The sequence below is a fragment of the Chitinophaga sp. CCNWYY40 genome (genome assembly GCF_037483205.1).
Classification (GTDB): domain Bacteria; phylum Bacteroidota; class Bacteroidia; order Chitinophagales; family Chitinophagaceae; genus Chitinophaga; species Chitinophaga ginsengisegetis.
The window spans coordinates 731040-846382 of the sequence record NZ_JBBHLF010000004.1 but is presented as its reverse complement, the minus strand read 5'-3'; the positions used below and the strand labels follow the sequence as shown (position 1 = coordinate 846382).

At 46.2% G+C, this 115343-nt stretch carries 96 protein-coding genes (2 of these 96 cut by a window edge); 56 read left to right on the top strand and 40 right to left on the bottom strand.

All coding sequences use genetic code 11. The annotated features are described in order from the left end of the window. Positions 1 to 2899, top strand: the 3' portion of a protein-coding gene (locus tag V7S65_RS18155) for a SusC/RagA family TonB-linked outer membrane protein (RefSeq protein WP_336387472.1). Its footprint begins 452 nt before the window's first position; 2899 of the gene's 3351 nt are visible here — the last part of the coding sequence; the start codon falls outside the window, past its left edge; the stop codon is at positions 2897 to 2899. A 26-nt stretch (positions 2900 to 2925) separates the two neighbouring features. Beyond that, positions 2926 to 4485, top strand: coding sequence for a SusD/RagB family nutrient-binding outer membrane lipoprotein (locus tag V7S65_RS18150; protein WP_336387471.1), 1560 nt, complete (start codon positions 2926 to 2928; stop codon positions 4483 to 4485). A gap of 285 nt (positions 4486 to 4770) precedes the next feature. Here the strand turns inward: V7S65_RS18150 and V7S65_RS18145 are convergent, their stop codons facing one another. The 6 genes from V7S65_RS18145 to V7S65_RS18120 form a co-directional block, all read right to left on the bottom strand. Then, positions 4771 to 5253 (bottom strand): hypothetical protein, encoded by a 483-nt coding sequence (locus V7S65_RS18145; protein ID WP_336387470.1) that lies wholly within the window; start codon positions 5251 to 5253, stop codon positions 4771 to 4773. Between the two features lie 155 nt (positions 5254 to 5408). After that, positions 5409 to 5882 carry a ribonuclease H-like YkuK family protein gene (locus tag V7S65_RS18140; RefSeq protein WP_079470056.1) on the bottom strand — a complete coding sequence of 158 codons (474 nt, stop codon included), beginning with the start codon at positions 5880 to 5882 and terminating at the stop codon, positions 5409 to 5411. Between the two features lie 205 nt (positions 5883 to 6087). Further along, on the bottom strand, positions 6088 to 6465 hold the full coding sequence (locus tag V7S65_RS18135) for a CoA-binding protein (RefSeq protein ID WP_336387469.1): 378 nt from the start codon (positions 6463 to 6465) through the stop codon (positions 6088 to 6090). A gap of 18 nt (positions 6466 to 6483) precedes the next feature. Next, on the bottom strand, positions 6484 to 7431 hold the full coding sequence (locus V7S65_RS18130; RefSeq protein ID WP_336387468.1) for a TIGR01777 family oxidoreductase: 948 nt from the start codon (positions 7429 to 7431) through the stop codon (positions 6484 to 6486). A 10-nt stretch (positions 7432 to 7441) separates the two neighbouring features. Further along, positions 7442 to 7864 carry a hypothetical protein gene (locus V7S65_RS18125; protein WP_336387467.1) on the bottom strand — a complete coding sequence of 141 codons (423 nt, stop codon included), beginning with the start codon at positions 7862 to 7864 and terminating at the stop codon, positions 7442 to 7444. A 60-nt stretch (positions 7865 to 7924) separates the two neighbouring features. Further along, positions 7925 to 8431: a GbsR/MarR family transcriptional regulator gene (locus tag V7S65_RS18120; RefSeq protein ID WP_079469472.1), complete on the bottom strand. Its 507-nt coding sequence runs from the start codon at positions 8429 to 8431 to the stop codon at positions 7925 to 7927. A gap of 286 nt (positions 8432 to 8717) precedes the next feature. Here V7S65_RS18120 and V7S65_RS18115 point away from each other — a divergent pair, with 286 nt between their 5' ends. After that, positions 8718 to 11090, top strand: a complete 2373-nt coding sequence (locus V7S65_RS18115; RefSeq protein WP_336387466.1) for a TonB-dependent receptor — start codon at positions 8718 to 8720, stop codon at positions 11088 to 11090. 75 nt (positions 11091 to 11165) lie between these two features. Here V7S65_RS18115 and V7S65_RS18110 read toward each other — a convergent pair whose 3' ends face one another. The 4 genes from V7S65_RS18110 to V7S65_RS18095 all read right to left on the bottom strand — a co-directional run bounded on the left by V7S65_RS18110 (position 11166) and on the right by V7S65_RS18095 (position 18459). Further along, positions 11166 to 12830, bottom strand: a complete 1665-nt coding sequence (locus V7S65_RS18110) for a pyruvate dehydrogenase complex dihydrolipoamide acetyltransferase (protein WP_111576767.1) — start codon at positions 12828 to 12830, stop codon at positions 11166 to 11168. 117 nt (positions 12831 to 12947) lie between these two features. Next, on the bottom strand, positions 12948 to 14951 hold the full coding sequence (locus V7S65_RS18105; protein ID WP_336387465.1) for a DNA polymerase III subunit gamma/tau: 2004 nt from the start codon (positions 14949 to 14951) through the stop codon (positions 12948 to 12950). 77 nt (positions 14952 to 15028) lie between these two features. After that, the gene (locus tag V7S65_RS18100; protein ID WP_336387464.1) at positions 15029 to 17155 is read right to left on the bottom strand and encodes a M48 family metallopeptidase; all 2127 of its coding nucleotides are present in this window, start codon (positions 17153 to 17155) and stop codon (positions 15029 to 15031) included. Between the two features lie 137 nt (positions 17156 to 17292). After that, the gene (locus tag V7S65_RS18095; RefSeq protein ID WP_079469467.1) at positions 17293 to 18459 is read right to left on the bottom strand and encodes a hypothetical protein; all 1167 of its coding nucleotides are present in this window, start codon (positions 18457 to 18459) and stop codon (positions 17293 to 17295) included. 61 nt (positions 18460 to 18520) lie between these two features. Between V7S65_RS18095 and V7S65_RS18090 the strand changes: the two genes are divergently transcribed. Together V7S65_RS18090 and V7S65_RS18085 are read left to right on the top strand one after the other, a co-directional pair. Continuing rightward, positions 18521 to 19162, top strand: coding sequence for a hypothetical protein (locus V7S65_RS18090; RefSeq protein WP_336387463.1), 642 nt, complete (start codon positions 18521 to 18523; stop codon positions 19160 to 19162). A gap of 9 nt (positions 19163 to 19171) precedes the next feature. Then, complete coding sequence (locus V7S65_RS18085; RefSeq protein ID WP_079469465.1) at positions 19172 to 19684, top strand: GNAT family N-acetyltransferase; 513 nt, start codon at positions 19172 to 19174, stop codon at positions 19682 to 19684. 95 nt (positions 19685 to 19779) lie between these two features. Here V7S65_RS18085 and V7S65_RS18080 read toward each other — a convergent pair whose 3' ends face one another. Continuing rightward, positions 19780 to 21282 (bottom strand): DUF6600 domain-containing protein, encoded by a 1503-nt coding sequence (locus V7S65_RS18080; protein ID WP_336387462.1) that lies wholly within the window; start codon positions 21280 to 21282, stop codon positions 19780 to 19782. A gap of 330 nt (positions 21283 to 21612) precedes the next feature. On the opposite strand from V7S65_RS18080, the gene pnuC reads away from it, so the two are divergent. Further along, a complete protein-coding gene (gene pnuC / locus V7S65_RS18075) occupies positions 21613 to 22260 on the top strand; it encodes a nicotinamide riboside transporter PnuC (protein WP_079469463.1) in 648 nt (215 codons plus the stop codon). Positions 22261 to 22264: 4 nt separating this feature from the next. Further along, complete coding sequence (locus tag V7S65_RS18070) at positions 22265 to 23140, top strand: DUF4349 domain-containing protein (RefSeq protein ID WP_111576760.1); 876 nt, start codon at positions 22265 to 22267, stop codon at positions 23138 to 23140. A gap of 37 nt (positions 23141 to 23177) precedes the next feature. Here the strand turns inward: V7S65_RS18070 and V7S65_RS18065 are convergent, their stop codons facing one another. Then, positions 23178 to 24404 carry a metallophosphoesterase family protein gene (locus V7S65_RS18065; protein WP_336387461.1) on the bottom strand — a complete coding sequence of 409 codons (1227 nt, stop codon included), beginning with the start codon at positions 24402 to 24404 and terminating at the stop codon, positions 23178 to 23180. A 344-nt stretch (positions 24405 to 24748) separates the two neighbouring features. Between V7S65_RS18065 and atpD the strand changes: the two genes are divergently transcribed. Further along, on the top strand, positions 24749 to 26251 hold the full coding sequence (gene atpD, locus V7S65_RS18060; RefSeq protein ID WP_079469460.1) for a F0F1 ATP synthase subunit beta: 1503 nt from the start codon (positions 24749 to 24751) through the stop codon (positions 26249 to 26251). A gap of 60 nt (positions 26252 to 26311) precedes the next feature. Further along, positions 26312 to 26569 (top strand): ATP synthase F1 subunit epsilon, encoded by a 258-nt coding sequence (atpC, locus tag V7S65_RS18055; protein WP_079469459.1) that lies wholly within the window; start codon positions 26312 to 26314, stop codon positions 26567 to 26569. A gap of 492 nt (positions 26570 to 27061) precedes the next feature. On the opposite strand, the gene V7S65_RS18050 is transcribed toward atpC, so the two are convergent. Next, positions 27062 to 27613 (bottom strand): YqgE/AlgH family protein, encoded by a 552-nt coding sequence (locus V7S65_RS18050; protein ID WP_079469458.1) that lies wholly within the window; start codon positions 27611 to 27613, stop codon positions 27062 to 27064. 443 nt (positions 27614 to 28056) lie between these two features. On the opposite strand from V7S65_RS18050, the gene V7S65_RS18045 reads away from it, so the two are divergent. Further along, on the top strand, positions 28057 to 29436 hold the full coding sequence (locus tag V7S65_RS18045; protein ID WP_336387460.1) for a sensor histidine kinase: 1380 nt from the start codon (positions 28057 to 28059) through the stop codon (positions 29434 to 29436). Positions 29437 to 29441: 5 nt separating this feature from the next. Then, positions 29442 to 30254, top strand: a complete 813-nt coding sequence (locus V7S65_RS18040; protein WP_111576758.1) for a HesA/MoeB/ThiF family protein — start codon at positions 29442 to 29444, stop codon at positions 30252 to 30254. 67 nt (positions 30255 to 30321) lie between these two features. On the opposite strand, the gene V7S65_RS18035 is transcribed toward V7S65_RS18040, so the two are convergent. Continuing rightward, positions 30322 to 31206 (bottom strand): S66 peptidase family protein, encoded by an 885-nt coding sequence (locus V7S65_RS18035; RefSeq protein WP_336387459.1) that lies wholly within the window; start codon positions 31204 to 31206, stop codon positions 30322 to 30324. 156 nt (positions 31207 to 31362) lie between these two features. Here V7S65_RS18035 and metG point away from each other — a divergent pair, with 156 nt between their 5' ends. The 7 genes from metG (at position 31363) to lpxB (ending at position 40415) form a co-directional block, all read left to right on the top strand. Continuing rightward, the gene (gene metG, locus V7S65_RS18030; protein WP_336387458.1) at positions 31363 to 33501 is read left to right on the top strand and encodes a methionine--tRNA ligase; all 2139 of its coding nucleotides are present in this window, start codon (positions 31363 to 31365) and stop codon (positions 33499 to 33501) included. A gap of 430 nt (positions 33502 to 33931) precedes the next feature. Next, on the top strand, positions 33932 to 36331 hold the full coding sequence (locus V7S65_RS18025) for a 3-hydroxyacyl-CoA dehydrogenase/enoyl-CoA hydratase family protein (protein WP_111576756.1): 2400 nt from the start codon (positions 33932 to 33934) through the stop codon (positions 36329 to 36331). Positions 36332 to 36474: 143 nt separating this feature from the next. Next, entirely contained in the window at positions 36475 to 37326 is an 852-nt protein-coding gene (locus tag V7S65_RS18020; RefSeq protein WP_227024407.1) for an ABC transporter ATP-binding protein, read from the top strand. Further along, entirely contained in the window at positions 37323 to 38099 is a 777-nt protein-coding gene (locus V7S65_RS18015) for an ABC transporter permease (RefSeq protein WP_111576755.1), read from the top strand. The genes V7S65_RS18020 and V7S65_RS18015 overlap by 4 nt, the downstream gene beginning before the upstream one ends. An 84-nt stretch (positions 38100 to 38183) precedes the next feature. Next, positions 38184 to 38960, top strand: a complete 777-nt coding sequence (surE, locus tag V7S65_RS18010; RefSeq protein ID WP_079469451.1) for a 5'/3'-nucleotidase SurE — start codon at positions 38184 to 38186, stop codon at positions 38958 to 38960. A gap of 31 nt (positions 38961 to 38991) precedes the next feature. Then, positions 38992 to 39294: a hypothetical protein gene (locus V7S65_RS18005; RefSeq protein WP_079469450.1), complete on the top strand. Its 303-nt coding sequence runs from the start codon at positions 38992 to 38994 to the stop codon at positions 39292 to 39294. A 17-nt stretch (positions 39295 to 39311) separates the two neighbouring features. After that, positions 39312 to 40415, top strand: a complete 1104-nt coding sequence (lpxB, locus tag V7S65_RS18000) for a lipid-A-disaccharide synthase (protein ID WP_336387457.1) — start codon at positions 39312 to 39314, stop codon at positions 40413 to 40415. Here lpxB and V7S65_RS17995 read toward each other — a convergent pair. Further along, on the bottom strand, positions 40412 to 40582 hold the full coding sequence (locus V7S65_RS17995) for a DUF6728 family protein (protein WP_310007521.1): 171 nt from the start codon (positions 40580 to 40582) through the stop codon (positions 40412 to 40414). The genes lpxB and V7S65_RS17995 overlap by 4 nt on opposite strands. Before the next feature lie 53 nt (positions 40583 to 40635). On the opposite strand from V7S65_RS17995, the gene V7S65_RS17990 reads away from it, so the two are divergent. The 7 genes from V7S65_RS17990 (at position 40636) to V7S65_RS17960 (ending at position 51195) form a co-directional block, all read left to right on the top strand. After that, positions 40636 to 43197 (top strand): beta-mannosidase, encoded by a 2562-nt coding sequence (locus tag V7S65_RS17990; protein ID WP_336387456.1) that lies wholly within the window; start codon positions 40636 to 40638, stop codon positions 43195 to 43197. Between the two features lie 2 nt (positions 43198 to 43199). Further along, positions 43200 to 44642, top strand: a complete 1443-nt coding sequence (locus V7S65_RS17985; RefSeq protein ID WP_111576753.1) for an alpha-L-fucosidase — start codon at positions 43200 to 43202, stop codon at positions 44640 to 44642. A gap of 114 nt (positions 44643 to 44756) precedes the next feature. After that, positions 44757 to 45497, top strand: coding sequence for a response regulator transcription factor (locus V7S65_RS17980; RefSeq protein WP_159454272.1), 741 nt, complete (start codon positions 44757 to 44759; stop codon positions 45495 to 45497). 133 nt (positions 45498 to 45630) lie between these two features. Beyond that, positions 45631 to 47877 (top strand): RelA/SpoT family protein, encoded by a 2247-nt coding sequence (locus V7S65_RS17975; protein WP_079469446.1) that lies wholly within the window; start codon positions 45631 to 45633, stop codon positions 47875 to 47877. Positions 47878 to 48066: 189 nt separating this feature from the next. After that, a complete protein-coding gene (locus tag V7S65_RS17970) occupies positions 48067 to 49338 on the top strand; it encodes an adenylosuccinate synthase (RefSeq protein WP_079469445.1) in 1272 nt (423 codons plus the stop codon). 92 nt (positions 49339 to 49430) lie between these two features. Beyond that, positions 49431 to 49877: a hypothetical protein gene (locus tag V7S65_RS17965; RefSeq protein WP_079469444.1), complete on the top strand. Its 447-nt coding sequence runs from the start codon at positions 49431 to 49433 to the stop codon at positions 49875 to 49877. Between the two features lie 73 nt (positions 49878 to 49950). After that, positions 49951 to 51195: an anthranilate synthase component I family protein gene (locus V7S65_RS17960; protein WP_336387455.1), complete on the top strand. Its 1245-nt coding sequence runs from the start codon at positions 49951 to 49953 to the stop codon at positions 51193 to 51195. Here the strand turns inward: V7S65_RS17960 and V7S65_RS17955 are convergent. Further along, the gene (locus V7S65_RS17955) at positions 51185 to 52099 is read right to left on the bottom strand and encodes a TIGR01777 family oxidoreductase (RefSeq protein ID WP_336387454.1); all 915 of its coding nucleotides are present in this window, start codon (positions 52097 to 52099) and stop codon (positions 51185 to 51187) included. The two genes, V7S65_RS17960 and V7S65_RS17955, sit on opposite strands and share 11 nt — an antisense overlap. Before the next feature lie 196 nt (positions 52100 to 52295). Here V7S65_RS17955 and V7S65_RS17950 point away from each other — a divergent pair, with 196 nt between their 5' ends. The 5 genes from V7S65_RS17950 (at position 52296) to V7S65_RS17930 (ending at position 58322) form a co-directional block, all read left to right on the top strand. Continuing rightward, entirely contained in the window at positions 52296 to 53816 is a 1521-nt protein-coding gene (locus V7S65_RS17950; protein ID WP_079469441.1) for a hypothetical protein, read from the top strand. A 15-nt stretch (positions 53817 to 53831) separates the two neighbouring features. Next, positions 53832 to 54809 carry a hypothetical protein gene (locus V7S65_RS17945; RefSeq protein ID WP_147252293.1) on the top strand — a complete coding sequence of 326 codons (978 nt, stop codon included), beginning with the start codon at positions 53832 to 53834 and terminating at the stop codon, positions 54807 to 54809. 189 nt (positions 54810 to 54998) lie between these two features. Beyond that, positions 54999 to 55691: a phosphoribosylformylglycinamidine synthase subunit PurQ gene (gene purQ / locus V7S65_RS17940; protein WP_079469439.1), complete on the top strand. Its 693-nt coding sequence runs from the start codon at positions 54999 to 55001 to the stop codon at positions 55689 to 55691. A 36-nt stretch (positions 55692 to 55727) separates the two neighbouring features. Beyond that, on the top strand, positions 55728 to 56183 hold the full coding sequence (locus V7S65_RS17935; protein ID WP_079469438.1) for a protein-disulfide reductase DsbD domain-containing protein: 456 nt from the start codon (positions 55728 to 55730) through the stop codon (positions 56181 to 56183). Between the two features lie 102 nt (positions 56184 to 56285). Next, positions 56286 to 58322 carry a protein-disulfide reductase DsbD family protein gene (locus V7S65_RS17930; RefSeq protein WP_336387453.1) on the top strand — a complete coding sequence of 679 codons (2037 nt, stop codon included), beginning with the start codon at positions 56286 to 56288 and terminating at the stop codon, positions 58320 to 58322. A gap of 69 nt (positions 58323 to 58391) precedes the next feature. Here V7S65_RS17930 and hisS read toward each other — a convergent pair whose 3' ends face one another. After that, a complete protein-coding gene (gene hisS / locus V7S65_RS17925) occupies positions 58392 to 59741 on the bottom strand; it encodes a histidine--tRNA ligase (protein ID WP_336387452.1) in 1350 nt (449 codons plus the stop codon). A gap of 21 nt (positions 59742 to 59762) precedes the next feature. Beyond that, positions 59763 to 60200, bottom strand: coding sequence for a low molecular weight protein-tyrosine-phosphatase (locus V7S65_RS17920; protein WP_079469435.1), 438 nt, complete (start codon positions 60198 to 60200; stop codon positions 59763 to 59765). A 312-nt stretch (positions 60201 to 60512) separates the two neighbouring features. On the opposite strand from V7S65_RS17920, the gene V7S65_RS17915 reads away from it, so the two are divergent. The 21 genes from V7S65_RS17915 (at position 60513) to V7S65_RS17815 (ending at position 81078) form a co-directional block, all read left to right on the top strand. After that, the gene (locus V7S65_RS17915; protein ID WP_079469434.1) at positions 60513 to 60755 is read left to right on the top strand and encodes a hypothetical protein; all 243 of its coding nucleotides are present in this window, start codon (positions 60513 to 60515) and stop codon (positions 60753 to 60755) included. An 11-nt stretch (positions 60756 to 60766) separates the two neighbouring features. Next, on the top strand, positions 60767 to 61681 hold the full coding sequence (locus V7S65_RS17910; protein ID WP_079469433.1) for a substrate-binding domain-containing protein: 915 nt from the start codon (positions 60767 to 60769) through the stop codon (positions 61679 to 61681). A gap of 36 nt (positions 61682 to 61717) precedes the next feature. Further along, positions 61718 to 63469, top strand: a complete 1752-nt coding sequence (locus V7S65_RS17905) for a tetratricopeptide repeat protein (RefSeq protein ID WP_336387451.1) — start codon at positions 61718 to 61720, stop codon at positions 63467 to 63469. A gap of 64 nt (positions 63470 to 63533) precedes the next feature. Continuing rightward, positions 63534 to 64025: an NADH-quinone oxidoreductase subunit A gene (locus tag V7S65_RS17900; protein WP_227024405.1), complete on the top strand. Its 492-nt coding sequence runs from the start codon at positions 63534 to 63536 to the stop codon at positions 64023 to 64025. Between the two features lie 22 nt (positions 64026 to 64047). Continuing rightward, the gene (locus V7S65_RS17895; protein WP_079469431.1) at positions 64048 to 64611 is read left to right on the top strand and encodes an NADH-quinone oxidoreductase subunit B; all 564 of its coding nucleotides are present in this window, start codon (positions 64048 to 64050) and stop codon (positions 64609 to 64611) included. A 45-nt stretch (positions 64612 to 64656) separates the two neighbouring features. Beyond that, positions 64657 to 65172, top strand: a complete 516-nt coding sequence (locus V7S65_RS17890) for an NADH-quinone oxidoreductase subunit C (protein ID WP_079469430.1) — start codon at positions 64657 to 64659, stop codon at positions 65170 to 65172. A 12-nt stretch (positions 65173 to 65184) separates the two neighbouring features. Further along, positions 65185 to 66405 carry an NADH-quinone oxidoreductase subunit D gene (locus V7S65_RS17885; RefSeq protein ID WP_079469429.1) on the top strand — a complete coding sequence of 407 codons (1221 nt, stop codon included), beginning with the start codon at positions 65185 to 65187 and terminating at the stop codon, positions 66403 to 66405. A gap of 44 nt (positions 66406 to 66449) precedes the next feature. Next, positions 66450 to 66953: an NADH-quinone oxidoreductase subunit NuoE family protein gene (locus V7S65_RS17880; RefSeq protein WP_079469428.1), complete on the top strand. Its 504-nt coding sequence runs from the start codon at positions 66450 to 66452 to the stop codon at positions 66951 to 66953. Between the two features lie 23 nt (positions 66954 to 66976). Further along, the gene (locus V7S65_RS17875; RefSeq protein ID WP_133256098.1) at positions 66977 to 67165 is read left to right on the top strand and encodes a hypothetical protein; all 189 of its coding nucleotides are present in this window, start codon (positions 66977 to 66979) and stop codon (positions 67163 to 67165) included. Between the two features lie 64 nt (positions 67166 to 67229). Beyond that, a complete protein-coding gene (gene nuoF, locus V7S65_RS17870; protein ID WP_079469426.1) occupies positions 67230 to 68594 on the top strand; it encodes an NADH-quinone oxidoreductase subunit NuoF in 1365 nt (454 codons plus the stop codon). 75 nt (positions 68595 to 68669) lie between these two features. Continuing rightward, positions 68670 to 69758, top strand: a complete 1089-nt coding sequence (locus tag V7S65_RS17865) for a 2Fe-2S iron-sulfur cluster-binding protein (protein WP_079469425.1) — start codon at positions 68670 to 68672, stop codon at positions 69756 to 69758. A gap of 21 nt (positions 69759 to 69779) precedes the next feature. Then, positions 69780 to 70823 (top strand): NADH-quinone oxidoreductase subunit NuoH, encoded by a 1044-nt coding sequence (nuoH, locus tag V7S65_RS17860; RefSeq protein ID WP_181784987.1) that lies wholly within the window; start codon positions 69780 to 69782, stop codon positions 70821 to 70823. A 53-nt stretch (positions 70824 to 70876) separates the two neighbouring features. After that, complete coding sequence (gene nuoI, locus V7S65_RS17855) at positions 70877 to 71380, top strand: NADH-quinone oxidoreductase subunit NuoI (protein ID WP_079469424.1); 504 nt, start codon at positions 70877 to 70879, stop codon at positions 71378 to 71380. Between the two features lie 59 nt (positions 71381 to 71439). Beyond that, positions 71440 to 71934, top strand: a complete 495-nt coding sequence (locus V7S65_RS17850; protein ID WP_079469423.1) for an NADH-quinone oxidoreductase subunit J family protein — start codon at positions 71440 to 71442, stop codon at positions 71932 to 71934. Positions 71935 to 71985: 51 nt separating this feature from the next. Next, complete coding sequence (gene nuoK, locus V7S65_RS17845; RefSeq protein WP_079469422.1) at positions 71986 to 72303, top strand: NADH-quinone oxidoreductase subunit NuoK; 318 nt, start codon at positions 71986 to 71988, stop codon at positions 72301 to 72303. A 54-nt stretch (positions 72304 to 72357) separates the two neighbouring features. After that, positions 72358 to 74256: an NADH-quinone oxidoreductase subunit L gene (nuoL, locus tag V7S65_RS17840; protein ID WP_336387450.1), complete on the top strand. Its 1899-nt coding sequence runs from the start codon at positions 72358 to 72360 to the stop codon at positions 74254 to 74256. Between the two features lie 33 nt (positions 74257 to 74289). After that, positions 74290 to 75726 carry a complex I subunit 4 family protein gene (locus V7S65_RS17835; protein WP_079469420.1) on the top strand — a complete coding sequence of 479 codons (1437 nt, stop codon included), beginning with the start codon at positions 74290 to 74292 and terminating at the stop codon, positions 75724 to 75726. Positions 75727 to 75790: 64 nt separating this feature from the next. Beyond that, positions 75791 to 77164: an NADH-quinone oxidoreductase subunit N gene (locus V7S65_RS17830; protein WP_336387449.1), complete on the top strand. Its 1374-nt coding sequence runs from the start codon at positions 75791 to 75793 to the stop codon at positions 77162 to 77164. 147 nt (positions 77165 to 77311) lie between these two features. Next, complete coding sequence (locus V7S65_RS17825) at positions 77312 to 78589, top strand: ABC transporter permease (protein ID WP_336387448.1); 1278 nt, start codon at positions 77312 to 77314, stop codon at positions 78587 to 78589. Positions 78590 to 78637: 48 nt separating this feature from the next. Beyond that, positions 78638 to 79951 carry a gluconate:H+ symporter gene (locus V7S65_RS17820; protein WP_336387447.1) on the top strand — a complete coding sequence of 438 codons (1314 nt, stop codon included), beginning with the start codon at positions 78638 to 78640 and terminating at the stop codon, positions 79949 to 79951. 23 nt (positions 79952 to 79974) lie between these two features. Next, on the top strand, positions 79975 to 81078 hold the full coding sequence (locus V7S65_RS17815) for a D-TA family PLP-dependent enzyme (RefSeq protein WP_336387446.1): 1104 nt from the start codon (positions 79975 to 79977) through the stop codon (positions 81076 to 81078). A gap of 74 nt (positions 81079 to 81152) precedes the next feature. Here the strand turns inward: V7S65_RS17815 and V7S65_RS17810 are convergent, their stop codons facing one another. The 10 genes from V7S65_RS17810 to V7S65_RS17765 form a co-directional block, all read right to left on the bottom strand. Further along, entirely contained in the window at positions 81153 to 81554 is a 402-nt protein-coding gene (locus V7S65_RS17810) for a hypothetical protein (RefSeq protein WP_111576746.1), read from the bottom strand. A 48-nt stretch (positions 81555 to 81602) separates the two neighbouring features. Continuing rightward, complete coding sequence (locus tag V7S65_RS17805; RefSeq protein ID WP_143313552.1) at positions 81603 to 82328, bottom strand: hypothetical protein; 726 nt, start codon at positions 82326 to 82328, stop codon at positions 81603 to 81605. 53 nt (positions 82329 to 82381) lie between these two features. Further along, positions 82382 to 83005 (bottom strand): rhomboid family intramembrane serine protease, encoded by a 624-nt coding sequence (locus tag V7S65_RS17800; RefSeq protein ID WP_079469413.1) that lies wholly within the window; start codon positions 83003 to 83005, stop codon positions 82382 to 82384. 35 nt (positions 83006 to 83040) lie between these two features. After that, positions 83041 to 83922, bottom strand: coding sequence for a hypothetical protein (locus V7S65_RS17795; RefSeq protein ID WP_111576744.1), 882 nt, complete (start codon positions 83920 to 83922; stop codon positions 83041 to 83043). A 23-nt stretch (positions 83923 to 83945) separates the two neighbouring features. After that, positions 83946 to 84443: a DUF6169 family protein gene (locus tag V7S65_RS17790; RefSeq protein ID WP_079469411.1), complete on the bottom strand. Its 498-nt coding sequence runs from the start codon at positions 84441 to 84443 to the stop codon at positions 83946 to 83948. 286 nt (positions 84444 to 84729) lie between these two features. Further along, positions 84730 to 85176 (bottom strand): 50S ribosomal protein L9, encoded by a 447-nt coding sequence (rplI, locus tag V7S65_RS17785; protein WP_079469410.1) that lies wholly within the window; start codon positions 85174 to 85176, stop codon positions 84730 to 84732. Positions 85177 to 85182: 6 nt separating this feature from the next. Beyond that, on the bottom strand, positions 85183 to 85455 hold the full coding sequence (rpsR, locus tag V7S65_RS17780; protein ID WP_079470050.1) for a 30S ribosomal protein S18: 273 nt from the start codon (positions 85453 to 85455) through the stop codon (positions 85183 to 85185). 4 nt (positions 85456 to 85459) lie between these two features. Then, entirely contained in the window at positions 85460 to 85810 is a 351-nt protein-coding gene (gene rpsF, locus V7S65_RS17775) for a 30S ribosomal protein S6 (protein ID WP_227024404.1), read from the bottom strand. Positions 85811 to 86013: 203 nt separating this feature from the next. Next, positions 86014 to 89298: a T9SS-dependent choice-of-anchor J family protein gene (locus tag V7S65_RS17770; protein ID WP_336387445.1), complete on the bottom strand. Its 3285-nt coding sequence runs from the start codon at positions 89296 to 89298 to the stop codon at positions 86014 to 86016. An 83-nt stretch (positions 89299 to 89381) separates the two neighbouring features. Continuing rightward, on the bottom strand, positions 89382 to 89507 hold the full coding sequence (locus V7S65_RS17765) for a hypothetical protein (protein ID WP_310219649.1): 126 nt from the start codon (positions 89505 to 89507) through the stop codon (positions 89382 to 89384). 111 nt (positions 89508 to 89618) lie between these two features. On the opposite strand from V7S65_RS17765, the gene htpG reads away from it, so the two are divergent. Together htpG and V7S65_RS17755 are read left to right on the top strand one after the other, a co-directional pair. Then, positions 89619 to 91448: a molecular chaperone HtpG gene (gene htpG, locus V7S65_RS17760; RefSeq protein WP_079469407.1), complete on the top strand. Its 1830-nt coding sequence runs from the start codon at positions 89619 to 89621 to the stop codon at positions 91446 to 91448. A gap of 238 nt (positions 91449 to 91686) precedes the next feature. Continuing rightward, positions 91687 to 92388, top strand: a complete 702-nt coding sequence (locus tag V7S65_RS17755; protein ID WP_336387444.1) for a carboxylesterase family protein — start codon at positions 91687 to 91689, stop codon at positions 92386 to 92388. A gap of 14 nt (positions 92389 to 92402) precedes the next feature. Here the strand turns inward: V7S65_RS17755 and recJ are convergent, their stop codons facing one another. Together recJ and V7S65_RS17745 are read right to left on the bottom strand one after the other, a co-directional pair. Continuing rightward, a complete protein-coding gene (gene recJ / locus V7S65_RS17750; protein WP_079469405.1) occupies positions 92403 to 94115 on the bottom strand; it encodes a single-stranded-DNA-specific exonuclease RecJ in 1713 nt (570 codons plus the stop codon). Between the two features lie 63 nt (positions 94116 to 94178). Continuing rightward, entirely contained in the window at positions 94179 to 95144 is a 966-nt protein-coding gene (locus V7S65_RS17745) for a polyprenyl synthetase family protein (protein WP_079469404.1), read from the bottom strand. 314 nt (positions 95145 to 95458) lie between these two features. Here V7S65_RS17745 and V7S65_RS17740 point away from each other — a divergent pair, with 314 nt between their 5' ends. The 3 genes from V7S65_RS17740 (at position 95459) to V7S65_RS17730 (ending at position 101057) form a co-directional block, all read left to right on the top strand. Then, complete coding sequence (locus tag V7S65_RS17740; RefSeq protein WP_111576740.1) at positions 95459 to 97009, top strand: OmpA family protein; 1551 nt, start codon at positions 95459 to 95461, stop codon at positions 97007 to 97009. Between the two features lie 157 nt (positions 97010 to 97166). Then, positions 97167 to 99119 carry a KUP/HAK/KT family potassium transporter gene (locus V7S65_RS17735; RefSeq protein ID WP_079469402.1) on the top strand — a complete coding sequence of 651 codons (1953 nt, stop codon included), beginning with the start codon at positions 97167 to 97169 and terminating at the stop codon, positions 99117 to 99119. Positions 99120 to 99299: 180 nt separating this feature from the next. Further along, positions 99300 to 101057 carry a DUF4091 domain-containing protein gene (locus V7S65_RS17730; protein ID WP_111576739.1) on the top strand — a complete coding sequence of 586 codons (1758 nt, stop codon included), beginning with the start codon at positions 99300 to 99302 and terminating at the stop codon, positions 101055 to 101057. An 83-nt stretch (positions 101058 to 101140) separates the two neighbouring features. Here V7S65_RS17730 and ftsZ read toward each other — a convergent pair whose 3' ends face one another. From ftsZ to V7S65_RS17680, 10 genes are all read right to left on the bottom strand, one after another. Next, positions 101141 to 102973, bottom strand: coding sequence for a cell division protein FtsZ (gene ftsZ, locus V7S65_RS17725; protein ID WP_336387443.1), 1833 nt, complete (start codon positions 102971 to 102973; stop codon positions 101141 to 101143). A 175-nt stretch (positions 102974 to 103148) separates the two neighbouring features. Then, positions 103149 to 104552 (bottom strand): cell division protein FtsA, encoded by a 1404-nt coding sequence (gene ftsA, locus V7S65_RS17720; protein ID WP_079469400.1) that lies wholly within the window; start codon positions 104550 to 104552, stop codon positions 103149 to 103151. Continuing rightward, positions 104549 to 105631 carry a cell division protein FtsQ/DivIB gene (locus tag V7S65_RS17715; RefSeq protein ID WP_143313550.1) on the bottom strand — a complete coding sequence of 361 codons (1083 nt, stop codon included), beginning with the start codon at positions 105629 to 105631 and terminating at the stop codon, positions 104549 to 104551. Before V7S65_RS17715 ends, ftsA begins: the two co-directional genes overlap by 4 nt. Before the next feature lie 11 nt (positions 105632 to 105642). Further along, on the bottom strand, positions 105643 to 107010 hold the full coding sequence (gene murC / locus V7S65_RS17710) for a UDP-N-acetylmuramate--L-alanine ligase (protein ID WP_336387442.1): 1368 nt from the start codon (positions 107008 to 107010) through the stop codon (positions 105643 to 105645). Positions 107011 to 107033: 23 nt separating this feature from the next. After that, the gene (gene murG / locus V7S65_RS17705) at positions 107034 to 108125 is read right to left on the bottom strand and encodes an undecaprenyldiphospho-muramoylpentapeptide beta-N-acetylglucosaminyltransferase (RefSeq protein ID WP_336387441.1); all 1092 of its coding nucleotides are present in this window, start codon (positions 108123 to 108125) and stop codon (positions 107034 to 107036) included. A gap of 38 nt (positions 108126 to 108163) precedes the next feature. Further along, complete coding sequence (locus V7S65_RS17700; RefSeq protein WP_310007573.1) at positions 108164 to 109360, bottom strand: FtsW/RodA/SpoVE family cell cycle protein; 1197 nt, start codon at positions 109358 to 109360, stop codon at positions 108164 to 108166. Positions 109361 to 109424: 64 nt separating this feature from the next. Beyond that, a complete protein-coding gene (gene murD / locus V7S65_RS17695; protein WP_079469395.1) occupies positions 109425 to 110765 on the bottom strand; it encodes a UDP-N-acetylmuramoyl-L-alanine--D-glutamate ligase in 1341 nt (446 codons plus the stop codon). A gap of 24 nt (positions 110766 to 110789) precedes the next feature. After that, the gene (mraY, locus tag V7S65_RS17690) at positions 110790 to 112049 is read right to left on the bottom strand and encodes a phospho-N-acetylmuramoyl-pentapeptide-transferase (protein ID WP_336387440.1); all 1260 of its coding nucleotides are present in this window, start codon (positions 112047 to 112049) and stop codon (positions 110790 to 110792) included. A gap of 88 nt (positions 112050 to 112137) precedes the next feature. Then, complete coding sequence (locus V7S65_RS17685; protein ID WP_079469393.1) at positions 112138 to 113604, bottom strand: UDP-N-acetylmuramoyl-L-alanyl-D-glutamate--2,6-diaminopimelate ligase; 1467 nt, start codon at positions 113602 to 113604, stop codon at positions 112138 to 112140. After that, positions 113605 to 115343, bottom strand: partial view of a penicillin-binding protein gene (locus tag V7S65_RS17680; RefSeq protein WP_235015929.1) — the 3' portion only. The gene runs 340 nt beyond the window's last position; 1739 of the gene's 2079 nt are visible here — the last part of the coding sequence; its start codon lies beyond the right edge, outside the window; its stop codon occupies positions 113605 to 113607.

The following is a 115343-nucleotide window of genomic DNA, read 5'->3' as shown; positions in this document are numbered from 1 at the left end:
GAAAGGTACCTCCAAAGCCGTGACGACGGACAAAGACGGGAATTTCTCCATCAATAATGTAAAAGATGGCGATGTCCTGTTATTCAGCTTCATCGGCTACACACCAAAAGAATACATCATAAAAGGAGAACAAACCATTAACATCGTTCTCAGCGATCAGGCCATCAGTATCGACCAGGTAGTAGTAACCGCCCTCGGTATCAAACGGCAGGAAAAAGCACTGGGGTACGCAGTACAAAGAGTAAAAGGCGAGGCCGTACAAACGGTGAAAGGAGTGGATATGGCTACTTCCCTTACCGGCCAGGTATCCGGTCTTGTAATTAAAAACTCCACGGAGTTTTTTGCGAAACCCACTATTGAGTTAAGAGGAGAAAGTACCTTACTCGTGGTAGATGGCGTTCCCTATGGTAACATGTCTTTACGCGATATCCCTACCGATGATATAGAAAGCCTGGATATCCTGAAAGGCCCCACTGCATCAGCATTATACGGCTCCAGGGCTGCCGGCGGCGTTATCCTCATCACTACGAAAAAAGGAACCGGCACCGGGCTGTCTGTAAACGTGAACAGCAACACCATGATCCAGAGTGGCTTCCTGGCCATTCCCAAAACACAAACTTCTTACGGCCGCGGTCAAAACGGAAAAATCGATAACGACTATGTATGGGGCCCCAGGCTGGATGCAGGTAACACAGCGAGGGACTGGAACCCGGTCACGAAACAGTTTGAAGACAACAGACCACTGAATTCGGTAGGTAAAAATAACCTGAAGAATTTTATGGAACTGGGCATAGTGACCAATAACAACATCAACGTATCACAGAGTGGAAAATACGGCAGCTTCCGTGCTTCCCTCAACCACGTTTACAACAAAGGACAGTTTCCCAATGCCAAACTGAACATGTACAACTTCACCCTCGGCGGCGAACTGAAAGCAACAGAGAAATTCAGCCTCGAAGGACATATGGGCGTAAGCAAAAGAATGGCGCCACAGGTATGGGGCACCGGCTACGGTAACCAGGGCTACATTTATCAGCTAACCATGTGGACAGGCCCCGAATACGATATCCGCCAGTACCGCGATTACTGGAAAACACCCAATCAAACACAAAACTGGATGTACACCAACTGGTATGATAATCCCTACCTGATTGCCTACGAAAAATTAAATGCGATCCAGCAGAATACCACCAACGCCAGTTTGACCGCCAACTATAAATTCTCCCCGGATCTTAGCCTGCTGGTGCGTATCGGCTATGATGTATATAACAATAAAGAAACCTTTACCAACCCAACGGCTAATATCTACTCTACCCGCGGCGGATGGAATGCCAGGGGGTTATACAGCATCAACAACACCTGGGGCTGGAGTACCAATGATGACGCCATGCTGAGCTATAATAAAAAAGCGGGCGACTGGAACTTTGAAGCAATGGTGGGCGGAACTATTTATTATTGGGTAGACGAAGGACTGAAAGCTTCTACTAAAAACGGGTTAACAAGTCCTACTTTCTTTTCGCTCAATGGCTCCGTTGAACCGCCTACATTCACACCAGCTTATAGCAGCAGGCAGGTAAACAGTTTGTATGGAAGAGCCGCTGTAAGCTGGAGAAATACCGTATTTATTGACGCTACCGGCCGTAACGACTGGAACTCTGCACAACCGGAAGAAAACAGGGCCTATTTTTATCCCTCCATCGGTTCCAGCGTGGTATTGTCTGAATTATTCAAAATGCCCGCATTTACAGACATGTGGAAAATACGCGGTTCCTGGGCTACCTTCAAAACGCCCGCAGGTGTGTATGATATCAACCGTCTCTATACCACCACCACCGGCGCATGGAACGGCGCTAACTCTGCCAGTTACCCCAGCAGCTTGTTGGGCGTTAACCTGCTGCCCAGTTCACAACGCACCTGGGAAATTGGTACTGCCGCCTACCTGTTTAAAAAACGTTTGAATATAGACGTCGCTTACTTCAACAAATACTATTATAACCAGCAAACTTCTGTGTCTATTCCAGGCTCCTCCGGATTCCTGAGCACCCTGGTAAATACTGCCGAAACCTATGTGAGAAAAGGACTGGAAATTACCCTCAGCGGTACAGTACTGAAGAAAAAAGATTTCCAATGGGGATCGACTATCAACTGGTCCAACCAGCACCGCTACTATGTAAACCTCGATCCGGTGTACTCTGCGCAAAGCCCCTGGGTGAAGAAAAAAGAAAGACTCGATACCTATACAGATTATTACTGGCTGCGGGATCCCGATGGTAACGTGATCCACAATAACGGCTACCCCGTGGAAAGCGATTACAAACAAAAGTATGGTTACAGTGATCCCAGTTTCAGCTTCGGTTTTATCAATACCTTCTCCTATAAAAATTTTACCGCATCACTCAATATCGATGGCCGCGTTGGCGGATTGATGTATAATTACATCTACGATAAAATGTGGGACTCCGGTACCAATCCTGAATCTGATAATGAATACCGCTACGATGAAGTAGTGAATGGGTTAACCAATTATGTAGGCAAGGGCGTGAAAGTACTCTCCGGGAGCGTTTCTTACGACAACTTTGGAAATATTACCAGCGATACCCGCAAATATGCGGTGAATGATACAAAGGTATCTTACCAGAACTATGCGCAGAACTTCAGGGGAGGCGATTATGGCGTACAAAAGAAAACCTTTGTAAAGGTGCGTGAAATATCCGTTGGATACCGGTTCCCGGCAACCATGCTTGCAAAGAGCGGTATAAAAAACGCCTCCGTTTCCTTAACTGCACAGAACCTGTTCCTGTTTACAGATTTCAAATTTTCAGATCCCGATGTGGATGATGAAAACCTGAACTCGCCATCTCAACGGTTGGTGGGGATTAATTTCAAAGTAGGGTTCTGATATCTTTCACCATCAAAGAAAATCTCATGAAACACAAATCACTGAAATATATATTGTCCGTATCCCTTACCGCTGCAATGGTAACCGGCTGCTCCAAATTTGATAAGATCAATACCAACCCGAATAAAACCACGCAGGTAAGTTCTGCCATGCTGGCTACCAACATGATCCTGAGTATTACCAGGTCGGATATCAGTTCTGCCAAAAGCTTTATGCAGCCATACCTGTTGGGGAAATATCTTACCTGGGGAGAAGGCCAGGAAAATTTCCAGTATAATAAATTTGGAAGAACCAATTTTAACAGGATCGCGTTATTGCGTAATGTGCCGCCCATGATAGGTTATGCACCTGATGAAGAACTCCGGAAATCGTATAGCGCATTAGGACATTTTATCAGGGCCTGGCAATTTTTTCAAACAACCATACAGGTAGGCGATATTCCCTATTCACAGGCGGTGAAAGGAGAATCAGAAAATGTGATCCAACCGGGATATGATACACAGAAAGCAGTGTTTCTCGGTATCCTCAATGAACTCGACAGCGCCAATCTTCTTTTTGCAGCAGGGAAAGACTTCACCGGCGATCCGGTGTATAACGGTAAAGTGGATAACTGGCGCCGGCTGACCAACAGTTTTGAATTGCATGTGCTGATGAACCTCTATAAGAAAACAGGTGACGCGGATCTGAAAGTGGTGGAGCGGTTTAAAGAGATCGTTGCCAACAGACCTTTAATGCGTTCGTATGCCGATAACTTTGCGCTTACCTATACGGCTGCAGCAGGACAAAATTATCCCTGGTCCGATGTGCCGGCCGGTTCAGGTAACTCCTTTGTAAAATCAAATTATACCATGCTGTCTGCCACGCTGATAGATCCGCTGAAAGCATTGCACGACCGCCGTTTGTTTTATTATGCAAAGCCATCGCCGGTGAAAATTGCAGCCGGTAAAACAGCAGATGACTATGATGCGTATGTAGGTGCAGAGCCATCTGACGCATTCCCTGCACTGCAATCTATCCGCCTGTCGAAAGATTATTCCGATCTGAACAGCCGGTATGTAAACCTGGTAAATGCAGAACCGGTAAGTGTTTTCAGTTATCCTGAATTACAGTTTGTATTGGCAGAAGCAGCGCTGCGGGGATGGATCACCGGTACTCCGGCGCAAAATTATTATGCTGCAGGTATCACCAATTCCATGAAATTCACCGCTACGTATACGCCGGATGTAGAAGATTATCATCACAATATGAAAATAGATGATAGCTATATTCAGTCGTATGTAACGGCAGTAGCACTCACCGGCAGTATGCAGCAGCAGTTGTTGCAGATCATTACACAGAAGTATCTCGCGGGATTCCTGCAGGGCTCTAACTATAACGCCTGGTATGAGCAGAGAAGAACGGGCTATCCGGTATTCAAATTGAATGCCACCACCAATCTGAATACGCCTGCTACGCAGTTCCCGGTAAGATGGCTTTATCCCGATAATGAGCTGAGCTATAACAACACTAATCTCAACGAGGCCATACAGCGGCAGTTTAGCGGCAGCGACAATGTGAATAGTGTGATGTGGTTGTTGAAAGATTAATCTGCAATAAAAATAGCGGGCTGTTTTTTCAGTCCGCTATTTTTATTTTATAAAGATGTTTATCAATATACTTTTGCGTAGGTAGGGGAGCAGGCGTCGGGGTTTCTGTTTTCGAAGAACATGGCGTTGCTGGTTTCCATCGCCCTTCTACAGAAGTAAGGAGTGGCGCATCTTTCTTCTTACAGGCAGAAAAAACAATCAATGAAAATAGCATAATGAGGGGGTAATGAATCTTCATAGCGGGAATTTTTATTTGTTATTGCACGGGGTAAATAAGCTTTATGATCAGTTAAATATTTTATTGTTGGCGATCGTCTGATTGATCTTTTCAAGGAAATCCACGAAGTAGGAGGGGCCACGCCAGTAAGGGGCTATATCTAAATAGATGCTGGTGCTGTCTGTTGGATTTTTTTGTACATAGATAAATGCCTGGAAGGTGCCATCGAGCGCACCACGGGCGGAGTACTTTAATATATTGGGATCCGCTTTTATAGCTGCACGGGGAAAGCTGCTGAGATAAGGCTTCAGGCTGTCGTGGATATTGCCGGACAATTTCACGGTGCTGCTATCATTATTCTTATAGGTGATTACATAACTGGCGTCTGGGGTGATCTGAAGCTTTTTGAATTCAGTCATAGCCATATTGCCTCCTCCGTTAAACACAAACAGCGAAGTAGTGTCGGGAGTTTTATCTTTATCTTTTTTGCAGGAAAGAACGCAGAGAGATGCCAGCAGCAATACGGCTGCCAATGATTTTGGTAGTGTCATACAAAAAGCGTGTTTTATTGAATGTATAGCGTAGAAACCGGGGAAAAAGTTACAGCGTTGGGAGGGGAGAGTATAGCTCGATAAGGGGAGAAAAAGCCACCTGACGTGGTAACACGTCAGAAAAATCTGAGAGAGGTACAAAAAATCGAGGCGCCTTAGTTCACTATTTTATTAGCGCAGCTGCTGCTGGCAAAGGCTTCCGGTTTGGCTTTAAAGGCAAAGCCCATACCCAGGATATAGCCCATTGCTTCCCGCAAAGCCAGGTTGCTTTTGAACTGAGGGTTCGTATTGATGTCTGCATGCACTTCCATGTCTACATCATATTCTGTAAACAGGTCGCACAGTTCATACGCAATTTCAATACTCTTCGCTACTTCTACCAGCATACGTTCTTTGATAGAATAGCGGTCTTTGGTTTTTTCATTGTGAATAAACATAAATCCGCCGTGACCTTCCCGGAGGAATACAATCACTGTAGCGAATTCGGTATCTACTCCTTTTACCTGGGAATCAGTACCAATGCACACTTTCAGGCGAAACCCCTTTGCGGTTTCACGAACGATGGCTTGTCGTACTTCTTCCTTTACCGGAAGGTGGATAACCTCTCCATTAAATCTTCTCCATTGCATACATGTATAATTAAGGGTGAACATGCGTAATTGGGTTATGCTATAATGCCTGCCTGTTGAAGTAATTCCATGCGCTAATTGGGTCAACAATATGGGATGCGTTCATTTGGGGATAACAGCAATATTTACGAATATACGAAAAAGCTGTTAGCAATAGCCAACAGCTGTACATTAAAAAAATAAGAAGATTCAGAAAATAAAACGGCTAGAACTGACCCGTACTAAGCATTACAAGGGTACATGCTTCTACCGGCTGAATATTATGTTCCCTGGCAATATCTTCCAGTTCAGGATTTTCTGCACCCGGATTAAAGATGATGCGGCGGGGTTGCAACTGCAGGATATAATCATAATATTCTTTCTGCGCCGCCGGATTCAGGTACATGGTCACCGTATCTACTTTCTCGAGCGGCGGATGTTCTGTAATCACCGGTGTATCACCAATGGCGGCAGCGCGTTTACCGATCGCCACTACCGGATGTCCTTTGGCAATAAGCCGGTTCACGGCCAGGTTGCTGTATCTTTCCGGGTTAGGCGATGCGCCCAGTACCACGGTGAGCTTTTTATCATTGTTGGTTTCCATACAGCTAATTTACGGAATTCAAAACAAGTGATAAGCGCTCCGGGGCAGATGCGCCAGTATATCGCTGCATGCCCCGGCAAGTTCCGGGAATTGAAACGTAAAGCCCTCCCTGGTAGCCCTGGCAGGCAGCACCCACCTGCTTTTCAGTAAAAGTTCCGCTTCTGTGCCTATCAGCATTGCGCCTGCTTTGAGTAAAGGAACAGGTGCCGGCAATCCAAACCGGTAACCTGCAGCGTGACGCAGCGTTTTCATGAATACCTTATTGGTGACCGGATGGGGCGCTGTACAATTAAATACACCGCTTAAAGCATCATTTTCGTATAGCCATGCCACCATCCGGCAAACATCGGTGATGTGGATCCAGGTGTACATCTGCTTTCCGCTGCCCTGGTGGCCTCCTAAACCGGCTTTTATGAGGTTCAGGTAGGGTTGCATCACGCCGCCGGGTTTCCAGCCAAGCGTAATGCCTATACGTAATATTATTTTTCGCGTACGTGGAAGCGTAATGCTGTTGAACGATTGCTCCCATAGTTTACATACCTGTACAGAGAAATCATTTTCTATCTCCCCGTTAAATTCATCCATCGGGCGATCTTCCGCGTGCCGGTATATGGTGGCACTGCCGGCATTGATCCATACTTTGGGTGGATTTTTCAGCGTAAGTATGGCCGCGCCCAATGCCCTGGTGGCATTAACCCTGCTGTTCACAATCGCCTGTTTATTGGATGCGTTATACCGGCAGTTCACACTCTTGCCGGTGAGGTTCATGAGCAAATCGGCATCTTCCAGCGCATGAATCCAGTTCCCCTGATGCGCTCCATCCCATTGCTCATAGCGGATACGCCCGGAAGAAGGACGTGCATGCCGCGTAAGGATAATGATGTCGTTACTTTCACCAAAGTACTCCACAAAACTGCTGCCTATAAAGCCGGTGCCTGCAGCAATAACAATACGTTTATTTTGCATAGAAGTGAACTTAAACCCGGGGAGGAGTGGTACTATGCCGGAGGGTAACAATACTTCTCCGTATAGTTAATGCCGTTATAGACAGTATCAGCGCCGGCAGCAGCAGAAAAAAACTGGCGTAAACAAACCCTGTAAAGATGCTGCTCCAAACGGTAGATATGGGATCCAGCCACTTGTCTGCCTGTACCATGAGAAATATGATGCCTGCAACACACAACTGTATGTACTGGAGTACCCGCAGCACTTTATCACGGGGGGCTTTTTTTCTTAGTATAAAATTGATAACACCAGCGGAGAGCTGCCAGATCAACAGCATGTAAAGAAGATACACTGTCCAGGATTCGGAGAAAATAACAAGATGTGTAATATCAATCGCACAAATAACAGTCAGGATCCCCTGGATAATACCATCTGCTATATAATATGACCTCATCTTTCTTTTTTTATTTATTCGGAATTTTCAGAAATAAATGAAAGTATAGTCCAAAAAAAATTATTTAATGAGTTTGATCAGGCTGCTGTAAAACCAGTTTTCTTCTGATTTAATAAATGCGCTGATTGTTTTATCCGTTTGTTGGGCAAACTTGGTGATATTGGAGATAGAATCCTTGAAAGCTTTCATTTCCTTGTCTTTCGGATCACCTTCCGCCTGTTGCAGCTGTAACAGCACTTTCATGATAGGATCCAGTTCACGCTTCTTTCTTTCACGGGCGATGTAGGTAGCTACTTTCCAGATATCTTTCTCTGCTACAAAAAATTCTTTTCTTTCTCCGGGAATCAGGATACGTTCTACCAATCCCCAGTTAATGAGTTCCCGCACATTCATGTTGGTATTTCCGCGGGAAATGTTCAGTTCCTCCATGATATCATCGGCACTCAACGGGTCAGGCATTACCAGCAGTAAAGCGTGAATCTGAGCCATTGTACGGTTAATGCCCCACTGGGCGCCCAAAGAGCCCCATGTTTGGATAAACTGCGCTTTTGCTTCCACTAAGTTCATGTAGGTTATTATTTTATAGCGTTTAACAATTTACAAGGCCAAATGTATACCAAGTTTTTGAACTTTCAAAAGCTAATGAAACATTTTACCGGTGAATGACGGGGGATACAGGCCCCGGTATCCCCGCTTTGTTTCATTATTGCCTCACAAAAGGTCGCCCCATTTTTGTAAGACGCCCCAACAGTGTTTGATAATATTTCCGGATCCCGTAAATGAATTTCCTGATCCTGTAAATAGGCAGTACAGTAGCGCCATAGCTTTGCCCGCTATAATCCAACCAAGAGATATGCACAAACATTTATTATTGATACTATGCATCCTGCTACAAGGATCATGGCTGTATGCACAGGAAAAAGCAAACATTACAGGACAGGTAACCACCTCCGACGGACAGCCGGCTCCCGCTGTAACCATAACGCTCAAAAACAGCCACCGCAGCGCTACTACCAATGAATCAGGCAATTTCATATTCCGCAACATGGAAGCCGGTCATTACCAACTGGAAATATCACTGACAGGCTACCAGGCAGTGGTGCAGGAAGTAACTGTAGAAAAAGGTCGCTCCGCAAATGTTACCATTGCACTCAGCATTCCTGTGAAAGCGTTACAGGCGGTGACTATTACCGCTAATAAACAACGCCTCACCAGGATCAGCAGTGAGTATGTGGCAAAGATGCCGCTGAAGAACGTAGAAAACCCACAAGTATACACCTCCGTTACTAAAGAATTGCTGCAGGAACAAGTGGTGGTCAGCTACGCAGATGCTATCAAAAATATACCAGGCGTGGTAATGCAGCTGGAAAATAACAGTGCAGGCGGCACCGTTACCTCCAGGGGCTTTTCTACACAATCGTTTCTGCGCAACGGTGTACCGGGCATTATTGGCAGCGGTACTATCGACCCCTCAAATATTGAAACGCTGGAAGCCATCAAAGGACCGTCGGGAACCCTGTATGGTAGCAGCTTTGTTTCTTTCGGCGGGTTATTTAACAGGGTTACCAAAAAGCCATTCGATCATTTCAAAGGAGAAGTGGCGTATACCGCCGGCAGCTATGGCCTCAGTCGCTTTACCACAGATGTCAACACACCACTGAATAAGGAAAAAACACTGTTGCTGCGTGTGAATGCCGCCAAACACAATGAAGGCAGTTTCCAGGATGCGGGCTTTAAGTCCTATGTTTTCCTGGCGCCTACGCTCACTTATAAAATGGATGATAAAACCACACTGACCGTAGATGCTGAATACCGCAACGAAAAAGGCAACAGCTTTTACCGCATGTTCGCAGACGGCTCTTATGCTACCGGTGTGCGTAGCCCCAAAGACCTCCGGCTGGATTTCCGGAAACGCTTTAGCGGCGATGATATTACCAACGCCAATACAGCGGCGAACCTGTACCTCACACTGGACCGGCAACTCTCCGGACAATGGAGCAGTCATACCAACTTTACTTACCTCAGCTCTACCGCCAATGGTTTGAGCGGATACCTGAGCATGAAACCGGGCAATGATTCGCTGATCCGCACCATGAATTACACGGAATACAACAATGCCAATGCGATTGATTTCCAGCAGAATTTTAACGGTGATTTTAATATTGGCCATATGCGGAATCGTTTGGTAGCCGGTATCGACATTTACAGCGTAACCACTAAAAGCAGTGGCGCGCCCGGCATTACATTCGATGTGGTCAGTGCATCAAACCCGGGAGCTGCATATACCCAATTGACCAGGCTCGCGCTGCTGGACCGCTTTAAAGGATTGCCCTTCAACAAATCTATCGCGCAGCAAAATATTTACAGCGCCTATGTACAGGATGTGCTGAATATCACTGATCGCTTCCTGGTAATGGCATCTGTACGCATCGACCGGTTTGATAACCGCGGCACCAAAAATATTACCCGCGATACTACAACCGGGAAATATGCGCAAACAGCGGTGTCGCCTAAATTTGGACTCGTGTACCAGATCGTGAAAGATCAGCTCTCCCTGTTTGCCAACTACATGAACGGATTCCAGAACATTGCGCCGGTACTGCAACCAGACGGTACTTTCACCAGCTTCAAACCCAGCCAGGCAAACCAGTGGGAGGGTGGTATCAAAGCCAACCTGCTGGATGGTAAACTGAATGGAAGCATCAGTTACTACCGCATCAATGTCAGTGATATTACCCGTGCGGATCTGCCGGAGCGTCCTGCATACACAGTGCAAAATGGTACCCAATATAGTAAGGGGATAGAGGCAGAAATTACTGCTGTACCACTGAGAGGATTCAATATTGTGGCGGGTTATGCGTATAACGACAGCAAGATAGAAAAGAGTAATCCTACATTGGATGGTTTGCGCCCCATCAATGCGGGTCCTGCGCATACGCTGAATGCATGGCTCAGTTACCGCCTGTTCCACGGAGCCTTGAAAGGGCTGGGCTTTGGCTTTGGTGGTAATTATGCCTCCGATAATAAAGTGATCCTGAGTACCACGAGTGAGTATGCGTTACCCGCATATACCATAGTAAATGCAGGCATTTCCTATGACAAGCCCCGGTTTGCGGTTGCTTTCAAGGTCAATAATATCAGTAACCAGGACTATTGGATAGGATGGAGTACCACTATTCCGCAGATGCCACGTAATTTCAGCGGCAGCATTGCATTGAAATTCTGATCTGTCAGTAACCATAAATAACGAAGCCGTCTCTTGTATGAGAGACGGCTTCGTTGTATAGCTATTACATTTAGTTTATACCAGCATAGTTACCGGGTTTTCCAGGAACCCTTTCAGGGTAGCCAGGAAACGTGCGCCTACGGCTCCATCCACGCTTCTGTGGTCGCAGCTCAGGGTCAGTTTCATGATGTTGGCTATTTTCACCTGGCCTTTCTCTACCACTGCAGTTTCTGTGATATTACCTACCGCCAGGATTGCTGAATCCGGTGGGTTAATGATCGCAGTGAATTCGTCGATACCCAGCATACCCAGGTTGGAAACGCTGAAGGTATTGCCGCTGAATTCCTGTGGCTGCAGTTTTTTGTTTTTGGCTTTGTCGTACAGGCCTTTTGCATCACTGGCAATCTGGCTCAGTGTTTTCTGATCTGCAAAGCGGATCACCGGTACAATCAAACCATCTTCAATAGCTACCGCAGAACCGATGTGTATGTGCTGGTTCTGACGGATAAAGTCGCCCATCCAGCTGCTGTTCACCGCCGGATGCTGACGCAGTGCCATAGCAGAAGCTTTGATCACCATATCATTGAAGGAAATCTTAACAGGGGAAATTTCGTTGATGGATTTACGTGCTTCCATCGCCTTATCCATATTCACATCTATTTTCAGGTAGAAGTGAGGAGCGCTGAATTTGCTTTCGCTGAGGCGTCTGGCAATTACCTGGCGCATTTTGGTCAGCGGGATATCAGTGAAGCCTTCCTGGCCGGCTGGTACAAAGGCAGGAGCAGCAGGAGTTGCGCTGCTTTGTGCTGCCGGAGCCGCTTTGGCTGCAGGAACATAGCTATCTACGTCTTTCTTGATAATACGGCCACCATCACCTGAGCCGGGAACCTGGCTGATGTCGATGCCTTTTTCTTCTGCCAGCTTCTTGGCCAGCGGGGAAGCTTTCACACGGCCATCGCCGCCGGTGGTGGTGGCTGCAGGAGCCGCCGGAGCAGCAGTAGTGCCATTTTGTGAAGGAGCCGCAGCTGGGGCGGATGGAGCAGATGCAGCCGGAGCAGCGCCTTCGCCTGCCAGGATCGCATCTACATTAGTACCCGGTTTACCTACAATGGCAATAATACCGTTTACTTTGGCCGCTTCGCCTTCTTTCACACCTATATATAATAAGGTACCGTCAGCATAACCCATCACTTCCATAGTGGCTTTATCTGTTTCCACTTCTGCCAGTACATCGTCATTCTTCACAACGTCGCCTACTTTCTTATTCCAGGCAACTATTTTACCTTCTGTCATGGTATCGCTCAGGAGCGGCATACGGATAACAGTAGCATTTTTCAGCGCTTCTTTTAAAGCAGCGTCATCAGCAGGCGCGGCAGCAGCCGGAGCAGCCGGAGCAGCCTGTGGTGCAGGTGCGGCAGCAGCAGGTGCAGCATTAGCGGCAGGAGCCGGAGCAGCAGCCTCTTTTTTGCCTTCACCTTCCAGCAGAGAACTGTAATCTTCTCCCGGTTTACCTACAATGGCAATAATTCCGTTTACTTTAGCTGCTTTTCCTTTTTCAACACCTATATAAAGGAGGGTGCCTTCTACGTAACCCATCACTTCCATAGTGGCTTTATCCGTTTCCACTTCAGCTATTACATCGTCTGCCTTTACTGTATCGCCCACCTTTTTATGCCATTCCGCAATCACCCCTTCCGTCATCGTATCACTCAAAAGGGGCATTCTGATAACTTCTGCCATAGTGCTTTATTCAAAATTTTGTTCAAACCTACATGTTTTTGCGCAAAAACGCAAAGAAGGAATTGTAAACTGTTTAAAAATGTCTGTCTATCGTTAATATTTAATCAGCGCAATACGCTAGAAATCTAACTCCATGTTCAGCCGGTCTTTCAGCTCTTTCACCAGCGGGTATTTTTCCGCCATCTGCTGGAATTGCTCCCGGCTGGAAAGTGGCGCCGGACCTATGTCCTGCGTCTGCTGACTCTCATCCAGCTGGAGGGTAAGCACAATGGTAGGGTTGTTAAATTTCTTCTTCAGAAATTCAGCAATTACCAGCTTTTCTTCTTCCATAAACCGGAATTGTACAATGTTCCGGCTCACAATTCCCACCTCTGTAGTACCCAGCAGTTTCAGTTGCGCCAGCTGTAAATTACTTACTACCGTCATTTTGTTGGCCTGCCGGTACAGATCAATAAATTCTTCCCAGTACACATGGATCGCTCCCATCGTAAGTGGGGTGGACTGTACCTGGGTAGTACCCTGCTGTTTGGCGGCCATCGCTTCTTTCATGGCGGCAAGCCCTGTCAGCTTGCTGGCCGGAGCAGCGGTCGTGGTAGTTGCGCCACCAGCCGGAGGCGTAGCAACAGGTGCAGGTGCGGTAGCTGTGGCAGCCGGCTGACTGCCAACAGGCGTTGTCGTTACAGGAGCCGTTGCCGGCCCGCCGGTAACGGCGGTATGTCCGTTGGAAGGTACAGATGGCGTAGGCGCTGAGGGAGCCGGTACAGGAGCTGTAACCGGTGCTGCCACGGGAGCAGAAGCCGCTTGCTGCGGTGCAGGCGGAACCTGTGTCGGCGGAACCGGCGTGTCTACCGTTAAACGGGGCCCCGGCACCGTGCCGATACTCTCCGTTGTAGCCGGGTTCCCGGTAATGGTTTTAGCCGTTACCGGCTGGGCCACAGGCGCCCGCAGCTTCTGCGGGGGAGATCCATCAGCTACCAGCTTTTTTTTTGACACTTCCCCGTTGCTGTCGTCGCTTACCAGGGTTACTGCCTGTTGCAGAAAACACAGCTTGATCAGCGCCATCTCCACATGCAAACGCTTGTTGCGCGCCATGCGGTAATTGATCTCAGTTTCATTCAGCAGGTGAAGGGCGGTGATCAGGTAAGCAGGACTCACCTGGCCCGACAGCTGTTTATATCGTTCCTTCAGGTTGCCGGAAACCTCCACCAGGTGAAGGGCCTTGTCTTCTTTACATAACAACAGGTTACGTAAAAACTCCGCCCAACCGTTCAGGAAGTTATCTCCTTCAAAACCTTTCTGTAAAATTTCGTCAAATATGAGCAGGGCATTGGCTACGTCCTGTTGAAGCACGGAGGCCATTACCCGGAAAAAATAATCGTAGTCAAGAATGTTCAGGTGTTCCAGCGTATTCTGGTAGGTAAGATGCCCGCTTGTAAAGCTCACGATCTTATCCAGCGTACTCAGGGAATCCCGCATACACCCATCTGTTTTCTGTGCTACCAGGTGCAGGGCATCTGTTTCCGCCTGGATATGCTCTTTGGTGCATATCTCCTGCAAATGGTCCACGGTATCCTGTATGGTAATACGTTTGAAGTCGAAGATCTGGCAACGGCTCAGGATCGTAGGCAATATTTTATGCTTCTCCGTGGTGGCCAGGATAAAAATCGCATAGGACGGCGGCTCCTCCAGGGTTTTCAGAAACGCATTGAAAGCCGAGGAACTGAGCATGTGTACCTCATCTATGATATAGATCTTGTATTTCCCTGCCTGTGGAGCAAAACGCACCTGTTCCACCAGGGTACGGATATCATCTACCGAGTTGTTGGACGCAGCATCCAGCTCGTGAATGTTGAACGAACTGCCCTCATTAAACGACTTACAGGAGTGACATTCATTACAGGCTTCCCCATCCGGCTGCAGATTTTCGCAGTTAATGGTTTTAGCCAGGATACGCGCACACGTGGTTTTCCCAACTCCGCGGGGCCCGCAAAACAGGAAGGCATGCGCCAGCTGGTTATTGCGGATGGCATTTTTGAGAGTGGTGGTAATATGTGCCTGTCCTACTACAGTTGAAAAGTTCTGTGGACGGTATTTACGGGCTGAAACGATAAAATTCTCCATATGACTGCTACGCTTTCGCGAGCGCCGAAAATACGCACAAATTCAGTAAGAGAAAAATGCACAACAGGAACGGCGCTTCAACGGGTGTTATTCCCCGGTTCTAAAGTTAAAATAAATTCCAGATATGCCTTTTTTAATAATATGACGCCGTTGTTAAAATGTTCCATCATGGCGGAACTGATCTCATGCAATTCCTGGATAGCCACATAGTCGGGGATCATATCCTGTATAAAAGTACAATCATGTTCCCTGAACCGCTTCAGTTTTTCCTCCATACTTTCCGGGAAAGTTTTGAACAACGCCCCCTGCTGAATATTTTCCGTCATCATCCGGAAGCTCCAGCATTCGGCCGATAGTTCATCAAAAAGCGCCGGCAGCGATTCCATATCCTGCTCGCCGGAATTAAACAACAGGCTGATACAATGAATAATCCTGATCACCTGCTCATTCAGCTGGTGGCCGGTTTGCTGATACTGCAGGATCTGGGTGTATTTTTCCCGGAGCAGGGCCGCCGTTGCCGGACTTTGCCGCATCGCCACGGTATAATGATACCGGAAGGCTTGCTGGTCATGCAATTGCAGCCACGCCTCTTCAGAGGCCACCTGCGCAGATAACATCCGGGCCAGCTGCTTTGCCCGCGCCGCACTGTATTTTTGCCCGTCAAACTCGAAATGACTGGTCTGAAACTGCCCGCTGCTGATAGCCTGCAATGTTTCGGCATCCTGGCGGTCACGGTAAAAAGCCCGCATCCTCATAATATTATCCGGATGATACAACTCCTGTAAACTACCGGCTTCCATATCTTCCGGTGGCAACAGCCGGGTAAACTCCCCGTTAATGCCGGGAAATGGCCGGTTGTCATAGTAATCATTAAATGTTTTGGGGTATTCGTATAACCGGTGGCGTTGTGAAAGCTCTTCAATATAAGCAGCAGGAGTAATTTCCGTAAATGGTTCCTCACTGTTATGTACCGTGAAATTATATACCAGCGCAGTCATGTACTCCTGCACGTTTTCCGGCTCATTAAACAGGTTCCAGGCACTGATGGCGATCGGCTTACAGGAAACATTTGCGGCTGAATAATGCGCCTCCCTGGCTTCCCGCGAAAGATGCGAAGTCCATTGCTCGCGCAGCTGCACCCGGCTTTTAAGAAAAGTATGGAAATAACTGTCGGTGATAACAGGTAGCCCGGCGGCATCCACTGCCAGGTGGTTTTGCGTGGCATAGTAACGGATCATGGCACGCTGCGCTGTGAAAATATTGGCAAACCGCAGCGTTCTTTCCGCCAGGTCAGGTAATTTATGAAAACAATGATCCAGGCAGTAACCACCCATTTCCAGCCGGCGTAAACTGCTCACGGCCGTTTCAGTACTGGTAAGCCCTACCGCCACCGTATCTGCCTGATATTCCATTTCGCGGCTTAGTTCCAGGTACTGGCGGTTAATGATCGCATATATTTTCCGTAATACATATTGCATCCCGTTCAGAATCCGCGTAGTAATATGGGCAAAAAAACTTAACAGGCTGCTGCCACTGCTCCAGCGTACCTCTATTTCATTCCACCGGTCATTTTCATACAGCATATTATACAACATCTTGTTCAACGCATAGATGTAGCTGCCAAGTTTCATACTACGCTGCGAGAAATGCGCAAACTCATATGCCAGTAACATCTTAAACTCGCTCACATTTACGCTGTTGATCAACCCTAACCCGATCTCCAGGTTTTTTCCCGCCGGCCAGAATAAACTGAGAAAGCTGGAATGATAAAATATTGCGGTGTGCATATCCGGCACAATAAATACCTTCTTCGGAAAACTGATGCGCGTATCCTTCACCAGTTGCGTAATAAAATCAAATAAACGGGGATGATGATCCGGGAAGATCTGTGTACGGTAAGGGTTGTCTGCAGGACGTTTGTTAAAAAGAAATTTTATGAGAAAAAATAATACCATCCCTCCCAGTAAAATGAAACTGAGTGCGATGATGCCAGTGCTCCAGCCCGGATAAGTGCGGAATAACATGATCCCTCCCGACACACAGGCTACAGCCAGGGCAACAGCTGCAAACAATAACACCACGTAAAGAATAAAGAACAACACAACGCAGCTGATGGCTTTCATTATCTGTTGCCTAAATAGTAACGTGGGCTCAATAAGTGCCAGATCCGCGTTATCAGGACACTCAGGGTATAAGTTGGTCATAACAAAACATCAGGTTAGATACGATCGTAACAGTAAAAGGGATCTAAATGTTATACAATATTCATAAACTTACGTACCCACGATACCTCTCATATACTCATATGAGAGGTATATACCCCCGCTGTGGCGGATTATTGTTATCCCAGGATCGGGTGCCTTTTAAAAGGAACAGAGCGGTCAAATAAGTAACGATACGTGGCCAGCCGTCTGGTGGGAGTGGCGCCAAGACCCTCCGCCACATTCTGCATCCTCGGGTTAAAATCGCCAATCCACTGCATTTCATAATCCTCATATGGCGACATACCGCTTTGTATTAATTTCGCTCCCTCCACAATCATATACGCATCTACCCCCTTCCCCTGAAATTCAGGTACGATACCAAATATAATCCCCACCATTTTTTTGCAATAGCCGGTTTGCTTTAACCACAGGAACTTCAGCTTTTGCAACAAACCAAATTTCCCGTTCATATGTTTTATATACTGGTTCAGGTCCGGCAGGTTCAGCCAAATAGCAATAGGATCATCATTGTGATAAACAAACCAGGCAATCTTTTCATCCATCAGGGGCTTCATCTGCTTAAACAACGCCAGTACCTGTGCTTTCCCCATTTCTTTACCACCCATATGCTGCGCCCATGCCTTGTTATACACAATGCTGAATGCCTCGGCAAACCGTGGCAGATCATCCTTCCGGATATGCACTGCCCTGAATGCCGGATCAGCCTCAATAGCAGCATGCCGGCTAAAAAATTTGGGCAGCAGCTGATCACTTACCTTCATTCCATAACAAAGCTGGTTAAAGAAAAGTTGAAAACCATACTGTTCAAATAAACGGATATAATAAGGAGGATTGAAATTCATACAGTATAATGGTTCATGAAATCCTTCTGTAAGCAATCCCCACCAGTTGTTGCGCTCCCCGAAATTAATAGGGCCATCCATTGCGCCCATACCTCTTTCCTGCAACCACTGTTTGGCCGTATCAAAAAGCAGGTTGGCAGCTTCCTGCTGATCTATACAATCAAAGAAACCCACTCCGCCCACCAGGCACTCATCTCCCTTTGTTTTATATTTCTTATTCACAAAAGCAGCAATCCTGCCGGCTAAACGGCCCTGCTCATCTTTTAAAATCCATCTGATACACTCCCCGTGACGGAATGCCTTGTTTTTTTCCGGATCAAAAACTCCGTTAATATCTTTATCCAGCGGCCTTATCCAACCAGGTACATTTTTATTTAAATTCACATGCACGTCGATAAATTGCCGGGCTGTCTGTTCATTGTTTACAATAATCAGCTGCATTGAAACCATTTGTACAAATGTAATAAAAATGCATTGGCATTATTTTTTCTCTTTCCCCGGTATGAAAAGAACTTACGTTTATCCCGCCATACTCCTGTTGCTCATTGTGGTATTTACCCTGGGCTACTGTCAGCAACAACGCTACGTGCGCAAAGTGCTGTCTGAAAACCAGCGCCTGTGGAACGAAAACCGTGATCTGCGTAAAAGTCTTGATCAATCCGGGGCCGTGTCCCAACAAATCACCAATCACCAGGAACTCCGCCAAAGGGTAGCCGGCCAGTTTATAGAACGCAGGGCTTATTACCGGCGAAACTGGCAGCAGTTCATTGCCGTTACCGCCGGCGATTACCGCACCGGGTTGCTGGGAGGTATAAAAGACCTGGATATAATCGTGAGAAATCAAACAGAATATCCGCTGGACAATGTAGTAGTCAGCGTTTCCTACATGCGCAATAATAATGAAGTATTTAAAACAGAACGATATACCATCAGTAATATTCCGGAGAAAGGTACCCGCAGCATTGCAGCCTCCAACAGCCGCAAGGGAAGCAAGGTAGCCGTAAAGCTGATCAGCATTACCAGTCAGCCGATGAACTTCTGCTGGGCAGCCGATAAACCCGCTCCTGCCGGCAACCCCGATCCGTTCGAATGTGTGCCGTCCGCTAAAAATGTACCCGCACCACCGGCACAGGATAATCAGTAACTTAGCCGCATGATCCGGCTAGTACCTACCACCATCGCCGATGAAGCGATAAAAAATCTATATGAAGAAGCCTTTCCCGAAGAGGAAAGAAGACCCTGGAACCAGCAGTTATCACTGGTAGCATCCGGAAAGCTGCAGCTATTGCGTATTGTCCGTGAAGATGCTTTTGCGGGTTTTATATTTTACTGGAACCTTCCTGCATTCAGCTTTATAGAACATTTCGCTATCCATCCCGCTGCAAGGGGAGGAGGCGCCGGTACACAGGTAATGCAACTGATGGAAGCACAACTGAACGGAATTGTGCTGGAAGTAGAACCGCCTGTAACGGAGCAGGCTATACGTAGAATTAAATTTTATGAACGCCTGGGTTACCAGACTTTTGCTGAATCCTATTACCAGCCCCCGTATTATCCCCACTATCCGCCGCTGGAACTGCGCCTGATGCAGAAAGGATTACTGCCGGCCGCGGCAACGTTTCCTGATATTAAGAACCAGTTATATAAATACGTTTACAACAAATAAAAAAAGTACGAATGATATACAGGGCATTAATGATGTAATCTCACAAACATCTTTGCCGCTGTTATCATTCGTACTTTCATTATATCAAAGGAGGTTTATCCTACACGTGAAGGACGTTCCCCCTGTTGTCTGGGCTGTTCCTGTTGCCGTTGGGGTTGTTGCTGCTGCTGTTGTTCCCTTTGAATCCTTTGCTGTTCCTGCTGCTGTTGTCTTTGCTGCTGTTGCTGTTGTTGCTGTTGTTCCCGCTGTACCCTCTGCTGTTGCTGTTGCTGCTGTTGTTGTTGCTGTTGTTGAGCCCTTTGCTGTTGTTGCTGTTGTTCCCGCTGTACTCTCTGCTGTTGCTGTATCTGCTGTTGTTGTTGCTGCTGTTGTACCCTTTGCTGTTGCTGTTGTTGATCTCTCTGTATCCTCTGCTGTTGTTGCTGCTGCTGTTGCTGTTGAACCCTTTGCTGTTGCTGTTGTTGCTGTATCTGCTGCTGTTGTATCCTTTGTTGTTGCTGTTGATCAGCAGTCCTGTCAGGCGTTACCCTTGATGGTCTGTTAAAGTTGCCCGGCGTATTATTATTCGCCGGATTTGTTGGATTCACCGGTTGGGTGGTAGTTCCCTGTCTTACCCTTCCTCCATTGTTATACGGAGGTATATTCCCGGTGTTATTATTCGCCGGCTGATTCACTTCACCAGGGCGTACCCGGTTACCACCGTTGTTATTATTCCCCGGGTTATAATTCCCTGGTTGGGTAGTATTACCCGGTGTAACACGGCCTGGACGGTTGTTGTTATTGTTATCTACCGACTGTACCGGTCTTGTACGGTCCACTTCACGTCCCCGCTGAATAGCTGCGGCATCCGGGCGGTAAATACGCAATTGATTATTTTCCAGTCTTCCTCCTGTACCCGGTCTGTTGGTGTTTTCCACTCTTACTGGTCGTACTGCCTGGCCTGAATAACGTTGCACCTCATTGGCGCTCGGGCCGGCATATACTCTTCTTCCTCCGTAATTGTTGGTGTTGTTGATAACAGTGGTATTGTTAATAATGGTAACGTTTCTGCTGTTATTAACATAGTAATTATTGATCCGCGGGCTGTTGATGTACTGCCGTGGTACAAATGCCCAATAGCTGGCCGGCGCATTGTATGAATATTGCGGTCCCATTGGCGCCCATCCATAATAGTCGCCACCTGTTCTCCAGCTAACCCATGCCGGACCCCAGTCGTAACCTGGTACCCACATCCAGCCCTGGAAGTCGTCGTATAACCAGCGGCCATAGTGGAAGGCTGCCCAACCCCATGAGTAATCAGATACCCAGGTCCAGCCGTAGTCGGTGTATACCCAGTGTCCGTTTGTATAGTAAGGGCGGAAGTCTGGGCCTGCATTAGGGATCCATACCCTGTCATATCCGGGATAGCTTACCCAGCGGCCGTAAGGACTCAATTCATCATAAAAGGAAATAGATCCGCTCACCTGTACCTGCGGTCCGCTGGAATAGGAAGAGCCATATTGATCATCATATCCGGGTGCATATGTAGATGCACAACTGCTGACGAAAAAGCCTATAAATAAAAGTGATATTCCTGTGTGTTTTAATAAACTGTTCATAACTCCTGTTTTTTAGTCCTGAGAGGTGTTGTTGTTTGTAAGACTCTGGAGATGTAATGAATGCTGTGGTAAAATTGTATTTATATCGACAAGCATTTTTTTATGGTCTGTGAATAAAGTATAGAAGGCGGAATCATTTTAAATTGTTAAAGGATTATGTTAAAATTTTTATAACGCTTTTCTGCAGTTACCGCGCTATATACAGTATAAGACAAAAATGATTCCAATTTCGTAACCGCTGTAAGAGCTTGCATTACAGCGGATAACAGAAGCATATACGGAATAATAAAACATTCCTGTAATATTGCAACAGCTCACTTAAATTCAAAGATGGCTTCCTTTTTCAGTATTCATCATATTTTCTTTACAACGCTGGGGTATTCCGTCAGTTATGTGGAGTTTATAGGTACCGTTACCGGCTTATTGTGTGTATGGCTGGCTGCAAGAGATCATATCCTCACCTGGCCGGTAGGATTGATCAATGTGAGTTGTTTCTTTGTACTGTTCTGGCAGTTGCAGTTGTATGCAGATATGTTCCTGCAGGTATACTTCTTTGCCACCGGCGTGTACGGATGGATCTTCTGGTACAGGAAGCAACCGGAAAATGAACCCGTGTATGCACTGTCAAACCGTTCCCGCTGGTGGCTGGGAATCGCTGCGCTGCTGTTGTCTGCCGCTACGGGTTATATTATCAGCCGGCTGCACCTGTGGTGGCCGCGCGTATTCGAACATCCAGCGGCATGGCCTTATACCGATTCACTGGTGGCCGTTTTAAGCGTGATCGCCAATATCCTGCTGGCTAAAAGGATCTGGGAAAACTGGCTGCTATGGGTAACGGTAGATGCTATAGCTACCTTTATTTATTTTCAGAAAGATGTAAAGTTTCTTGGAATAGAGTACTTTATTTTGTTCATCATTGCCGCTATGGGACTGGCAAAGTGGTGGAAAACATACCAACAACAACTCATCAATAAATAACCCTATGCTTACTTTTAAACAAAAGCTCCGTCGTGTAACCCTTACGTTTATAGCCGTTTTTGTAGTAATGTTCCTGTGCAGGATCACGTATGGCTACCTGTATAAAAGCCGCCAGTACGAGGAATCCGGTGGTGGTGATTTTTTATCCGGCGTAATGAAACACCGGAAGAATTATGCGTCTGAAAAAGTAAAAGCGTTCAATCCGCAGAATAATGCACCGGATATGATCTCCGGTAATCAGAAGTATGAAAAGGTAGCCAACGTGCGGGCGAAATCATCACAGTTTTCAGAAGATGAAAAACTGCTGCACCGCACCATCAAAAAATTCGATGCCATTGTGCAGTACGAGCAGCAATCCGGCAACAGCGGGAACCGCCAGGTACAAATGCTGATAGGTGTTTCGCCGGAAAAATTCGACTCGTTTTACCAGGCAACACAAGGGATCGGTGAAATCAAATCTACCGAAATAACCAAAACAGATAAAACCAGCGAATACCGTAAACTCAATGCCCAAAAGGTTTCCCTGGAAAATTCATTGGTTTATTTTAATGAACTGAAAAAGAAAGAAGGAAAAATAGAAGACTTTATCCAGCTGCATAACCAGATCTATGAAGTGGAGAAGGAGTTACAGGGCCTGGGAGTAGAACTGGGTAACTTTGCAGAAGAGAATGAGTTTTGTACCGTGCAGTTCTCCATGTATGAAGGCGCTGCCGTGAAAGGCATTGCTTTTATTACCCGTGTGAAAGTAGCGCTGGAATGGACTATCAAATACTATGCAGTGCTGGTAGCGGCAATTTTCTTTACCGCAGGAGGCGCGTGGTTTTTACTGAAATTGTGGGAACTGGTGAATGGCTGGATCCTGTCTCTTAAAAAGGATTAAAATAAAATGGCGGAGTCCCCACTCCGCCATTTTGTACTTACACGGTGTACTCACCCACTTTTGTGCCGTCGTCTCTCAGCATGGTTAATACCAGTTTCTGCTGATCGGCTTTTATCTTTATCAGGGTACGATTCCCATCTTTTGGCCCGCCGCCAATAATAAGCGGGTATTCATGCTGTCCTTTTGCCGGGGCATACACACCGTATTTGTGGGTATGGCCGCAAATGAGGATATCAATTTTATGTTTGTTAAAGAGGCCGCCAAACATTTCGCGGCAATGTTTTACGCCATGCCATTCGCCGGATTGATAGTGCGGGATGTGCATCATCACTACCTTATGTTTTGCTTTCCGGAAAGCAGGGCTTTGCAGCTGTTGTTCCAGCCAGCGGGCCTGTTGTTCCCGGTAGGCGTCGAAGTCAACGATGCCTGCATATACGGGATGTTCATCTTCTTTATCTTCTCCTGTATCCAGCACAATAGCCGACACAGGGCCTATGTTAAACGTGAAATAGTTGTTGTGGCCCGGGTTATCAAAATACTGGTGCCATTCCCGGGCATATTTGCCACGGGTTTCGTGATTCCCCCGCACATACATGAACGGGGTTTGTGTGGAAAAGGTATCGCCGCAGGGAGTGAGCATATGGTCAATGATCTGTTGCTCATCGGCCTGGTAGTCAAATACATCTCCGTTAAAAAACACGAAATCATACGGATCATCACCGTTCAGCTTCATCAGGTGAGGGATAGAAGCCGGCCGGTCGTGGATATCATTAATGATTACCCAGGAAACTTCCTTCGCCTGCGGATCGGGGGCCGTAAAAGTATAGGTAGCGCTTTCTATCGTTTCGCCATAGGTGAGCTTATACGGTTCAAAGGAAACAATATCTTTTGAGCACACCTTATAACTATACTTTTTCCCCGGCTCCAGCTGGTCCAGCTCTATGCGGTGGAGGCGGTTATTGGCGTCTACCAGTCCGTTGGTAACCCGGTGTGCTTTTTTGTTCAGCTGGCCATCTGTTCCATATTCCACCCAGCTGTAGCAGGGGCGGCTGGTGAGCCACATCACGGAAATGGTGTGCGGGCCGGGATACTGGAGATAAGGTTTGCAGAGAAAAGTGTGTTCTGGTGCTGCTGTGGGTGATGTTGCTGACAGGATGCCAGCTTTGGCGGCGGACGGTACAATTCCGGTGATGCCAAGTAATCCTGCTTTGGAAAGGTTGCCGAGGAATGACCTTCGGGATTGTTCACTGTTTGATTTTATCATATTTATATATTGTATATATCAGGATAGCGATTTAAAAATAGCAAAGGAATTAAGAAAAGGAAGGTATTTTTATATGAATGGCGCCTGTCTGTACACGTTATTTATGAATAATGAAAAAGTATAATTTGATAGGCTGCGCTTTACATTGCCGGGGTATAAAACTTTATTAATGATAAAATCGGCGAAAAATGCGGTGGGAAAAGGTTTTTTTTCATCATTAGCGTTTTGATTTTCACCCATTAACTCTTACCTTTGCGGCAAATTTTGGAAACTGTATACAATGCAATTGTGTGCGGTTTTTGGAACAGTAACATTTTAGTATTTTTATAAACCTCTTTAAAAATATGCCTAACACAGGTAAGATCAAACAAATTATCGGTCCCGTGGTGGACGTGCACTTTGATGACAAATTGCCCGAAATCTACAGCGCATTGGAAATTACCCGCGAAAATGGTCAGAAGGTAGTATTGGAAGTACAGCAGCACCTGGGTGAAGACAGTGTTCGTACAGTGGCGATGGACTCCACCGACGGTATGGTTCGTGGCATGGCTGTAGTTGATAAAGGCGCGCCTATTAAAATGCCGGTTGGCGACCAGGTGAAAGGACGTTTGTTCAATGTGGTAGGTGAGGCGATTGACGGTTTGGGTGATATCGATGCTTCAAACGGTTACCCTATTCACCGTGAGCCGCCTAAATTTGAGGATCTGGCTACCGAAACAGAAGTACTGTTCACTGGTATTAAAGTAATTGACCTGATCGAACCCTATGCAAAAGGTGGTAAAATCGGTTTGTTCGGTGGTGCCGGTGTGGGTAAAACTGTATTGATCCAGGAACTGATCAATAACATCGCAAAAGGTTACGAAGGTTTATCCGTATTCGCCGGTGTTGGTGAACGTACCCGTGAAGGGAACGATCTGATGCGTGAAATGATCGAAGCAAACATCGTTAAATACGGTGACAAGTTTAAAGAATCAATGGAACACGGCGACTGGGATGTTGCCGCTGTAGATAAAGAATTACTGAAACAATCACAGGCTACGTTTGTGTTTGGTCAGATGAACGAACCACCGGGAGCACGTGCGCGTGTAGCCTTGTCCGGTTTAACACTGGCAGAATATTTCCGTGATGGAGATGGCACTGCAGGTGGTGGTAAAGACATCCTCTTCTTCGTAGATAACATCTTCCGTTTCACCCAGGCAGGTTCTGAAGTATCCGCACTGTTAGGCCGTATGCCTTCTGCGGTGGGTTACCAGCCAACACTGGCTACTGAAATGGGTCTGATGCAGGAACGTATCACCTCCACTAAAAATGGTTCCATCACTTCCGTACAGGCCGTTTACGTACCTGCGGATGACTTAACGGATCCGGCTCCGGCTACAACCTTCTCCCACCTGGATGCTACCACCGTATTGGATCGTAAGATCTCCGATCTCGGTATCTACCCGGCTGTGAGCCCGCTGGACTCTACTTCCCGTATCCTGTCTCCGGCTATCGTGGGTGAAGCTCACTATAACTGTGCACAGCGCGTGAAAATGATCCTGCAACGCTATAAAGAACTCCAGGATATCATCGCCATCCTCGGTCTGGATGAATTGAGCGACGAAGATAAGCTGACAGTATCCCGTGCACGTCGTGTACAACGTTTCCTGTCCCAGCCTTTCCACGTAGCAGAACAGTTCACCGGTCTGAAAGGCGTACTGGTTCCTATCGAAGAAACTATCCGTGGCTTTAACATGATCATGGACGGTGAAGTAGATGAGTATCCTGAAGCAGCCTTCAACCTCGTAGGTAACATCGAAGCAGCTATTGAAAAAGGTAAGAAATTACTGGAAGCAGCGAATAACTAATTAAGTCAATGATCCCGGTTCCGCCGGGATCATTACCCTTCACCATTTACGATCATCAACATGCTATTAGAAGTATTAACACCTGAAAGAAAAATATATGCCGGAGAAGTGTACGGAGTACAACTGCCGGGCATTGACGGTTCTTTTGAAATACTGGATAAACATGCGCCATTAATTGCAGCCCTCGGAAATGGTAAAATGAAAGTGCTGAAAGATAAAGCTCATGCAGAGTTCTATACCATCAGCGGCGGATTCGTGGAAGTGTTGCGCAATAAGGCTACCGTACTCGTAGAAGGCGCTGTAGCAGTGGAAAAATAAGCATACCAGCAAAATATAATAACCAGGCCGGGTAAGAATACCCGGCCTTCGTTTTGTCCTAACTATTCCAATCTTAGATGACCCGGTTAAGGACAGGACTGTCCACCGGGATTTCCTCCTATTCATTATGTACAATACATTACCTGCACGGCTATACGGGATAGCCGCAGTAACTACATGTACATTAATAGACAGCCTCATCAAGGCTGTTTATATTACCTAATGAATATGCCTTTGACGATAATCAGTTAGTGATCAGGTAAATGCTGGTATCGGTCTATAGAAGGAGCAAACAATTTTCATAGGTTTTGCCTTCATAGGTGTATCTTATCGGTTATTAAATTACCTGAAAACGGGCTATGTAGCTGGTTTGATTCACCAATTACTTTAGCAAGATATTTAATTTGTTTTAAATAAACAGCATTCACCCTGTTCATTTTTCACTTTAAATACCAAGCCCAGCCCATCTCCTTCTGTGTCAGAATATTACCATTAATTTAAGGAAGGATCAATTGGATAATTTGCCATCATGGCAAAGGTACTGCCAAGATTTTTAAGGGATTGCTGCCATATTTGCTGCTCCCTGCGCTCAAATATCAGTGAAGTATCGGTGTCAGACAGGATCCAGGATTTCTCCTTTACCTCTTCATCCAGCTGACCCTCGGTCCAGCCGGAATAACCAATAAAGAATTTTACCTTATTAGGCTCCAGTAAACCCTTATTGATGGCGTCCACCACATGGTCAAACCTGCCACCCCAGAACACGCCAGGCAGTATCTCCTGCCCGCCGCCGATCAGCTCCGGATGCCGGTGCACAAAATGAATGGTATCCATCTGTACAGGACCGCCATAATACACCGGGATATTACTAATCAATACCTCAGGCACAAGATCACTAAGCGTTTGATCAAACAACTTATTGATTACAAAGCCAAAACTGCCTTTTTCCTGGTAATCACAAAGGAGTACTACCGTGCGCGCAAAATTTGGATCTTTCAAAAATGGATCAGCTATCAGCAAAATGCCGGGCGACAAAGTTACCATAGACAAACAATTTTATAGCCTGTTCAAATTTAACTAAATGATTGAATAGTAAAGAAAAAAGAAAATTAAAGAGGAAAGTAGGAAAAATAAAAAAAGGAGGCTAGAAAACCTCCTTACCATTTTATCAACCAAAATCTAAATCGCTTATGGAACGAATCCACATCGATGTATGTAGAAAGTTTAATTACTTTGTTATGATCCTGAACTAATCAAATTTAGTACCAAGATTCTGAAGCAGAAGAAGAGGAAAGAAGCATTAATAAAATCAGCAGTACCCAGTTAAAATTACGTTAAAGTGATGTTGTATTGCGGAGAATAAGCACAGAGGCAATATGCCGTCTGGAATTTTGTATCATAGTTGCTATAGCAAACATCTTTTTTAACATATTTTAATATTTCTATGCGCTTATCTTTGAGATAATTAAAGCCTGACAAAAACTTACATGATACCACTGAAGAAGATTTTCCCCGTCATCGTTATCCTGATCACTTTGTCCCTGCTCGGAATCATCTATATCCAGGTCAGCTGGATTATCAGCGCCGTGCATATCAAACAGGATCAGCTCTTCCAGCGCGCCGTGAGTATGTCAAGAGACGTATACAACGATATGATGTACCGCCGCCAGGCTGCTATCATGTTTAAGCTCGACAACAAGGAAGGAACCGCCACAAAAGGGTTTAACCTGGATATCAACCGCGTACCCCAATACAGCGTGCCCTCCGTTAGCGACTTCTTTACTGTGCAGGAAGTGAAACGGTGTATTCAGAACAATATGAGGAAAAATCACCTCGATAGCTCCAGCTTCGAATTTGCTATCATCGGCACCGTACCAGGATCAGAATTCGGTACCATCCGGATGCAGTCTGCCGGCTTTGAAAAGATGTTCCAGCAAAATGAAGCAGACAGCATCAAGGAAAAGAAAGACTACCGGGTACAGGTAATCCTCCTCTCGGAATCCAACGATTTTAATCCACGGGCGGAAAAGCTTTACATCATCATGCCCAACGATGATTCGGTAGCCAAACAATTAGGGATCATGATCTCGGGTGGCGTGCTGTTTACCATGATCATCATCACGGCATTTGCACTCACCATCCGCACCCTGCTGAACCAGAAAAAACTCTCGGAAATAAAATCGGACTTCATCAACAATATGACCCATGAACTGAAAACACCCCTGGCCACTATTTCCCTGGCCATCGATGCGATCAGGAATGAGAAAGTGATGTCAAAACCGGAAAAAATCCAGTATTTCTCCGGCATCATCAAAGAAGAAAATAAACGCATGAACAAACAGGTGGAAAGCATCCTGCAATCCGCCCTCCTGGAAAAAGACGAAATAACGCTGAAGCTCCAGGCTACCGATGTGCATAACGTTATCCAAAGCACCGCGGATAACCTCCAGCTGCAGCTGGCCACCAAAAATGGCGTGGTAGATCTTCAGCTGGATGCCATCAACCCCATCATCATGGCAGATGATGTACACTTCTCCAATCTCATCTTCAACCTGATGGATAATGCCATCAAATATTCCAACGATCAGCTGGAGATAAGAATACAAACTTATAATACCCGCAAAAGCCTGTTCATCGTGATTGCCGACAACGGTATCGGTATGAGCCGCGATACTATTTCACGTATCTTTGAAAAGTTCTACCGCGCACATACCGGCAACGTACATAACGTAAAAGGCTTCGGTCTCGGACTCACTTATGTAAAGGCCATTGTAGACGCGCATAAAGGAAAAATTAAAGTGGAAAGCGTAGTCGGTAAAGGAAGTAAATTTACTCTCGAGTTTCCGCAGGAACTGGATAAAGGATAAAGCATATGATACTGAGTGAAAAAGAAATACAGCATTTCAAGAATCCTATTGCAGTGCCGGGTATGGGCATCAGCATGCAGGAAAAACTGAAGGAAGCCCGCGTACTGGTAGTAGGCGCCGGCGGCCTCGGAAGCCCGGTGATACAATACCTCAGCGCCAGCGGAGTAGGCGTAATCGGCATCGCGGACTATGGTGTGATCAATGATGAAGACATGCACCGTCAGCCCATCTACCAGATGCAGGATATCCGCAAACACAAAGCAAAAATGGCTGCCAGCCGCCTCTGGGCAGTAAATCCATATACAAAACATTATCCTATTCTCATGCAGGTAAAACCCGATACCATCAATATGATGCTGGTAGGGTTCGATCTTGTGATAGACTGTACCCAGCATCTGCCCACCCACCTGGTGATCAACGATGCCTGCCTGGTACACAACAAACCTTACATCACCGGGGAAGTACATAACTGGATGGCCTGGTTCGCCGGCTTCAATATGCCCATGCCGGATGGTACCACCTCCGCTTCTTACCGTTGCGCATTGCCGCTCACAGAAGAATACCGCAATTTTGATGCAGGAGCCATTGGCGCTACCCACGGCGCCCTCGGCACCCAAATCGTTTGTGAAGTAGTGAAATACCTGATCGGTGTTCCTGCAGGCATCGCCGGTAAATTTTATGGCATCGATTACCTGCATAACCAAACCCAGGTACACGACCTGCAACCGGATACAGCAACGATAGAAAGCATCCGCGCAGCCGGAGTCCTCTCCGCAGAGGAATACGGCCTGGAGATCGTTCCGGATGTGGAAGATTAGAAATTAAAGCAAAAGGGGAAGACCACCGGCCTTCCCCTTTTACTTTAATTACGTTAGTCCGTTTCCGTTATATCTCGGACAACACTGTTTTAGCCCCTATCTTCAGTTCATGCTTCACACCCAGTTTAAGCGAGTAGTTCGCCGCCTGGTGCCCGCTCGGGAAACCAAAACAAACAGGGAATTCGTAGTCTTTTACCATATTGCTGATAATTTCATATTCAGACTGTCCGAAAGGAGTATCCGTTTCCTTGCCATCTGTGAAGGCGCCCACTACCAGCCCGGCCAGTTTGTCGAGCCACCCGGCGCGTTTCAGGTTATACATCATCCGGTCTATGTTATACCGGTATTCACCGATATCTTCCAGCAGCAGGATCTTTCCTTTGGTATTGATTTGTGAAGGCGTACCCGAAAGGTTGGCCAGGATCGATAAATTACCGCCTACCAGTATCCCGGTGGTTTTCCCTTCCTTGTTCAGCGGATGCGCCGGCGCGGAATAGCGGTAAGCTTTCCCTCTCAGCGCTGCTGCCAGGCTTTCTGTATATTCATTATCAAACGTCTCGGGCGTAATACCGCTGCACATCACGGAATGCAGCGTGGCAATGCCAAAGTGCCGCTGCACATGCGAGTGCAGGGTGGTAATATCACTGTAGCCGCAAAGCCATTTCGGCTGTTTCCGGAAACGGGTAAAATCCAGTTTATCAATGATACACACCATGCCGTAACCACCACGGCCAAATACAATTGCTTTTATCTCCGGATCATTCAGCATATCCTGCAATTCTTCCAGCCGCAGTTCATCCGGCGCAGAGAAATTATGAAAGCTGGTTCCTACAGTAATACCGAGGTGTACACGGTACCCCCAGGAAGTGAGCACGCCACGTGCATACTCCGCTGCCTGCAGATCCATTTTGCTGCTGGAGCAGGTAATTCCGATCAGATCACCTTTTTTCAAATATGGCGGAATTTTTACCATTGTTCCTTTTGTTTACCTTTGCAGATTAGTTAGCGTAAATTCATTCTTTATTCGCTGACTAAGGTGATAAATTGTTATGGTGATTCCAAAAACAATCACTGATTTAAAGTTTATTTAAGCATTCTTTAAGAGAATATGGCAAAATTTAATAGATATTTAATAACTGCGGCATTACCGTATGCCAATGGCCCGGTGCACATCGGACACCTCGCCGGCTGCTACCTGCCTGCAGATATTTATGTACGTTATTTACGTGCAAAAAAGGCAGATGTAAAATTTGTTTGCGGCACAGATGAACACGGTGTTCCCATCACCATCAAAGCAATGAAGGAAGGCGTGAGCCCGCAGGATGTGGTAGATAAATACCATAAGATCATCGGCGACAGCTTTGCTGCAATGGGGATCTCTTTCGATATTTTTGCCCGCACCAGCGCTCCCATACACCACCAAACCTCGCAGGACTTTTTCCTGAAGATGTACAACGATGGCCTGTTTGAAGAAAAAGAAAGCGAACAGTTTTTTGATCCGGAGAAAGAAATGTTCCTGGCAGACAGGTATATTATCGGCACCTGTCCTAACTGTGGCAACGATAAAGCCTATGGCGACCAATGCGAACGCTGTGGCAGAACCCTGAGCCCCGATGAACTGATCAACCCGCATTCCGCACTGAGCAATGCACCACTGGTGAAAAAGAAAACCAAACACTGGTACATGCCGCTGCAGAACTACGAACCGTGGCTGAAAGAATATATCATTGATGGTCATAAAGAGTGGAAGAACAACGTATACGGTCAGTGCAAAAGCTGGCTGGATAGTGGCCTGCAAAGCCGCGCCATGACCCGCGACAGCAACTGGGGCATTAAAGTGCCGCTGCCTGATGCAGAAGGCAAAGTATTGTACGTATGGTTCGATGCACCTATCGGTTATATCTCCGCTACAAAGGAACTGACCGACAACTGGGCAGACTACTGGTGTAAAGACGATACCAAACTGGTGCACTTCATCGGTAAGGATAACATCGTTTTCCACTGTATCATTTTCCCGGCCATGTTGAAGGCACACGGCGGATTTGTATTGCCGGACAACGTACCTGCCAACGAATTCCTGAATATAGAAGGCGAAAAAGTATCCACCTCCCGTAACTGGGCCGTGTGGGTAAACGATTATATCGAGGACTTCCCTGATCAGCAGGATGTACTCCGTTATGTACTCTGCGCTACCGCGCCGGAAACAAAAGACAACGACTTCACCTGGAAAGATTTCCAGGATCGTAATAACAGCGAGCTGGTGGCCGTTTTCGGTAACTTTGTAAACCGCGCGATGGTGCTCATGCATAAGCTGTGCGGCGGAAAAGTACCCCCGTTGCATCCTGAGTTCATGAACGACGGCGACACCGAAATACTAAAAGAGTTCGGCCTTGCAAAAGAGAAGATTGAAACCAGCCTCGAAACATACCGCTTCCGGGAAGCATTGTCTGAAGTGATTGAATTTGCCCGGAAAGGCAATCAATACCTCCAGAAGAATGAACCCTGGATCCTGGCCAGTGTACTCGAAAAGCTGAAGAGTGGAGAACAGCACGCCAAATACCCGCAGTACGAAGAAAAGGACATCGCCTTTTTACAGGGCCGGATCGATATTTGCCTGCACATCGCATTGCAGATGACGGCCAACCTGGCGATCTTCTCCCACCCGTTCCTGCCGTTTACGGCTAAAAAGATCTGCCACATGCTGAAAGTGGTGGACCGTATGCTGGATTGGGAAAACGCCGGCAGCGATAAACTGGTGAACGTAGGCTATTCCCTGCGTCCGCCGGAGTTGCTGTTCAAACAGGTGGAAAATGAGCAGGTAACTGCCCAGGTGGAAAAACTCCATGCAGGCTTAAAACAGGCGATGGATGCCGCCGCGGCAGCCGCGCCCGCCGAGGAAGAAGCCCCGCCCGCCCCTGCAAAACCTGAAATTCAATACGACGATTTCGCTAAGCTGGACCTGCGCGTAGGCACCATCCTGCAGGCAGAAAAAGTAGCCAAAGCCGATAAATTACTGAAACTGCTGGTAGACATAGGTACTGAACAACGTACCGTCGTTTCCGGCATCGCTATGCACTTCAACCCGGAAGACATTGTAGGCAAACAGGTGACACTGGTGGCCAACCTGGCTCCCCGCAAAATGCGCGGAATCGAAAGCCAGGGCATGATCCTCATGGCGGAAGACAAGGGTAAGCTCGTTTTCGTAAACCCTGCGGAGGCGATAACGCCGGGTAGCGGAGTGAGCTGAAATCAGCCAGGGTAGAGGGTTTCCAGATCAAGTCCACATCCCCTCCACGTCACCTCCATGTACACTCCACGGATACTCCGTGTGTAAAGCATGTGCAAAGCATATGTAAAGCAGGTGCGAAGCAGGTGTACAGCGGATAGGGGGCAGGTGCGAAACCATTCAGAACACTTTATAAAGCCGATACAATTTTGTATCGGCTTTATTTTTATATGTAGATTAATATATGTTTATCTGGCTGCATCTGAAATATCCCCAAATTGTTAAGCTCCAGCCAATTTTATCTCTCTTTACAAAAAAGTATTACAGAAATCGTGTGCCCCCTGATGATGGAACTCCAAAAAATGCTAAATTCAAGGATCGGTAAATTTAAGTTACAAATGCTGGAAGCTCCGCGTAATGAATAAAAAGCTGACAGCTAAAAGCCAAAGCAATGAGACACATCAACAAAGTAGCCGTTTTAGGTTCGGGGGTAATGGGATCAAGGATTGCCTGTCATTTTGCAGGAATAGGTGTACAGGTTTTACTGCTGGACATAGCGCCAAAGGAACTCAATGAGGCAGAAAAGAAAAAGAACCTGCCACTGGATAGTCCCGCTGTGAAAAACCGGATTGTGAACGACGCCCTGCAGGCCGCCATAAAATCCAACCCATCGCCCGTTTTTACCAAAGATGTGATCAAACGCATTAAAACAGGCAACTTTACGGATGATATGAAACGTCTCGCGGATGTGGACTGGATCATTGAAGTAGTAGTGGAAAACCTGGATGTGAAGAAAAGCGTGTTTACGCAGGTGGAACAATTCCGGAAACCCGGAACACTCATCACCTCCAACACCTCCGGCATCCCGATCCACCTCATGACTGAAGGCCGCAGCGAAGATTTTCAGAAACACTTCTGCGGTACCCACTTCTTTAACCCGCCCCGCTATCTCCGTTTACTCGAAATAATTCCAACACCACATACAGATCCCGCCGTCATCGATTTTCTCATGCACTACGGCGATCTTTTCCTCGGCAAAACAACCGTATTGTGTAAAGATACCCCGGCATTTATTGCCAACAGGGTAGGCGTGTTCTCTATCATGGCCATCTTTCACATCATGCAGGAAATGGGCCTGGGCATCGACGAAATTGATGCACTCACCGGTCCCGTAATCGGCCGTCCTAAATCAGCTACCTTCCGTACCGCCGATGTGGTAGGGATAGATACCCTGGTGAAAGTAGCCAAAGGTGTCATGGAAAACTGCCCGCAGGACGAAGCCATCGGTATCTTTAAAATACCTCCCTTCCTCCAGAAAGTAGTGGAAAACAACTGGCTCGGCGATAAAACCGGGCAGGGCTTCTACAAGAAAACCAAAGGAGACGGCGGCAGCAAGGAAATCCTTACGCTGAACCTGCAGTCAATGGAATACGGGCCCAAACAAAGAGCAAAGTTTGCCAGCATCGATGCGGCCAAACCTATCGAAGACCTGAAACAACGCATCAAAGCGCTGGCAGGAGCTTCCGACAAGGCCGGCGAATTCTACAAACAATTCCACGCATTCCTCTTCTCCTACGTATCGCACCGCATTCCTGAAATAGCAGACGACCTGTATAAAGTAGACGACGCCATGAAAGCCGGCTTCGGATGGGAAATCGGGCCGTTTGAAACGTGGGACCTGCTCGGCGTGGAAGCATCCGTAAAACTCATCGAAGAAAAAGGACTCACCGTTGCCCAATGGGTAAAAGATATGCTGGCAAAAGGTATCACCAGCTTCTACAAAGTAGACAACGGCAAGAAATTATATTACGACGTAAGTACCCAAACCTACAAACCATTACCAGGAGAAGGACAGTTCATTATCCTGGAAAACTTCTCCAATAATGTAGTCTGGAAAAACAGCGCCTGCAACCTGATTGATATCGGCGACGGCGTGGTGTGTTTCGACTGGAAAACAAAAATGAATACCATCGGCGGGGAAGTGCTGGAAGGATTGAATAAGGCGATAGACCGCGCTGAAAAAGACTTCCGCGGACTGGTAGTAGGCAACGAAGGCACCAACTTTTCCGCAGGCGCCAACGTGGGTATGATTTTCATGCTCGCAGCAGAACAGGAGTTTGATGAGCTGGACATGGCAGTACGCCTTTTCCAGCGCAGCACCATGCGCCTGCGTTATTCATCGGTACCCGTAGTGGTGGCGCCACACGCCCTCACATTGGGTGGTGGCTGCGAAATGTGTTTACACGCCGATAAAGTACAGGCAGCAGCCGAAACATATATCGGGCTGGTGGAACTGGGCGTAGGGCTTATCCCCGGCGGCGGCGGTACCAAGGAAATGACGCTCCGCGCCAGCCTGGAATACAAGGAAGGCCGCATCGAGGAAGAACCCCTGAAAGATTACTTCATGACCGTAGCCACCGCAAAAGTGGCCACCTCCGGCTTTGAAGGATTTGATATGGGCGTGCTGAAGAAAGGACATGACGAAATTACCATGAACCTCAGCCGCCTTATTGCTGATGCCAAACGCAGCGTAATAGCATTGGCAGATGAAGGATATACCCGCCCCGTGGAAAGAACAGATATCAAAGTGATGGGTCGCGGCGCACTGGGTGCCTTACTGGCAGGCGTATACGCCATGAAGTTTGGTAACTATATTTCAGAACATGATCAGAAAGTTGCAAATAAACTCGCTTATGTGATGTGCGGTGGCGATCTTACAGAAGCCTCCTTTGTAAGCGAACAATACCTGCTGGATCTCGAAAGGGAAGCCTTCCTGAGTTTATGCGGCGAACGCAAAACGCTGGAACGCTTACAAAGCGTGATTAAAACGGGCAAACCCGTACGAAATTAGAAACTGTTATTTTAATGTATGGGAAATGTAGTGAAGATTAGCCATAAGATCATTCGCTGCATTTCCCTTTTTATTTTCATCCTTTAGATTTTACTCCCGTGCCAATTCTATCCTTACAAAACATTTCCAAAAAATACGGAACGGTGCAGGCATTGTCAGGTGTTTCCTTTGATGTGCCGGCCGGTAGCGTGTTCGGCGTATTGGGGCCTAACGGCAGCGGCAAAACAACCCTGCTCGGCATTGTTACCGATGTACTCAAAGCAGATACCGGCAGCTTCACCCTTTTTGATAAAGCGCCTTCCGCCGCGGAACGCCGGCAAATAGGTACTTTGCTGGAAACGCCCAATTTCTATCATTATCTCAGTGCATACAAAAACCTGGAAATCTCCGCTGCTATCAAACAGCGCGGGAAAGATGACATCGCAAGAGTACTGGAGATCTGTGGCCTTACGCAACGCCAGCACTCGGCCTTTAAAACGTATTCACTCGGCATGAAGCAACGGCTGGCCATTGCCGCCGTTTTACTCGGCGACCCCGATGTACTCATCCTGGACGAGCCTACCAATGGCCTCGATCCCTCCGGTATCGCGGAAGTGCGGGAGCTGGTGCGTAAACTGGCAGACAGCGGCAAAACCATTATCCTCGCCAGCCACCTGCTCGATGAAGTAGAAAAGGTATGTACACATGTGGCTATTTTGAGAAGCGGGCAGTTATTGCTGTCAGGCCCGGTACACACGGTGATCAGTCGCAACGATTTTGTGGAACTCTCCGCAGCAGACAACACGCAGTTACAGGCGGCCATGCTCCGGTATCCCGGTTGCACCGGCGCCGAAATACAGGGCAACATCGTGAGGGCTTTTTTCGCTGAATCTCCCGATGCGGCGGCCATCAACAGTTACTGTGCCCAACAGGGCATCTGGCTCAGCTACCTGCAACTCCGTAAGAAAAGTCTTGAAACCGCATTCCTGGAAATCACCAATATCGCCGCATCATGAAACAGATCATCTATACCGAATGGCTCAAAGTAAGGAACTACCGCACCTTTTGGGTAATGCTCCTGCTGGCGCTGGTGATTATTCCCGCAGGCAATTTCATGGTGGCCGACAAACTCAGCGGAAACCTGGAACAGATAAGCAAAATGCTTGGCAATCCCTTCAGCTTCCCGGACGTATGGCTCACAATGGCTTCGCTGAACAGCTATATCTCCGCGCTGTTCGGACTACTCCTGATTATCCTGGTTACCAATGAATATACGTACCGTACCAACCGCCAGAACGTAATCGACGGCTGGGAAAGACGCCAGTTTGTATACGCCAAATTATTCTGGCTGGTGGCTATTTCCGTGCTTACATTGGTGGTGGCCACTATCAGCGGCGCCCTGGTGGGAATCATTTATGGCAACAAACCCTTCAGCCTGGAAGGATATCATTACATGCTGTACTACTTCCTGCAGTTTAATGTGATGCTTACCATCGCCCTGCTGATAGGTGTGTTGGTGAAACGGGCCGGGCTGGCCATCGTGCTTTTTGTGGCTTACAATATGATGCTGGATCAGCTGTTGTCGTTTATCGTAAAAAGAAATGCCGGAGCTATTGGCGGCCTGCTGCCGCTGCAGAGCGGCGACGAGCTGCTGCCATTTCCACTGGTGGGTAAAATGGTATCCACCGGCGATCAGTACGAAGCCTATGTGTATGTAACAGCCATGATAGCCTATATCGCACTGGGCATCTACCTGGTTTTCAGGAAAATATTAAAATCCGATCTGTAGAAATATCCATATATTTCACATTCTTTTAAAGCGAAATGTTTGGCAGAGAGCTTAAATTTGTTGAGCAAAGAAAAAAGGCGAACTATGGCAAAACAAGAGCGGGTTATACTGGTAACAAACGACGACGGCATCACGGCGCCGGGCATCCGGGCGCTGATAGAAGCAGTGAAGCCTTTGGGTAAAGTAGTGGTGGTAGCGCCGGATAGTCCGCAGTCGGGCAAAGGACACGCCATTACCATCGGTGTTCCTTTGCGATTGGAAAAGGTGGATATCTTTGAAGGAATAGAAGCCTGGCAGTGCTCCGGTACACCGGTAGACTGTGTAAAGCTGGCCCGCGATAAAATCCTGCATGGTAAACCGGATATCTGCGTGAGCGGTATCAATCATGGCGCCAATCATTCTATCAACGTGATTTATTCCGGCACTATGTCGGCCGCCATGGAAGCGGCCATAGAAGGCATTCCTTCCGTAGGCTTCTCGTTTCTGGAATACAGCTATGATGCTGATTTTTCGCTGCCCAAAAAAGTAGCGCACAATGTTACCAAAAGAATGCTGGAATCCGATCTGCCACCTGGTACCCTGTTCAACGTAAATATTCCGATAGTGGATGAAAAGAATTTCAGGGGACTGAAAATCAGCCGGCAGGCAGATGCCAAATGGGTGGAAGAATTTGATGAACGCCGCGACCCGCACGGTAAAAAATACTACTGGCTCACAGGAGAATTTAAAAACCGCGATAACGGACAGGATACAGATGTGTGGGCACTGGAAAATAATTACGCCTCTATTGTACCGGTGCAGTTTGATCTCACAAATTATTCATTGAAAAAGAAGCTGGAAGAAGATTGGAAAGACCTGTAAACATTCGTTATATCGCCATCATAATTACAGTATGTTAAAAAAAGACAATCTTCCGTTAGGAATTTTACTGGGGTTTTTAACACCCCTGTTTGCGTTTTTCCTGTATTACTTTTTTGTTATCAAGCCACATAACAACGTGGGACTGGGACAGTTCCTCGGTATCCTGAAAGACAATAAACAAATGATTCCGAAGCTCACCAGCATCTGCCTGTTACTAAACGGACTGGTGTTTTTCCTGTATACAAGAAAACGGCTGGATATCACTGCCAAAGGCATTTTCCTGATGACCATGCTGTATGCCATTGGCATATTATTACTCAAACTGATCAGATAATTTTTAATCAAAGAATATTGAAATATTACATTATTGCAGGAGAAGCGTCAGGTGATTTGCATGGCAGCAATCTTGTAAAACAAATAAGACAGCTAGATACGTCTGCGGATATACGTAGCTGGGGAGGCGACCTGATGGAAGCCGCCGGCGCCCATGTGGTAAAGCATTACAAAGAACTGGCCTTTATGGGTTTTGTGGAAGTGGTGATGAACCTCCGCACTATTTTAAAGAATATAGAAATTTGTAAGAAAGATATCGCTGCCTTTAAACCGGATGTACTGGTGCTGGTAGATTATCCCGGCTTTAACATGCGCATTGCCGAATGGGGCAAACAACAGGGATTTAAAATAGTGTATTATATTTCCCCGCAGGTATGGGCCTGGAAAGAGAACAGGGTGAAAAAACTCCGGCAGTATGTAGATAAAATGTTGTGCATCCTCCCGTTTGAACCCGAATTTTATCATAAATGGAATTATGAAACGGAATACGTAGGACATCCTTTGGTGGAAGTAATTAAAGCTGCCAAAGAACAGCCTGCTGATGCGCCGTTATCAGATAAACCCGTGATCGCCGTATTACCGGGCAGCCGTAAGCAGGAGGTGAGCGTAAAGCTGCCTATCATGCTCACTATGGCGAAACACTTTCCGCAATACCAGTTTGTAGTGGCGCAGGCCCCCAGCCTGGACGATCATTTCCTGGAAAGCCTTACCGGTCAGCATCCCAACGTGTCGATGGTAAAAGGACAAACCTATAAGTTACTGCGCCAGGCAAAAGCCGCATTGGTAACCTCCGGAACAGCCACGCTGGAAACAGCTTTGTTTGGAGTGCCGGAAGTAGTGTGCTATAAAGGAAATCCTATTTCGTACTTCTTTGCCAAACATCTCATCAAAGTAAAATATATCTCCCTGGTAAACCTGGTGATGGATAAACTGGTAGTGAAAGAATTGATTCAGCACGACCTCACAGAAGAAAACCTGTTGAAGGAATTAAACTCGTTACTGAATAATGAAGCCGCCAGAAGCCGCGTGATGAAAGACTATGCAGAGCTGTGGCATAAGCTGGGAGAAAAGGATGCTTCCCGCCGCGCAGCAGAAGTGATCTACGAATACGCCATCGCCTAGTGACGCCTGATCAGCCTGATCACCATGATAATAATGGCGATTATAAAAAGTAACAAAGAAATTCTGTTCATCCCATGCATCATCGCCACGTAACGTGTTTTTGGTGCATTGGGATCCTTCTTACCGATATACAGATACCTCAATATTTGTTGCCAGATACTTTTCATCTCCCAAAGATCGTAAATCAGTGCTATTTTTGGTCCTTCTGAAAAAATAGGACATGAAATATTTACTGTTAACAGTGGGACTGTTTTTTACCCTGTTTACCAATGGAATAGCACAGAACAACCCTATGCTTACCGGCTGGGAATTTTCCCGCGTGGATGAAGGCATCTGGCGGCCGGCCACCGTACCCGGAACGGTTCACACCGATTTGCTGGCACAGCATTTAATCCCCGATCCTTTTGTGGGAACCAATGAAAAAGCCGTGCAGTGGGTAGATAAGAAAGACTGGCAATACCGGAAAAGATGGCACATCAAAAAGCAGGAACTAAATGCAGAGGTGATAGAACTGGAGTTTAAAGGTTTGGATACCTATGCAGATGTGTATCTCAATAACCATTTAATACTACAGTCGGCAAACATGTTTGTTTCGCATACGGTCAGTGTAAAAGAATGGCTGGTAGCGGGCGACAATGAACTGCGCATCCTGTTTAAAAGTCCCATCAAAACAGACATGCCCAAATTTTTGCAGGACAGCATCATCTATCCCGCCGGTAACGATGCCAGCGATATTCCACTCAGTATTTATGCACGTAAAGCGCCCTATCACTACGGCTGGGATTGGGGCCCACGGCTGGTTACGTCCGGTATCTACCGTCCCGTTGTATTGCGGAGCTGGAATAAAGCGGTGATCCGCGATGTATACTGGCAACAGCTGCAACTGGATTCCACCAAAGCAGACATGCAGGCGGAAGTGACCATTGAAGCCGCAGCCGCGGGAGAATATACCTTACAGGTGCTGCCCGCAAAATCTACTCCTGAACTGGCAAAATTACCGGTAAGCCTGCAGGCGGGCATCAATGTAATAAAAGTACCCTTCTCTATAAAAAAGCCCGTATTGTGGTGGCCTGCCGGTATAGGCACTCCTTTCTGTTACGAACTGCAGGCCAACCTGCTCAGCAATAAAAAGGTAGTGGCTACTCAAAGCAGTAAGATAGGGTTACGCACTATTGAAGTAGTGAATAAACCCGACAGCCTCGGGGAGTCGTTTTATGTAAAAGTAAACGGCCGTCCCGTGTTTATGAAAGGCGCCAACTATATTCCCCAGGATAATTTTCTGCCGCGCGTAACTAAAGAAAAACAGGAAAAGCTGTTTGACGATATGGTGACTTCCAACTTTAACATGGTACGTGTATGGGGCGGAGGTATTTATGAAGATGATAATTTTTACAGGCTGGCAGATCAGCACGGGATCCTGGTTTGGCAGGACTTTATGTTTGCCTGTACCCTTTATCCTTCCGATCCGGCATTCCTGGAAAATGTAAAAACGGAAGCTGCAGATAATATAAAACGTTTGCGCAATCATCCTTCACTGGCGCTGTGGTGCGGGAATAATGAAGTAGCGGTAGCCATTAAAAACTGGGGCTGGCAAAGCGGTTACGCCTATACGAATACCCAGTGGGAAAGTTTGCAGCAGGGGTATGATAAATTGTTTAAAGAAGTGTTGCCACAACAGGTAGCCGCTTATCAGCCGGGCGCTTTCTATTTTCATTCTTCCCCCATCAGCAACTGGGGCAAACCGGAAGATTTTACCAAAGGAGATAATCACTACTGGGGCGTATGGCATGGCATGGAATGGTTTGAAGCATTCAATACACATGTGCCACGGTTCATGAGTGAATATGGTTTCCAGTCCTTCCCATCTATGGAAACAATCCGCACATTTGCTGCGAAAGAAGACTACGATATCTTTTCCAATGTGATGCAGGCACACCAGAAAAGTCCGGCTAAAGGAAATACAGCCATCAAAACATACATGCTGCATTACTACCGTGAGCCGAAAGACTTTCCCTCTTTTGTTTATCTCAGCCAGGTGTTACAGGCAGAAGGCATGAAAGTAGCTATAGAAGCCCATCGCAGGGCAATGCCTTATTGCATGGGCTCCCTCTACTGGCAGCTGAACGACTGCTGGCCGGGTGCTTCCTGGTCGGGCCGGGATTACGACGGCCGCTGGAAAGCATTGCAGTATTATGTAAAGGACGCATTCAGGCCACGGCTGGTATCCAGCGTCATTGAAAACGGACAGCTGTGTACCTACCTCGTAACAGACGAATACCAGGGCAAAGCCGACCTGCTGATGAAAGCAGTGGATTTGAACGGTAAGGTGATCTGGCAAAAGGAATTAACGGATATCTCTGTAAAAGCAAATACCAGTGAAAAACTACACGCCATCGATACCGCTGCTGTTTTACAGGGAAATAACCCGGCAAGGGTAATATTCTATGCGCAACTGCGAATAGACAGTAAGGATATGGAGCGGAATATCTTTTACTTTGCTCCTGCGAAGGATATGAACCTGGAAGTACCACACCTGGATGTGGTAACCAGCAAGGTAGCCAAAGATAAAGGCGTTGTTTATATCCGCGTGAAAACAGACAAGCTTGCAAGAAATGTTTACCTGTCGCTGGACAAGGCCACTGCAACCGATCATTTTGAAGACAATTACTTTGATCTGTTGCCGGGAGAAACCCGGACCATCCGGTTGCAGACAGGCCAACTGCCCGAGCTTATACACCAGGCATTGAAAGTAACTACTTTAGTATCGTCTTATAAAAACTGACAATGAAAAAGAAATACCTGATCTTATTGGGATTTGCGTTGCTGGGCTTTAATGGCCTCCACGCACAGAATGAAGAACCACCTTATGTGCCTGAAACAGATCAGGCGGTGGTAAAGAAGCTGGACGAGTGGCAGGACTGGAAATTTGGGATGATCATGCACTGGGGCCCTTATTCCCAATGGGGCGTGGTGGAATCCTGGAGCATTTGCCCGGAAGATGAAGGCTGGACACAGCGTAAGCCGGCAGGTATTCCCTATTACGATTACCTGAAAAAGTATGAGGCGCTGGGGAAAACTTTTAACCCCGTTCACTTCAACCCGGAAAAATGGGCGAAAGCCGCAAAGGACGCGGGGATGAAGTACCTGGTGTTTACCACCAAGCACCACGATGGCTTTTGTATGTTTGATACCAAACAAACCGACTACAAGATAACCGCCGCTGATGGCGCTTTCAGCAAGAACCCGCGCGCCAACCTGGCGAAGGAAGTATTCCAGGCTTTCCGTGAGGAAGGTATACACGCAGGGGCTTACTTTTCCAAGCCCGACTGGCACACTGAATACTACTGGTGGAGCTACTTTCCGCCAAAGGACCGTAACCCGAACTACGACCTGAAGAAATATCCGGAAAGATGGAACCAGTTCAAACAATACACCTATAACCAGATTGAAGAGCTGATGACCGGCTACGGTAAACTGGATATCCTCTGGCTGGATGGCGGCTGGGTGCGCCCGTTGAAGCAACAAACAAAGGAATCCCTTTCCTGGAGCCAAACGGCTCCGCAGGATCAGGATATAGATATGGGCAAAATTGCCACGATGGCCCGCAGCCACCAACCCGGACTGATTGTAGTGGACCGCAGTGTACACGGCCCTTACGAAAACTACCGCACCCCTGAACAGCAGATCCCTGATAAGCCGCTCAGCTATCCCTGGGAAACCTGCATGACAATGGGCAGCTCCTGGTCGTATGTACCGGACGATAAATACAAATCCGTAAATGTGCTGATCCACAACCTGGTGGATATTGTGGCCAAAGGCGGCAACTACCTGCTGAATGTGGCCCCCGGCCCTGATGGCGAGCTGCATAATGATGCCTACACCACCATGAAGCATATCGGTGAATGGATTCATATTAACGGGGACGCTATTTATGGCACCCGTGCGGTGGCTCCTTACAAAGACGGGAAAGTGTGTTTCACCCGTAAAAAGGATGGCAGCGTATATGCGATCTATCTGTTGGATCAGAATGAGAAATTGCCTGCAGTAATTTCATTTAAAGGATTAACGCCGGTGAAAGGCGCCCGTTTACAGGTGCTGGGAACCAATAATAAGCTGGTGTGGAAAACTACAGCCGCCGGGGTAGAAGTGCAGATTCCTGCATCTATCCGTGATAAAGGATTTGAGCATGCAATAGCTATTAAAATACCGGCTGTGGAAAAGTTGTGATTGTAGTGTGAATTAATGTGAATTAGTGTTGATAAATAAAAAAAAGAGATGGACGCTTACCCGTGGTCATCTCTTTTTTGTTTTATAGTCAAACTGATCACAAATGGTAGCTATATGAACAGAAACCCAAAAGTCTTGCTTGTTGACGATGATAAGGCATTCGGCGGTATCGTCAAACAGCACCTGGAGCAGGCCGGCTACAGTGTGGAGCATTGTTTCGACGGCGTAGATGCCTGGAACCTTTATTCAAGGTCCAAGTATGACATTTGTCTTATCGACATCGTTCTTCCAAAAATGAATGGATTTGAACTGGCAAAGGAAATCCGGAATGTTACGATGCTGACGCCCATCTTTTTCCTGTCGGCTGAAAAGACGGAAGAAACAGACCGTATCAGCGGATTTCAGCTGGGAGGGGATGGTTACCTCGTAAAGCCATTCAGTTTTGAGGAACTGGTAAAAAGAATGAAGGTGATCCTGAAGTGGACCCGCCCCAACAGAACAGAGTTGCTGGTAGGGCATACGGTAGCCAATTACACCTTCCATTACCGGAAGCTCAAAATCTTTGAAACCAGCAGCAAACTGGCCAAAGGAAGAATTTCTCCCATTGAAGCAAAAATGCTGCGTTATTTCCTCAGCAGGCCTAATATCATTGTACAAAAAGACGAGGTACTGCTGCGGGTTTGGGGAAAAGAAGATTTTTACGCAAGTCGCAGTATGGACGTATTTATTGGCCGTGTGCGCCGGTTACTCAAACTGGTACCCCGTGTAGAGCTGGAAACCGTTTACAACGTAGGTCTCCGGCTGAATGTGCCGGAAGACATCCTGCCGGTGAAGATCACCGTACCCATCCACTGATTTACATTTTTCTTTCCCGCCGAATAATCAACCTCCCCATCCTTTCCGGTTTTATCGCCGGCAAAGGATGGGTGTTTTTATGTCAAAACCTGCTTTTTTCTTTCAGATTATATTAAATCGTAACTTTATTCCAATGGAAACAGTGGTTGTACAAAAATATAATTTAGACGAAGAGCAGGAAAAGAAGGAAATCGTTCGGCATTACCGTGCTTTATTGAGGGCGTTGAAGCCCCGTTTAAAAAAAGGCGACAGGGAGCTGGTACGTACTGCTTTTGAAATGGCAGCAGATGCACACAAGGAAATGCGGCGTAAATCCGGGGAGCCTTATATATTGCATCCGCTGGCCGTGGCGCAGATTTGCGTGGAAGAAATTGGTCTTGGCGTACGTTCCGCCATATGTGCCCTGCTCCACGATACCGTGGAAGATACCGAAGTAACACTGGAAGATGTGTCCCGCGAGTTCGGGAATGAGATCGCTCATATTGTAGACGGTCTCACAAAAATATCTACCGTAATAGACTCCAGTACCAGCACCGCACAGGCAGAAAACTTCAAGAAAATATTACTGACGCTGGCAGATGACCCCCGGGTTATCCTGATCAAGCTGGCCGACAGGCTGCACAATATGCGTACGCTCGATAGCATGAGCCGCGAAAAACAGCTGAAAATAGCTTCTGAAACCGTATTCATTTATGCGCCTCTGGCTCACCGCCTCGGATTATACAATATCAAATCCGAAATGGAAGACCTGGCCATGAAATATACGGAGCAGCAAACTTACCGTGAAATAGCCAAGCGCCTCAAAGAAACCAAACGGGAACGCACCCGCTATATCAACGAGTTTATCAAGCCTATCAAGGAAGTGCTGCAGGAAGAAGGATTTGAATTCGAGATCTATGGCCGCCCGAAATCAATCCATTCCATCCATAACAAGATCAAAACAAAAGGCGTTGCCTTTGAAGAAGTATACGACCTTTTTGCCATCCGTATCATCCTGGATTCCTCGATAGATAAGGAAAAGGCAGATTGCTGGAAAGTGTATTCCATCATCACCGACTTTTACCATCCAAGCCCGGAAAGGACCCGCGACTGGCTCAGCAACCCCAAATCCAACGGGTATGAGGCGTTGCACGTAACGGTAATGGGCCCCAGCGGTAAATGGGTGGAAGTGCAGATCCGCTCCAAACGCATGAACGATTATGCGGAAAAAGGCGTGGCCGCCCACTGGCGGTACAAGGAAGGCAGCAATGCCTCTGCCCAGCAGGAATCTAAATTTGATCAGTGGTTCACCCAGATCCGGGAAATCCTGAACAACCCCGATTCCAATACGCTCGACTTCCTGGCCGATTTTAAGAGTAACCTCTTTACGGAAGAAATTTATGTGTATACCCCCAAAGGGGATCTGAAAATATTGCCGGTAAACTCTACTGCGCTCGACTTTGCCTACTCCATCCACAGTGCGGTGGGGAACAAGTGTATCGGCGCCAAAGTGAATTACAAACTGGTGCCCCTGAGCCATAAACTGCGCAGTGGCGACCAGGTAGAGATCATTACCTCCAATAAACAAAAGCCTTCGGAGGACTGGCTGAACTTTGTGCTCACGGCCAAAGCCAAATCCAAGATCAAGGATGCGCTGAAGGAAGAAAAGCGCAAAGTGGCGATGGACGGGAAAGCGGCGCTGGAGCGTAAGTTGTCGCACATGAATATTTCTTTCAGTCAGCATAATATCAATGAACTGGTACAGTTCTACAAACAGCCGTCCCCGCTGGATTTATATTACCAGGTGGCGGTCCGCAATATCGATCTGAAAGAACTGAAACAGTTTTCTGTACTGGGCGATAAACTGGAACCCCCAAAACCGGTGAAGGTGCCGGAACACGTACCGGAAGAACATGTAAAGCATCAGCTGCCTTCCAAGAAAGACGCAGAACTGATCATCTTCGGAGAAAGCTCCGACAAGATTGCCTACAAACTGGCTAACTGCTGCCGCCCGATCCCGGGAGACGACGTATTTGGCTTTATTACCGCCAGTGAAGGGTTGAAGATACACCGTACCAACTGCCCCAATGCTGCGCAGCTGCTGGCTAACTATGGTCACCGCGTGGTAAAGACCAAATGGGTGAAGAACCGCGAAATTTCCTTCCTCACCGGCTTACGCATTATCGGGATGGATGATGTGGGCGTGATCCATAAGATTACAAACATTATTTCCGGTGAATTGAAGATTAATATCTCCGCCCTCAGCATTGAGTCAAAAGAAGGCTTATTTGAGGGGTTGATCAAAGTATATGTCCACGACAAGGAAGAACTGGACGAGCTCGTGGATAGGCTTAAAACGCTCGATGGAATACAATCTATCCAGCGCCTCGAAGAATCTTAAAGAAAAAAATACAAACAGCAAATAAAGAAGGGCGGGTAAAAGGGAAGGTTTCAGAATATCTTGATGAAATCTTCCCTTTTATCCGCAATTCCGGTGTGTAATTAGTAATTTGTTTGTAATTCTTAATATTCGCCTTAATTTTGCGACTTCTTTTAAAGCAACAAACCTCCGATATTTAATTAAATCATTATGGTAGACGTTTTGTTAGGCCTGCAATGGGGCGACGAAGGCAAGGGTAAGATTGTGGACTATTTTGCCGGCAGGTACGACGTGATTGCCCGTTTCCAGGGTGGACCAAACGCTGGTCACACTTTGTATGTAAACGGTCAGAAAGTAGTATTGCGCACCATTCCATCCGGTGTATTTCATGATAAAACCATCAACCTGATCGGTAACGGTGTGGTGCTGGATCCTGTAGCTTTCAAAAAAGAAAGTGAAGATATTTCAGCCCTGGGAGTAGATCTGACAAAAAATCTGTTTATTGCTGAAAAAACCCATATCATTGTTCCTACACACCGCGCGCTGGACAAAGCGTCTGAAATAGCGAAAGGAAATGATAAAATAGGCTCCACTTTAAAAGGTATCGGCCCTGCCTACATGGATAAAACCGGCAGAAATGGTTTGCGCGTAGGTGATGTTTTATCTCCCGATTTTAAAACACTGTACGAAAAACTGAAGCAGAAACACCTGCAGCTGTTGTGTCAGTATGATATAAATGAATTTTCAGAAGATATTGCCAACTGGGAAGCTGAGTTCTTCGAAGCCATTCCTTTCCTGCAGAAAATGAACGTGGTAAGCGGCGAATATTTCCTGAATGAGAAACTGAAAGCCGGTAAAAAAGTATTGGCTGAAGGCGCCCAGGGAAGTATGCTGGACGTGGATTTTGGTACTTATCCTTTTGTTACTTCTTCCAACACTATCTCTGCCGGCGTATGTACTGGTTTAGGTATTGCTCCGCAGTGGATCAAAGAAGTAATTGGTGTTACCAAAGCCTATTGCACCCGCGTTGGTAGCGGTCCTTTCCCTACCGAGCTGCATGATGCAACCGGTGAAAAGCTGCGTTCCGCAGGTCACGAATTTGGTGCGGTAACCGGCCGTCCACGCCGTTGCGGCTGGATCGACCTGGTGGCACTGAATTATACCTGCATGCTGAGCGGCGTTACCCAACTGGTAATGACAAAAAGCGACGTACTCGACGAATTCGACGAAGTACTCGCCTGCACCGCCTACGAAATTGACGGAAAGCAAACAAAGCAATTGCCCTTCCAGATTAACGGTCTGGACATTAAACCTGTCTGGGAAACATTTAAAGGATGGAGTGATAAAACTTCTACTTGTCAGCAGTTCAACGAGTTACCGGCGGAGATGAAAGCATTTGTTACAGCAGTAGACTCGTATCTGGGTGTTCCCGTGAAATACGTTTCCAACGGACCCGGACGCGATCAGATCCTTGAAAAGTAGAACCAAAAAGTAAGGAAAAAAAACAGCAAAAAAAATTTGGCGAATAAAAAAAACTATTAAAACTTTACGGCAAAGAAATAAGGTAACCTATTATGAAATCAAAATCTGATAAAGAGAAAGAGACCAAAAAAACTACTTCTCCTAAGACTGCAAAAGAAGCTCCCAAAGCTGCGGCCAAGCCTAAGAAAGAGGTGGATGATGATGATGAGGAAGATGATGATGAAGATGTGAAACCTTCCAAATCTGCCTCAAAGAAATCAGATAAGTCTGCATCCAAATCAAAACGTAAAGATGATGATGAGGATGAAGACGACGCAGATGAGGAAGATGATGTGGATGATGCGTGGGAAAAAGGAGAAGATGATGATTATGATCCTGATTTTGAAGAATTTGACATGCCTAAGTCAAAAGGTAAACGCGGCCGTCCCAGCACTGGCAGCAAAAAAGCCGATGATGACGACGACCTGGGTATCGATGATGAATTCAAAGACATGGATCTGTTCAACGATCGTTTTGATGATGACGATGATGATTTTTAAGCACTAAAACACGATTGTTATCAGGATATTCCACACTTTTCCGGTTGATAATCAGAAAATATTTAAGCAACAAATGTTGGATTGGGGAAACCAGTTCAACATTTGTTGTTTTTTAGACAATAATAATTATGATTCTCCCTGGCATGAGTATGAAGCCATACTCGCTGCAGATGCGCTGCATACCCTCGAAGTAAACGCCGGAAACGCTTTCCCCGCCTTACAGCAATTTCATCAAACACACGCCGGCTGGCTCTTTGGCCACCTCGCCTACGATCTGAAAAATGAAACGGTACCAGGTCTTCAATCACAACACCACGATGGTATCGGTTTCCCGGATATGCACTTCTTTGTGCCCCGCGTAATCATACAACTGCAAAAGGAACAGGTACATATCGGCGGAGAAGCCTTCAGCAAAGAAGAGGCGCAGGAAATCCTGACAGCCGTTTTGCAGATGCCCGTGGATACTATGCCCGTGGTTACTTCCCCGGTGCAACCATTGCAAAGCCGCCTGGATCATCAACGCTATATTGCCGCAGTGAAAAGCCTGCAACAGCACATCCTGCAGGGCGACTGCTATGAAGTGAATTTCTGCCGCGAAAACTTCATGGAAAATATCAGCATACATCCACCGGCTTTATTTACCCGGTTAAATGCCTTGTCGCCATCGCCTTTTGCGGCCTATTACCGCCTGCATCACCGTTACCTCGCCTGCTCCAGCCCGGAACGCTTTGTACAAAAGAAAGGCAATACCGTTATCTCCCAGCCGATAAAAGGTACCAGCCGCAAAGATGCCAATCCGGAAACAGACCGGCAATTGCAACAAGAACTGCTGAACAGCGCCAAAGAACGCGCGGAAAATGTAATGGTGGTAGATCTTGTACGTAACGATTTATCCCACACGGCATTGCAGGGTACGGTGGAAGTAACGGAGCTTTTTGGTATCTATTCCTTTGCGCATGTGCACCACATGATCTCTACTGTTTCTGCACAGCTGTCTCCTGAAACACCCTTCACGGAAGTATTGCGTAATGCCTTCCCGATGGGGTCTATGACGGGTGCGCCAAAAATAAGGGTGATGCAACTCATTGAGCAATATGAGCAAACCCGCCGCGGACTTTACTCCGGAGCCGTTGGGTATATTACGCCGGCAGGTGATTTCGACTTTAATGTAGTAATCCGCAGCATGCTGTACAACGCAGAAAACCGCTACCTCTCTTTCCAGACCGGATCAGCCATCACTTTTTACAGTGATCCCGAAAAAGAATGGGAAGAGTGCCTGCTGAAAGCCGCCGCTATGGAGAAAACCGTTATCGGCTAAACAGCTGCTCCATCGCCTCGTTAATGGTAGGATAAGAATACTGGAAACCGGTTTGTTGTATTTTGTCGGCAGAAGCCTTTACACTTTTCAATACTTCCACACTCATTTCCCCCAATGCCAGTTTCAGGGCAAAGGTAGGTACATAGGTAGTCATAAAGCTGCCGCCTTTTGCCTGCCGGGCCATGCTCAGTATCAGTTCACGGTTGGTAACAGGGGTGGGGGCCACGGCATTGTAGATGCCTTCCAGCTTGTCGTTCACAATGGCATTGAAGTACAGGCGTACAATATCATGAATATGTATCCAGGGAACAAACTGTTCGCCTGATCCGAGCACTGTGGCAAATCCAAACCGCAGCGGTTTGTAGAATTCCTTTAAAGCGCCGCCATCCGGACTTAATACAATCCCCGTCCGGAAAATCACCAGCTTTTTGCCAAGCGTCGTTACTTTGGAAATGCTTTGTTCCCAGGCGAGGGTAGTGGTAGCCAGGTAGTCGGTAGCCGGGGGATCCGTTTCGGTGAATACATGGTCTGTAAACTCGCCGTAGTACCCCGTTGCCGAAGCGCTGATCACCTTCTTTACTTTATTGGGGAAGTTTTTCAGGGAGGTGAAAATTAAATCACTGCTTTTGGTGCGACTATCAATAATCTCCTGTTTACGTGCAGCAGTCCAGCGTTTCTCGCCCACATTGGCGCCAGCCAGGTGCACTATATAGTCCGCCTGTTGAACGGCTTCTTTATCTATGGTTTGCGTTTCCACGTTCCAGTGGGCGTATGTTACATCCTTAATGCTGCGCTTATCGGGGCGTCTGCTGAGGATAATCACCTTGTAGCCGCGCTCCAGCAGCAGCCGGGTTAATGCCGTCCCTATGAGTCCTGTTCCACCGGTTATAATAACGGTCTCCATTCAATAATAGCTGCTTTTTTAAAATAATTTATTAAAAATACACAATAAATCGGGCCTTTTGGAATTTATGTAAAAGCAGGGCTTACCAGCTTTAAATTGACAACTTAATTTCTGAATTTTAATGTAAGTTTGAAAATGGCACATACAAATGGGCCATCTGCATTATCACAAAAATATCTGAAATCTATATTACCGCATGCATACGCTATACCGCCTACAGTTATTATTGTTGCTGCTTTTCGCCGGCACAGCAGCAATGGCACAGAAAATAACCTATTCTGAACCGGAGAAAGATGATTATAAAAGCACCGAATTTGAAATCATTGGTAAGGTAGCAGGGAATATACTGGTGTATAAAACAGACCGCGGCGACTTTGTAGTGTCTGTATATGATAATGCGATGCAGCTGAAAGAAAGGGTTAAACTGGACTTCCTGCCCCGTAAAGTGATCAGCATGGACTTTGTAGCCTATCCTGATAAGGTGCTGATGATTTACCAGTTCCAGCGCAAGGATGCGGTGTACAGCTTCTGCGCCACCATGTCGCCGGAAGCTAAGTTTGCAGATGCGCCCATCCTGATCGATTCCACCCGCATCGGTATCTATTCTAAAGAGAACAAAGTATATTCTGTTGAGGTATCGGAAGATAAGAACCGCATCATGGTGTATAAGATCAACCAGGATAACGAAAACAACAACGTATTTTATACCTTCCTGTACGACAGTGCCATGAGCCTGGTGAATAACAGCCGCCTGTCCATGCCCATGCAGAAGAAGCAGTTCCTCAGCAACTTTAACCTCACCAATACCGGCGATCTGATCTTTAATAAACTGGAACGCACCTCCAACCGCGACTATGTGGTGAGCGGCAGCATGGTAGTGAAACGTTCACTGGTAGACAGCTTTGAAACTTCCACAATGGCTTTCAAAGCACAATTGCTGGATGAGGTAAAGATGAAACTTGATAACAATAAGCAAACGGCCCTGGTCACTGCTTTTTATTATAAACAGAAAAGAGGAAATGTAGAAGGATTATACCTGTATAAATACGATTACGCCAATCATAAAACGGTGTATGAGAAATCACAGGTATTCCCCGACGACCTGAAAGTGAATGCCCGTGGCGAATCGAGCACCAGCGCGGCCTTTAACGATTACTTCATCCGTAAGGTGATTAATACCAGCAATGGCGGATTCCTGCTCACCGCAGAATCTTTTTCCACTTCTTCCCGCTACCAGCCCTGGAACCGGTGGAATTACATGTATGGCAGCCCTTACGGTGGTATGTATGCCCCTTACTATTATTCCCCTTATTCTTCCATGTACTACAATCCTTACTACTGGAACAATTCACAGGGATTACGTTATCATTATGATAATGTAGCGGTATTGTCGTTCGACGATGAGGGAAACATGCAGTGGAATAACTTTGTACATAAGAGCCAGTATGATGATAACGCCGACCTGTACCTGTCTTACCTGATGGTAAATGTGGGCAGCGAATTACGTTTTCTGTATAATGAACTGGACAGAAGAAATTATATGTTAACAGATGTAAGTCTGGCCCCGGGAGGTAAAGTGAACCGCATGCCTACGCTGCGTAACCTGGATAAGGGTTTCACCTGGATGCCCCGGTATGGCAAACAAATCAGTGGCCGCACCGTGGTGATACCATGTATTTACAGGAATTATATTTGCTTTGCTAAAATTGACTTTTAATCACACCTTTGCACTGTGATAAAATTTTTTCGCTCAGGCAATCCGCTAACGGTATTGCTGTTGTTAATATACACGCTGGTTGTTAAGTTTTACTATCTGATCCATCCATCAACCTACATGGCAGACGGATCGGAAGGGCTTTTGTATCACCTGCTGGTGAAATGGATGCAGACATTTACCGGTGGCAGTCCGTTGGTTTTTACGTCAATGGCCGTGTTACTGCTGTTTTTGCAATCACTGCTTTTTACCCGTATCATTAATCACCACCGGTTATTTCCGCGGCCTACTTACCTGCCGGCCATGTGTTACCTGCTGTTTACCTCCATGCTGCAAAGCTGGAACGTATTTTCGCCGGCACTCATTGTGAACCTCATTATGTTATGGGTATTTACCAGTATAACGGAGCTGTATACACGTACTTCCGCCCGTGATGTGGTATTTAATATCGGGTTTGCCCTGGGAATAAGCGGACTCTTTTACTTCCCCTCTGTTATATTTTGTTCTTTGCTGCTGTCCAGTATGCTCATTATGCGTGCTTTCCGGCTGGCGGAGTGGATCATTGCCCTGCTGGGCCTGATCTGTCCATTATACCTGATGGGTACCTACCTGTTCCTCACCGGTCAGATGACCCTGCTCTGGAAGATCCCTAATATGGGGGCCTCCCTGCCCATGATCACTGATTATAAGGTATGGGGAGCCATGATTGCATGTTTGCTCTTTTTTGTGATCGGATGGGTGCTGTTGCAGCGCCCGCTTAAAAAAATGCTGATACAGGGCCGTAAAATATGGGCGGCATTAGTCATATATGTACTGGTAGCCATGATGGTACCGTTCTTTAATGTTCACTTTTCAGCTGCCTACTGGGTACTGGCAGTTTTGCCGATCTCCATGTTTGCCGGTAACGTATTCTGGTCGGTTACCAACGATACTTTTGCCAACATTATCCACTTCATTGCACTGGCATATGTGATTGTTATGCAATATTTCAGCTGATTTCCCCATTTTAAGGGCCTGATTACCAGTAATTTGTTAAATCAGGACAAACGGCAATGGAAAATTGCGAACGGCGAAGTAATTTTGTCCTTTCCCATTAGTTTTGTCATTCGTGAAAATGATGGCAAAAACGTGGGGAAAAACGTTTTTTAAAAGCATTATTTACACATAAACACAAAACATTTTCAGATGAAATTTGGCGTTGTCACCTTTCCCGGTTCTAATTGTGATCATGATATGATTGATTCCCTGCGTAATGACCTGGGACAGGAAGTTATAGAACTGTGGCATAAGGATAAAGACCTGAGCGCATTCAGCACAGAAGATTGTATCGTATTACCAGGCGGTTTTTCCTTTGGCGACTACCTGCGTTGCGGCGCTATTGCGAAGTTTAGTCCGATGATGCAGAGTGTGATTGAATTTGCCAATAAAGGTGGCCGTGTAATCGGTGTTTGTAACGGTTTCCAGGTATTATGCGAAGCAGGTTTGCTGCCGGGCGTATTATTACAGAACCAGCACCAGCAGTTCATCTGCAAAAATGTATACCTGAAAAGCGAAAATACCACTGCATCCCTTACCAAAGATGTAGCCGGCAGACCATTAATGATTCCGATCGCACACGGAGAAGGCCGTTACTATGCCGACGACGCTACCCTGGATGAACTGTTTAAGAACAACCAGGTGTTATTCCGTTACTGCGATGAGTTTGGCAACATTATTGAATCTGCTAACCACAACGGCGCCATCCGTAACATAGCAGGCATCTGTAACAAAGCAAGAAATGTTTTTGGAATGATGCCTCACCCGGAAAGGGCTACCAGCCTGGCCCTGGGTAATACAGACGGGCAGCTGATTTTACAAAGTCTGATCAATAACAACTAGATAGATTAAATCAACCAACCAATTAAAAAGAAAAGCATGAAAAAATTATTAACAGCACTGGCTTTATTTGCCTTGCCCATCCTGGCAAGCGCACAGATAGAGAACCCGGTAAAATGGAGCTTTACAGCGAAGAAGGTGAATGCCACTACCTACGAAGTACACGCTACTGCCACTATCGATGCCGGCTGGCATCTGTACGCACAGGAAGCAGGAGAAGGTCCGGTAGCTACCTCGTTTAAGTTTACTAAAAACCCACTGGCCGCTTCTGTAGGTAAAGTGGAAGAAGTAGGTAAACTGCATAAGTCATTCGACAAAAACTTTAACTCAGAACTGAAATTCTACGAAAACTCTGTAGACTTCGTACAAAAAGTAACGGTAAAAGGTAAAGCCGCTACCAAAGTAAAAGGATCCGTAGAGTACATGGTATGTGACGACCATCAGTGTTTACCACCGAAAGAAGTGGAATTTGCAGTAAGTGTTGGAGGAAAATAAATTGAATCCGGTAACTGATAACAATACTCGCAAAACGAGTTCCTCAAAAGGAACTCGTTTCTTGTTTTCTCAGATTTATATTATTTAAAGCCTATTGACTATATGAAGCATTTGCTTTCATTTCTAATACCTGTCTTTGCCCTGTTCGCACTTAGTGCAAACGCGCAGGACGCAAGCCCGAAGCCTGTTAAATGGCAGTTCTCTGCAGAAAAGAAAAGTGACCAGGAATATGTGCTGCATCTGAAGGGCGCCGTAGAGAAAGGCTGGCAGCTTTTTTCCACCACAATGGGAAACGATGATCCCAATACCAGGGTAGTACTGGATAGCAGCGTAAAAGCCACTATTACAGGTATCACAGAAAATGGTAAACTGGAAAACCGCAAAGAACCTTTATTCGATAATCTCGAGATCAAATATTTTGAGAACGAAGTGGAACTGGTAGCGGCAGTAAAAGCCACCGGACCCGTTTCCAAACTTTCCGGAACCATTACTTATATGGTGCTGAAAGGAGAAGATGCCGTGCCGGAAGAAACTACATTCGAGGTGCCAACAGGAGAGCCTGCGGCCGCGAAAGCAGGCGCTGATACCACTACGGTGGGAGCTGCTGTAAAAGGTGGCGTAGCGGACGATGATGCGTCCAACAAATCGTTGTGGTGGATCTTTATCGCCAGCTTTGGTGGTGGATTCATTGCGCTGATTACGCCCTGCGTATTCTCCATGATTCCCATCACAGTAAGCTTCTTCACCAAGCGTAGCCAAACAAGGGCGCAGGGTATCAGGAACGCATTTACCTATTCCCTGTCTATCATCGTTATCTATACGCTGCTGGGCTTCCTGATCACCAAAATATTTGGTGCAAGTGCGCTGAATTCACTGGCCAGTAATGGTATCGCCAACATGATCTTCTTTGTGATCTTCCTGTTGTTCGGGTTCTCGTTCCTGGGCGCTTTTGAAATCAGTTTACCCAGCTCCTGGGCCAATGTGTCCGATTCCAAAGCGGGCATGAGCAGTATGGTGGGTATTTTCTTCATGGCGCTTACCCTGGCCATCGTGTCTTTCTCCTGCACGGGTCCTATTTTAGGGAACCTGCTGGTACTGGCTGCAAAAGGAGGGAACTCCGGTCCGCTGGTAGGGATGTTCGGTTTCTCGCTGGCACTGGCTATACCCTTCTCCTTATTTGCGTTGTTCCCGAGTTTGCTGAATAAGATCGGCAAATCCGGCGGCTGGCTGAATGCGGTGAAGGTGACATTGGGCTTCCTGGAACTGGCGCTGGCGCTGAAGTTCCTGTCTAATGTGGATATGGCTTATCACTGGAATCTGCTGGACCGGGAAATATTCCTCGCCCTGTGGATTGCCATCTTTGCATTGCTCACGCTGTACCTGGTTGGTAAGCTGAAGCTGAGCCACGACAGCGATGTGCCTTTCCTCACGGTAACCCGTCTCTGTTTTGCCATTGCGGCGTTTACATTCACGGTGTACATGGTGCCTGGTATGTGGGGCGCCCCGCTGAAAGGAATCAGCGGATTCCTGCCGCATGAAGGCTCCCAGGATTTTAATCTTAATAAATCACTGGTAAATATTCAGGCAGCGCTGGAAAGCGGCGAAGGCGGCGGTACCAGTGGTGGCAACAATGCCAATACCGTAAAGCCTAAAAAGCTGGTAGATGTGCTGCATTCTGAAATCCCCGGTGTGGAACACGTTTTCTTTGATTATGAAGAAGCGCTGGCCGCAGCTAAAGTGGCTAACAAGCCACTGATGATCGACTTTACCGGACACACGTGCGTAAACTGCCGTAAGTTTGAAAAGTCTGTATTGTCCAACCCGGCGGTGATGAAGATCCTGCGCAACGATTTTATCGTGGCCTCTTTATACACCGATGAAAAGACCAAACTTTCCGATGAGGAAAGATATGAGTCTAAAACTTCCGGGTTGAATGTAAAGGATGTTGGGTTGAAGAACCAGGATATCCAGATCACCAAGTTTAACCGTAACTCACAGCCATACTACATTCCGGTAGACCTGGAAGGTAACGCGCTGCTGAACATTGGTTATGGCTATGATCCGAAAGAAAATGTAGACGCCTTCGTAAAATATCTTGAAGATGCAAAAGCGGAGTTTGCAAAACGTCATGCGAAATAAGTAAGTTGTTATAAAAAGAAGAAGGCCGTTTGTATCGTACAAACGGCCTTCTTCTTTTTATAACTTATATCAGAATGCGTAGCTGATTAACTCGGCGCCGCTGATCTTCTCCTGTTGGCCGGTGGTAAGGTTTTTCACGCTCACCAGGTTGTCCTGCAGTTCAGATTCCCCGAGGATGATCACATAGGGAATTGCTCTTTTATCTGCATACTTCATTTGTTTATCCATCTTGGCCGGTTCATGGAATAATTCCGCGGCAACACCCTGCTGGCGTAACTGCATCATATAGCTGAAAGCTGCGCGGGAACTGGCTTCTCCGAGGTTCAGAAATAATACTTTGGTAGATTGCTGTGCCGTTTGCGGGAATAGTTTCAGTTCTTCCAGCACGTCATAAATACGGTCAACGCCAAAGGAAATTCCTACGCCGGAAATGCCTGGCAGGCCAAAGAGGCCGGTGAGGTCATCATATCTGCCGCCGCCGCCGATACTGCCCATTTTCACGGTAGCAGGGGCTTTTACTTCCACGATTAATCCGGTATAATAATTTAGACCACGTGCGAGTGTAAGATCTAATATAGGTGTAGTATTAAATGCTGTGTATCCGGAGTGTAGCACGAAATCCAATTCTTCAATACCTTTTTTGCCAGTATCAGAATTGGCAAACAGGCTCCGAAGCTGCTCCAGAACCGATTTATTATCTCCCTGAATACCCAGGAAGTTCTCAATGATTGTAATATCTGCTTCAGATAATCCCCGGTCACTCAGTTCCCCTTTTACACCGTCCATTCCAATTTTATCCAGTTTGTCGATGGAAATAGTGATATCGGTAAGTAATTCGGGCTTGCCAACCAATTCCGCTAAAGCGGCCAGTATCTTCCGGTTGTTGATACGAAGTTCATATCCTTGCATACCTAACTTGGTAAAAACAGTATCGTAGATCAGCAATAATTCTACTTCATTGAGTAAGGAATTACTACCCACCACATCTGCGTCGCACTGATAGAATTCACGATAGCGGCCTTTTGCGGGACGATCACCTCTCCAAACCGGTTGCATCTGATATCTTTTAAAAGGCAGTGCCAATTCATGTTGGTTCATGACAACATATCTTGCAAAAGGAATGGTCAGATCATAGCGAAGTGCTTTTTCGCTTATCAGTGAGGCCAGTTCACGGCTGTCTTTCGCTTGTTGGGCGCGCTCAAAGATCTCGCCGTTATCCAGAATTTTAAAGATCAGTTTATCTCCTTCCTCTCCGTACTTCCCGGTGAGGGTGGATAAATTCTCCATCGCGGGTGTTTCCAGCGGCTGGAAACCGAATACCTCAAAGGTTTCGCGGATGGTCTGGAAAATATAATTACGTTTTCTCACTACCACCGGGCCAAAATCACGGGTGCCTTTAGGAATACCGGGCTTTATCATCTCTAAAAAATATTAAAAGTTTTATGGTTGCTGGTCTGCGATGTTTTCGCATGCCTCGTAGATCATTTTATAAACAGGTGCAAACAGGGCGTCATCAAACCAGGGGTCTGGTACATCCTGCTGATCCGGCAGGAGGAAGGCTACTTTTGCTTTATCCGAGTCGTTACGGGCTTTGCGTAACACATCGGCATAATTATTCCTGTCCATAACATAGATGCGGTCAAAGGTATCAAAATCGGCGGTCTGGAACTGCCTGCCCCGTAATCCGGTGATATCCACACCGTTTTTCCGGGCTTCCTTTATGGAGCGGTGATCCGGTGAGTGGCCTACGTGCCAGTTGCCGGTTCCGGCAGAATCAATTTCCCAGTCCAGTCCCCTTGTTGCTGCCAGGTGTCGCATAATCCCTTCTGCAAGGGGGGAGCGGCAAATATTACCCAGGCAAACCATCAATATCTTCATGCGGATGAATATTTGAATATCAGGCCGCAAACCTACAAGATATTATGGAAATGTGCGTGTATTTGCATCTTTTAACGGGAATAAGAAGAAAAAAGAGCGGATTTTTGACTTATAAAGAAGTATTTGCTGCAAATTGTAATAAGCAGTAAATGATCATATTTTAAATCAAAAAATAACAACATGTTGAAAAAATGCCTCAAATTGCGGCTGGACAAGCAAAAGAGTGCGGTTTTAAGTCAGTTTTTTAACATTCCTCTAAAATTCTCTATACCCGATTAAAAAATTATTTTTTGTATAATTGTAATTCGCAACATGGAAACACACGAAGAACAAACAAGCAGACGGCAGGAAAACAGGTATCGGCCAATGGGTGAGCTGATCAGGGGAATATTCTTTATCCTTTTTGGTTTGTTCGCAATTTTTGCGGAGAGACTGGGATTCGGGGAATTCAGAATATCGCCGCAGATGATGAGTATTGTTGGTGCGGTTTTAATAGTCTACGGCCTCTTTAGGGTTTATAACGGAGTGAGAAAACTTTTTTTTAACAGGAACTAAAGAGGTGTGATATGTTTTTCAGTTTAGAAAGAATGAATGCTGTATATTTAACAGCTATTACATTGATGATGGCCGCTTGCGGGCAGAATCCAAATGCGAAAAAATTAGATACAGCTACAGAAGGCACCATCCATATAAGTGTGGATGAGACATATAAGCCGCTGATAGATTCGGAAATAAAGGTTTTTCAATCGCTGTATCCAAAAGCACATATCATCCCTACCTATAAACCGGAGGCTGATTGCTTTAAAGATCTTTTAAATGATAGTGCCCGTTTGGTAATCGTTACCCGCGATTTCAACCAGCAGGAACGCGATTACTTCAAGCAAATTAAAATTACGCCTAACAGCCTTTTACTTGCCTGGGACGCTCTTGCGCTTGTGGTAAATAAAGATAATCCTGATTCTGTACTGAATATGGAACAGGTACGGGGGATCATGGATGGCACCAATAAAGACAGGAAGTGGCAACTGGTGTTTGATAATGCCAACTCAAGCACTGTGCGGTACATCATGGATTCCATCAATAAGGGAAAACCTCTGCCAACAAATACAATGGCTGCGAAAACAAACCCGGAGGTGGTGGACTATGTGACAAAAAACAAAGACGCGATTGGTGTTATAGGTGTTAGCTGGATCTCTGATCCGAACGATTCATTGTCTATGGCTTTTACACGTGAAGTATCTGTAGTAAGACTAAGAGCAGATAATGGTTCGGAATTTGTTAAGCCATACCAGGCCTATATTGGTATTGGCACCTATCCGTTAAAACGCGGCTTCTTCTATTGCCTGAAAGAACCATATCATGGACTTGGCAGTGGATTTGCAACCTTTCTCGGTAGTTATGAGGGACAGCTGGTAATGAAGCAGTTCCGTTTATTCCCGGCGAGATTGAATGTAGTATTCAGGGAAGCCAACCTTAAGTAGTAGAAAAACACAACTAAAACTAAAAAACCAGATTGCATGAACAAACGGAAAAGTTTAATCGTAGCATTGCTTTGCGCCGCCTCAAGCGGTGTGATGGCCCAATCTGTGGAGGACGGACTTAAAGACCTGTATTATGGTAAGTACCTGTCTGCCAAGCAGAATTTAGAGAAAGTGATCGCAGCAAAGCCTACGGAAGACAAAGCGTATTATTACCTCGGTATAGCCCAACTCGGAATGGATGATGCTGCAGGTGCTGCTGCTACCTTCCAGAAAGGCTTACAGGCAGTACCCACATCTGCTTTACTGCAGGCTGGTATGGGCCGTATTGATCTGATCAATGGTAACGCCGCCGCCGCTAAACAGAAATTTGATGCCGCCAGCGCTGCCACACAGGGCCGCGATGGGGATGTTGCCCGTGCCATTGCCGACGCAAACAGCGAAATCAAAGGTGGCGACCGCGCTTATGCTCTCACCGTAATGGAGAAACTCCTGAACAACGAAGGCCGTAAGAAAAAAGAACAATATACTCCTGTTGCAGCCGATTATATTGAGCTGGGAGATGCTTACCGTTTCCTCGGTGGTGAAAATGGCGGTAAAGCTATCACCACTTATGAAAAAGCATTGGAACTCGATCCTAACAACGCTGAAGCAGTAATGAAACAGGGTTTGGTGAACTATAACGCCAGACTGAAAGCAGAAGCAGTGGCCGACTATACCAAGGCGACCAACATGGATCCTAACTATGGTCCCGCTTTCTACGAACTGTTCAACTTCTATATCACGCCTAAAAAAGATCAGTTATCCTGGGATAACGCCGCTACTTACCTGGAAAAATACATGGCTGTAGCAGATCCGGCAGATAAAACCAAAACACAGTACCTGTCTGCTTACATCTCTTTCTTCAAGAAAGATTATGATAACGCAATCAGCAAAGGTCAGGCTACCCTGCCAGGCGCTAACGAATTCTATCAGAATAAACTGAGCCTGCTCATCGGTGATGCTTACCTGCAGAAAGGTGACTCCCTGAATGCACAAAAAGTAATGGACGGGTATGCAGCAAAAGTTGGCGACGCCAAACTGGACTCTAACGACTACAAATTGTTGAGCACCATTTACATGCGTCTGAAATCCAGCGATTCTGCTACCCAGAACCAGTACAATACCAAAGCACTGGCTTACCTGGAAAAATATGCAGGTTCTATCACTGCTAAAGATCCGGAAACCTTTATCCAGATCGCAGAACAGCTGAAAGGAGCCAGAAACTACACTGCTGCTGCTGAATGGTATGCAAAAGCAAACGAATTGTCTCTTGCCAATAAAGAGCAACTGCAGGCGATCGATTACTTCAACGTAGGTATCAACTACTACTACGGCGCTGTAAATGTTAAGCCTTTCGATACTACCCTGCTGGCTAAAGCTGATTCTGCTTTCCAGAAGGTAATTGAGGCAAAACCTGAACTGGGTACCGGTTACTACTGGAGAGGCCAGAGCAATTTTGCCAAAGATCCTCAGGCCCAGGCTGGTGTTGCAAAGCCTTTCTACGACAAATACATAGAAATTTCTGAAGTAGATCCTGCTAAAAACAGGGGTACCCTGATCAACGCTTACACTTATGAGCTGTTGTACTACTACTTTAAGGAAGATAAAGCCAATGTTAAGGTTTATGCCGATAAACTGTCTGCATTAGATCCGAACAACACGGCTGTTAAACAGATCAACGAAAACATGGCTGCCCGCGATAAACCAGCTGCTAAACCAGCTGCAAAGCAAGGTCAGAACAAGAAATAAGCATTAATTGCATATAAAACTAAAAACCTCCTGTACCCGCAGGAGGTTTTTTAGTTTCCGGTTGGTGAAAAAAGATAATATTTTAAATCCTAATAGATTTGATATTTGGTCAACTTACAGTATTTTTGCGCATTCGGACAATGTTTTTATCGGGAAGCTTATGTATACAGAAACTGTATTTTTGTCAGCAACGACTACTCCTTTTAGCTATTTCCCTATAGTACTGCAATTAATTGCTGCTTTAGGTTTCGTTGGGATCACGATGTTAGCTACTCACTTTTTAGGTCCTAAACGCAAAACCAGCGATAAGCTTATTAACTTTGAAAGTGGTATCGAGCAAAAGGGGAATGCCCGGCAGCCGGTGGCCATCAAGTACTTTCTGACCGCTATTCTTTTCGTGTTATTTGATGTGGAAGTAATCTTTTTCTACCCTTATGCGGTTAATTTCAGGGAACTGGGATGGGAAGGCTTTACCGCTGTGCTGATGTTTGTGGGCTTCTTTTTGTGTGGATTTATCTACATCACGAAGAAGGGTGCACTGAAATGGGAAGATTAATTAACTCTTTAAATTAAAACCAATGGCTCGTCCGGTTCAATATAATAACAAGGTGAAGATGGTGGAAATCCCTGAGGGATATTCCGGTGAAGGATTTTATGCCACCTCTTTTGACAAGGTAATAGGTCTGGCGCGTAAAAACTCCATCTGGCCTTTACCATTTGCTACCTCCTGCTGTGGAATCGAATTCATGGCTACAATGGCGGCTACCTACGATATGGCCCGTTTCGGGGCAGAACGTATGGCCTTTACGCCACGCCAGTGCGATTTACTCATGGTAATGGGCACCATTTCCAAAAAAATGGGACCTATTGTGCGCCAGGTATACCTGCAAATGGCAGAACCTCGCTGGGTAATGGCTGTAGGCGCCTGCGCTTCCAGCGGTGGTATATTTGATACTTACTCTGTATTACAGGGGATCGACCAGGTGATTCCGGTAGACGTATATGTGCCGGGATGCCCTCCAAGACCGGAAGGTATCATCGATGGTTTCATGAAAATACAGGCCCTGGTAGGTCAGGAAAGTCTCCGCCGCCGTAACTCCGACAGGTATAGAGAACTGATGGAGTCTTACGGTATCAAGTAAGGAGAGGGGAATGGTTAATTGTAAATCGTAAATTTCAAATTGTTAATGTCTTTAACAAACGAACGCATACAGCAACGCCTGACGGAGAAGTTTGGAGATGTGCTAACCGGCTTTGAAGAGCCGTTTGGGCTGCTAACCCTCACCGCACAGAAAGATTATAATCTGAAAGTAATGCAATTCCTGTTTGATGATGAGGAATTGCGTTTTCGTTTTTTAACGGATATCACCGCAGTGCATTATCCCGACAGGAAAAACGAAGAACTGGCAGTAGTATATCACCTGCACAACCTGCAGGACAACATCAGGCTCCGTCTGAAAGTATTCACACCCGTAGCCAAACCGGACGTGTTTACAGCTACCCAGCTGTACGCATCCGCCAACTGGATGGAACGTGAAACTTACGACTTCTACGGGATCAACTTTGTAGGACATCCTAACCTGATCCGTGTGCTGAATGTGGACGAAATGACCTATTTCCCCATGAGAAAGGAATTTCCGCTGGAAGACTCCATGCGTATCGATAAAGATGATGAGATGTTTGGAAGGGGAGGAAATCTTTAATACAACGAGGTTATGTTAGATCAGAAACAACATATTAAACTGCCGGAAGGCTCTATAGAAAAAGATACGACCACGCTCAACCTGGGTCCTACCCACCCGGCTACACATGGCGTATTTCAGAACATTCTGGAAATCGATGGCGAACGCATTGTGAGCGCTGTTTCTACCGTAGGGTACATCCACCGCGCGTTTGAGAAGATCGCAGAACGCCGTCCCTATTACCAGATTACGCCGCTGACAGACCGTTTGAACTACTGCTCTGCCCCTATTAACAATATGGGCTGGTTACTGACCGTAGAGAAACTCCTGGGCATTGAAACGCCTAAAAGAGTGGATTACCTGCGTGTTATAATCATGGAGCTGGCACGTATTGCAGATCACCTGATCTGTAGCTCCGTAATGGGAGTGGATACCGGCGCATTAACCGGTTTCGTTTACGTGATGACCTACCGTGAACTGATATACGAAATATATGAAGAAATCTGCGGTTCCCGGTTGACCACCAACATTGGTCGTATCGGTGGCTTTGAAAGAAATTTCACGCCCGCAGCTTTCGCAAAAATAGAACGCTTCCTGAACGAATATCCTGCTGTACTGAAGGAATTTGAAACCCTGCTTACCCGTAACCGTATCTTCATGGAACGTACACAGGGCGTAGGTGCTATCACTGCAGAAAGGGCGCTCAGCTACGGTTTCACCGGTCCTAACCTGCGTGCAGCAGGTGTGGATTACGATGTACGCGTGGCTAACCCTTACAGCTCTTACCAGGATTTCGACTTCTCCATACCGGTAGGTACTACCGGCGACAGCTACGACCGTTTCCAGGTACGTAATGCCGAAATGTGGGAAAGTCTCAGCATCATCCGCCAGGCAATGGATAAAGTGAAAAGCCTGCCGGCAGATGTATTCCACGCAGATGTACCTGCTTATTACCTGCCTGAAAAACAGGATGTTTATACAAAAATGGAAGCGCTCATCTATCACTTTAAAATTGTGATGGGAGAAGCAGACATGCTTCCCGGTGAAGTGTACAACGCAGTAGAAGGCGCCAATGGCGAACTTGGTTTTTACCTGATCAGCGATGGTGGCCGTAGTCCTTACAGGCTGCACTTCCGTCGTCCATGCTTCATTTACTACCAGGCGTATGCCGAACTGGTGCAGGGTTCCATGCTGAGCGATGCGATCGTTTGTATGAGTAGCCTGAACCTGATTGCAGGTGAACTGGATGCGTAGTAGTGCGCTATTGAATATTTCGAAGATTAAAGCTGAATAAAATAATGGCTGTGGTTCAATTTTCTGAAGAGAAACTGAATAAAGTAAAAGAAATCATTGCACGCTACCCGGAAGGGAAGCAGAAAAGTGCGTTGATACCGGTGTTGCACCTGGCTCAGGAAGCATTTGGTGGATGGCTGAGTGCAGAAACAATGGACTACGTTGCAACTTTACTGCAACTGCAATCAATTGAAGTGTATGAGGTAGCTACTTTCTATAGCATGTTTAACCTGAAACCGGTAGGCACCTATTTATTTGAGGTGTGTCAAACAGGTCCGTGCATGGTAAGTGGTTCTGATCAGATCATTGATTACATTAAAAACAAGCTGGGTATCGGCGTAGGTGAAACTACCGCCGACGGGCTGTTTACCCTTAAAACGGTAGAGTGCCTCGGCGCCTGCGGTTATGCTCCCATGATGCAGTTGGGTAAACATTACCGGGAACACCTTACTCCGGCCAAAGTAGATGAAATCATTGCAGAATGCAGATCTAAAGCAAACGCCAACTGATGCATCCGAAAAATAACCTGATCATGCGTTTTAAGGAAATGTATCAGCGCCACAAATTACAGGTAGTGGAAGCAATACTGCTGATGGCGTTACTCACCGCATTATGGCGGATCGATAACTGGTTTGTTTCCGTTATCTGTGGCGTAAGCGCGGGACTCCTGTTTTACAGGCTGGCAGAACGCATTTCGCAACACGGCATACGTAAGGCATAAAAGATATACACAAATCTGATAATGGCGCCGGGAATACCGGTAACATTACACCATAAGGAAGACAATGGGACGCAAATTACTGTTAGATAAAGCACATATTGAAGGCATCCGGTACTATGACACCTACCGGAGCAACGGCGGTTATGCTGCAGCTGAAAAAGCGCTGAAAACCCTGGGGCCGGACGGCGTACTGGATGAAGTGAAGAAGAGTGGCCTGAGAGGCCGTGGCGGTGCGGGTTTCCCTACCGGCCTGAAGTGGAGTTTCATCGCCAAACCGGAAGGCGTTCCGCGCTACCTGGTTTGTAATGCCGATGAGTCGGAACCAGGTACGTTTAAAGACCGCTACCTCATGGAATTCATCCCCCACCTCCTCATTGAAGGATTACTGATCTCCAGCTTTGCTCTCGGCGCTAACAGTTGCTACATTTACATCCGCGGTGAATACGCCTGGATTCCGGATATCCTGGAACAGGCTATCGCAGAAGCAAAAAACAAAGGCTGGCTGGGTAAAAATATCCAGGGCACCGGCTTCGATCTCGAAATATATGTACAACGCGGTGCAGGCGCCTATATCTGCGGTGAAGAAACTGCCCTGATAGAATCCCTGGAAGGCAAACGCGGTAATCCACGCATCAAACCACCATTCCCGGCGGTAAAAGGATTATGGCAATCGCCTACCGTAGTAAATAACGTGGAAACACTCGCTGCAGTAGTGCCTATTATCAACATCGGCGGCGACGAATACATTAAATACGGCACCGGCAAATCTACCGGCACCAAACTCATCTCCGCCTGCGGTAATATCAACAAACCCGGCGTTTATGAAATCGAAATGAATATCTCCGTAGAAGAATTCATCTATTCAGACGAATACTGCGGTGGCATCAAAAATAACAAACGCCTGAAAGCCTGTATCCCCGGCGGTTCTTCCGTTCCGGTGTTACCGGCCAACCTGCTGCTGAAAACAGCAAAAGGCGAAACCCGTATGATGACCTATGAAAGCTTAGCGGATGGCGGCTTTGCAACAGGCTCCATGCTGGGTTCCGGCGGATTTATTGTAATGGACGAAGACCAGTGTATTGTGCGCAATACCCTTACCTTCGCACGCTTTTACCACCACGAAAGCTGTGGTCAGTGCAGCCCTTGCCGCGAAGGCACCGGCTGGATGAAGAAAGTACTGCAGAACATCGAGTATGGTAAAGGCAAAATGAGCGACATCGATTTACTGTGGGATATTCAACGCAAAATTGAAGGGAACACGATCTGCCCGCTCGGCGATGCAGCAGCATGGCCGGTAGCAGCAGCGATCCGTCACTTCCGCGATGAATTTGAATGGCATGTGGCAAATCCACAGGAATCACAGACCCGTAACTTTGGGTTGGCTCATTACGCAGACCCATTGCCGGCGCCAACACCAGCTGCTGTATAACGGGTATGCATATACTGAAATAAGGAATCAATATATAAATAAACGTTGCTCCCCGCGAGCACAAAAGATATTAAGATGGCGGAGGAAATAAAATTATTTAAGGTTAAAATCGATAACATCTCTGTAGAGGTGGAACCCGGTACAACCATACTGAATGCGGCCCGGAAGATAGGAGGAGAAGTAGTGCCGCCGGCCATGTGTTACTATTCCAAACTGCAGGGCAGCGGTGGTAAATGCCGTACCTGCCTGGTAAAAGTATCAAAAGGTTCTGATGCCGATCCGCGCCCGATGCCTAAACTGGTGGCCAGCTGCCGTACTACTGTAATGGATGGTATGGAAGTAGCCAACATCACTTCCCCGGAAGTACTGGACGCACGTAAAGGTGTAGTGGAATTCCTGTTGCTCAATCACCCGCTGGATTGCCCGGTATGTGATCAGGCCGGGGAATGTCACCTGCAGGATCTGAGCTACGAACACGGCGCCGACAGCACCCGTTACGAATTCAAACGCAGAACCTTTGATAAAGTGGATCTCGGCGATCATATCAAACTGCACATGACGCGCTGCATCCTTTGCTACCGCTGCGTGTACACGGCCGATCAGCTCACCGAAAAACGCGAACATGGCATCCTGGGCCGTGGCGATGCTTCTGAAATCAGCACCTACATCTCCCAGTCGCTCGATAATGACTTCATCGGTAACGTCATCGACGTTTGCCCGGTAGGCGCCTTAACCGATCAAACCTTCCGGTTCAAAAACCGTGTATGGTTCCTGAAACCGGTAGATGCACACCGCGATTGCGAAAATCCAAAATGCTGCGGTAAAACCGTACTGTGGATGCGCGGTGATGAAGTATTCCGCGTAACTGCCCGTAAAGATAAATACGGCGAAGTGGAAGCCTTTATCTGCGATACCTGCCGCTTTGATAAAAAGGAAGCAAAAGACTGGATCATTGAAGGTCCACGCAAAATAGAACGTAACAGCGTTATTTCCCAGGGTCATTACGTGAATACCGTAAAACCTAAAGATCCGCTGGTAGATGTATTGGACGGAAGACAACCCAAACTGTTGTTTGACATCCACTCTGAAAGCAAGGTAAACAGACCGGATATTGATCTGTCGAAGATCAACGGCCCTGCTCACTCTGATGATTTTAAGAAGTAACAATCGTAATTACGTGTAAGTATGACCTTATTAAGCATAGATTGGTTTTTTATAATTGAGAAAGTACTCCTGATATCAGGGGTGCTGGTACTTTCATTGGTAGTGGCCATGTATTCTACCTGGGGTGAAAGAAAGGTGGCAGCCTGGATCCAGGACCGTTTAGGTCCAAACCGCGCCGGTTTTATGGGATTGCTGCAACCGCTGGCAGATGGTGGTAAACTCTTCTTCAAAGAAGAAATTATTCCTACCAATGCCAACCGCTTTCTCTTCGTGCTGGGCCCATCCATCGCCATGTTAGTGGCCTGTATGACCAGCGCCGTTATCCCCTGGGGCGATACCCTGGTAATTGCCGGACGGCCTGTTTCCCTGCAGATCGCAGATGTAAACATCGGGATCCTCTTCATCTTCGGGGTAGTGAGTATGGGTGTATACGGTATTATGATCGGCGGCTGGGCTTCCAATAACAAATACTCTTTGCTGGCATCTGTACGTGCCGCTTCGCAGATCATCTCCTACGAACTGCCAATGGGACTGGCACTGATCGCATTACTGATGCTCACCGGCTCCCTGAGCTTAAAGGATATCGTGGAACAACAGCGTCATGGTTTATGGAACGTGGTGTATCAGCCATTAGGCTTTTTCATCTTCCTGGTATGCGCTTTTGCAGAATGTAACCGCGCTCCCTTCGATTTACCGGAAGCAGAAAATGAATTGAATGGTGGTTATCACCTGGAGTATTCTTCCATGAAACTCGGTTTCTTCCTGTTTGCGGAATATATCAACATGTTTATCAGCTCGGCTCTCATTGCTACCATGTACTTCGGCGGATATGCCTTCCCGTATATGGATAAACTGGGACTGGATCCAAACATGGTTACCATCCTCGGATTTGTGGCCCTGTTCCTGAAAACACTGTTTTTCATTTTCTTCTTTATGTGGGTGCGCTGGACCGTTCCGAGATTCCGTTACGATCAGCTGATGCGCCTGGGCTGGAAGATCATGATTCCGCTGGCACTGGTAAATATGCTGATCACCGGGGCATTGGTATTAGCTCGTCAACATTAATTATTATCTGATTAAATACACACAGAACGTGTGGATTAAATAAAGCATTCATTATGCAAGCATTAACTAACAGGGCAAAAGCAGTAGACCGCCGGCCGATGACACTCGCCGAGAAGATGTACATCCCTGCTATTGCCAAAGGCATGGGGATCACTTTCAAGCATCTTTTTCAGAAGAAAGCTACGGTTAGTTTTCCTGAAAAAACACGTGATTTCAGTCCCGTATTCCGCGGATTACATGTACTGAACCGGGATGAAGAGGGCCGTGAAAGATGCACTGCCTGCGGATTGTGCGCAGTTGCCTGTCCTGCTGAAGCCATTACAATGGAAGCAGCGGAAAGAAAAGAGGGAGAAGAAAACCTGTACAGGGAAGAAAAGTATGCAGCGAAATATGAGATCAACATGCTCCGTTGCATTTTCTGTGGTTTCTGTGAAGAAGCTTGTCCGAAAGATGCAGTGTATATGTCTGAAACATTTGCTCCTGCAAACTATCAGCGTAAAGGCTTCATCTACGGAAAAGATGACCTGCTGATTCCTCATCCGAAAGAAGGCAAATAATATTATTCACAGCGCACATTTAGCTAAAAATACAATAGTCAAACATAGCAGAGATGGGAATGAGTATACAACAAATAATTTTCATGGTGCTGTCGGTCGTGGCGCTGGTATCAGCGTTGGGCGTGGTATTGAGTAAAAATCCTGTGACGAGCGTGTTGTGCCTGATCGTAACATTCTTTACCATAGCAGGGCACTATATTATGATGAATGCCCAGTTCCTGGCAGTAGTGCATATCATTGTATATGCCGGCGCTATCATGGTATTGTTCCTGTACGTGCTGATGCTCATGAATCTGAATGCTGATCTGGAACCGCAGAAACGCAACTGGCTAAAATATGCCGGCGCTATCAGCGGGGGCGCTTTACTGGTGGTACTGGTAGCCGCATTGCGCGATGCCAGCATGCCGGCATTGAGCACTAATCCTACTGATATCGGGTTAATCAAAAACCTCGGTATGGTCCTGTTCAAACAATATGTGGTGCCGTTTGAAGTGAGCAGTATCCTGTTCCTCAGTGCAATGATCGGCGCCGTGGTAATTGGTAAAAAAGAATAGCAATACGGATTGCTCATCGTGATTCGTAATTTCTAACCCGTAATTTATTTTATGCCTGTTCAATATTACATATTCCTGAGTATCGCCTTGTTTTGCATAGGTGTGATGGGTGTACTGATGCGCAGAAATGCGATTATTATTTTTATGTGCATAGAGCTGATGCTGAATGCAGTAAACCTGTTAATGGTGTCATTTTCCAAAATGTGGGCAGATGCAGGCAGGGTAGATGCCGGTTCTGCACAACTCTTTGTATTCTTTATTATGGTGGTAGCGGCTGCGGAAGTAGCAGTAGGACTGGCTATAATTACTATGGTCTACAGAAATACACACTCAGTAGATATTAACATTCTTAACAGGCTGAAAAATTAATAATTCTGCTTTCTTAATTATTAAATTTTTCGACGTCGTAAATAGAATTGATAAATGATTAATCTAGTTTGGCTGGTACCATTTTTACCATTATTGGGTTTCCTGGTGAATGGATTGGGACGCAGATTTTTATCCAAGTCCCTGGTAGGATTTGTTGGAAGTGGCGCCGTACTGGCGTCCTTTGTGATTAGCTTATTAATATTCCTGGAAGTTAAAGCCCCGGGATTTTCTGCTCAGACAGTACGTCTGTTTGATTTCATATCTGTAGGCTCCCTGCAGATTCCTTTCGCCTTCCAGGTAGATCAGTTAAGTGCCTTGTTCCTGCTGGTGATCACCGGCGTAGGTACCCTGATCCATATCTACTCTACTTCTTACATGCACGACGAGAGCGATGAGAGCTTCGCAAGATATTTCGCTTATCTCAACCTCTTCGTGTTTTCCATGTTGATACTGGTGCTGGGCGCCAACTACGTGATGATGTTCATTGGCTGGGAAGGTGTTGGTCTTTGTTCTTATCTCCTCATCGGTTTCTGGTTTAAAAATACCAGCTATAACAATGCTGCTAAAAAAGCATTCGTGATGAACCGCATCGGTGACCTCGGTTTCCTGATCGCGATCTTCTTCATGATCCTGCAGTTTGGTACGGTTACTTTCCCGGAAGTGTTTGCCAAAGCAGCGCCGCTGGGAATGAACAATGGTGTGATCACCGCTATTGCCATGCTGATGTTTGTAGGTGCAATGGGTAAATCTGCACAGATTCCTTTATACACCTGGTTGCCGGATGCGATGGCGGGTCCTACTCCGGTGTCCGCCCTGATCCACGCCGCAACGATGGTTACCGCCGGTATCTATATGATTGCACGCAGCAACGTGATCTATACACTGGCGCCGCACGTCCAAACAGTGATCGCTATCATTGGACTGGCTACTGCCCTGTTTGCAGCTTCTATTGCTTTAAAACAAAACGATATTAAAAAGGTACTGGCTTATTCCACAGTGAGCCAGTTAGGTTATATGTTCCTCGCCCTGGGTGTAGGCGCTTACGGAGCTGCCGTGTTTCACGTAATGACGCACGCCTTCTTCAAAGCCCTCCTGTTCCTCGGTTCCGGTTCCGTAATCCACGCAATGGGTGGCGAACAGGATATCAGGAAGATGGGGGGCCTCAAAAAATTCATGCCCACTACTGCATGGACATTCCTGGTAGGATGCCTGGCGATTGCGGGTATTCCCGGTTTCTCCGGTTTCTTTTCCAAAGATGAAATCCTCGCGCAGGCATTTGCCAACAACCCGGTATTATATGTACTGGGCCTGATTGGTGCGCTGATGACCGCCTTCTACATGTTCCGTTTATACTACATCACTTTCACCGGTAAATTCCGTGGCACACACGAACAGGAACATCACCTGCATGAAAGTCCTTCTGCGATCACTATTCCATTGGTTATCCTGGCAGTGCTTTCCGTGATTGGCGGTTACGTTGGTTTACCGGAAGTATTTGGAACGAAGAATATGCTGGCCGAATACCTGGCGCCGGTGTTTGCACCTTCTGCACCTTTCGCAGTGGAACATCACCTGTCGCATAGTACAGAATGGCTGCTGATGGGTGTGAGCAGTGTGCTGGTGATTGTATTTATCCTGCTGGCGCGTCAGAAATTTACGAAGTTTGAAGATGCGGGTACAGAAAGTACTGGTTTGACAAAAGTGCTCGAAAACAAATGGTATATAGATGAACTGTATGATACTATTATCGTAAAACCATTGTATGAATTGTCCCGTTTCTTCCGTGATACGGTGGAAAAGGCGGGTATCGACAAGCTGGTGAACGGTGTGGGCCGTGGTGTACAATGGGGAGGTCAGCAGATCCGCCTGGTACAAAACGGACAGGTAGGTTTCTACATCTTTGCAATGGTCATCGGTATGATCGTATTATTTGTGATCGGATTCTTATTATAAACCAATAGCAGAAGTTACAAGCGCAGATAAATTATGTTGACAGTTTTATTAATATTGATTCCTTTCATAGCGGGCCTTATTGCATTTGGTCTGAAGGGGTCCGGGCCAAAAGTGCTGGGCATGATCTCGTCGCTGGCAACAGTGGTGTTAGCAATTGGATCGTGGTGCCGCTTTCGTACTGCTCCTGACAGTCTGAACTTTGTTGCCAACTGGATTCCGCAGCTGGGAAGTCAATTCCGTGTTGGATTAGATGGAATGGGTGTGATGCTTTGCTTACTTACAGCGATTGCTTCCCTGCTTGTTTTCATTACTATTTATAACCGCAACTACGAAAAGGCAAATGCCTTTTATGGTCTGATGTTATTATCGCAGGCTGGCTTAACCGGTGTATTCACCGCTTTCGACGCCCTGCAGTTTTACATATTCTGGGAACTGGCCCTGATACCTGTTTACTTCCTCTGCTCTTTATGGGGTGGTGAAAAACGGATCGCCGTTACCTTTAAATTCTTTGTGTACACGTTCCTGGGTTCGTTGTTGATGTTGGTGGGTATTATCTACATCTACTTTCAAACACCGGATCATTCCTTCAGCTGGGCTTCCTTTACAAGTGCCGCGCTGAATCCGGATGATCAGAAATGGCTGTTCTGGCTGTTCTTTGTGGCTTTCGCCATCAAGATGCCGGTATTTCCGTTTCACACCTGGCAGCCCGATACTTATGAGCAGTCGCCTACCCCTGTTACCATGATCCTTTCCGGGGTAATGGTGAAAATGGGTTTATTTGGCGTGATCCGCTGGCTGTTGCCGGTAGTGCCACAGGGCGCTGCTATGTGGTCTGATGTGGCCATTGTATTGTGCATCATCGGTATTATCTATGCTTCCTGCATTGCGATGGTACAGAATGATCTGAAACGGTTGATTGCTTACTCTTCCATTGCCCACATCGGTTTGATGTGCGCCGCTATTTTCGCTAATAACGAACAAAGCCTGCAGGGGGTAATGGTACAGATGTTTAACCACGGTATCAATATCATTGGTTTGTGGATCATCGTGGAAGTAATTCAAAACCGTTTAGGGATCAAAAATCTGGACCAGATGGGTGGCATGGCGCAGAAAGCGCCACGCATGGCTATTTTCCTCGTTATTATCAGTTTGGCTAACATCGGTTTACCACTGACCAATGGTTTCATTGGTGAGTTCCTGATGTTCAGCGGATTGTTCCAATATAATCACTGGTTTATGGCATTTGCCGGATTAGGTATCATCCTTTCTGCTGTATATACCCTGGGTATGATTCAGAAGGTGATATTTGGCGAGGGAAATGAATTAACCGAAACTACTACAGATCTGCGGCCGGGTGAAACACTGGCTTTAAGCCTGGTGGTGATCATGATCATAGTGTTGGGCGTTTATCCCAAACCTATGCTGGATCTGGTGAGCGGCACATCTGATGTGGTAAGTAAATTATTCTGATCTTCAGCCAAAAGCTGAATACCGGAATGGAAAAATTTGTAACGGGGTTTTGTAACGCAAAAATATGAATGCACTAATTTCTACTGCTTTATCGGGCGTTGTACTGATGTTTGTTGGTTTATTTGTACGCAATAAGCAGCATATTAAATTTTTTGCCATCGCGGCCATCCTCATAGCATTTATTGCTAATCTGGCGCAATATCCGTCTGTAGAGCAAGGCGGGTATATCATGTATGGCATGATTGAAGTGACCAAATTTGGTGTGTTGTTCAATGCCGTAGCATTGGGCGCCACCTTGTTATATTTCCTGTTATCAGGCAGTGAGTTTGAAAAGGTGGGAGAACATGTAGCAGATTATTTCGCCCTGATATTCTTTATCCTGGCGGGTATTTCGCTGGCTACTTCTTTCAGCAACCTGCTGATGTTATTCCTGGCTATTGAAATCATGTCTATTCCGCAGTATATTCTTGCGGGCGCGGATAAGAAAAGCCTGAAAAGTAATGAAGCATCCCTGAAGTATTTCCTGATGGGTTCTTTCTCTACCGGTATCCTGCTCATGGGTATTACCCTGATCTATGGCGCTGCCGGCACTTTTGACATCTCAGCGTTAGGACTTGGCGCAGAAAGCGTACATCCGTTGGCGTTATGCGGTATCATCCTGATGGTATTTGCCTTGTCTTTTAAAGTATCGGCGGTACCGTTCCACTTCTGGACACCAGACGTATACGATGGTTCACCCACTGTATTCACTTCTTTTATGTCCACAGTGGTGAAAGCAGGCGGCTTTGTAGCTTTCCTGCGGATGTTCCACACCAGCTTTGCCGGTGGCAGCATCAGCGGACACTGGACACTGATCCTTTCTATTATTACAGCAGCTACCCTGATACTTGGTAACTTCAGCGCGGTTTTCCAGCAAAGTGTAAAACGGATGCTGGCTTACTCCAGTATTGCGCAGGCAGGCTTTATGCTGTTTGCCGTAGTGGCGATGAATAACATGGGCACACAGGGAATTATCCTGTATTCCGCCGCTTACAGCATTGCCACCATCGGGGTGTTTGCAGTACTGATGAAGCTGAAAGACTATACTTTTGAAGGATTCAACGGCCTGGCCCGCAAGGAGCCTTTGCTGGCCGCTGTGGTAGCCGTGTTCCTGTTTTCCCTGGCCGGTATTCCTATTACGGCAGGTTTCTTTGCAAAATACTTTGTTTTATCTGCGGCTATCGAACATGGTCATATTTTATGGCTGGTAATCATAGCGGTATTGTGTGCCGCCATCAGCGTATACTATTACTTCCGTGTGATCATTGCCATGTATTTCAAACAGGGCGAACCGGAAGTTGAACCTGTTTCAGGTGGTTTTAAAGCTGCCCTGATCCTGGCTATTGCGCTGGTACTGGTATTGGGCCTGTTCCCGAACCTCTTGTTATGCTGGATGTAAAAGCTGTTAGCTTATAAAATACAGGGAGAAGACCGAAGCGATTTACATGATCCGCTTCGGTCTTCTCCTTTATACTGATCGCCGTTCATCCCAAATTGAATGGATTAAATAGCTATATTACATTAACTTTATAGGTAACCCGTCATTATGCAATCAAGAGATATTTTTTCCCTGGCATACCGTTCTGTAACCAGCAACAAGTTGCGCACAGGTCTTACTGTGTCTATCATTGCCCTGGGTATTACGGTACTGGTAGGTATTCTTACGGCGATCGACAGTATGAAGAGCAGTATCTACAGCAGCTTCGCAAGTATGGGTGCCAACAGTTTCTCTATCCGTAACCGGGGGATGCAGGTACATATCGGCGATGATGGAAATAAAGCTTCCAAGGGGAACAAGAATGTAAAGAAGGTAAAAAAATCCAACAGCAATAAAATTATCCGTTACCAGGAAGCAGTGGCCTTCCGCGACCGTTATCATTTTCCGGCTGTGGTGAGCGTGTCTTTCCAGGCCACCGGTATTGCCACGGTATACAAAGATGATAAGAAAACGAATCCCAATGTACAGGTGATTGGGGGAGATGAACACTACCTGCAGATTTCCAATTATGAGATTTCACAGGGAAGGGATTTTAACCAGCTGGATGTACAGTCCGGCAGAAATGTGGCTATTCTTGGTATTGATGTGGCGGAGAAACTATTTGGTAAGCAGCTCAAAAATATAGTGAACAGCACAATCCGGGTGGGAGATATCCGGTACCGGGTAGTAGGGGTGCTGGCGTCGAAAGGCAGCAGTAAAATGATGAGTGCTGATAATGTGGTGATCACCACGGTGAATAATACCCGCAGGGTGTTTAACCGGCCCAATGCCAGTTACCAGATAGCGGTAGCCGTGAAAGATATAAAACAGATGGATGCCGCACAGGGAGAGGCCACAGGGCTGTTCCGTGTTATACGCGGACTGAATATCAATGAAGAAGATAATTTTGAGATCAGTAAGAGTGATAGTATTGCAGAGATGCTTTTTTCCAGTTTGGGTAAAGTAAACCTCTTTGCTATTGTTATTGCCTTTATTACGCTCTTTGGTTCTGCCATTGGGCTGATGAATATTATGCTGGTATCTGTAGCGGAACGGACCCGCGAAATAGGCGTTACCAAAGCATTGGGAGCTACCAGTCACGTAGTGCGTACCCAATTCCTCTATGAATCCATTATTATCAGTCTAATGGGCGGATTGATAGGAGTAATTATGGGAATGCTCCTGGGAAATATTGTTTCCGTGTTACTGAAGTCTGCCTTCATTGTACCGTGGATCTGGATCATCATCGGGGTAACTATCTGTGCTGCAGTAGGGCTCGTTTCCGGTTTATATCCTGCCTATAAGGCTTCTAAATTAGATCCTATTATAGCCTTGAGATACGAATAATATTTTATTATCTTGTTGTTTTCCATGTTCATGTAAAACAACAGCTGTATGCCCTTATTAATTGTTATTGCGGCCATCCTTTTGCTGGTAATGCTGGTCACCTGGTGGCGTTTAAATACTTTCCTCTCTTTCCTTATTGTTTCGTTGCTGATGGGACTGGCGTTGCATATGAACGTAACAGACATTACGCAGTCTATTCAAACCGGTATTGGTAAAACGTTAGGGTCCCTGATTGTGGTGATTGTTTTCGGCAGTATGCTTGGAAAGCTGGTGGCGGAAAGCGGAGCCGGGCAAAAAATTGCCGGAGGTTTAATGAACCTGTTCGGGCCAAAGTATGTACAGTGGTCGCTGATGCTCACGGGCTTTATAGTGGGTATTCCCTTGTTTTATAATATCGGCTTTGTACTGATGGTACCCCTGATTTTTACGGTGGCGGCGCGTACAAAATTGCCGGTAGTATATCTCGGTATTCCTATGTTGGCGTCTTTATCTGTAACGCATGGATACCTGCCGCCGCATCCTTCTCCAACTGCATTGATACAGCAGTTTCATGCTAATATGGGGCTTACGTTGTTGTACGGCATTATGGTAGCTATTCCGGCCATTGTGCTGGCTGGACCGGTATTTTCGCGTTTCCTGAAACACTACACCAATCCCCCGGGGAAAATGTTTGTGGCGCCGCCGATTCCGGAGGAGCAGTTGCCGGGTATGTTTGTGAGTCTCTTCGCAGCGTTGTTACCTGTATTTTTACTGGCGGTGACGGCTTTGGTGAAGTTATGGGTGCCTGAAGATACTTTCCTTTTCAGGCTGGCCACCTGGCTGGGAGAACCACTGATAGTAATGTTGCTGGCCGTATTAAACGGCATGTATTTATTAGGATTGAAACGGGGGATGCCCGCAAAAAAAGTGATGGTGGTAATGGACGATGCTGTGCGCGATGTCGCTGTTATTATCCTGGTAATAGGCGGCTCCGGTGCGCTTACACAATTACTGCACGACAGCAAGGTTAGCAGTTACATTGCTACTACGCTTCAGAATATGCACCTGCATCAGTTGATCCTGGCGTGGGGTATTGCTGCTATCATCCGGGTGTGTATAGGATCTGCCACGGTAGCCGGACTTACCACCGCAGGGATTGTGGCGCCAATGATTGCTGCTTCCGGTGTAAATGCCAACCTGATGGTACTGGCCACCGGCGCGGGTAGCCTGATGTTTTCCCATGTAAATGATGCCGGTTTCTGGATGTTCAAGGAATACTTTAACTTGTCTGTAAAAGACACGATTAAAACCTGGTCGGTGATGGAAACTATTGTATCTGTGACGGGGTTGATCGGATGTTTGATCTTAAGTTTGTTTGTATAATATTGATTAAAAAAAGTATCCGCATGGAATGGTATCAGCTTACAAATGCAGCGCAGATTGATTCTCCGGCGATTGTTATTTATAAAGACAGGATAATAGATAACATCTCATTGCTAAAAACAATGATCGGTGACATACAACGGTTACGCCCACACGTAAAAACGAGTAAGACCGCCGAAGTAATACAGCTGATCATGGAGGCGGGAATTACACGTTTTAAATTTGCCACCATCGCAGAAGGAGAGATGTTGGGAATGGTGAATGCGGCGGATGCTTTGATGGCTTATCAGCCGGTAGGACCGAAGATTGTGCGTTTGCTGGAGTTGGTACAGAAGTACCCGCACACAGCTTTTTCGTGTGTTACTGACAATGCTGAGGCCGCACTGGCTATCAGTAATATTTTCGCCGGGCAGGGCCGTCGCCTGCCGGTATATGTGGATCTTAATGTAGGAATGAACCGCACCGGTATTAAGCCGGGGCTTGAAGCACTGGTGTTGTATCAATATCTCAATACGCTACCGGGAGTGGTTCCGGTGGGATTACACGCATACGATGGACATCTCCATGATACGGATATGGCTATACGAAAAGAACGTTGTGATGCAGCATACGCTCCTGTTGCCGCACTGGCGGCAGCCATAACAAATAGTGGTCTTCCGCAGCCGGAAATTGTGGCAGGCGGCACACCTACTTTCCCGGTGCATGCAGCAAGGGAAGGCATTACCTGTAGTCCGGGTACATTCATATTCTGGGATGCAGGGTACGCCGCCAATCTGCCGGAGCAGCCGTTTCAATGGGCAGCGCTGGTGATCAGCCGTGTGATTTCTGTTATTGATGAACAGCATATTTGTGTTGATCTCGGGCATAAATCAGTGGCAGCAGAGAATCCCCAGCCTCGGGTACAATTCCTGAATGCACCGGCGGCAGAACCGGTATCACAGAGTGAAGAACACCTGGTATTGAAAGTGGCGGATGCTGCGCAGTATCCCGTGGGCACGGTGTTGTATGGTGTGCCAAAACATATTTGTCCTACTGTGGCGTTGTATGAAAAAGCTTATGTGGCAGAGCGTAATGCGGTAATCGCCAACTGGCGTATTATAGCGCGCGACCGGCAGATTATCATCTAAAAAAAATAAAAACAGAAAAGCTATTTAAGTGATTGAAATCATTCACTTAAATAGCTTTTCTGTTTATTGGCAGCTCAGTAATATAATTGCGATAAAACATTGGTATCGTCGAACGACTTAGGCTTTAACCCCAGGAACTCTGTGTACTGTGTGAGTGTCAGCAAGGGTTTCAGTTTGGCATGCAATCCATTTTGCATACTGTTCATTTTGGTAGTATAAGCTTTCAGATTGCTTTGTTGCAGCGGCTGGATATTGACTTTTTGCCGTAAGTAATTAGTCACAATATTGAGCAGTTTAGGTTTTTGCGCTTCTGTCAGGATCAGCGATTTATCCAGTTTGCTGACGATTGAACTGGCAGTTCCCTCTATGTTCATGGTGGGCGCCTGAAATTCCGTATTAGCTGGTGAAGGTGCGGCAAAAGCGGTATAGCAACAGGCGAGTGCCATTAATAAACCAACGGTGAACAGTTTTTTCATGAAGCGTGGATTTGACGTTCTATCTCTCACTAAATATACTAAATACTGTTATTGCATTACCATTTTTACGTAGCGTATTTGTGTATTTCCTTCCTCGTCGATTGTAATGTATTCAGATAGAATGGTTTTGTTATTAATCCAATGCACCATGCCCGGCCCCCAGTCGTCGAGACTGGCTTCTCCCACCGCTTTTATTTCGTTGCCATTTACGGAAAACAGTTGAAACCCATTGGGGTCAAAAGCTGCTACCAGGTCCATCGAGGCAGTGATGATATATTTTTTATCCGGTGAAATGGCCGGTGCAGACCAGGTTACCATAGAATCGCCATTCAGGATATTTACCAGCTCAAAGGCGCTGCCTTCGTAATAGGTAACAAAAAATCCTTTTCTTTTAATGGAGGGATAACTGCCTGCATAGGTATAGCCGATATAATCTTCGCCGTCGTTGTTGTTATTGGCCATGATCCTTTGTTTCCCGTTTTCCAGCTGGATGGTCAGTTTATTACCTTCTCTTTTTACCAGGCTGTCTTTTGCCAGCACATCTGCTTCGCTGGAATCTGTGGGCGCAAGCGGGAATTTATCAAAATCTGCTTTTTCGATAAAGTATACAAAGAAGGTTTTATTACCCAACTGAACAGTGTCATCGGGAGTTTTATTAATGGCGGGTGGCGTGGAATCCTTGGCAGCGGTATTGTTGTTATCTGCTGTTTTATTCTTGCAGCTCAATATCATTATTGAGCATGCACACAGCAGGAGCCATAGCTTATTCATCATCTTTTGTCGCATTTAAGTGTACAAATGTAAGTAATTAGAACTTCGGAAGAGGCTCAGCGGGTGAGTCTTTCTCCATCTGCTTTTGTTAGTGTAAAAAAGAAAAGATACCCGGTAAGGGCGCCGCTTAAAAAACCAGCCAGATGTGCGGCGTTATCTACACCCTGTGAAACCGCGGCAGCAATCACATTTAATGCTATAAATAAGCCGATATAAGCCAGAAACGCTTTCCTTATCTCCGTTGGGAAGAGGGGAGTAGTGAGCAGCGCCAAGAATACACCGTAAATACCAAAAATAGCACCGGAAGCGCCTACACCCACTGCGCCTTTATGATACCAGATGCTGACATAGTCGGATATTAATCCTGTGATCGCATAGGCAAGGCCATAACGGAAACTACGCAATACCGGTTCCAGGAAAAGGCCTCCAATGAACAGCCCGAGCATATTTGTGAAAAGATGGCCAAGTCCTGCATGCAGGAACATGCTGCTAAACAACCGCCAGTACTGATGTTGCTCTATGGTCAGTGACCAGTAGTTGGCGCCGGCATGCAGCAGATGGGTTCCATCTCCCCACCATATATTCATTCCTGTTAGTGCGGTGTAAACAAATACAAGTACGTTTATGCCGATCAACACCAGCGTAACCGGCATCGTCTTTAATCGGTCTGTGATTTTCATCTCCTAAAAGTTAATGAAAAATCCCCAATTAAGCGTTATTCGTATTGATATTCAAGCGCAAAATGGTTGTCGCTGCCCAGTTTGGTGAATCCTTCGCTGTGCAAATGTACCCATGCGCCCGCCGGATATCGGCCACCATTGAAGTAGTAGGCATATTGAACAGTGGTAGAACGCTCGTATTCAAGTAAACGCTCCTGGCAGCGTGTTTTTTCTTTTTCGGTGATCTTGATAAGAAAGGGATTACGCGCATTCAGGTGTAAAAAGGCGTCTGACAGCTCGCCCAGTGGAGAGAGCGCCACTGCCGGCGCCACAGCATGACAGAGCAGCAACTGATTGGCCAGGGGATGCAGGGGATTGATAGAATCCTCGCATTCGTACTTTGTAGTTCTCAAAGTAACTAACGTATCTTCTTTTTTGCCTGAGAAGCTATCTATACAAATATCTTTTCTTACAGGATGCGTTGCATCATAATTCCAGCTGATTGCCTGCGTGGAATCGGAATATTTCATGGCAGCGGGTAGTCCGTTCTTCCAGCGTACATTGGCGACGCGGAGCAGGCGTTCCTTTGCATCAAAATATTGTACAGTGGCGATGTTGCCATCTTTATCCCAGGAGGTTACTTTGGCGCGCTCTTTTATTGCTGTGATATTATTTTCCCGGTTGGATAGCACCATCCCGGTAATCCGGTGGGAATGATCATAGGAGAAAGTACTGATGCTGGTGTCGTTTAATTGCAGGTGATGTACCAGTTCAGCCAGGTTGCCCTGCTGATCATACCGGAAGGTATATTGCGGCGTGCTATCGCCCTGGATGCTGATGGTGGTTAGCCTGGGGAGTCCGGGTCTGTGATTCCTGGTACTGCAGGCCGAGGCGGTGATAATGATGATAAAGAAGAAGGTAATATTTTTCATACTCATGGCGGAATATTGGCATGAAAATACTAATAAGATTTGAGTTTTTCGGCGGTGGATTGGGTTAGTTGGCGAAAGCAGGAAAGGATATAGTTCTTCAGGCTGTTTTTTGAATGAATAATGATAGAAAAATAGATATCCATATCTGCGGTATGAATGGATTCATTGTATTTTTCAATCGTATCTGTTTGCCGTTGATGATACCATAATTCAAATATTTTCATTCTGCTTTTTTCCCGGGCATCGGCACTGTCGCATACAAAAAAGAAAACTTTTTCCGGGTGGGTCGTCAGATAATCAATAATAATATTGGAAATAGTAATACGCACCCTTTTGTCGAAAGGTGTTTTTCTTAAGGGATTAGATATCATATCAAAACCGAGTGTATGCACATCAGCCGAAAATTCAGGATACGCATCAAAGTACAATGACTCATCCAGCATATATACACTATATACAATGCCGGAATCGGTAGTGAATAAATAATCTCCTTCTTTTAGCTGGGAAACGTTATAGGAACTTAACAAACTTAAATCCTTTAGCTTCTAATTCACTTAAGCTTTTTCCGCTCCGGATATGCTCATGAATTATCTTTTTGTCTGCTATCATTTTTTTTAGGATAGCGACAAATTTAGGATCAGGTGTTGATATGTGTTTTTCTGGTTTCATTGTGGTTACATTACAAATATAACCAAATCTACCAACAACTCAATTGCCATTCGTTAATGAAACACAAATGCAATCATATTTATGCAAAAAAAATCCCGGGCTGATTCAGCCCGGGACTTTCTTCTTTCCAAACAAGTTGGAATATTACTCAGCTACTACTTCAAATTCCAGTTCGGTTTCGTTGCCTTTACCGAAATCGAGGCGAGCTTTGTAGGTACCCAGTTCTTTAACATCATCCAGGATGTGGATGCGGCGACGGTCAATTTCATAACCTTTCTGTTCTTTAATTGCACGGGCAATCTGAACACCGGTTACGCTACCGAAGATCTTACCGGAAGTACCGGTTTTAGCGCCAATTTTAACAGGAGAAGCTTTCAACACTTCTACTACTTTCGCAATTTCAGCCAGCAGTTTCTCTTCTTTCACTTTCTGCACTTTCAGGCGTTCCTGAAGCTGCTTCATGTTAGAAGGGCTTGCTTCTACCGCAAATTTCTGAGGAATCAGGAAATTCCTGGCGTAACCATTTTTTACGCTAACCAGTTCATTCTTCTGACCCAGGTTATCTACGTCTTGTATTAAGATAATTTGCATAACTTCTTACTTTAAAAGGTCAGTAACATAAGGCAATAAAGCCATTTGACGAGCTTTCTTAATAGCCTGGGCTACTTTACGCTGAAATTTCAGGGAGTTACCCGTAATACGACGTGGCAACATTTTGCCCTGGTCGTTCAAAAATTTCTTCAAAAACTCCGCGTCTTTGTAATCTACGTACTTGATGCCCAACTTCTTGAAACGGCAGTATTTCTTCTGACGTTTCTCGGTTTTTACGGCCGTTAAGTACTTGATTTCTTGTTTCGGTTTAACTGCCATAGTTTTAAGCTTCAGTGGTTTTAGATTCAGCATTTACGCCATGTCTTTTGCGACCGTTGTAAGTAACAGCGTGCTTATCCAGCGCAGTAATCATGTGACGTAATACATTTTCATCGCGATTCAGCTGGATTTTCAGCTTCTCATTGAGGTCGGATGGCGCATTGTATTCCAGAACAACATACATTCCTGTAGTCTTCTTCCGGATAGGATACGCCAGTGATCTTAATCCCCAGGGATTTTCGTGCGTGATTTCTCCGCCGTTATCTTTAATGATATCAGCGAATTTCTTTTGGGCGGCTTTGTAGTCGTCCTCAGAAAGCACAGGGGTAAAGATCACCATCAATTCGTAGTTCATAATTCCCTGTTTTAAATGGTTTAATTAAAAAATTAGGACCGCAAAGATACTGAACTATTCCTTATTTCCACGCATGAAAGCCCGATTTCCCTAAATATCTTGCCTTTTATAGAGAATAATGCGTAATTGGCTGATAACCAAATTTAAAAAGCCGCCCCGGTTACCAGGGCGGCGTCTCGTTTGCATGGTTTTTTCAAAAAAGATCACTGATTAATAAGAATCTTGGTCACCTGCACCAGCTCACCCGATTGTACTCTCAGGAAATATATGCCGGCCGGCAGCTGATCGATAGCTATTGTTCTGTAGTTCCGGCCCTTTATTAAAGCCGTTCTGCCCTGGTAACGAACACGACCCTGCACATCCATCAACTCAATATTCGCGTCACCGCTGCGGGGCCAATCCAGCCAATACTGCAACTGGTGCCCGAATATGCACCACAACAGCTTCCGCCAGAAGTCTTTATCCGTTACTAAAACCATCTTAACCGGACTGTACCTTACGCTGCTGTCCAGTCCCACGGTTTTTAACCGGTAAGCCGAAAATCCAGGCCAGGGCTGCTCATCATAGGAAATATAATCAGACCCCTCCGCCGTACTGCCATGAGCAGCCACAGTATCCACGGCCTCATAGGCCCGTAGGTTCCGGGAACGTTCTATCACAAACCTGCTGCTGTTGATTTCATAAGGCGTATGCCAGCTAACCAGCACTTTACCGCCATCGGCCCGGGCATCAAAGTCTTCTACCGGCAGCGGGTTGCCTAAAATGTGCAGGTTATACCGGCTCAATACGGGGTAATGATCCGTGGTAGTGGTACCGTAACTGCTTACCAGCCCGGCCACCTGGGTTTGTATCCGTGCAGATGCCGGCAAATAAGCAACACCCACCTCGTTGGAACTAATCACATTATCGATCACCGATGAGTAACTGACGGTGGAACGCTGACCGGATAAACTTAACGGCAGGGTCAACGGCCTGTAGTTGATACTATCGCGGATGAAGTCAATATAAGAAGTGGTGGTATCCGGTAATAACTCTGTTGTAATGGTTTTAGAGAGATCATCATTAAAATCTCCCAACATTATAATATTGCTATACGGATATTGCAGGTCCAGCGTGTCTTTCAACTCTTTCAATCCATCTTTGCGCCGGTTCCAGGAAGTAATCTTTTCCGGCTTGGTACCTGTATTGGCCTTTGCATGCAGCAATATGAACCGGATCCGCGCAGAGTCGTTACCCAGTTTGGCGGTGGCCTCCATTTCATAAGGGAACCTGCCGGACGACCAGTTATAATACGCATTGCTGCTGCCTCCCTGTCTTAATATGCCGTAAGTACTGATCTTGCGGATCACTGCCGTTTTGTACACAAAAGCCAGCTTCTGCGCCGATACATAGTCAACATCAGTGATGCTATCTGCATAGGAGCCAAAATCAGATAACACATAGCTATAACCCGGCAACTGGCTTACCACCGCGCGGAAACGGGCAGTATCCACTACTTCTGCCAGCGCAAAAATATCTGCATCCAGTTTTTTAAGAATGGTGGTTACATTGGCCTGCTGTAAACTGTCATTGGCGGGGTTTTGAGCCGGACTGCCAAACCATTCTATATTCCAGTTCACCACTTTTAACGACCGCAGTGAAGTACCGCTGAGGGCAATAGAACGGCCGGAGAAACCGGGAGAGCTGAATGTAAGATTACCGCTGTAAGGCTGATCTGCCGCTGTTGGCGCAAACTTTACAAATACCTGCTGCGGACCGGTAGCCAATGCAGCCGCAGAGAAAGTTACCTCGTTACTATAATTGCTGCTGTCGCCGGATACCTTGAAACCTGCTGGAGCCTTGATTTTCAAATCTCCTGTAAAATCGTTGGCCCAGAAACCAACACGCTGTGCTTCTGATGTTTGCCCGGATTTTACATAGTCGAAATCAATGGCTGCCGGACTGCTGTTCAATGTTGGCGCCGGCGCTGCGGTGGTATCCGTCAGCCTGAAATCATCAATCGTCCAGCGCGAAGCCTGTACAGCAGGGCCGGATGTATAAACAAAAGCAATATAAACGCCTGTTTGCTTGTAAGCAGCGAGATTTATACCGGAAGATAAAGTCCACACATCACTGCCGGTTTCAGGAAAACGGCCATTCAGCGTTGTCCAGGTAGCATTGCGCGGATCACCGCTGCCGGTATAGTTGGTGGAAATACGCAGACTAAGCGCCGGCCCGGCAAAGGCAGTACGGCTGCTGAATTGTAACAGCGGGAATTGCAGACCGGTCAGGTCAAACGCAGGAGATATCAGCCAGTCTTCATTTTCAACAGCTCCGCCGCTGTAACCATTTATCTGTACCCCATTACTGCTTTGCTGCCCGAAATTGGTACATCCCCACAGCTGCGCACCGGTTACACTGTATTGTATAAAGCCTCCGCTTAACTGGCTGCTGCCTATCGGCGTACAGTCGTTGAAGTTATAGTTGAGTTCCTGGTTGCCGGTGGTAAAATTCCACTGTGTGGTATCTGTAATACCTGCAAAGTCATTATCCGACAGATCCTTTACTGTACCGCTGTCCAGCGTAATGTAATAATGACTGTGTGGTTGCAGGATTTGTTTCAGGGTAAGCACATTGTTATTAATAATGACAGCATTACCGGTTACAGGAAAACTATCCGTTAATCCACTATTGCTGTTATGCAACCTGATATACCCGTTGCCTGCTTTTATGTTTTCGCTGAAAATAATTTCGGGAGATGTAACAGGCGATACATCTGCGGCTGCATTAACCGGTGTCAGGAGACTGATCACAGGGGGAGTGGTATCCCTGCCACTTCCGGATGCAGTTATGTTATCAATAGCAAATCCCGGTCTGGAGCCGGCGCCGCTGATCTGGCGGTTTACCCACCGCAGTTGTACTACAGCCTGGTTATTACAATCCGGCGGCAGTATCACCGACCTGTTTACCAGGTGTTGCGGTAAAGTAACACCAGAACCGGTTTGTTGAATAGTGTCGTTCTGATAAGCAGTTTCATTGATACTGGCAAAGGTACCGGCAACGCCTATACGATATTGTACTACAACTTCATTGATCCTGGTATTGGAATTACCATCGTAAGGATTCCTGATCGTCATGGCATCGTAGCTCAATTGTACATTTTGTTGTCCGCTCGTACTGATGGATAGCACCAGTGCATTGTCGGCGCTGCCGCTGTTCAGGAAGCCCAGTTTGCCGGCATAGTTATAAACACCATTGGCAGTGGACGATGCACTGCCGCCACTTATCAGTGGTTTGTCGGAAGCAGGTGCGGCTGTATTGAAGCTGCCGGAAGGAGCGCCGCTGAGCAACCATCCCTGCCATCCTGCCGGGTATACCACAGCAGATGACGGCAGTGCGTCAAAATTTTGTTCATAAGGCAATGGCTGCGCGGCCGGATTGGTTTGTGCGCTTACACTACCACAAACAAAAGAAGCAAGAAATAATAAAGTGAGTAGAGGTCTTTCCATAGTATTATTTGAAAAATTGGGGAATCAGATTTCGGTGCAATAAATCTACTGAATAAACCGTTTCGCCGGATTTTTTAATATGATTATTTTGTTAATTTGAAGGGAATGTAATATGGTTTTATTTTCTTATCCGTTTTAAATATTTCTTTCTCTGCCCTTTTTTCCGGGTTAAATACGATGGTGGATAAGCCCAGGTAGCGTATATTCACAGCCTCAATATTTATATTTTATATTTTTTTAACTTGTGTCTTGTCATCTTGTCAGCCTAAACCCTGCTGGCACACACTTTGAAAAAGTTTACCAAAAAAATCAGATAATCAATGCAAAAAGGTGCAATACGTGTTCAGACAGAGAACATATTTCCAATTATCAAGAAGTTCCTGTATTCAGATCATGAAATTTTTATCCGCGAACTGGTAAGTAATGCCGTGGATGCTACCCAGAAATTGAAAACCCTGGCCAGTGTGGGAGAGTTTAAAGGAGAACTGGGAGACATTGCTATTGATGTGAGAGTTGATAAGGAAAAGAAAACCATCACCATTGCAGATCATGGTATCGGTATGACTGCGGAAGAAGTGGATAAATATATTAACCAGGTAGCCTTTTCTGGTGCAGAAGAATTTCTGAAAAAATATAAAGGACAGGAAAACGGTACCAATATCATTGGTCATTTTGGTCTGGGCTTTTATTCTTCCTTTATGGTAAGCAGCCAGGTGGAAATCTTCTCAAAATCGTGGAAAGAAGAAGCTCCCGCTGTGCGCTGGGAATGCGACGGAAGCCCTGAGTATGAACTGGAAGAGATCAGTAAGGCAGACAGGGGAACTGAAATTGTAATGCACATCAACGAGGAAAGCGAAGAATTCCTGGAAGATGGACGTATCCGCACCATCCTCGAAAAGTTCTGTAAATTCCTGCCTGTTCCGGTAACTTTTGAAGGCACACAGATTAATAACACCAATCCTGCCTGGACAAAGAAACCAAGCGAGTTAACCACCGAAGATTACCAGAATTTCTACAAAGAATTATATCCATTTGCAGAACCTCCTTTATTCTGGATTCACCTCAATGTAGATTATCCTTTTAATCTCACCGGTATCCTTTATTTTCCGAAGATTAACAAGAGCTACGAGATGCAGAAAGACAAGATCAATCTGTATTCCAACCAGGTATATGTAACGGATGAAGTGAAGGACATTGTTCCGGAATTCCTGATGTTGCTGCATGGTGTGATCGATAGCCCGGATATTCCGCTGAATGTTAGCCGCAGCTATCTGCAGGGCGATCCTAACGTGAAAAAGATCAATGCTCACATCACCAAAAAAGTAGCGGATAAGCTGGATGAAATATTCCGCAACGACCGCGCTTCCTTCGAAGATAAATGGGATTCCATCGGACTGTTTGTGAAGTATGGTATGATGACCGACGACAAGTTCATGGAGAAAGCCAACAAATTCCTGATAATGGAAGATGTGGCAGGTGGTAAATTTTATACACAGGAAGAATACCGCACAGCTGCCGCTGCCCTGCAAACCAATAAGGAGCAGAAACTGGTGATATTATATGCCACCAACCCGGTGCAGCAGGACAGCTACGTGCAGGCCGCAAAAAATAAAGGCTTCCTGGTAGTAAAGATGGAAACAATGGTGGATGCCGCATTCATCAACAACATGGAAATCAAATGGGATAATGTTTCCTTTACCCGCGTGGATGCTGATATCGCTGATAACCTGATTGATAAAGAAGAAAATACCACGACCGTATTATCTGAAGAACAGGAAGGTACCTTGAAAGAACTCTTTGGCGCCCAGGTAACACAACCTAATATCAAAGTAGAAATGAAAGGACTCAGCGCAGAAGCGCAACCGGTAATTGTAACCCGTCCGGAGCTGATGCGTCGTATGAAAGACATGGCAGCTATGGGCGGCGGCGGAATGAACTGGTATGCGAATATGCCCGATGAAATAAATATGACCATCAACGCTAATCATCCGGTGTACACGCAAATACTGAAGGAAGGAGATAACACATTGCAACAGAAGCAGATAAAGAATCTGGCAGACCTGGCGCTGTTGTCCCAGAACCTGTTGACAGGCGCGGATCTTACGGCATTTGTGAACAGAAGCGTGGAACTGATGGGCGAAAAAAAATAATGGCATTGCACAATAAATAAAATGACGGTGTTTATTCTTTTAGTCTTTTATTTGCAAAACACGGAATAGAAGAACCGAAAAGAAAAATATTGTAAAACCTGTCCCCCGGCATATTGCCGGGGGACTTTTAGTTTGTAGTAGTTATATGAAAAAAAGAGCAATTAAAATTTTGTGCCATGTCTTTGTGTTGAGTACGCTCGCATTTTTTTCCTGTTCAAAAACAGAAACAGCTAACCCTGTGCCAACGAATCCTCCGGGAGATACTGTGCCGGTGACGCCGCCCCGGGGAGATACTTTTCCTCCGCAACAAGTTGGTATCACTACTCAGAAAATAGATACCAAAGGAGGCAATATCAGCAATTATGTGCTTTATATCCCGGACGGATATAACGAGAAGAAAGACTACAAATGGCCCATCGTGATATTTCTTCATGGAGTAGGGGAAATGGGGAATAATATTGATGTGATAAAGAACGTAGGACTGGTAAAAGTGGCGGCAGGGAAACCATTTGTAATAATCGCGCCGCAGTGCCTGAGCGGATGGTGGAATCCACAGTACCTCGAGATACTCTATAAAGAAGTGATCAGCAAATACCATGTAGATCCTAAGAGAGTATATCTTACCGGTCTGAGTATGGGTGGTTATGGAACGTGGGACTGGAGTTCTGCACACCCCGAAAGATTTGCTGCCATTGTTCCTATCAGTGGTGGTGGAGATGTAAACAGGATGAAGAATCTGAAAACCATGCCTATTTGGGTTTTCCATTCAGCAGACGATCCTACCGTAAATGTGGAGAATTCACGTGTCCTGGTAAAGCAATTGAGAGCGTTGGGGAATAATGTGCAGTATACAGAGTATCCCAACGGTGGTCACGATGCCTGGACAAGGACTTACGCGAACCAGGATGTATATACCTGGCTGCTGAAGCAGCATTTGTAACCGTTTTATAAAAGCTATCGGACTGCTGCTGTTCTGATATCAATTACTTTCAGCTGGAGAGAAGTTTGCCCGTTCCATTCATTTTCATCCAGGGTAAATACCATATCGAAGGGCTTTTTGTCTGCTATCAGCGGAAATTTCTCCGCCATGTAGAAGCCAATTCCGGACATAGTGGGACCATATCTCCCCTGTTTCACAGAGAATTTAATGTGGTCATCTTTTACAATCTTCGAATAACCGTTGTCAACAAGATTTTTAGCAAGAAAAACAGGGCGTAGGTTGTCTGGTCCCAGGGGCTCGAATTGCCGTAGAATATTATAAAACGCAGTTGTGATTTCCGTGAAATGGATTTCGGTATCTATTACTATTTCCGGCACCAGTTGATCCGGGTGGATGGTTCGTGCTACCACTTCTTCAAAGCGTTCCTGGAACGCCTTTACATTTTCTGTTTTCATGGTCATCCCCGCTGCATAAAAATGACCTCCGTAGTTTTCGAGAAGATCTTTACACTGGTGGATGGCTTCGTATACATTGAATCCCATCACGGAACGGGCGGAGCCGGCTACTTTGTCATTCGATTGGGTAAGAATGATAGTAGGACGGTAGTAATATTTATCGATTAGCCGGGAAGCCACAATACCAACCACACCTTTATGCCAGTGGGCCTGGTAAAGTACGGTCGATTTTCTGCGGGCAATATCCACATCATTTTGAAGCAGTACAATGGCCTCCTGGGTAATGGTACTGTCGATTTCTTTTCTGTCGAAATTGTCGGCGTGCAGCACGGCTGCGATGGCAGCGGCTTTTTCCACATCATTTTCGATGAAGAGGTTCACTGCTTTGCGGGCATCGTCCATCCTGCCGGCGGCGTTTACCCGTGGGGCAATCACAAATACAAGGTTGGCAATGGTTAGTTTTTCCTTCAGTGCGCTGAGCGTGATCAGCGCTTTGATACCCGGCAGCGGATCTTCATTTACTTTTATAAGACCGTGAAAGGCCAGTATCCTGTTTTCGCCGGTCATCGGAACGATGTCGGCTGCAATACTGGTAGCCACCAGGTCCAGGAATTTATTGGCTTCCGATTGGGGAAGACCCCGTTTTTGCGCAAAGGCGCAGATCAGTTTGTAACCAATTCCGCAGCCGCTCAGTTCTTTATAAGGATAGGGGCAGTCGTGTTGTTTGGGATTCAGGATCGCCACGGCGGGAGGCAGTATTGCATCCGGCAAATGATGGTCGCAGATTATAAAGTCGATACCCCATTCCTTTGCAGTGGTAATATGTTCGATAGACTTAATGCCGCAGTCGAGCGCAATGATCAGGCTGAAATCGTTATCCCTGGCGTATTCAATGCCCTGCATGGAAATACCGTAACCTTCGCGGTAGCGGTGGGGGATATAAAATTCGATATTGGTGTAAAGTTTTTGCAGAAAAGCGTACACCGTCGCCACTGCGGTAGTGCCGTCTACATCGTAATCTCCGTAGATCAGTATTTTTTCATGCTGGAAAAAAGCCAGTTCAATCCTGGAAATGGCCTTGTCCATGTCCTTCATTTTCCAGGGATCGTGAAGGTCTTCCAGTGTAGGGCGAAAAAATTGCCGGGCAGCCTCATAGTTGGTTACATTGCGTTGTACCAGTAACCGGCATAACAGCGGATGTATGCGTAATGATGACTGTAGTAACTGTTCCTGATTTGGTTGATATGCCTTTACTGTCCAGCGTTTTTGCATTATTATATTTTAAAGGCTTAAGCTTTTCGCTTCTTCCGCATATTACATTATTTTTTATTCTTACTAAAATGTTCTGTCGGTTGTGAATCGCACCAGGGATTCTAACCCGTTTCTGACAGCGTTTTCAGGGAATTTATTCAGGATGGTAAGGGCTTCATCCCTGTATTCAAACATTTTTTGCCGGGTATAGTCAATGCCTCCGGATGCTTTTACAAGCCGGATGACTTCTTCTACGCGGTCCTTTTCTGTATTATGGTTTTTAACTATATTAATAATCTTTCTTCTTACTTCAGTGGAAGCATGTTCCAGGGTATAGATAAGCGGAAGGGTCATTTTTTTCTCGCGTATGTCGATTCCGGTTGGTTTACCGATTTTGGCGGAGCCATAATCGAAGAGGTCATCTTTAATTTGAAAGGCGATGCCCACTTTTTCGCCGAAAAGGCGCATTTGTTCGGTAGTATGATCGTCGTTGCTGCTGCTCCATGCGCCGGCGGCGCAGGCGGAAGCCAGTAATGAAGCGGTTTTGCGGCGGATAATTTCAAAGTAAATATCTTCCTTGATATTCAGCTTACGGGTTTTTTCGATCTGCAGCAGTTCTCCTTCACTCATTTCTTTTACAGCTTCTGATAATATCTGTAAAGTTCGGAAATCATTATTGTTAAGGGACAGCAGCAGTCCTTTTGAAAGGAGGTAGTCGCCAACAAGTACAGCTATTTTATTTTTCCAGAGGGCATTAATAGAAAACAGGCCACGGCGTTCGTTGGCGTCATCCACCACATCGTCATGTACCAGGGTGGCGGTATGCAGCAGCTCTACCAGTGCGGCTGCCCGGTATGTACTTTCCTGGATATTGTCACTGAAAAGTTTTGCGGATAATAAAACAAACATGGGCCTGATCTGCTTTCCCTTGCGCTTCACAATATAATGCATGATCCTGTCCAATAACGGCACATGACTTTTTACTGAATCTGCGAACTTACTTTCAAAATCCTGTAATTCTTTACCTATCAGGTGTTTAATATCGTCCATGTATTAAATAAAAAAGGATTGCTAAGCTAGCTTTTATAAATCACATTTTAACATTTTGGCCTTTAATTTGTATATGGAGTATAACATTCCTTTAACACGAGTTAAGGAATCCTTTAACACAAGGTATACAGATCTTTAACTTAACTGGAATTAAGGTATATAAATACTTTCATTTAAGCTCTAATTTTGAAGGACTTATCAATGAAAATAATATTGCAAGAAAAATTTGTATATTCATTTATGATATTTACCTTTGCTAGGTAAAAAACGGGTTATTAGTAAATTTTTAACAGTTTTTAATAAAAAAAACAATTATGGCAAGCAAAAAGTACTTATTACTGGCAGGCGCTGTGGGTTTACTATCAGCATCTACTAGTTTTGCACAGGTTCAACCAACCGGCTACGATGCTCTGGATAGCTCCAAAGTGTCTAGCAAGCGTATGGTACAACAAAATAACTTCACGAACCACCAATCAAATTTCCCGGCTAAACCGAGAGATATGTGGGAACTGGGTTTTAGTGGTGGTTTACACCTGATCAGCGGAACTATTCCTCCTCAACCAGGTTTTGGTGGCGGTATCTCCCTGAGAAAAGCATTGGGACATACTTTCTCCCTGAGAGCTGAGTACATCGGTTCCATTGATAAGGGTCAGGACTACAAACTGCGTCCAAATATGCCAGCAGGTGGTATCAACCCTTGGGCAAAAACAGCCGCTTTAAATGGTGGTATGATTGTTCCTAACTACAAATCCCAGAACCATCAGCTCTCTTTGGATGTGATTGCTTCCCTGAGCAACATCCTGTTCTACAGAGCTGAACCTAAGGTTAACTGGTATTTACTCGCTGGTTACTCTATCGTAATGGCTGACGTTGACGTTGATGCATTGGATGCAAACGGAAATGGCTACAACTATTCCGGTATTGACTTTGGTGCAAAACGCAGTGATATCAGAAAACAGATCAAAGATCTGAGAGATGATAAATACGAGCAAAATGCTCCTTCTCAGGGTAACAGAATTTCCATTGGTCGTAACGATGACAACCAATTACTCCGTCACGCACTGGATGTAGGTACTGGTGTTGCGTTTAAAGTTTCTAAACGCTTCAACATCGGTATTGAAGAGAAAGTTACCATGCCATTTGACGCATACCTGGATGGATATCCTGCTCCCGGTGGTTCTTCCAAAGATTTCTACTCTTACACCAGCTTACGTCTGAACTTCAACCTGGGTAACCCAGCTAAACGTGTACAGCCATTATGGTGGATCAACCCACTGGAATACGCTTACAGCGAGCTGAGCAGCCCACGTCACATGAAGCTTCCAGCTCCGGTTCTGCCTGATGCTGACGGCGATGGCGTAACTGACCAATTCGATCGCGAACCTAACACCCCAGCAGGTGCACCAGTGGATGTTCACGGTGTTGCTAAAGATACTGACGGTGACGGTGTTCCTGATTACAAAGACAAACAACTGATCACTCCTACTTACTGCCAGCCAGTTGATGCTGATGGTGTTGGTAAATGCCCAGATCCAGAATGCTGCAAGAATCCTCCAGTTGCGCCTTGCGCAAGCCTGGTTCTGCCTAGCGTTTCTTTCAAAGGCAGCTCTACCAAAATTGGTAATGATCAGGAAGCTATCCTCGCTTCTGTTGCAGCTTCCCTGAAATCTAACCCTTCCTGCAACGTACTGGTTACCGGTCACGCAGGTGCTAAAGGTAAGAAAGGTGGTGTTGACCTGAGCAGCCGTCGTGTTGATTCAGTAATCGACTACCTGGCTGACAAACAAGGTATCGACCGCGGTCGTTTCATCAAACAAAACACTCCTGGTGAGTCTGGCACTGTTGATTTAGCTCCTGCTAACTAATCAGTATCACTCATTAAGATGATAACTTAAAAAAAGTCCTCTCCCGTTCATTCGGGAGAGGACTTTTTTTTGAAGCAAACACTCCTGTACGAAATATTGTTGAAGTGTCAATTATTACCCCTAATTTTGGAGGCTTTTTTAATAAACTTATTATTACGTGGGAATTAACATCAACAGGGTATCCCTGGCAGGCCTGGTAGTAGCTCTTGGCATTATCTACGGCGATATCGGAACATCTCCACTCTATGTTTTCAAAGCCATCGTAGGAGGAAATCCCATCAGCGACCTGCTGGTGATCGGAGGTATTTCCTGTATCATCTGGACACTAACTCTTCAAACTACCGTTAAATACGTTATTCTCACCCTACGGGCTGATAATAAGGGGGAAGGTGGGATCTTTTCACTCTATGCACTCGTGAGACGCCACGCCAGATGGACCGTAATTTTTGGTATGATCGGCGGCGCTGCCCTGCTCGCAGATGGTATCATCACCCCACCCATCACTGTTACCTCTGCCATCGAAGGTCTCAGGACCCTGGAAGTCTTTAAGGACCTGGGCCAGATGACTATCGTGAAAATAGTACTCACTATTATTACAGGGCTCTTTGTTATGCAACAGTTCGGTACCGTTTCCATCGGCCGGATGTTTGGACCCATTATGGTGCTGTGGTTTTCTATGCTGGGCATCCTCGGTATTTCACATGTAGCGGATGATTTGAGCATTTTCAAAGCCTTTAGCCCCCATTATGCCATTGAACTCTTAACTACTTATCCAAAAGGATTCCTGATCCTGGGAGCTGTGTTCCTTTGTACTACAGGTGCGGAAGCCCTGTATTCTGATCTCGGTCACTGCGGTAAAGGTAATATCCGGGTGTCCTGGATCTTTGTTAAAACCTGTCTTATTCTGAACTACCTGGGACAAGGCGCCTGGTTACTCACCCAAAAAGGTCAGATCCTGCCCAAAGATCAGAACCCGTTCTTTACCATTATGCCGGAATGGTTCATCATCTTCGGCGTATTAATTGCCACACTGGCTTCCGTAATTGCCAGCCAGGCACTGATATCCGGCTCCTTTACCCTCATCGCAGAAGCCATGCGGCTTAACCTGTGGCCCAAAATGCGGGTAAATTACCCCACAGAAGAAAGGGGACAGCTCTATATCCCCGGCATCAATACCATGCTGTTTGTGGGTTGCGTTTCCATTGTGCTGATTTTCCAGGAATCGTCGAATATGGAGGCGGCTTATGGCTTATCCATCACCATCTGTATGCTCATGACCTCCTGCCTCTTTGCATTCTACCTTTATACAAAGCGGGTATGGGTAGGCTGGATACTGTTATATCTCATCGTTTATTTTACCATAGAATTCTCGTTCCTCTTCGCTAACGTGATTAAGTTCATGCATGGCGGTTACGTAACAGTTATTGTGGCCGGCGCCCTCTTCCTGGTGATGATTGTATGGTTCAAATCGCGTAAGATCAAGAACCGTTACGTGGAATTTGTGCGACTGGAAGATTATCTGCCTATCATACAGGAGCTGAGCAATGATACCTCCATTCCCAAATACGCCACCCACCTGGTGTATATGAGCAGTGCCGATAATCCGAAAGAAATAGAACATAAGATCATCTATTCAATTCTTAATAAAAAACCCAAACGGGCAGATATATACTGGTTTGTACATGTAGATGTGGTAGATGAACCTTACCTGAGCGAATACTCTGTGCAAACAATCATTCCAAATGAAGTGATACGTGTGGAATTCCGCCTCGGCTTCAAAGTGGAACAACGCATTAACCTTATGTTCAGAATGGTAGTGGAAGATATGGTTCGTAACAAGGAAGTAAATATTACAAGCCGCTATGAATCGCTGAGTAAGAATAATGTGGTAGGCGACTTCCAGTTCATCGTTATGGAGAAATTCCTGTCGCACGACAACGACCTGCCTTTATATGAGAGAATGGTGATGAAGATGTATTTCTTCCTGAAAAAGATCAGTTTGTCGGAAGAAAGGGGCTTTGGACTGGATTCCAGCTATGTAACCATCGAGAAATATCCACTGGTGGTAGCACCGGTCACCAATCTGCAGCTGAAGCGGATTGTACATTGATATACATCTTTAACAAGAAAAGCCGGATCATACACGATCCGGCTTTTCTGTTTTATATATAACCGGTCATCCTCTTAAAAGGAAAAAATCCACTTTTTTTATAGATATTGAGGTTTCCGGATTACGGTGATGAGTGAGCAAATCACGTTATTCTAATATCTGAAAACGCTAAATTTTAGTATGGTGAACAAATTTTTTGGCGTGCTGGTAATGCTGGCACTGCAACAAAACGTATGGGCGCAAATATCTCCTGCCGCTGGCTACAGGGACCTGCCCGATCCCAAACCCGTTAATAAAGCTTCCTGGGCGGCTGTTAATGACACCAGGCTTCACGTTGCATTCGGTACTGCAGATACCCGTTATGAAAAAAGAAATGCACCTGATAACAGCGGTTTAACGCCTGCCTGGGAAACGAAAGCCTGGAAAGGTGAAAAGGTCCATACACAACTGGTGATATGGTCTGCCGCTGCACAACGGGAAGTCAGTATCCAGGCATCCGCATTACAAGACGGTAAAGGCAATAAAATTGCAGCTTCGGCAGTGACCACCGGCTTTGTGAGATATGTACTCACAGATGGTTTGAATAAAGACGGTGGTGGCTGCGGGTACCGTAATCCGAAAGATTTTGACTCTTCGCTCGTGGCAGATGGTATTGATATCATCAGTAAAAGCACCATTGCCGCCAGTACTACCCAGCCGGTATGGCTAAGCGTTCAGGTGCCGGCGAATACACCAGCCGGTACATATAAAGGCGCGGTGAGTGTGAAATCCGGTACTACCGCAGTGGACATGCCTTTTGAAGTAACTGTGCTGGATCATACCCTGCCTGCTCCGAAAGACTGGCAATTTCACCTTGATCTGTGGCAAAGTCCTTATGCAATAGCACGCGTATATGGCGTAAAACCCTGGAGTAATGCGCACTTCGAAGCCATGAAGCCTTACATGAAAATGCTGGCAAATGCGGGTCAGAAAGTGATCACGGCCACTATTATTTATGATCCCTGGAACAGCCAGACCGAGGACATCTACGGCACAATGGTAAAATGGACCAGGAAGAAAAATGGCAGCTGGGCATACGACTACAGCATCTTTGATAAATGGGTGCAGTTTATGATGGATCAGGGTATCCGGAAGGAAATCAATTGCTATAGCATGATTCCATGGAACCTGAAGTTTTATTATTATGATGAGGCAGCTGCAAAAGATACTTTCATTGTTGCGAAGCCTGGTTCCGCGGAATATACAAAGCACTGGCAGCCTATGCTGACTGATTTTGTAAAACACCTGAAGGCAAAGGGTTGGTTTAATATTACAGCTATCGCTATGGATGAAAGACCAATGGAAGACATGCTGCAAACCCTGAAAGTGATCCGTAGTGCGAGTAACGACTTCAAATTATCGCTGGCAGGCAGTTATCACGAACCACTGGCCAATGAAATACACGACTACTGTATTGCATTGAGAGAAGCTTTCCCGGCAAACATTATGAAAACCCGTTTAGAGAAAGGGCTGCCGACTACTTTTTACACCTGCTGCACAGAAGGATTCCCGAATACCTTTACTTTTTCGCCGCCGGCAGAATCAGCCTTTATGGGCTGGCATGCTGCGAACAAAGGATATAACGGGTATTTGCGCTGGGCTTTCAACTGCTGGGTAGCTGATCCGCTGCATGATTCGCGTTTCCGTACCTGGTCGGCAGGAGACACGTATTTCGTATATCCGGGACCGAGATCTTCTATCCGTTATGAGAGATTGATAGAAGGGATACAGGATTATGAAAAGATAAGAATACTGCGGGAAGCATTTGCAAAAAGCGGTAACGCCGCGGGCCTGAGTAAGCTGGACAATTTATTAAAGCCTTTCGAGGAAGAAACGCTGAAAACCACGCCGGCCGCACAAATACTGAATGCAGCCAAACAGGAATTAAACGGGTTCTGATTGAACAATGGCATCATAAAAAAATCCTCCGGGGAACCGGAGGATTTTTTTTAACACAACTAAAAAACAATCAAATGTGTTCATCAATCGGGCTTTTTCCCATCTAAAAAGGTATTGATCGTATTGATTTCTGTATGATTATTAGGACCCTGATCACCACTCACCGTGTAGTTGGAGTAGAAGTGTTCAGCAGAGCCGGCGCCATTATCCAGGTTCACATTTCTGCGCAGGTAAGCAGGTACGTTTTCCAGTTCTGCGTTATTGTCCATGTTCTTCACATTGAAACTGATGCTGCGTAATTTGGCTACTCTTTCTGCCTGTTTGCGTTTCTGTTCTTCCAGATCTTCGTAAGCCTGTTGCATAGGCACTTCCGGAGGAGCAGGAGGTACGTTTACCGCACTTTCTTCTTCCTCTTTGTATACCATTTTCATTTCGGGAGCAGGTGTACCTGGTTCCACGTAAATATGTGCAGGTCTGTTCAAATATCCTCCGGCTGCGTTACCAGTTTGCGGCTGAATGATATTTACACCAGGCTGTTGTGTATGTGCAGGCGGTATTTGCTGAACAGGTTGCGGCATTGGCTGTTGTTGCATTTGCTGCATCTGTTGCTGTTGCGCCTGTTGAATTTGTTGTTGTATCTGCTGCGGGTCAGGTTGTTGTGGCTGTGCAGGTGGTACCTGTTGTATGTTCAGCACATAGTTTTGACGCGCAGGAGCAATAGGCGCCTGTTGTTGAGGCTGTGGCGGTGTGTAAGCCATTACGGGCTCAGGATGACTTACTACAGGTTCCATCAGGCGTGGGGCCATCAGGTCTTGTGGCTCCTGGAATAAGGTGCCTTGTGCCTGTTGTACACTCATCTTTTTTTCATCACCATCTTTACCTAACTGCATTACAATTTTAGGTTCTACGCGCTCCGGGTTGGAGGGTGTGATTTTCTGCTGTGTAATGGGTTTCTGTTCAAAACCGGTAGCAATGATGGTTACGCCCAGTTGCCTGTCCAGTGTTTGATCGTAGCCCACACCGAGGATCACGTCGCAATCTTCACCAGCCTGGCTTTGTACATATGCCTGGATGATATCCATTTCATCGAGGGTGTGTTCAAATTCACCTTCAGAAGAAGAGATATTGATGAGGATCCATTTTGCACCGCGTATATCGTTGTCGTTCAGCAGCGGGGAAGTTAATGCATCTTCGATAGCCCTTTGTGCGCGGTTTTCGCCTTCAGCCAGTGCAGCACCGAGGATCGCCACGCCACCGTTACGCATAACGGTACAAACGTCGGCAAAATCCACGTTAATCTGACCGGTAGAATTGATTACATCGGTAATACATTTGGCGGCCGTAGCCAGCACGTTATCTGCTTTTTCGAAGGCAGCCTTGAACTTCAGATCGCCGAATTTCTGACGTAATTTATCATTGGAGATAATCAGCAGGGTATCTACATACTCTTTCAGACGACTAACGCCTTCATCAGCCTGCAGCATTCTCTTTTTACCTTCGTAAGAAAACGGAGTGGTAACAATACCAACAGTCAGAATACCAAGTTCCTTACATATTTTGGCGATAATAGGAGCGCCACCGGTTCCGGTGCCACCGCCCATACCGGCAGTAATGAAGGCCATTTTGGTATTCACCTCCAGTATTTTTTTGATTTCTTCAAAGGATTCTTCCGTCGCCTGTTTCCCGATCTCAGGATTTGCACCGGCGCCAAGTCCCTGTGTCAGGTGCGGGCCCAACTGTATTTTATTGGGAACAGGGCTATTGGCAATAGCTTGTGCATCGGTATTGCAAATAATGAAATTTACCCCTTCAATGCGCTGGCTATACATATGATTCACCGCATTACTTCCACCGCCACCGATACCGATGACTTTGATGATAGAAGATTTTTCCTTAGGAAGATCAAAATGTATCATGACTCTATACTTTTATGGGTTAGTACGAATAATTAATAATGAACTATTAAGAATTAAGTGCGTATATGCTTGTATGTTATTACTATGGTTCATTTGTCCTGTCATTATTAATTATCGTTCTTAATTCTTATTATATTAAACGTTTGCTTTTTGCAACAATTGCGCCATTTAACTTTTAAAGTTTAGCATCTTCTTCTTCCGTGAACATGTCAATGATTTTTGTTTTCATTTTGTCCAGGAAGTTTTTCAATGAGGCGTTTCTTTCTTTTGCTTTCCGGTCCTGTATTTCCTGACTGCTGGGGGTTTCTTCTTCTATCCAGTCTTCGGGTGGAGCCACCGACTGAGCAGCCTGTTCTTTGGCCAGATAGCTGGTATTAATTTTTACATAATTTTCTTCCAGTGCTTTACGATCATTTTCAAAATCGTTGTAGCCTTTCAGGATCAGGCCCACGCAGGTAGCATACATAGGTTTGGTTAATTCATCTATGTGGCCGCTTGCGAGGTGCTCGTTGGGGAATCCTATACGGGCGCTTGCACCGGTGGTGTATTCTGTCAGCTGTATGAGATGTTTCAGTTGGGATCCGCCACCAGTAAGGATGATACCGCCATTCAGCATTTTATTATCCATACCGATCTGCTTGAGATGATATACCACGAAATCGAGTATTTCACTCATGCGCGCCTGGATGATGTGTGCCAGGTTCTTCACGGAGATCTCTTTGGGGCTCTGACCTCTTAATCCGGGGATCGTGATATAGGCATTTGTTTTGGCTTCATCCGCCAGGGCGTAACCGAACTGTACTTTCATCTGTTCTGCCTGTGTTTTCAATACACCCAGGCCGTTCTTGATGTCGTTGGTAATGTTTTCACCACCGTACGGAATAACGGCCGTGTGTTTCAATATACCTTCATAAAATACTGCCAGGTCGGTGGTACCACCACCAATATCCACAATGGCTACACCTGCTTCAAAATCCATATCGCACATAACCGCTGCAGCAGAAGCCAGTGGCTGGAGTACCAGGTCGCGTATTTTAAGACCGGATTTTTCCACGCTGCGGTTAATGTTACGGATGGCGTTTTTGTCGCCGGTAATAATATGGAAGTTCGCACCCACCTTTACCCCGGACATACCGATCGGGTAAGTAATGTTCTGCAGACTGTCCACTATATATTGCTGCGGAATCACATCGATGATCTGATCACTCGCGGGAATAACTGTTTTGTACTGATCGTTGATCAGCTGGTCAATATCTTTCTGGGATATTTCCGCATCAGTGTCATTGCGTACAATATCTCCACGGGTTTGCAAACTTTTTATATGGTGACCGGCTATACCAACATATACCTCGTTAATTTCCAGGTTGGGGTTGGACGCATAACAATTCTCGAGTGCTTGCCTGATAGCTTTAATGGTTTGGTCAATGTTCAGCACCATACCGTGCTGTACACCAAACGATGTAGCTTTTCCGAATCCCAGGATTTCCAGTTTCCCGTATTCATTCTTCCGTCCTGCAATGGCAGCAATCTTCGTAGTACCAATGTCGAGTCCTACAATGATGGGAGCTTCCTGATTCATGGCGTTTTTTGTTTTTTTGATGTGTTAACAGATTTATTCCCTGGCTTATACACTGCTTTAGGTTGTTGTTTGGCCGGCGCAGCTGCTTTTGCTTTCTTCACCTTTTCTTTCTGCGGTTTAGCCTTTTCTTTCGCTGCGTGTACCGGTTTTGCCACCGGTTTGGCAGGTTCGGTATGTACCGGCTTTGCTATTGCCGGTGCTGCCGTTGTTGAATCTTCGCTGTCCGCTATCGGCGGTTCATCTGCATCGGCCAGTTTCAAACTATCCGTTTTGATTACTGGTTGCAATGGAACAACGCCGTCCTTACGGGTACACACCACTTCGTTTTCAAATGCGATGTTGATGCGTGTATAATTATTCCAGCCTACTTTGTTCAATCCTTCCTTATAAAAAGCCAGCAGTTTGGTGAATTTTTTTTCTATGTCTATACCTTCTCCGAATGCAATCACCTGGTCTCCCAGTTTCGGTATGAACTCAAACCTGCGGTCATCCGTGATCATGAGTTGCTCTACCTGCGCCATCCAGAAAGGATCATTACCAATGTAAATACCCATGTCCACGATTTGCGCCGCTAACAGGCTGTCGGGTTTCTGCAGCTTTTCCGCATCCGTAGGAAAGCCTGTGAACACGGGCACCCTGGCTGCATAACGACTGGATACCGGTATATGTTCGCCAGCGCCGTCGAGGTAAAAACTGTTACCGGAAAAAGTAAATACCCTCGCCACCGGTTCGCGTTGTGTTACTTTGATGTTCAGCTGCTGGCCGTTATCAAAATAGATCTCTGCATTTTTTACCCAGGGATCCTGGTCTACAACGGATTCCAGCTCTGCGATATTGATATCGGCAATACTTTTACCGATCGGGTTCAGATTTTTATCTTTCGTGATCAAAGATTTTATATCCTTTGATTCAATAAAAAAGTTATCATCTTTCCCTTCAAATTTTACCTGTATACTTTTACATTTACCGGCATCCTTGTCCTGTATAGCCGCCACCAGCAATACTACAAAGCCTGTGAGCACCATTCCCCAGAGAACGGCAACACCCAGTCGCTTTAATATTGTGGTAGTTTTAGACAAGCTTTTTATTTTTAATGTTGTGTTATTTTGTTTTTAAGAAGATGAGCCACCGGTTCTTTTAACTGGTCGATATCTCCCGCTCCGGCCGTGATTAATAATGGTACGTCCTGTTTGCCCAGGTATTCCACTACTTCTTCTTTCGGTAAAATCTTTACAGGTACTGTTATTTTATCTGCAATCATTTCGCTGGTAACTCCTGCTATCGGCAACTCGCGCGCCGGATAGATAGGCAGCAGTATCACCTCGTCCGCCAGGGAAAGGCTTTCTGCAAAGCCATCCGCGAGGTCGCGCGTGCGGGTAAATAAGTGCGGCTGAAAAATAACGGTGCATTTTTTTCCTGGAAACAACGCTTTCGCACTGGTGATCAATGCGCGCAATTCTTCCGGATGGTGTGCATAATCATCGATATATACCTGCTGATCTGTTTTTACCACATATTCAAATCTCCGTTTGATCCCTTTGAAACTGGCAATGGCAGCACGGATCTTGCCGGCATCTATTCCCAGCAGATGTGCTACCGTGATAGCAGCAACTGCGTTTTCCACGTTGTGCATACCGCCAATGTGCATCGCGATATTATCGATCATCCAGTCCTGCTGCATTACATCAAACTCGTATCCGCCGTTGATCATGCGGATGTTGGCAGCGTAAGCATTGGCAGCATCGTTTTGTAAACTGTACAACAACTTGTTTGTTGCATTAAGCTCTTTATTGCGATGCAGGCCGAACCTGGCAATCAGCGTGCCATTTGGCTTAATATTGTGCGTGTACTCAATAAAAGCATCTTCCATTGCTTCCGGAGTGCCGTAAATATCCAGGTGATCTGCATCCATGGCAGTCAGCACCGCGATATCCGGACTTAATTTCAGGAAAGAACGGTCATATTCATCTGCTTCAATTACTGCTACGGACTTATCGCTGCTCCAGAAATTTTTATTATAGTTCACGCTGATACCACCCAGGAAAGCGTTACAACCGTAACCACTGTCGGTGAGCAGGTGAGCGATCATGGTGGAAACGGTGGTTTTACCATGTGTGCCTGCCACGGTGATGGCAAACAGGGAACGGGTAATTTCCTGCAGCACATCACTGCGCTTTACTACTTCGTAACCGTTATCGCGCAACCACTGCAACTCTGTATGGGTAGCCGGAATGGCCGGCGTGTACACCACCAGGTTGGCGGTTTTGTCGATTAAATTAATATCGTCTGTATAATGGATTTGCATACCTTCTGCTTCCAGCTGCTTTGTGAGCGCTGTGGAGGTACGGTCATAACCGCTTACCTGCACGCCTTTCTCATTGAAGAAGCGTGCAATGGCGCTCATGCCAATACCACCGATGCCGATGAAATAAACCCTTTGTATGTTGTTCAAATCCATATATTCTTCTAAAAAAATCTCTTTTAAATAATTCCTAATACCTGGTTGGCAATAGTTACATCTGCATGTGGATTACCCAGTTTGCCGATATTGCTTTCCAGTTGTTCCATCAGCGCTTTGTTTTGCAAAAGGCTGAACAGCACAGTGCCCAGTTGTGATTGTACCTGGTCGTCTTTAATGATCAGGCCCGCCTGTTTGTTTACCAGGTTCATGGCGTTGGATGTTTGATGATCTTCTGCCGCAAACGGGTAAGGCACAAATATCACCGGCTTTTTCACCACACACAATTCCGCGATCGCCAGTGCGCCGGCCCTTGATAACACTACATCTGCCGCTTTATAGGCAAAGTCCATCACGTTGATGAAGTCGTATACTTTAATATGCGATCCATACGGTGCAGCAACAGCTTTCGCTGTTTCATAATAAGGCTTCCCTGTTTGCCAGATCAGCTGTATATCCCTGTCCACTATTTCTCTTAACAGTGGTTGTAATCCTTCGTTGATAGACTTAGCTCCCAAACTGCCTCCTACGGCGAAAATGGTTTGCTTTGCTGTACTCAGTCCGAAATGCTGCAACGCATCTTCCCGTGTTACAGCCGACTGCGAAATACTGTTCCTCACAGGATTGCCGGTCATTACCAGTTTTTCGGACAGAAAAAATTTCTCCATACCATCGTATGCCACACAGATCTTTTTCGCTTTCCTGCCCAGTATTTTATTCGTTTTCCCCGCAAAGGAATTTTGTTCCTGTATCAGGGTAGGGATACCGTTTTTCTGCGCCCTGTTCAGCATCGGGAAACTCGCATATCCGCCTACACCCACTACCACATCAGGCTGAAAGCCTTGCAGGATGGCCTTTGCACGACGCAGGCTTTTCAATATTTTAAACGGTAGCAGGATATTTTTGAAAATATTACTGCGATTAAAACCGGCTATTTCCAGTCCTTCGATCGGATAACCCGCCTGCGGTACCTTCTCCATTTCCATTTTTCCGGTGGCGCCCACAAAAAGGATGTTGATGTCCGGCTCTATTTTTTTCAACGCATTTGCGATCGCTATCGCCGGGAAGATGTGTCCCCCGGTACCGCCGCCTGCTATGATCACTTTGCGTTGCATGTTTTATTCCTGATTACAATTATTGTTATAAATACGTATTAAGCGACTGCAGCGTTTTCTGATTGCGCAATAACTCTTTCCAAACGCTCTTTTTCTGCCTGTTTACCTTCCATCTCTTCCACGTTTCGCGATACACTTAATATAATTCCGATGGCCATACTGGTAAATAACACAGAGGAACCACCCATACTTACCAAAGGAAGCGGCAGCCCTGTAACCGGGAACAGCTGTACGTTTACCGCCATATTGGTTAATGCCTGTATTACCAGTGTTACACTGAGTCCTACTGCCAGGAATGCACCGAAAGCATAAGGACATCTTTTATAGATCCGGATACTTCTCAATAATAAAATCATATAAGCTGCCAGTATCAGGAAGGCGCCAAACATGCCATATTCTTCTATAATAGTGGCATAGATATAATCGGAATAGGCGTGTGGCAGGAAGTTACGTTGTGTACTGTTGCCGGGGCCTTTTCCTAAAATACCACCACCAGCGATGGCGATGTTGGCCTGTTGCACCTGGTAAGGCGTTTCTGTATGATCACCGTGAATGAAGTTGTCGATACGTTTTTCCCATGTTTTTGTACGCATCTCCATGCCGGTTAATTTGGCTATTCCAAAGAGCAGCACTACCATTACAGCGCCTACTGCCACCATAGACGCCAGGAACCTGATGGGCACCCTGCCTATAAAGCAAAGGAGCATACAGCTGGCGCCCAGCAAAAGGGCGGTACTCATATTGGCAGGCATGATCAGTGCGCAGATGATGCCAACCGGTATAATGATGGGCAAAAATCCTTTTTTGAAATCGTTGATCAGGTTCTGCCGTCTTGATAATTGCCTGCTTACATACATGAATATGGCGAGTTTCGCCACATCGGATGTTTGAAAAGTAAGGTTAATGATCGGCAGCTTGATCCACCTGCTGGCTTCATTGATATTGGAACCAAAGGCCAGTGTATACATCAGCAATGGTATGGATACAAGGAATCCTATTTGTGCCACGCGTGAATAAATAGTATAGTTTACGCGGTGCGCAAAATAGATGATCAGCAGCCCCATCACCAGTACCGTGAGCTGCTTCAGGAGATAGTACTCCGTATGGCCGCCCCTTTCCCGGTAAGCGAGTGAGCCGGTAGCGCTATATACAGCAAGCAGGCTTACCAGCGATAGAAAAAGTACTACCGTCCAGATAACCTTGTCGCCTTTTGTTCTATAGAGCAATCCCATCATTAATTGCGTTTTGCTTTCATTTATTTTTTAAGATGTAACCCTTTATCCTGTTCATCAACACCTGTTACAGTGCTTTTACTTCTTCCTTAAACTTCCTGCCACGGTCTTCATAATTTTTAAAGAGGTCGAAGCTGGCGCATGCGGGCGACAATAAAACGATGTCTCCTTTTGTGGCCTGTTTAAATGCTTCCTGTACTGCGTCGTGCATACTGGTGGTGTTAATCATCACCGGTGTGTCTTTTGATAACGCAGCAAAGATGGGGGTGTTGTCCACACCCATACAAATAATTGCTTTTACCTTTTCTTTCACGAGGTCGCGGATGGCATCGTAGTCGTTGCCTTTATCCACGCCGCCCATGATCAGTACAATGGGCTTGTCAAAACTTTCCAGTGCAAACCAAACGGAGTTTACATTGGTGGCTTTGCTATCGTTAATAAAATCCACGCCTCTAACCGTTGTCACGTATTCCATGCGGTGTTCGAGGCTTTCGAACGACGCAAGGCTTTCGCGGATTTTTTCATTTCTTATATCCATGGTCCTGCCTGCAATTGCTGCTGCCATTGAATTATACAAATTGTGTTTTCCCTTTAATGACAGGTCATACATTGACATGATAACCGGTTCTCCGTTGACATCTATGTGCAACTGGTCGTTGGCAATAGAGCCGCCTTCTTTCAGTGGTTTCATGATGGTAAAAGGTATTGATGCTGAATAAATGGGTTGCTGCGCTAAATGTCGCATGATCTCAGGATCATCCATGCAGTAGATGAAGTAGTCTTCAGCTGTCTGGTTCATGGCAATTCTGAATTTGGAGGCTACGTAATTTTCCATGTTATAGTCGTAGCGATCCAGGTGATCAGGCGTAATGTTCAGCAGGATGGCCACATTGGGTTTGAAGTCCTTAATGTCATCCAGCTGGAAGCTGCTGATTTCAATCACATAATACTCCGCCGGTGCGGTTGCCACCTGCCTGGCATAGCTCACGCCAATATTGCCTACCATCGCCACATCCAAACCTGCGTTTTTAAAGATGTGATAGGTGAGGGCCGTAGTGGTGCTTTTGCCATTGCTGCCGGTGATGGCAATGATCTTTTTACCTGTCGAGAAACGGTAGGCCAGCTCTATCTCAGAAATTACGGGTATGCCTTTTTCGCGTACCTTTTTCATCAGTTCCGATTTCTCAGGAATACCGGGGCTTTTAACGATTTCGTTTGCATCCAGTATGATATCCCAGGAATGATGTCCTTCTTCAAAAGAGATCTGGTTTACCGCCAGTTCCTGTTTATAATTATCTTTTATTATCCCTCCGTCAGATACAAATACATCATACCCTTGCTGTTTTCCCAGCAAAGCCGCACCTATTCCACTTTCTCCTGCTCCTAATATGACGAGTTTATATTTCATTTCGTTTAGTCTCCTTAGTTAGTTTTATCTCATTTTCAATGTTGCAATAGCTACTACCACGCACATAATGGTCACGATCCAGAAGCGCACGGATATTTTACTTTCGTGATAACCGATTTTCTGATAGTGGTGATGCAGCGGCGACATTTTCAGAATGCGTCTGCCTTCACCATATTTCTTTTTAGTGTATTTGAAGTAAGATACCTGTAACATCACCGACAGCAATTCCACCAGGAACACACCGCAGAAGATGGGGATCAGTAGTTCTTTCCGCACAATAATTGCCAGCGAGGCAATGATACCACCCAACGCAAGACTACCGGTATCGCCCATGAAAACCTGCGCCGGATAAGCGTTGTACCAGAGGAAGCCGATACACCCGCCTACAAAGGCGGCAATGAAAATAGACAGCTCCCCGAGATTCGGGATGTACATAATGTTCAGGTACTCCGCAAACTGGATGTTACCGGATACATATGCAAAGATACCGAGCCCTATTCCAATGATGCCCGAAACGCCCGTTGCCAGTCCATCCAATCCATCCGTAAGATTAGCGCCGTTGGATACGGCGGTAATAATAAAGATCACCACCAGGATATAGAGTATGAACGTATACTTTTCTGCGCCTGGGATCCAGGAGATCAGTTTGGAATAATTGAACTCATGGTTTTTTACAAACGGAATAGTGGTGATAGGCGTTTTAACATCCACAAAGCGGTGTCCGTCGCGGGTTACACGCTCCGGATGATTAGTCACCTGTCTTTCATAAGGCGCCAGTGGTTTTGCGCCCATTACTTCACGGGATACCACCACATCGGTATTAAAATAAAGTGTACAGCCAACAATCAAACCAAGTCCAACCTGTCCCATGATCTTGAAACGTCCTGCCAGTCCTTCTTTATTCTTTTTAAATACTTTGATATAATCATCCAGGAAGCCAATCAGTCCTAACCATACGGTAGATAACAGGATCAGCCAGATATATACATTAGCCAGCTGGGCAAAGAGTAAAGTGGGAATTACGATGGCAGATAAGATGATGAGTCCTCCCATCGTAGGGGTTCCTTTTTTGGTATTCTCTCCCTGAAGGCCCAGTTCACGGATAGTTTCGCCGATTTGTTTTTTCTGGAGAAATCTAATAATCCTTTTACCGAACAGCAAAGAAATAACCAGCGACAGCAGTAATGCCATCGTTACACGGAAAGTGATATACTGAAACATACCACCGCCGATGACGCTGATCTTAAATTCTGTTTTCAGGTAATTTAAAAAATAATATAACATATGTTTTAGTCGTAACCCGCCCTCCGCTGTCCGGGGAGTACAGGCTTTTAAGTCATTGGATTATTAAGTATCTATCTTCAGTTTTAGTTTATTTCTCCAGGGTTTTCATCAGGTCCAGCAGCACTTCTTTATCATCGAAGTGATGTTTAACGCCTTTTATTTCCTGGTATTTTTCATGTCCTTTACCTGCCACCAGGATGATGTCTTCCCGGTTGGCGAGCGACAGCGCCGTTTTAATGGCTTCTTTCCTGTCGGTAATTGAAATAACTTTCTTTTTCAGGTGAACAGGCACGCCTGCTTCCATTTCCCGGATAATTTCCGCCGGATCTTCCGAGCGGGGATTATCAGAGGTAAGGATTACGCGATCGCTGTTTTCCACTGCTACATCTCCCATCACAGGGCGTTTGGTGGTATCCCTGTCGCCGCCGCAGCCTACTACTGTGATCACCTGTTCATTGCCTTTACGCAGGTTTTTGATGGTAGCCAGTACATTTTTCAATGCATCGGGCGTATGTGCGTAGTCAACTATAGCGATGATCTGTTCTTTATCGGAAATGATATAATCAAACCTGCCTTCTGCACCGGAAGTATCACTGAGCGCCTGTAATGTTTTGGCTTTATCTATACCCAGCAATACCGCTGCGCCGTAAACGGCCAGCAGGTTGTAGGCATTGAACTCACCGATGAGCCGGAAATGCACTTCTGTATCTCCTACCAGCATCACCAGTCCGGTGAGATTGTTTTCCAGGATCTTTCCTTTAAAATCTGCCAGTGTGCGCAGGCTGTACGTTGCTTTTGTGGCTTTCGTATTCTGCAGCATTACTGTTCCTCTTTTGTCGTCCAGGTTAGTGAGCGCAAAAGCGGAGGAGGGCAGGTTGTCAAAGAATGATTTCTTTACCCGGATATATTCATCAAAAGTTTTGTGATAATCCAGGTGGTCGTGAGTGATATTACTGAAGATGCCTCCCGCGAATTTTAACCCGGCAATACGTTGCTGGTGAATAGCATGGGAGCTTACTTCCATAAACACATACAGGCAGCCGTCTTCCACCATCTGCGCCAGCAGGGCGTTCAGGTTAATGGGATCGGGTGTGGTATGTGTGGCCGGTATAACGGTATCGCCTATCTGATTTTGTACGGTGGATAATAATCCACAGTGATATCCCAGTTTGGTAAACAACCGGAACAGCAGGGTAGCGATGGTTGTTTTTCCGTTGGTACCGGTAACGCCTACCAGTTGTATTTTATGAGAAGGGTTATCATAGAAGTTGCCTGCCATGATACCGCTGCTGACAGCGCTGTTGCTTACCTGTACATAGCAAACATTTTCTGCCAGTTGTTCGGGTAATGTTTCACAGATCACTGCTGCGGCGCCCAGCGCAATTGCTTTTTCAATGTACACGTGTCCGTCTGTGTGTACGCCTTTCACTGCAATGAAAGCATCTCCGGATCCGATGGACCTGGAATCAATGGCGAGTGCGTGAATGGTAATATCTGTATTACCATGCACCGCCAGGATGCTTACATTATACAATATGTCTCGCAGCGTCTTCATCTAGCTCAGTTCTATTACGATTGTTTGTTCGTTTCCAATTTTAGTTCCGCCGGGGAGTGACTGCATTTTCACTTTACCGGCGCCTTTTATCACTACCCGTAATCCGGCGTTTTCGAGCAGGTACAGGGCGTCTTTAAGGCCCATTCCCGTAACATCGGGCACTGCGCCTTTTGTTTGTGCTACCTGCTGGAAGGCAATTTTGCGGTCTGTCACCTTAGCGCTTACCCAGCTGTTGTTAGCGGGGGCATTGCCGATGGGCAGCTGCAGTTTACCCAGGATTTGTTTCCATTCACTGCCTTTGCCATTTTTCAGTGACAGCAGGGTATCCAGTTGCATGGTTGCCTGCATGGGTTTTTGTCTTTCCACCGCGATAGCATATAATTTATCTGCCACCTCTCTAAACACAGGACCCGCAACGCCTGCACCGTAAAAGTGCAATGCATGCGGTTTATTTTTTATTACCACCACGCAGGTGTACTGCGGATCATTTGCCGGGAAATAACCGGCGAATGACGACTGGTAGATTTTATCTGCATACCCGCGGTTGCCGTTGGCCACGAGTGCGGTACCGGTTTTGCCTGCGAAGGTGTAAAACTGGCTGCGCAGCTTTTTAGCGGTACCATCTATCGGCACACCTTCCAGCATGGCCTGTACCTGTTTCAGCGTGCCTTGTGAGCAGATGCTGTCCAGCAGTACGGTAGGCTCAAACTGTTTTACTACCTGGCCATATTCCTGTATGGAGTTGACGAGGTAGGGTTTCATCATTTTACCGTTGTTAGCCACTGCATTGTACAGCATGCACGTTTGCAGCGGGCTGATAAGCACTTCATATCCGAATGCCATCCAGGGCAGGGATGTGGCACTCCATGTTTTGGAAGCGGTGGTTTTAATAACCGGTCTTCCTTCGCCTATGAGGTCTATACCGGAAAACTGGTCGAGCCTTAATCTTTTCAGATGGCCCACGAATTTATTAGGTTGCCGGTTATAGAACTGGTAGGCCAGTTTTGCCATACCCACATTTGAGCTGAGTTCAAATGCGTGTTTGATCGTTACATTTTGCGGGCCCGGGTGAGGTTCAGAATCGAATACGGTTCTGCGGCCTACCTGCCAGCGGCCACCATCCATGTTTACCATAGAGTTCATGGTGGCGTATTTATCTTCCAGCACTGCAATTACGGTAGCCAGTTTAAAGGTGGAACCGGGTTCCCCTACCTGCAGTGCGTAGTTCATATCTTCCCAGTAGCCGTTGCCATCGGGTTGCTTGCCGAGGTTAGCAATGGCTTTTATTTTACCTGTTTTCACTTCCATGAGAATGCAGGTGCCGTGATCGGCTTCATTCTGCACCATCATGTTCATGAGGGCTGTTTCCACGATATCCTGCATGTTTACATCGATGGTGGTTACTACATCACGACCGTTTTCGGGTTCAATATCGTAACCGTCTACAGGTACATAGGTGCCTCCTGCGATGCGGCGCATCAGTCTTTTACCGGTAACGCCTTTCAGGTATTCGTTATAGGTTCTTTCCAGACCTACGCTTTGTGAATTTTCGCGTGCCAGTCCGATGGTTCTGTTGGCGAGCAGTTTAAAGGGGTTGATGCGCTTACTTTTGGATTCAGCGATCATGCCGCCTTTGTTTTTGCCGAGGCGAAACATCGGGAAGCTGCGTAATTCCTGGTATTGATTAAAGGGTACGTCTCTTTTAAGTAAAAAGTAACGGTCCTTTGATTTATATCCTT

Bases quoted from the DNA above. Each gene is read 5' to 3' on its own strand.
- V7S65_RS17960 (WP_336387455.1), top strand. From the start codon at position 49,951: ATGTTGGATTGGGGAAACCAGTTCAACATTTGTTGTTTTTTAGACAAT.
- V7S65_RS17885 (WP_079469429.1), top strand. From the start codon at position 65,185: ATGTTAGATCAGAAACAACATATTAAACTGCCGGAAGGCTCTATAGAA.
- V7S65_RS18110 (WP_111576767.1), bottom strand. From the start codon at position 12,830: ATGGCAGAAGTTATCAGAATGCCCCTTTTGAGTGATACGATGACGGAA.
- V7S65_RS17915 (WP_079469434.1), top strand. From the start codon at position 60,513: ATGGAAACACACGAAGAACAAACAAGCAGACGGCAGGAAAACAGGTAT.
- V7S65_RS18025 (WP_111576756.1), top strand. From the start codon at position 33,932: ATGAGACACATCAACAAAGTAGCCGTTTTAGGTTCGGGGGTAATGGGA.
- V7S65_RS17800 (WP_079469413.1), bottom strand. From the start codon at position 83,005: ATGAAAATCACAGACCGATTAAAGACGATGCCGGTTACGCTGGTGTTG.
- hisS (WP_336387452.1), bottom strand. From the start codon at position 59,741: ATGATAAAGCCCGGTATTCCTAAAGGCACCCGTGATTTTGGCCCGGTG.
- V7S65_RS17965 (WP_079469444.1), top strand. From the start codon at position 49,431: ATGAAATCAAAATCTGATAAAGAGAAAGAGACCAAAAAAACTACTTCT.
- atpD (WP_079469460.1), top strand. From the start codon at position 24,749: ATGCCTAACACAGGTAAGATCAAACAAATTATCGGTCCCGTGGTGGAC.
- V7S65_RS17890 (WP_079469430.1), top strand. From the start codon at position 64,657: ATGTCTTTAACAAACGAACGCATACAGCAACGCCTGACGGAGAAGTTT.
- V7S65_RS17930 (WP_336387453.1), top strand. From the start codon at position 56,286: ATGAAGCATTTGCTTTCATTTCTAATACCTGTCTTTGCCCTGTTCGCA.
- V7S65_RS17935 (WP_079469438.1), top strand. From the start codon at position 55,728: ATGAAAAAATTATTAACAGCACTGGCTTTATTTGCCTTGCCCATCCTG.
- ftsZ (WP_336387443.1), bottom strand. From the start codon at position 102,973: ATGATACATTTTGATCTTCCTAAGGAAAAATCTTCTATCATCAAAGTC.
- V7S65_RS17875 (WP_133256098.1), top strand. From the start codon at position 66,977: ATGCGTTTTAAGGAAATGTATCAGCGCCACAAATTACAGGTAGTGGAA.
- V7S65_RS18085 (WP_079469465.1), top strand. From the start codon at position 19,172: ATGATCCGGCTAGTACCTACCACCATCGCCGATGAAGCGATAAAAAAT.
- V7S65_RS18145 (WP_336387470.1), bottom strand. From the start codon at position 5,253: ATGACACTACCAAAATCATTGGCAGCCGTATTGCTGCTGGCATCTCTC.
- V7S65_RS17850 (WP_079469423.1), top strand. From the start codon at position 71,440: ATGAGTATACAACAAATAATTTTCATGGTGCTGTCGGTCGTGGCGCTG.
- metG (WP_336387458.1), top strand. From the start codon at position 31,363: ATGGCAAAATTTAATAGATATTTAATAACTGCGGCATTACCGTATGCC.
- V7S65_RS17920 (WP_079469435.1), bottom strand. From the start codon at position 60,200: ATGAAGATATTGATGGTTTGCCTGGGTAATATTTGCCGCTCCCCCCTT.
- V7S65_RS18050 (WP_079469458.1), bottom strand. From the start codon at position 27,613: ATGGTAACTTTGTCGCCCGGCATTTTGCTGATAGCTGATCCATTTTTG.
- V7S65_RS18150 (WP_336387471.1), top strand. From the start codon at position 2,926: ATGAAACACAAATCACTGAAATATATATTGTCCGTATCCCTTACCGCT.
- mraY (WP_336387440.1), bottom strand. From the start codon at position 112,049: ATGTTATATTATTTTTTAAATTACCTGAAAACAGAATTTAAGATCAGC.
- V7S65_RS17970 (WP_079469445.1), top strand. From the start codon at position 48,067: ATGGTAGACGTTTTGTTAGGCCTGCAATGGGGCGACGAAGGCAAGGGT.
- nuoI (WP_079469424.1), top strand. From the start codon at position 70,877: ATGCAAGCATTAACTAACAGGGCAAAAGCAGTAGACCGCCGGCCGATG.
- atpC (WP_079469459.1), top strand. From the start codon at position 26,312: ATGCTATTAGAAGTATTAACACCTGAAAGAAAAATATATGCCGGAGAA.
- pnuC (WP_079469463.1), top strand. From the start codon at position 21,613: ATGGCTTCCTTTTTCAGTATTCATCATATTTTCTTTACAACGCTGGGG.
- V7S65_RS17745 (WP_079469404.1), bottom strand. From the start codon at position 95,144: ATGGACGATATTAAACACCTGATAGGTAAAGAATTACAGGATTTTGAA.
- nuoH (WP_181784987.1), top strand. From the start codon at position 69,780: ATGACCTTATTAAGCATAGATTGGTTTTTTATAATTGAGAAAGTACTC.
- V7S65_RS17730 (WP_111576739.1), top strand. From the start codon at position 99,300: ATGGTGAACAAATTTTTTGGCGTGCTGGTAATGCTGGCACTGCAACAA.
- V7S65_RS17905 (WP_336387451.1), top strand. From the start codon at position 61,718: ATGAACAAACGGAAAAGTTTAATCGTAGCATTGCTTTGCGCCGCCTCA.
- V7S65_RS18070 (WP_111576760.1), top strand. From the start codon at position 22,265: ATGCTTACTTTTAAACAAAAGCTCCGTCGTGTAACCCTTACGTTTATA.
- V7S65_RS18115 (WP_336387466.1), top strand. From the start codon at position 8,718: ATGCACAAACATTTATTATTGATACTATGCATCCTGCTACAAGGATCA.
- murG (WP_336387441.1), bottom strand. From the start codon at position 108,125: ATGCAACGCAAAGTGATCATAGCAGGCGGCGGTACCGGGGGACACATC.
- V7S65_RS18140 (WP_079470056.1), bottom strand. From the start codon at position 5,882: ATGCAATGGAGAAGATTTAATGGAGAGGTTATCCACCTTCCGGTAAAG.
- V7S65_RS17835 (WP_079469420.1), top strand. From the start codon at position 74,290: ATGTTGACAGTTTTATTAATATTGATTCCTTTCATAGCGGGCCTTATT.
- V7S65_RS18125 (WP_336387467.1), bottom strand. From the start codon at position 7,864: ATGAGGTCATATTATATAGCAGATGGTATTATCCAGGGGATCCTGACT.
- V7S65_RS17950 (WP_079469441.1), top strand. From the start codon at position 52,296: ATGCATACGCTATACCGCCTACAGTTATTATTGTTGCTGCTTTTCGCC.
- V7S65_RS17815 (WP_336387446.1), top strand. From the start codon at position 79,975: ATGGAATGGTATCAGCTTACAAATGCAGCGCAGATTGATTCTCCGGCG.
- V7S65_RS17880 (WP_079469428.1), top strand. From the start codon at position 66,450: ATGGCTGTGGTTCAATTTTCTGAAGAGAAACTGAATAAAGTAAAAGAA.
- V7S65_RS18130 (WP_336387468.1), bottom strand. From the start codon at position 7,431: ATGCAAAATAAACGTATTGTTATTGCTGCAGGCACCGGCTTTATAGGC.
- V7S65_RS17700 (WP_310007573.1), bottom strand. From the start codon at position 109,360: ATGATGGGATTGCTCTATAGAACAAAAGGCGACAAGGTTATCTGGACG.
- nuoK (WP_079469422.1), top strand. From the start codon at position 71,986: ATGCCTGTTCAATATTACATATTCCTGAGTATCGCCTTGTTTTGCATA.
- V7S65_RS17995 (WP_310007521.1), bottom strand. From the start codon at position 40,582: ATGAAAAGTATCTGGCAACAAATATTGAGGTATCTGTATATCGGTAAG.
- rplI (WP_079469410.1), bottom strand. From the start codon at position 85,176: ATGCAAATTATCTTAATACAAGACGTAGATAACCTGGGTCAGAAGAAT.
- murC (WP_336387442.1), bottom strand. From the start codon at position 107,010: ATGGATTTGAACAACATACAAAGGGTTTATTTCATCGGCATCGGTGGT.
- V7S65_RS17980 (WP_159454272.1), top strand. From the start codon at position 44,757: ATGAACAGAAACCCAAAAGTCTTGCTTGTTGACGATGATAAGGCATTC.
- V7S65_RS18080 (WP_336387462.1), bottom strand. From the start codon at position 21,282: ATGAACAGTTTATTAAAACACACAGGAATATCACTTTTATTTATAGGC.
- V7S65_RS17770 (WP_336387445.1), bottom strand. From the start codon at position 89,298: ATGGAAAGACCTCTACTCACTTTATTATTTCTTGCTTCTTTTGTTTGT.
- V7S65_RS17810 (WP_111576746.1), bottom strand. From the start codon at position 81,554: ATGAAAAAACTGTTCACCGTTGGTTTATTAATGGCACTCGCCTGTTGC.
- V7S65_RS18095 (WP_079469467.1), bottom strand. From the start codon at position 18,459: ATGCAGCTGATTATTGTAAACAATGAACAGACAGCCCGGCAATTTATC.
- V7S65_RS17990 (WP_336387456.1), top strand. From the start codon at position 40,636: ATGAAATATTTACTGTTAACAGTGGGACTGTTTTTTACCCTGTTTACC.
- V7S65_RS17820 (WP_336387447.1), top strand. From the start codon at position 78,638: ATGCCCTTATTAATTGTTATTGCGGCCATCCTTTTGCTGGTAATGCTG.
- rpsR (WP_079470050.1), bottom strand. From the start codon at position 85,455: ATGGCAGTTAAACCGAAACAAGAAATCAAGTACTTAACGGCCGTAAAA.
- V7S65_RS17825 (WP_336387448.1), top strand. From the start codon at position 77,312: ATGCAATCAAGAGATATTTTTTCCCTGGCATACCGTTCTGTAACCAGC.
- V7S65_RS17895 (WP_079469431.1), top strand. From the start codon at position 64,048: ATGGCTCGTCCGGTTCAATATAATAACAAGGTGAAGATGGTGGAAATC.
- V7S65_RS17740 (WP_111576740.1), top strand. From the start codon at position 95,459: ATGGCAAGCAAAAAGTACTTATTACTGGCAGGCGCTGTGGGTTTACTA.
- V7S65_RS17805 (WP_143313552.1), bottom strand. From the start codon at position 82,328: ATGATGAATAAGCTATGGCTCCTGCTGTGTGCATGCTCAATAATGATA.
- V7S65_RS18005 (WP_079469450.1), top strand. From the start codon at position 38,992: ATGTTAAAAAAAGACAATCTTCCGTTAGGAATTTTACTGGGGTTTTTA.
- V7S65_RS17865 (WP_079469425.1), top strand. From the start codon at position 68,670: ATGGCGGAGGAAATAAAATTATTTAAGGTTAAAATCGATAACATCTCT.
- recJ (WP_079469405.1), bottom strand. From the start codon at position 94,115: ATGCAAAAACGCTGGACAGTAAAGGCATATCAACCAAATCAGGAACAG.
- nuoL (WP_336387450.1), top strand. From the start codon at position 72,358: ATGATTAATCTAGTTTGGCTGGTACCATTTTTACCATTATTGGGTTTC.
- ftsA (WP_079469400.1), bottom strand. From the start codon at position 104,552: ATGAATCAGGAAGCTCCCATCATTGTAGGACTCGACATTGGTACTACG.
- V7S65_RS18135 (WP_336387469.1), bottom strand. From the start codon at position 6,465: ATGGAAACCAACAATGATAAAAAGCTCACCGTGGTACTGGGCGCATCG.
- V7S65_RS17955 (WP_336387454.1), bottom strand. From the start codon at position 52,099: ATGGAGACCGTTATTATAACCGGTGGAACAGGACTCATAGGGACGGCA.
- V7S65_RS18120 (WP_079469472.1), bottom strand. From the start codon at position 8,431: ATGAACTTAGTGGAAGCAAAAGCGCAGTTTATCCAAACATGGGGCTCT.
- purQ (WP_079469439.1), top strand. From the start codon at position 54,999: ATGAAATTTGGCGTTGTCACCTTTCCCGGTTCTAATTGTGATCATGAT.
- surE (WP_079469451.1), top strand. From the start codon at position 38,184: ATGGCAAAACAAGAGCGGGTTATACTGGTAACAAACGACGACGGCATC.
- V7S65_RS18105 (WP_336387465.1), bottom strand. From the start codon at position 14,951: ATGGAGAATTTTATCGTTTCAGCCCGTAAATACCGTCCACAGAACTTT.
- V7S65_RS18100 (WP_336387464.1), bottom strand. From the start codon at position 17,155: ATGACCAACTTATACCCTGAGTGTCCTGATAACGCGGATCTGGCACTT.
- V7S65_RS17910 (WP_079469433.1), top strand. From the start codon at position 60,767: ATGTTTTTCAGTTTAGAAAGAATGAATGCTGTATATTTAACAGCTATT.
- V7S65_RS17985 (WP_111576753.1), top strand. From the start codon at position 43,200: ATGAAAAAGAAATACCTGATCTTATTGGGATTTGCGTTGCTGGGCTTT.
- V7S65_RS17795 (WP_111576744.1), bottom strand. From the start codon at position 83,922: ATGAGTATGAAAAATATTACCTTCTTCTTTATCATCATTATCACCGCC.
- rpsF (WP_227024404.1), bottom strand. From the start codon at position 85,810: ATGAACTACGAATTGATGGTGATCTTTACCCCTGTGCTTTCTGAGGAC.
- V7S65_RS18090 (WP_336387463.1), top strand. From the start codon at position 18,521: ATGAAAAGAACTTACGTTTATCCCGCCATACTCCTGTTGCTCATTGTG.
- murD (WP_079469395.1), bottom strand. From the start codon at position 110,765: ATGAAATATAAACTCGTCATATTAGGAGCAGGAGAAAGTGGAATAGGT.
- V7S65_RS17975 (WP_079469446.1), top strand. From the start codon at position 45,631: ATGGAAACAGTGGTTGTACAAAAATATAATTTAGACGAAGAGCAGGAA.
- V7S65_RS17830 (WP_336387449.1), top strand. From the start codon at position 75,791: ATGAATGCACTAATTTCTACTGCTTTATCGGGCGTTGTACTGATGTTT.
- V7S65_RS18040 (WP_111576758.1), top strand. From the start codon at position 29,442: ATGATACTGAGTGAAAAAGAAATACAGCATTTCAAGAATCCTATTGCA.
- V7S65_RS18045 (WP_336387460.1), top strand. From the start codon at position 28,057: ATGATACCACTGAAGAAGATTTTCCCCGTCATCGTTATCCTGATCACT.
- htpG (WP_079469407.1), top strand. From the start codon at position 89,619: ATGCAAAAAGGTGCAATACGTGTTCAGACAGAGAACATATTTCCAATT.
- V7S65_RS18065 (WP_336387461.1), bottom strand. From the start codon at position 24,404: ATGATAAAATCAAACAGTGAACAATCCCGAAGGTCATTCCTCGGCAAC.
- V7S65_RS17685 (WP_079469393.1), bottom strand. From the start codon at position 113,604: ATGAAGACGCTGCGAGACATATTGTATAATGTAAGCATCCTGGCGGTG.
- nuoF (WP_079469426.1), top strand. From the start codon at position 67,230: ATGGGACGCAAATTACTGTTAGATAAAGCACATATTGAAGGCATCCGG.
- V7S65_RS18015 (WP_111576755.1), top strand. From the start codon at position 37,323: ATGAAACAGATCATCTATACCGAATGGCTCAAAGTAAGGAACTACCGC.